Origin of the sequence: Sphingobium trunci, from assembly GCF_022664535.1 — a bacterium.
In the GTDB taxonomy this organism is placed as follows: domain Bacteria; phylum Pseudomonadota; class Alphaproteobacteria; order Sphingomonadales; family Sphingomonadaceae; genus Sphingobium.
On sequence record NZ_JAKUJY010000010.1, the window covers coordinates 55,054 to 150,389 of the forward strand.

Annotated in this window: 90 protein-coding genes and 1 tRNA gene (1 of these 91 running past the window's edge); 59 read left to right on the forward strand and 32 right to left on the reverse strand. The window is 65.5% G+C overall.

Features of this window, described 5'->3' with window-relative positions; all coding sequences use genetic code 11:
- The 5 genes from MJ601_RS11055 to MJ601_RS11075 form a co-directional block, all read left to right on the forward strand.
- On the forward strand, positions 1 to 34 hold the 3' end of the coding sequence (locus MJ601_RS11055; RefSeq protein ID WP_242126298.1) for a TonB-dependent receptor plug domain-containing protein. Its footprint begins 2,552 nt before the window's first position; the window shows 34 of its 2,586 coding nt (coding positions 2,553-2,586); its start codon lies off the left edge, out of view; it ends in the stop codon at positions 32 to 34.
- Positions 9 to 974 (forward strand): ABC transporter substrate-binding protein, encoded by a 966-nt coding sequence (locus MJ601_RS11060; RefSeq protein WP_242126300.1) that lies wholly within the window; start codon positions 9 to 11, stop codon positions 972 to 974. The genes MJ601_RS11055 and MJ601_RS11060 overlap by 26 nt, the downstream gene beginning before the upstream one ends.
- 82 nt (positions 975 to 1,056) lie before the next feature.
- Entirely contained in the window at positions 1,057 to 1,848 is a 792-nt protein-coding gene (locus tag MJ601_RS11065) for a class II aldolase/adducin family protein (protein ID WP_242126302.1), read from the forward strand.
- A gap of 13 nt (positions 1,849 to 1,861) precedes the next feature.
- Positions 1,862 to 3,211: an LLM class flavin-dependent oxidoreductase gene (locus MJ601_RS11070; RefSeq protein ID WP_242126304.1), complete on the forward strand. Its 1,350-nt coding sequence runs from the start codon at positions 1,862 to 1,864 to the stop codon at positions 3,209 to 3,211.
- Positions 3,212 to 3,250: 39 nt separating this feature from the next.
- Positions 3,251 to 3,913, forward strand: a complete 663-nt coding sequence (locus MJ601_RS11075) for a peroxiredoxin-like family protein (protein ID WP_242126306.1) — start codon at positions 3,251 to 3,253, stop codon at positions 3,911 to 3,913.
- 105 nt (positions 3,914 to 4,018) lie between these two features.
- Here the strand turns inward: MJ601_RS11075 and MJ601_RS11080 are convergent, their stop codons facing one another.
- The 5 genes from MJ601_RS11080 to MJ601_RS11100 form a co-directional block, all read right to left on the reverse strand.
- Positions 4,019 to 5,356 carry an LLM class flavin-dependent oxidoreductase gene (locus tag MJ601_RS11080; RefSeq protein WP_242126308.1) on the reverse strand — a complete coding sequence of 446 codons (1,338 nt, stop codon included), beginning with the start codon at positions 5,354 to 5,356 and terminating at the stop codon, positions 4,019 to 4,021.
- Positions 5,357 to 5,524: 168 nt separating this feature from the next.
- A complete protein-coding gene (locus MJ601_RS11085) occupies positions 5,525 to 6,277 on the reverse strand; it encodes a FadR/GntR family transcriptional regulator (protein ID WP_242126310.1) in 753 nt (250 codons plus the stop codon).
- A gap of 19 nt (positions 6,278 to 6,296) precedes the next feature.
- On the reverse strand, positions 6,297 to 7,220 hold the full coding sequence (locus MJ601_RS11090; RefSeq protein ID WP_242126312.1) for a Gfo/Idh/MocA family protein: 924 nt from the start codon (positions 7,218 to 7,220) through the stop codon (positions 6,297 to 6,299).
- Positions 7,217 to 8,794 carry an aldehyde dehydrogenase (NADP(+)) gene (locus MJ601_RS11095; RefSeq protein ID WP_242126314.1) on the reverse strand — a complete coding sequence of 526 codons (1,578 nt, stop codon included), beginning with the start codon at positions 8,792 to 8,794 and terminating at the stop codon, positions 7,217 to 7,219. Before MJ601_RS11095 ends, MJ601_RS11090 begins: the two co-directional genes overlap by 4 nt.
- A gap of 32 nt (positions 8,795 to 8,826) precedes the next feature.
- Positions 8,827 to 10,629: an IlvD/Edd family dehydratase gene (locus MJ601_RS11100; RefSeq protein ID WP_242126316.1), complete on the reverse strand. Its 1,803-nt coding sequence runs from the start codon at positions 10,627 to 10,629 to the stop codon at positions 8,827 to 8,829.
- Between the two features lie 132 nt (positions 10,630 to 10,761).
- Here MJ601_RS11100 and MJ601_RS11105 point away from each other — a divergent pair, with 132 nt between their 5' ends.
- Both MJ601_RS11105 and MJ601_RS11110 read left to right on the forward strand, forming a co-directional pair.
- Positions 10,762 to 11,658 (forward strand): 2-dehydro-3-deoxygalactonokinase, encoded by an 897-nt coding sequence (locus MJ601_RS11105; RefSeq protein WP_242126318.1) that lies wholly within the window; start codon positions 10,762 to 10,764, stop codon positions 11,656 to 11,658.
- Positions 11,659 to 11,660: 2 nt separating this feature from the next.
- A complete protein-coding gene (locus MJ601_RS11110; protein ID WP_242126320.1) occupies positions 11,661 to 12,290 on the forward strand; it encodes a 2-dehydro-3-deoxy-6-phosphogalactonate aldolase in 630 nt (209 codons plus the stop codon).
- A gap of 10 nt (positions 12,291 to 12,300) precedes the next feature.
- Here the strand turns inward: MJ601_RS11110 and MJ601_RS11115 are convergent, their stop codons facing one another.
- Complete coding sequence (locus tag MJ601_RS11115; RefSeq protein WP_242126322.1) at positions 12,301 to 14,352, reverse strand: hybrid sensor histidine kinase/response regulator; 2,052 nt, start codon at positions 14,350 to 14,352, stop codon at positions 12,301 to 12,303.
- Between the two features lie 145 nt (positions 14,353 to 14,497).
- Between MJ601_RS11115 and MJ601_RS11120 the strand changes: the two genes are divergently transcribed.
- The 4 genes from MJ601_RS11120 (at position 14,498) to rpsI (ending at position 17,010) form a co-directional block, all read left to right on the forward strand.
- Positions 14,498 to 15,544, forward strand: coding sequence for a COX15/CtaA family protein (locus MJ601_RS11120; protein WP_242126324.1), 1,047 nt, complete (start codon positions 14,498 to 14,500; stop codon positions 15,542 to 15,544).
- Positions 15,541 to 15,861 carry a divalent-cation tolerance protein CutA gene (gene cutA, locus MJ601_RS11125; protein ID WP_242126326.1) on the forward strand — a complete coding sequence of 107 codons (321 nt, stop codon included), beginning with the start codon at positions 15,541 to 15,543 and terminating at the stop codon, positions 15,859 to 15,861. The genes MJ601_RS11120 and cutA overlap by 4 nt, the downstream gene beginning before the upstream one ends.
- A gap of 133 nt (positions 15,862 to 15,994) precedes the next feature.
- A complete protein-coding gene (gene rplM, locus MJ601_RS11130) occupies positions 15,995 to 16,474 on the forward strand; it encodes a 50S ribosomal protein L13 (protein WP_046764791.1) in 480 nt (159 codons plus the stop codon).
- Positions 16,474 to 17,010: a 30S ribosomal protein S9 gene (rpsI, locus tag MJ601_RS11135; RefSeq protein WP_242126328.1), complete on the forward strand. Its 537-nt coding sequence runs from the start codon at positions 16,474 to 16,476 to the stop codon at positions 17,008 to 17,010. Before rplM ends, rpsI begins: the two co-directional genes overlap by 1 nt.
- 120 nt (positions 17,011 to 17,130) lie before the next feature.
- Here rpsI and MJ601_RS11140 read toward each other — a convergent pair whose 3' ends face one another.
- Positions 17,131 to 18,012 (reverse strand): metallophosphoesterase family protein, encoded by an 882-nt coding sequence (locus tag MJ601_RS11140; protein WP_242126330.1) that lies wholly within the window; start codon positions 18,010 to 18,012, stop codon positions 17,131 to 17,133.
- A gap of 67 nt (positions 18,013 to 18,079) precedes the next feature.
- Between MJ601_RS11140 and MJ601_RS11145 the strand changes: the two genes are divergently transcribed.
- Entirely contained in the window at positions 18,080 to 19,006 is a 927-nt protein-coding gene (locus tag MJ601_RS11145) for a diacylglycerol/lipid kinase family protein (RefSeq protein ID WP_242126332.1), read from the forward strand.
- Here MJ601_RS11145 and MJ601_RS11150 read toward each other — a convergent pair.
- Entirely contained in the window at positions 18,988 to 20,145 is a 1,158-nt protein-coding gene (locus MJ601_RS11150; RefSeq protein WP_242126334.1) for an N-acetyltransferase, read from the reverse strand. The two genes, MJ601_RS11145 and MJ601_RS11150, sit on opposite strands and share 19 nt — an antisense overlap.
- 154 nt (positions 20,146 to 20,299) lie before the next feature.
- On the opposite strand from MJ601_RS11150, the gene MJ601_RS11155 reads away from it, so the two are divergent.
- Positions 20,300 to 21,364 (forward strand): fatty acid desaturase family protein, encoded by a 1,065-nt coding sequence (locus MJ601_RS11155; RefSeq protein WP_242126336.1) that lies wholly within the window; start codon positions 20,300 to 20,302, stop codon positions 21,362 to 21,364.
- Between the two features lie 69 nt (positions 21,365 to 21,433).
- Here the strand turns inward: MJ601_RS11155 and lptG are convergent, their stop codons facing one another.
- Both lptG and lptF read right to left on the reverse strand, forming a co-directional pair.
- Positions 21,434 to 22,537: an LPS export ABC transporter permease LptG gene (lptG, locus tag MJ601_RS11160; RefSeq protein WP_242126338.1), complete on the reverse strand. Its 1,104-nt coding sequence runs from the start codon at positions 22,535 to 22,537 to the stop codon at positions 21,434 to 21,436.
- Between the two features lie 3 nt (positions 22,538 to 22,540).
- Complete coding sequence (gene lptF / locus MJ601_RS11165; protein ID WP_242126340.1) at positions 22,541 to 23,764, reverse strand: LPS export ABC transporter permease LptF; 1,224 nt, start codon at positions 23,762 to 23,764, stop codon at positions 22,541 to 22,543.
- Between the two features lie 130 nt (positions 23,765 to 23,894).
- Here lptF and MJ601_RS11170 point away from each other — a divergent pair, with 130 nt between their 5' ends.
- Positions 23,895 to 24,389 (forward strand): DUF2141 domain-containing protein, encoded by a 495-nt coding sequence (locus MJ601_RS11170; RefSeq protein ID WP_242126342.1) that lies wholly within the window; start codon positions 23,895 to 23,897, stop codon positions 24,387 to 24,389.
- An 8-nt stretch (positions 24,390 to 24,397) separates the two neighbouring features.
- The gene (locus MJ601_RS11175) at positions 24,398 to 25,366 is read left to right on the forward strand and encodes a diacylglycerol/lipid kinase family protein (protein WP_242126344.1); all 969 of its coding nucleotides are present in this window, start codon (positions 24,398 to 24,400) and stop codon (positions 25,364 to 25,366) included.
- A 201-nt stretch (positions 25,367 to 25,567) separates the two neighbouring features.
- On the opposite strand, the gene MJ601_RS11180 is transcribed toward MJ601_RS11175, so the two are convergent.
- On the reverse strand, positions 25,568 to 26,416 hold the full coding sequence (locus MJ601_RS11180; RefSeq protein ID WP_242126346.1) for a class I SAM-dependent methyltransferase: 849 nt from the start codon (positions 26,414 to 26,416) through the stop codon (positions 25,568 to 25,570).
- 41 nt (positions 26,417 to 26,457) lie between these two features.
- Here MJ601_RS11180 and MJ601_RS11185 point away from each other — a divergent pair, with 41 nt between their 5' ends.
- From MJ601_RS11185 to MJ601_RS11205, 5 genes are all read left to right on the forward strand, one after another.
- A complete protein-coding gene (locus MJ601_RS11185; protein ID WP_242126348.1) occupies positions 26,458 to 27,198 on the forward strand; it encodes a ComF family protein in 741 nt (246 codons plus the stop codon).
- A 44-nt stretch (positions 27,199 to 27,242) separates the two neighbouring features.
- Positions 27,243 to 27,500: a glutaredoxin 3 gene (grxC, locus tag MJ601_RS11190; RefSeq protein ID WP_242126350.1), complete on the forward strand. Its 258-nt coding sequence runs from the start codon at positions 27,243 to 27,245 to the stop codon at positions 27,498 to 27,500.
- Between the two features lie 5 nt (positions 27,501 to 27,505).
- Complete coding sequence (locus MJ601_RS11195; RefSeq protein ID WP_242126352.1) at positions 27,506 to 28,336, forward strand: carbon-nitrogen hydrolase family protein; 831 nt, start codon at positions 27,506 to 27,508, stop codon at positions 28,334 to 28,336.
- Positions 28,333 to 28,815: a DUF1178 family protein gene (locus MJ601_RS11200; protein WP_242126353.1), complete on the forward strand. Its 483-nt coding sequence runs from the start codon at positions 28,333 to 28,335 to the stop codon at positions 28,813 to 28,815. Before MJ601_RS11195 ends, MJ601_RS11200 begins: the two co-directional genes overlap by 4 nt.
- Before the next feature lie 34 nt (positions 28,816 to 28,849).
- A tRNA-Arg gene (locus MJ601_RS11205) sits at positions 28,850 to 28,926 on the forward strand.
- Positions 28,927 to 28,999: 73 nt separating this feature from the next.
- On the opposite strand, the gene MJ601_RS11210 is transcribed toward MJ601_RS11205, so the two are convergent.
- Positions 29,000 to 29,227, reverse strand: coding sequence for a tautomerase family protein (locus MJ601_RS11210; protein WP_242126355.1), 228 nt, complete (start codon positions 29,225 to 29,227; stop codon positions 29,000 to 29,002).
- A 130-nt stretch (positions 29,228 to 29,357) separates the two neighbouring features.
- Here MJ601_RS11210 and MJ601_RS11215 point away from each other — a divergent pair, with 130 nt between their 5' ends.
- Positions 29,358 to 30,038, forward strand: a complete 681-nt coding sequence (locus MJ601_RS11215; protein ID WP_242126357.1) for a winged helix-turn-helix transcriptional regulator — start codon at positions 29,358 to 29,360, stop codon at positions 30,036 to 30,038.
- Between the two features lie 160 nt (positions 30,039 to 30,198).
- Here MJ601_RS11215 and MJ601_RS11220 read toward each other — a convergent pair whose 3' ends face one another.
- The 6 genes from MJ601_RS11220 to MJ601_RS11245 all read right to left on the reverse strand — a co-directional run bounded on the left by MJ601_RS11220 (position 30,199) and on the right by MJ601_RS11245 (position 36,917).
- Entirely contained in the window at positions 30,199 to 31,425 is a 1,227-nt protein-coding gene (locus tag MJ601_RS11220; protein WP_242126359.1) for a S8 family peptidase, read from the reverse strand.
- Entirely contained in the window at positions 31,422 to 32,081 is a 660-nt protein-coding gene (locus MJ601_RS11225; protein WP_242126361.1) for an anti-sigma factor, read from the reverse strand. The genes MJ601_RS11220 and MJ601_RS11225 overlap by 4 nt, the downstream gene beginning before the upstream one ends.
- Positions 32,082 to 32,088: 7 nt before the next feature.
- Positions 32,089 to 32,682: an RNA polymerase sigma factor gene (locus tag MJ601_RS11230; RefSeq protein ID WP_242126364.1), complete on the reverse strand. Its 594-nt coding sequence runs from the start codon at positions 32,680 to 32,682 to the stop codon at positions 32,089 to 32,091.
- A gap of 89 nt (positions 32,683 to 32,771) precedes the next feature.
- Positions 32,772 to 33,521, reverse strand: coding sequence for an SDR family NAD(P)-dependent oxidoreductase (locus tag MJ601_RS11235; protein ID WP_242126366.1), 750 nt, complete (start codon positions 33,519 to 33,521; stop codon positions 32,772 to 32,774).
- 72 nt (positions 33,522 to 33,593) lie between these two features.
- Positions 33,594 to 35,813 carry an amylo-alpha-1,6-glucosidase gene (locus tag MJ601_RS11240; RefSeq protein WP_242126368.1) on the reverse strand — a complete coding sequence of 740 codons (2,220 nt, stop codon included), beginning with the start codon at positions 35,811 to 35,813 and terminating at the stop codon, positions 33,594 to 33,596.
- A gap of 9 nt (positions 35,814 to 35,822) precedes the next feature.
- Complete coding sequence (locus MJ601_RS11245) at positions 35,823 to 36,917, reverse strand: glycosyltransferase family 4 protein (RefSeq protein ID WP_242126370.1); 1,095 nt, start codon at positions 36,915 to 36,917, stop codon at positions 35,823 to 35,825.
- 278 nt (positions 36,918 to 37,195) lie between these two features.
- On the opposite strand from MJ601_RS11245, the gene MJ601_RS11250 reads away from it, so the two are divergent.
- From MJ601_RS11250 to MJ601_RS11270, 5 genes are all read left to right on the forward strand, one after another.
- Positions 37,196 to 37,735 carry a 3'-5' exonuclease family protein gene (locus MJ601_RS11250; RefSeq protein ID WP_242126372.1) on the forward strand — a complete coding sequence of 180 codons (540 nt, stop codon included), beginning with the start codon at positions 37,196 to 37,198 and terminating at the stop codon, positions 37,733 to 37,735.
- Between the two features lie 105 nt (positions 37,736 to 37,840).
- Complete coding sequence (locus MJ601_RS11255; RefSeq protein WP_242126374.1) at positions 37,841 to 38,281, forward strand: hypothetical protein; 441 nt, start codon at positions 37,841 to 37,843, stop codon at positions 38,279 to 38,281.
- Complete coding sequence (locus tag MJ601_RS11260; protein WP_242126376.1) at positions 38,278 to 38,988, forward strand: response regulator transcription factor; 711 nt, start codon at positions 38,278 to 38,280, stop codon at positions 38,986 to 38,988. Before MJ601_RS11255 ends, MJ601_RS11260 begins: the two co-directional genes overlap by 4 nt.
- A 193-nt stretch (positions 38,989 to 39,181) precedes the next feature.
- Entirely contained in the window at positions 39,182 to 39,880 is a 699-nt protein-coding gene (locus MJ601_RS11265) for a carbonic anhydrase (protein ID WP_242126379.1), read from the forward strand.
- 4 nt (positions 39,881 to 39,884) lie between these two features.
- The gene (locus tag MJ601_RS11270; protein ID WP_242126381.1) at positions 39,885 to 41,381 is read left to right on the forward strand and encodes a SulP family inorganic anion transporter; all 1,497 of its coding nucleotides are present in this window, start codon (positions 39,885 to 39,887) and stop codon (positions 41,379 to 41,381) included.
- 3 nt (positions 41,382 to 41,384) lie between these two features.
- Here the strand turns inward: MJ601_RS11270 and MJ601_RS11275 are convergent, their stop codons facing one another.
- On the reverse strand, positions 41,385 to 41,681 hold the full coding sequence (locus MJ601_RS11275; RefSeq protein ID WP_242126383.1) for a hypothetical protein: 297 nt from the start codon (positions 41,679 to 41,681) through the stop codon (positions 41,385 to 41,387).
- Here MJ601_RS11275 and MJ601_RS11280 point away from each other — a divergent pair.
- From MJ601_RS11280 to epsC, 4 genes are all read left to right on the forward strand, one after another.
- The gene (locus tag MJ601_RS11280; protein ID WP_242126386.1) at positions 41,674 to 42,516 is read left to right on the forward strand and encodes a TorF family putative porin; all 843 of its coding nucleotides are present in this window, start codon (positions 41,674 to 41,676) and stop codon (positions 42,514 to 42,516) included. The two genes, MJ601_RS11275 and MJ601_RS11280, sit on opposite strands and share 8 nt — an antisense overlap.
- 199 nt (positions 42,517 to 42,715) lie before the next feature.
- On the forward strand, positions 42,716 to 43,426 hold the full coding sequence (locus MJ601_RS11285) for a response regulator (protein ID WP_242126388.1): 711 nt from the start codon (positions 42,716 to 42,718) through the stop codon (positions 43,424 to 43,426).
- The gene (locus tag MJ601_RS11290) at positions 43,423 to 44,742 is read left to right on the forward strand and encodes an ATP-binding protein (protein WP_242126391.1); all 1,320 of its coding nucleotides are present in this window, start codon (positions 43,423 to 43,425) and stop codon (positions 44,740 to 44,742) included. The genes MJ601_RS11285 and MJ601_RS11290 overlap by 4 nt, the downstream gene beginning before the upstream one ends.
- 91 nt (positions 44,743 to 44,833) lie before the next feature.
- Positions 44,834 to 45,820, forward strand: coding sequence for a serine O-acetyltransferase EpsC (epsC, locus tag MJ601_RS11295; protein WP_242126393.1), 987 nt, complete (start codon positions 44,834 to 44,836; stop codon positions 45,818 to 45,820).
- A gap of 9 nt (positions 45,821 to 45,829) precedes the next feature.
- Here epsC and MJ601_RS11300 read toward each other — a convergent pair whose 3' ends face one another.
- Positions 45,830 to 47,482 (reverse strand): alkaline phosphatase family protein, encoded by a 1,653-nt coding sequence (locus tag MJ601_RS11300; protein WP_242126396.1) that lies wholly within the window; start codon positions 47,480 to 47,482, stop codon positions 45,830 to 45,832.
- Positions 47,483 to 47,560: 78 nt separating this feature from the next.
- Between MJ601_RS11300 and MJ601_RS11305 the strand changes: the two genes are divergently transcribed.
- The 9 genes from MJ601_RS11305 (at position 47,561) to MJ601_RS11345 (ending at position 57,490) form a co-directional block, all read left to right on the forward strand.
- The gene (locus MJ601_RS11305) at positions 47,561 to 49,597 is read left to right on the forward strand and encodes a protein-disulfide reductase DsbD family protein (protein ID WP_242126398.1); all 2,037 of its coding nucleotides are present in this window, start codon (positions 47,561 to 47,563) and stop codon (positions 49,595 to 49,597) included.
- Positions 49,597 to 50,334 (forward strand): TlyA family RNA methyltransferase, encoded by a 738-nt coding sequence (locus tag MJ601_RS11310; RefSeq protein WP_242126400.1) that lies wholly within the window; start codon positions 49,597 to 49,599, stop codon positions 50,332 to 50,334. The genes MJ601_RS11305 and MJ601_RS11310 overlap by 1 nt, the downstream gene beginning before the upstream one ends.
- 87 nt (positions 50,335 to 50,421) lie before the next feature.
- A complete protein-coding gene (locus MJ601_RS11315) occupies positions 50,422 to 51,480 on the forward strand; it encodes an efflux RND transporter periplasmic adaptor subunit (RefSeq protein ID WP_242126402.1) in 1,059 nt (352 codons plus the stop codon).
- 10 nt (positions 51,481 to 51,490) lie between these two features.
- On the forward strand, positions 51,491 to 54,595 hold the full coding sequence (locus MJ601_RS11320) for an efflux RND transporter permease subunit (RefSeq protein WP_242126405.1): 3,105 nt from the start codon (positions 51,491 to 51,493) through the stop codon (positions 54,593 to 54,595).
- A gap of 20 nt (positions 54,596 to 54,615) precedes the next feature.
- A complete protein-coding gene (locus MJ601_RS11325; protein ID WP_242126408.1) occupies positions 54,616 to 55,164 on the forward strand; it encodes a TspO/MBR family protein in 549 nt (182 codons plus the stop codon).
- Positions 55,165 to 55,207: 43 nt separating this feature from the next.
- Positions 55,208 to 55,498, forward strand: a complete 291-nt coding sequence (locus tag MJ601_RS11330) for an accessory factor UbiK family protein (protein ID WP_242126410.1) — start codon at positions 55,208 to 55,210, stop codon at positions 55,496 to 55,498.
- A gap of 91 nt (positions 55,499 to 55,589) precedes the next feature.
- Positions 55,590 to 56,096: a type III secretion system chaperone family protein gene (locus tag MJ601_RS11335; protein ID WP_242126412.1), complete on the forward strand. Its 507-nt coding sequence runs from the start codon at positions 55,590 to 55,592 to the stop codon at positions 56,094 to 56,096.
- 11 nt (positions 56,097 to 56,107) lie between these two features.
- A complete protein-coding gene (gene proC / locus MJ601_RS11340) occupies positions 56,108 to 56,920 on the forward strand; it encodes a pyrroline-5-carboxylate reductase (protein WP_242126415.1) in 813 nt (270 codons plus the stop codon).
- A gap of 66 nt (positions 56,921 to 56,986) precedes the next feature.
- Positions 56,987 to 57,490, forward strand: a complete 504-nt coding sequence (locus tag MJ601_RS11345; protein ID WP_242126417.1) for an asparaginase domain-containing protein — start codon at positions 56,987 to 56,989, stop codon at positions 57,488 to 57,490.
- Here the strand turns inward: MJ601_RS11345 and MJ601_RS11350 are convergent.
- Positions 57,487 to 58,806 carry a lipopolysaccharide biosynthesis protein gene (locus tag MJ601_RS11350; RefSeq protein WP_242126420.1) on the reverse strand — a complete coding sequence of 440 codons (1,320 nt, stop codon included), beginning with the start codon at positions 58,804 to 58,806 and terminating at the stop codon, positions 57,487 to 57,489. The genes MJ601_RS11345 and MJ601_RS11350 overlap by 4 nt on opposite strands.
- A 118-nt stretch (positions 58,807 to 58,924) precedes the next feature.
- On the opposite strand from MJ601_RS11350, the gene MJ601_RS11355 reads away from it, so the two are divergent.
- Positions 58,925 to 59,692 (forward strand): phosphocholine cytidylyltransferase family protein, encoded by a 768-nt coding sequence (locus MJ601_RS11355; protein WP_242126422.1) that lies wholly within the window; start codon positions 58,925 to 58,927, stop codon positions 59,690 to 59,692.
- On the opposite strand, the gene MJ601_RS11360 is transcribed toward MJ601_RS11355, so the two are convergent.
- The 3 genes from MJ601_RS11360 to MJ601_RS11370 are packed head-to-tail and all read right to left on the reverse strand — an operon-like array spanning position 59,680 to position 62,287.
- Positions 59,680 to 60,108, reverse strand: a complete 429-nt coding sequence (locus tag MJ601_RS11360) for an HIT family protein (RefSeq protein WP_242126424.1) — start codon at positions 60,106 to 60,108, stop codon at positions 59,680 to 59,682. The two genes, MJ601_RS11355 and MJ601_RS11360, sit on opposite strands and share 13 nt — an antisense overlap.
- Positions 60,105 to 61,199 (reverse strand): CDP-alcohol phosphatidyltransferase family protein, encoded by a 1,095-nt coding sequence (locus tag MJ601_RS11365; RefSeq protein ID WP_242126426.1) that lies wholly within the window; start codon positions 61,197 to 61,199, stop codon positions 60,105 to 60,107. The genes MJ601_RS11360 and MJ601_RS11365 overlap by 4 nt, the downstream gene beginning before the upstream one ends.
- On the reverse strand, positions 61,196 to 62,287 hold the full coding sequence (locus MJ601_RS11370; protein WP_242126428.1) for a glycosyl transferase: 1,092 nt from the start codon (positions 62,285 to 62,287) through the stop codon (positions 61,196 to 61,198). The genes MJ601_RS11365 and MJ601_RS11370 overlap by 4 nt, the downstream gene beginning before the upstream one ends.
- Positions 62,288 to 62,441: 154 nt before the next feature.
- Here MJ601_RS11370 and MJ601_RS11375 point away from each other — a divergent pair, with 154 nt between their 5' ends.
- From MJ601_RS11375 to lpdA, 10 genes are all read left to right on the forward strand, one after another.
- Positions 62,442 to 63,230 carry a succinate dehydrogenase iron-sulfur subunit gene (locus MJ601_RS11375; RefSeq protein ID WP_242126430.1) on the forward strand — a complete coding sequence of 263 codons (789 nt, stop codon included), beginning with the start codon at positions 62,442 to 62,444 and terminating at the stop codon, positions 63,228 to 63,230.
- A complete protein-coding gene (locus tag MJ601_RS11380) occupies positions 63,227 to 63,649 on the forward strand; it encodes a PaaI family thioesterase (protein ID WP_242126431.1) in 423 nt (140 codons plus the stop codon). The genes MJ601_RS11375 and MJ601_RS11380 overlap by 4 nt, the downstream gene beginning before the upstream one ends.
- A 31-nt stretch (positions 63,650 to 63,680) precedes the next feature.
- Positions 63,681 to 64,820 (forward strand): cell division protein ZapE, encoded by a 1,140-nt coding sequence (gene zapE, locus MJ601_RS11385; RefSeq protein ID WP_242126434.1) that lies wholly within the window; start codon positions 63,681 to 63,683, stop codon positions 64,818 to 64,820.
- Positions 64,821 to 64,851: 31 nt separating this feature from the next.
- On the forward strand, positions 64,852 to 65,172 hold the full coding sequence (locus MJ601_RS11390; RefSeq protein ID WP_242126436.1) for a heavy metal-binding domain-containing protein: 321 nt from the start codon (positions 64,852 to 64,854) through the stop codon (positions 65,170 to 65,172).
- Positions 65,169 to 65,474: a hypothetical protein gene (locus MJ601_RS11395; RefSeq protein ID WP_242126438.1), complete on the forward strand. Its 306-nt coding sequence runs from the start codon at positions 65,169 to 65,171 to the stop codon at positions 65,472 to 65,474. Before MJ601_RS11390 ends, MJ601_RS11395 begins: the two co-directional genes overlap by 4 nt.
- Before the next feature lie 124 nt (positions 65,475 to 65,598).
- Positions 65,599 to 66,561: a malate dehydrogenase gene (gene mdh / locus MJ601_RS11400; protein ID WP_242126439.1), complete on the forward strand. Its 963-nt coding sequence runs from the start codon at positions 65,599 to 65,601 to the stop codon at positions 66,559 to 66,561.
- Between the two features lie 103 nt (positions 66,562 to 66,664).
- Positions 66,665 to 67,549 carry a succinate--CoA ligase subunit alpha gene (gene sucD, locus MJ601_RS11405; RefSeq protein ID WP_242126441.1) on the forward strand — a complete coding sequence of 295 codons (885 nt, stop codon included), beginning with the start codon at positions 66,665 to 66,667 and terminating at the stop codon, positions 67,547 to 67,549.
- 85 nt (positions 67,550 to 67,634) lie between these two features.
- Complete coding sequence (locus MJ601_RS11410) at positions 67,635 to 70,445, forward strand: 2-oxoglutarate dehydrogenase E1 component (protein ID WP_242126443.1); 2,811 nt, start codon at positions 67,635 to 67,637, stop codon at positions 70,443 to 70,445.
- Between the two features lie 8 nt (positions 70,446 to 70,453).
- Positions 70,454 to 71,710, forward strand: coding sequence for a 2-oxoglutarate dehydrogenase complex dihydrolipoyllysine-residue succinyltransferase (odhB, locus tag MJ601_RS11415; protein ID WP_242126445.1), 1,257 nt, complete (start codon positions 70,454 to 70,456; stop codon positions 71,708 to 71,710).
- 128 nt (positions 71,711 to 71,838) lie between these two features.
- Entirely contained in the window at positions 71,839 to 73,239 is a 1,401-nt protein-coding gene (gene lpdA / locus MJ601_RS11420) for a dihydrolipoyl dehydrogenase (protein ID WP_242126447.1), read from the forward strand.
- A 92-nt stretch (positions 73,240 to 73,331) separates the two neighbouring features.
- On the opposite strand, the gene MJ601_RS11425 is transcribed toward lpdA, so the two are convergent.
- The 3 genes from MJ601_RS11425 to gph all read right to left on the reverse strand — a co-directional run bounded on the left by MJ601_RS11425 (position 73,332) and on the right by gph (position 76,170).
- On the reverse strand, positions 73,332 to 74,507 hold the full coding sequence (locus MJ601_RS11425; protein ID WP_242126449.1) for a GGDEF domain-containing protein: 1,176 nt from the start codon (positions 74,505 to 74,507) through the stop codon (positions 73,332 to 73,334).
- Positions 74,508 to 74,743: 236 nt separating this feature from the next.
- Positions 74,744 to 75,505, reverse strand: coding sequence for an enoyl-CoA hydratase/isomerase family protein (locus MJ601_RS11430; RefSeq protein ID WP_242126451.1), 762 nt, complete (start codon positions 75,503 to 75,505; stop codon positions 74,744 to 74,746).
- Positions 75,502 to 76,170, reverse strand: coding sequence for a phosphoglycolate phosphatase (gene gph / locus MJ601_RS11435; RefSeq protein ID WP_242126454.1), 669 nt, complete (start codon positions 76,168 to 76,170; stop codon positions 75,502 to 75,504). The genes MJ601_RS11430 and gph overlap by 4 nt, the downstream gene beginning before the upstream one ends.
- Positions 76,171 to 76,213: 43 nt before the next feature.
- Here gph and glmU point away from each other — a divergent pair, with 43 nt between their 5' ends.
- The 3 genes from glmU (at position 76,214) to glmS (ending at position 80,384) form a co-directional block, all read left to right on the forward strand.
- Positions 76,214 to 77,611: a bifunctional UDP-N-acetylglucosamine diphosphorylase/glucosamine-1-phosphate N-acetyltransferase GlmU gene (gene glmU, locus MJ601_RS11440; RefSeq protein WP_491572908.1), complete on the forward strand. Its 1,398-nt coding sequence runs from the start codon at positions 76,214 to 76,216 to the stop codon at positions 77,609 to 77,611.
- Positions 77,612 to 77,621: 10 nt separating this feature from the next.
- Complete coding sequence (locus MJ601_RS11445; protein ID WP_242126456.1) at positions 77,622 to 78,479, forward strand: metallophosphoesterase; 858 nt, start codon at positions 77,622 to 77,624, stop codon at positions 78,477 to 78,479.
- Positions 78,480 to 78,560: 81 nt separating this feature from the next.
- Entirely contained in the window at positions 78,561 to 80,384 is a 1,824-nt protein-coding gene (gene glmS / locus MJ601_RS11450) for a glutamine--fructose-6-phosphate transaminase (isomerizing) (RefSeq protein ID WP_242126458.1), read from the forward strand.
- A 30-nt stretch (positions 80,385 to 80,414) separates the two neighbouring features.
- On the opposite strand, the gene MJ601_RS11455 is transcribed toward glmS, so the two are convergent.
- The 3 genes from MJ601_RS11455 to MJ601_RS11465 all read right to left on the reverse strand — a co-directional run bounded on the left by MJ601_RS11455 (position 80,415) and on the right by MJ601_RS11465 (position 81,390).
- Positions 80,415 to 80,789: a winged helix-turn-helix domain-containing protein gene (locus tag MJ601_RS11455; RefSeq protein ID WP_242126459.1), complete on the reverse strand. Its 375-nt coding sequence runs from the start codon at positions 80,787 to 80,789 to the stop codon at positions 80,415 to 80,417.
- 50 nt (positions 80,790 to 80,839) lie between these two features.
- Positions 80,840 to 81,091 carry a hypothetical protein gene (locus MJ601_RS11460; protein WP_242126461.1) on the reverse strand — a complete coding sequence of 84 codons (252 nt, stop codon included), beginning with the start codon at positions 81,089 to 81,091 and terminating at the stop codon, positions 80,840 to 80,842.
- An 86-nt stretch (positions 81,092 to 81,177) separates the two neighbouring features.
- Positions 81,178 to 81,390 (reverse strand): hypothetical protein, encoded by a 213-nt coding sequence (locus MJ601_RS11465; RefSeq protein ID WP_242126463.1) that lies wholly within the window; start codon positions 81,388 to 81,390, stop codon positions 81,178 to 81,180.
- 156 nt (positions 81,391 to 81,546) lie between these two features.
- On the opposite strand from MJ601_RS11465, the gene MJ601_RS11470 reads away from it, so the two are divergent.
- The 4 genes from MJ601_RS11470 to MJ601_RS11485 all read left to right on the forward strand — a co-directional run bounded on the left by MJ601_RS11470 (position 81,547) and on the right by MJ601_RS11485 (position 86,639).
- Positions 81,547 to 82,659, forward strand: coding sequence for a sensor histidine kinase (locus MJ601_RS11470; RefSeq protein ID WP_242126465.1), 1,113 nt, complete (start codon positions 81,547 to 81,549; stop codon positions 82,657 to 82,659).
- Positions 82,660 to 83,400, forward strand: a complete 741-nt coding sequence (locus MJ601_RS11475; RefSeq protein WP_242126467.1) for a LytR/AlgR family response regulator transcription factor — start codon at positions 82,660 to 82,662, stop codon at positions 83,398 to 83,400.
- Between the two features lie 156 nt (positions 83,401 to 83,556).
- Positions 83,557 to 85,917, forward strand: coding sequence for a TonB-dependent receptor (locus MJ601_RS11480; RefSeq protein ID WP_242126469.1), 2,361 nt, complete (start codon positions 83,557 to 83,559; stop codon positions 85,915 to 85,917).
- A 173-nt stretch (positions 85,918 to 86,090) separates the two neighbouring features.
- Positions 86,091 to 86,639 carry a hypothetical protein gene (locus MJ601_RS11485; RefSeq protein ID WP_242126486.1) on the forward strand — a complete coding sequence of 183 codons (549 nt, stop codon included), beginning with the start codon at positions 86,091 to 86,093 and terminating at the stop codon, positions 86,637 to 86,639.
- 434 nt (positions 86,640 to 87,073) lie between these two features.
- Here the strand turns inward: MJ601_RS11485 and MJ601_RS11490 are convergent, their stop codons facing one another.
- Positions 87,074 to 87,949, reverse strand: coding sequence for a homocysteine S-methyltransferase family protein (locus tag MJ601_RS11490; protein WP_242126471.1), 876 nt, complete (start codon positions 87,947 to 87,949; stop codon positions 87,074 to 87,076).
- Between the two features lie 216 nt (positions 87,950 to 88,165).
- Here MJ601_RS11490 and MJ601_RS11495 point away from each other — a divergent pair, with 216 nt between their 5' ends.
- Together MJ601_RS11495 and MJ601_RS11500 are read left to right on the forward strand one after the other, a co-directional pair.
- Complete coding sequence (locus MJ601_RS11495; protein ID WP_242126473.1) at positions 88,166 to 88,822, forward strand: DUF998 domain-containing protein; 657 nt, start codon at positions 88,166 to 88,168, stop codon at positions 88,820 to 88,822.
- A 230-nt stretch (positions 88,823 to 89,052) separates the two neighbouring features.
- Complete coding sequence (locus MJ601_RS11500; protein WP_242126475.1) at positions 89,053 to 91,731, forward strand: glycoside hydrolase family 2 protein; 2,679 nt, start codon at positions 89,053 to 89,055, stop codon at positions 91,729 to 91,731.
- 320 nt (positions 91,732 to 92,051) lie between these two features.
- On the opposite strand, the gene MJ601_RS11505 is transcribed toward MJ601_RS11500, so the two are convergent.
- Complete coding sequence (locus MJ601_RS11505) at positions 92,052 to 95,309, reverse strand: DEAD/DEAH box helicase (protein WP_348635574.1); 3,258 nt, start codon at positions 95,307 to 95,309, stop codon at positions 92,052 to 92,054.
- Positions 95,310 to 95,336 lie beyond the last annotated feature (27 nt).

Here is a 95,336-nt window from a genome sequence, read left to right on the forward strand (position 1 = left end):
CTATTATTATGGACGGATCGCGCTTGCTTTCTGATCGGCGCGGCTTTCTGGCGGGCGCCGCCGCGCTTGGCCTCGCCGCCTGCGGCGGGGCCGGGAAGGGGGGACGGGTGAAGCTCGTCCTGGGCGATCAGGTCCACCTCCTCCAGTCGAAGATGGAGGCGGCGGGCGCGCTCGACCATCTGTCCTACGACATCCAATGGGCCAATTTCGCCGGGGCGGCCCCGCTGCTGGAGGCGCTCAACGCCGGGGCGGTGGACACGGCCCCGGCGGGCGACCTGCCCGTCATCCTCGCCGCCGCCGCCGGAGCGCCGCTGCGGATCGTCGCCGGTTCCCGCTTCTCGCCGCGCGACGTCGGCATCATCGTGCCGCCCGGATCGCCGATCCGCAGCCTTGCCGACCTGCCGGGCCGCCGCGTCATCGTGTCGAGCGCGCGGGGCAGCATCGCCCATTATCTGCTGCTCGAAGCGCTCAAGGAAGCGAAGGTCGACCGCCGCCGCGTCGACATCGGCTTCATGCTGCCCAACGACGCGGCTGCGGCCTTTGCAGCCGGGCGCGTCGAGGCATGGGCGACCTTCGGCCTCTACCAGATCGCGGCGGAACAGCGCGGCGCGCGCATCCTGCGCGACGGTCAGGGGATCAGTTCGGGCCTCGGCCTGATCGCCGCGTCCCGGGCCGCGCTCGACGATCCGGCAAAGCGCGCCGCGCTGCGCGACGTGCTGGCGCGGTTGCAGCAGGCCAGCCTCTGGGCACAGGCCCATCCCGATGCCTATGCCCGCCTCTTCGCCCGCCAGACCGGCGTGGACGCTCCTCTCGCGAAACTGGTCGTGGAGCGGGAAAACCCCGTGCTGATCGCCTCCGACGCCGCCGTCACCGTGCCGCTCCAGCGGGTGGTCGACCGCTTCTACGCCGACGGCGAACTGCCTGCCCATGTCGAAGTCGCGAAGCTGGTCGAGCCGGGCATCTTCCCTGCATGAGCAGCTCTCGGCAACGGTTCAGAAATCCTCATTGGGCGGCGCGCCCCCGCTCTGTCTACACTCTGCGCAAAGGAGTTCAGCCATGGCCACCATCTTGAAGGATGATCGTTTCCGCCATTCGGACGTCAGCGAAGCGGAATGGAAGGTCCGCGTCGATCTGGCCGCCTTCTACCGCCTCTCCGCCCTCTACGGCTGGGACGATTTCATCTACACCCATATCTCCGCCCGCGTGCCGGGGCCGGAGCATCATTTCCTCATCAACCCCTTCGGCCTGATGTTCGATGAGATCACCGCGTCCAGCCTGGTGAAGGTCGATCTCGACGGAAACGTCATCGGGGAAAGCGACTATGGCATCAACTATGCGGGCTATGTGATCCACTCGGCGATCCACGGCGCGCGGGAGGACGCTCATTATATCGCCCATTTCCACAGCGCCGACGGCATGGCGGTCTCGGCCCATGCCGAAGGGCTGCTGCCGCTCAACCAGCGCGCGCTGGGCCTGATCCCGCGCCTTTCCTACCATGATTATGAGGGCGTCGCGCTCAACCTCGACGAACGCGAGCGGCTGGTCGCCGACCTGGGCGACACCAGGATCATGCTGCTGCGCAATCACGGCACGCTGGCGCTGGGATCGACGCCGGGCGAGGCGTTCAGCGGCATCTATCATCTGGAGGAAGCCTGCAAGGCGCAGGTCCGCAGCCTCAGCATCGGCCGCGACAAGGTGCTGATCGCGCCCGAAGCCGCGCAGGAGGAAGTCCGCAACCAGATCAGCCGCGAACGCAAGCCGGTGGAGGGGGCGAAATCCCACGACCAACTGGTCTGGGAGGCCGCCCTGCGCAAGGCGCAGCGCCAGTCGCCCGGCTTCGACGCCTGAAAGCACCAGGGCCATGAGCAAGCGCCAATTGAAACTGGGCCTCGTCCCCACCGGCGTCGGCGGTCCCGGCGACAGCAACCGCTGGCTGGACACGGACATCCCGCTCGACGCCAGCGTCAATATCGACTGGTATGTGGACGTCGTCCGCCAGGCGGAGGCGGCGAAGTTCGACCTCGTCTTCATCGTCGACAGCCAGTTCATCACCGCCCACTCGCCGCCGCACTATCTCAACCGGCTGGAGCCGCTGACGCTGCTCTCCGCGCTGGCGACGGCGACCAGCCGGATCGGTCTCGTCGGCACGCTCACCACCTCCTATAACGATCCCTTCAATCTCGCCCGCCGCTTCGCCTCGCTCGACCTCATCAGCAAGGGGCGAGCGGGCTGGAACGTCGTCACCAGCGGGGACGCAGGCACGGCCGGGAATTTCAGCCAGCCCGAACATTTCGACTATGACACGCGTTACCGCCGCGCCGTCGAATTTCTGGAGGTAACCCGGGGCCTCTGGTCGTCTTGGGAAGAAGGCGCCCTGGTCCGCGACCGGGCGACCGGCCAGTTCCTCGATCCCGAAAAGCTCCACCGGCTCGATCACCAGGGCGAATTCTTCCAGGTGGTGGGGCCGCTCAACATCCAGCGCTCGCCGCAGGGGGAGCCGGTGATCTTCCAGGCGGGCGACAGCGATCAGGGCCGGGATCTCGGCGCGACCATCGCCGACGCCATCTTCACCCATGCCGCGACGATCGAGCAGGGGCAGGCCTTCTACGCCGACCTCAAGGGCCGCGCGACGCGCCTGGGGCGCAACCCCGACCATATCGTCATCCTGCCGGGCTTCACCGTCACCGTCGGCGACACCGATGCGCAGGCGCACGAGATCGCCCGGCATTATCGCCAGCTCGACCAGAGTTTCGACCAGGCGCTGGCCGAATTCGGCCGCCCCTTCGGCTGGCACGATTTCCGCCAATATGATCCGGACGCGCCCTTCCCGGCGGAGGCGCTGGACCATGCGAAAAGCAGCTTCTACACCCAGGCGAAGAAAGTCACCGACCTCGCGGTCGCGGAGGGGCTGACCCTGCGCCAGACGGTGGAGCGCGCCAGGGCGGGGCGGGTCAGCCCCTTCACCGGCTCGGCCGAAACCGTGGCGAACGAGATCCAGCGCTGGTTCGAAGGCCGCGCGCTCGACGGCCTCAACGTCCATCTCGGCCACCCGGCGCAGTTCACGCGCTTCGTCCGCGAGGTGGTGCCGATCCTGCAGGATCGCGGCCTGTTCCGGCGCGACTATGAAGCGGACACGCTGCGCGGCCATCTGGGCCTGCCGGTTCCCCAAAACCGAAACCGGCAGCAGCACGGCAGGCGCGATGCGGCCTGACGGCGGCGGGTATCAACGGGCAGCTTCAAGGAGATCATGATGGCGACGATAATCAATGCAACGCTCAAGGATCGCTATGCCGCCCTGCAGGCGGAGCGCGAACGCAGCTGGAGCCCCGCCCAGCTTGAGGGCAACGCCCGCCAGCGCCGCCTGCTGGTCGAGCGTTTCGATCCCGCCGCCCTGGCCCAGCCCGGCACGGTCCTGCCGCCGCTGTCCTTCGACGAAGTCGATGGCGGCACGCTCACGCTGGACGAACTTACGGCCGGGGGAGCCGCATTGTTCGTCTTCTTCCGCTTCGCCGGATGCCCGGCCTGCAACATCGCCCTGCCGCACTATGCCGAAACGCTCTTCCCCGGACTGCGGCAAAGGGGCATTCCCCTGGTCGCGCTCAGTCCGCAGTTGCCGCACCTGCTGCGCGACATCAAGCAACGCCACGACTTGCCCTTTTCCGTGGCGAACGATGCCGACAATCAACTGGCGCATCTGCTGAACATCGCCTTCCAGCCGGATGACCGCCCGTCGCCGCCGCCGCCCGGCTGGATCGGCGAAGTGACCGGCACCGGAAGCTGGGAACTGCCCCAGCCGGCCCTGCTGCTGCTCGGGCAGGGGCGGGTGGTGCGCTGGCTTCAGGCCAGCCCCGACTGGCTCGACCGGCCCGAATCGGACGATATTTTGCGCGATGTCGACCGGCATCGCGGCTGACGCGCTCGCCAAGCCGCGTCGATCCTGACCCTCGCAAATGAAGGGGCGGGGGAGGGCCTATGCCCTCCCCCGCCCATTTTCCTGCCCGATGGAGGTGCGCGGCGATCAGGCCGCGCTCTTTTCCGCCACCTTCCCGCTGTAGCGGTTGACCGGCTGGGGCAGGCCCAGATGTTCGCGGAAGGTCGTTCCCTCATAATCGGTGCGGAACAGGCCGCGCGCCTGAAGGATCGGGATCACCCTGTCGACGAACAGGTCGAGCTGGCCTGGCAGCGCCTCGAACAGCACGAAGCCGTCGGCCGCCCCGCTCTCGAACCAGGACTGCAGCCGGTCCGCCACCGTCTCGGCCGATCCGACGAAGGCGCCGCGCGGGGTCGCCAGCCGCTCGGCCACCTGCCGCAGCGTCAGATTTTCGGCCCGCACCTGCGCGATGATGCGCAGCGTCCCGCTCTGCTGGCTGTTGAGGCCGATATGCTCCACATCGGGGAAGGGTGCGTCCAGCTCATATTGGCGGAAGTCATGATCGTTGAAGGTCCGCGACAGGAAGCCCAGGCCCGTGTCGATCGATTCCAGCGCGGCCAGTTCGCGATAGCGTGCCTCGGCATCCTCGTCGCTATCGCCGACGATCGCGGCGATGCCCGGCAGGATGAAGAGCTGGGCGGGGTCGCGGCCGAAGCCCCTGGCCCGCGCCTTGACGTCGGCATAATAGGCCTGTCCGGCTTCCTCGTCCTCGGCATGGGTGAAGATGACCTCGGCCCGCTTCGCCGCGAAATTGCGGCCGTCGTCCGACGCGCCCGCCTGGAAGATGACCGGCTGCCCCTGCGGCGTGCGCTTGATGTTGAGCGGCCCGCGCACCTGGAAGAACTCGCCCTTGTGGTCCAGCCGGTGGAGCTTGTCGGGATCGACGAACCGGCCGCTTTCCTTGTCCGCGACATGGGCGCCTTCCTCCCAACTGTCCCACAGCCCCTGCACCACGTCCAGATATTCCCTGGCGATGCGGTAGCGCACGGCATGGGGCGGATGCTCGGTCTTGCTGAAATTGGCGGCGGTGTCGCCCAGCCAGGAGGTGACGATGTTCCACCCCGCGCGCCCGCCGCTCAGATGGTCGAGCGAGGCGAACTGGCGGGCGACGTTGAACGGCTCGGAATAGCTGACGGTCAGCGTCGCCACCAGCCCGATGCGCGATGTCGTCGCCGCCAGCGCGGACAGGATGGTGATCGGTTCGAAGCGGTTGAGATAATGCGGGCTGGACTTTTCCGTGATCGACAGGCTGTCGGCGACGAACAGGAAGTCGAACTTGCCGCGCTCGGCGGTCGCGGCCTGCTTCTGATAATAGGACAGGCTGGTGCTGGCATGGACGTCGCGGTCCGGATGGCGCCAGTCGTTCCAGGTCCGGCCGACGCCGTGGAGAATGAAGCCAAGCTTGATATGGCGTTGCTGGGGCATGATCGTTCCTCGCTCAAAAGATGGCAGAGGAGGATTCTAGGCAGGGGCGGGCCGGGCGACCAACGCGCATCGGTCGCCCTCCTATGACTTGATCAAATAAGACGGGCCGGTGGAAACCGCCGTCCGGAACCCCGTTTCAGGCCCCCTGGTCTCAGCCCCCCCCCGGTATCAGGCCTCCGGCTCCATCAGCGCCAGGTCCATGTCGGCCAGCGCCAGCCGCAGCAGTTCCGCCATGCTGGTCCGCGCGGCGGCGGTGTCGCGGGCGGCGATCGCCTGATAGACCGCCTTGTGGTCGGGCAGCGGGTCGCGCGGCAGCAGCTTCTTGCGATGCTTGAAGGTCGTCGTCCAGCTGACCGCCGCGCCGACCGAACTCGCCAGCGCCGCCAGCGCGTCATTATGGGTCGCGGCCAGTATCGCATGGTGAAAACGCTGGTCCGCCGCCCGGCCGTCCGGCGTGGACAGGCCATGGCGCTCCATGTCCTCCAGCGCCCTGGTCATGATGTCGAGCTGTTCCCCGGTCCGCCGCCGCGCGGCGAATTCCGCCGCCGCCGGTTCGATCACGCCGCGCAGTTCGAACAGGTCGCGGATGAAGGCGCGGTCCGGCTCGCCGGCGAACATCCAGGCCAGCATTTCGGGGTCCAGCACGTTCCAGCGGCTGCGCGGCAGCACGCGGGTTCCGGCCTTGGGGCGGCTTTCCAGCATCCCCTTGGCGATCAATATGCGCACCGCCTCGCGATAGGCGGTGCGGGAGACATGGAGCCGTTCGGACGCCTCGATCTCGCCTTCGAACAGGTCGCCGGGCTTGTGGACGCCGGTCAGGATCGCCGTGCCCAGTTGCCGGGCGATGGCCTGGTGGATGCGGAGCGAGCCTTCCTCCGTCGCGAACCTGCGTTCCGTCCCCTCCTTGCGCTCGCTCCCCAAAATCCCGGCTCCTGTGAATTCAATCCTCGAACGCCGTCGTAGGGCAATGCCGCCCGCAAAGGAAGGCATCGGCCACCAATCGCAGCGGCGCGGTGTCGGCATCGATCGCGCCCTCCGCCACCAGGCCGACGAAGCGGCGATACATGGCGGGATATTCCTCGTCCGGCGCCTTCACCTGCACCTCGCCGTCCAGCGTCAGCATATTGCCGCCATGGGAGAGCAGCAGGCTGCCGCCGCCCGCCTCGACCGCGATGTCCCAGGTCTGCGGGCCGGTCTGGCGCCAGTCGAACACTGCCTCGACCGGCGCGCCCGAGGCGGTCGCCATCTTGAGGTCGGCGCCGATCGGCGCGTCCCTGTTTTCCGGCACCTCCAGGCTGGCGGACAGCAGCGTCACCGGTTCTGGCACGATCTCGGTCAGGATCGACAGCGCGTTGATGCCCGGATCGAACACGCCGAAGCCGCCCGCTTCCCAGATCCAGGGCTGGCCGGGGTGCCAGTGGCGCACATCCTCCCGCCACTGGATCGAGATGCGCTCGATCCGGCGGGGGGCGATCCACTGCTTCGCCTGCGCGACGGCGGCGGCATAGCGGCTGTGCCAGCTCGCATAGAGGGTGACGCCCTGCGCTTTCGCCAGCGCGATCAGGGCCTCCACCTCCGACACGGTCGCGCCCGGCGGCTTTTCCAGGAAGACATGCTTGCCCGCCAGGATCGCCTGTCGCGCCGCCTGATAGCGGACCTGCGGCGGCTGGCAGAGGATGACGGCGTCCAGCTCCGGCTCGCCCGCCAGCATGGCGGAGAGGTCGTGATAATTTTGGATCCCTTGCTCTTGCGCGTTGCGGCTGGCGACCGCGACCAGCTCGATGCCGTCGATCTTCTCGATCGAGGGCAGGTGCTGGTCGCGCGCGATCTTGCCGAGGCCCACGAGACCTGCCCGGATCGTCATGCCGCGACTTCCAGCCTGCCTTCGACGCGGCGCGTCAGGCCCCATGGGTTGGCGGCCTGCAACGGCGGCGGCAACAGCGCATCGGGCACGTCCTGATAGCAGACCGGACGCAGGAAGCGCATCATCGCCAGCGTGCCGACCGAGGTCGAACGGCCGTCGGAGGTGGAGGGGAAGGGGCCGCCATGGACCATGGCATGGGTCACTTCGACGCCGGTCGGCCAGCCGTTGGTGAGGATGCGGCCGACCTTGCGGGACAGGGTGGGCAGCAGCGTCGCCGCATCGGCCTCATCGCCCGCGCCGATCTGGAGCGTCGCGGTGAGCTGGCCCTCCAGCCCCGCGACGGTGGCGACCATCTCCTCGATGCTGGAGCAGCGGATCAGGACCGACGACGAACCGAAGACTTCCTCCGCCAGCACCGGGTTCGACCGGAAGGTCGCGGCATCGGTGGCGAAGAAGGCCGCCTGGCCCCGGTTGCCGCCCTCCGCTTCGGTGCCGCGGGCGACGGTGGCGACGCCCTGCGCCCCCACCAACGCCGCTACGCCCCGTTCATAGGCGGCATGGATGCCGGGGGTCAGCATGACCTGCGGCTGCGCGCCCGACAGCGCTTCGGCAGCCGCGGCGACGAACCGGTCGAGGTCCGGGCCGTCGAGCGCGATGACGAGGCCGGGGTTGGTGCAGAACTGGCCCGAACCCATGGTCAGCGATCCGACGAAGGCGGCGCCCATCGCCTCGGCCCGATGGGCGAGGGCGCCGGGCAGCAGCACGACCGGGTTGATGCTCGACATTTCGGCATAGACCGGGATCGGCTCGGCCCGCCCGGCGGCGATCTTCATAAGCGCCGTGCCGCCGCCGCGCGATCCGGTGAAGCCGACCGCCTTGATGCGGGGTTCGGCGACCAGCGCTGCGCCCAGGGCGTTGCCGTTGCCGGGCAGGTAGGAAAAGACCCCTTCATGCAGGCCACGGCTCTTCACCGCCGCCTGGATGGCGCGGGCGACCAGTTCGCCGGTGCCGGGATGGGCGCTATGCCCCTTGACCACGACCGGGCTGCCCGCCGCGAAGGCCGATGCGGTGTCGCCCCCCGCGACCGAGAAGGCAAGGGGGAAGTTGGACGCGCCGAACACGGCGACCGGGCCGACCGATTGATTGACCCGGCGCAGGTCCGCGCGGGGCAGCGGCTGGCGGTCGGGCAGCGCGACGTCGATGGTCGCGTCCAGCCAGTCGCCCAGCCGCACATAGCTGGCGAACAGGCGAAGCTGGCCGACCGTGCGGCCGCGCTCCCCCTCCAGCCGCGCACGGGGCAGCCCGGTCTCGGCCATGGCGGTGTCGATCAGCAGATCGCCGATCGCGACGATATTGTCCGCCACGGTTTCCAGGAAAGCCGCGCGGGCATCCGGCGAAAGCGTCGAAAAGCTCTCGAACGCCGCATCGGCCAGCCCTGCGGCTTCCTCGACCTCGGCGGGCGTGGCGCTGGAAAAGGCGACATCGCTCCTGGCGCCGGTCGCGGGGTTGATGGCGAAGAAGGGCTCGCCGCCCTGGCGCTCCGACGCGCCGATGAGAATGGCTCCGTTGAACATGGACATCTCCGGGAAAAACTGTGGAATGGAAATCAGTGATTGTCGCGCGGCAGGCCCTGGGTCTGGGCGATCCGCTGATATTTCTCCGCGCCTTCGAGGATCGCGCCCCGGTCCATCTGGCCGACGACCGAGCGCTGGATTTCCTGCCACGGCGTCTGCGAGGCGGGATATCGATAGCCCCCCGCGGCCACCAGCCTGGCCCGGCGCGCCTCCAGTTCCTCGTCGGAGATCAGCACGTTCACGGTGCCGCTGTTGAGGTCCATCCGCACCCGGTCCCCCGTCGCCAGCAGCGCAAGCCCGCCCATCGCCGCCGCTTCGGGCGAGGCGTTGAGGATGGAGGGGCTGCCGCTCGTGCCCGACTGGCGCCCGTCGCCGATGCAGGGCAGCGCCGACACGCCCTCGGTGATGAGATAGGCGGGCGGCCGCATGTTCACCACCTCCGCCGCGCCCGGATAGCCGATCGGCCCGGCGCCGCGCATGAACAACAGCGTATCGGGGGTGATGCCGGCCGCCGGATCGTCGATCCTGGCATGATAATCCTCCGGCCCGTCGAACACGACCGCCGGGCCTTCAAAGGCGTTGGGATCGTCCGGGTTGGAGAGATAGCGCTCGCGGAACTCGTCCGAAATCACACTCGTCTTCATCACCGCCGCGTCGAACAGATTGCCCGACAGCACCAGGAATCCCGCTTCCTCCTTCAGCGGCCGGGCGAAGGGGCGGATGACCTTCTCATCCTCGATCGCCACGCCCCTGCAATTCTCGCCCATGGTCCTGCCGTTGACGGTCATCGCGCCCTCGCGGATCAGCCCCTGTTCGATCAATTGCCCGACCACGGCGGGCACGCCCCCGGCGCGATAATAATCCTCGCCCAGATATTCGCCCGCCGGCTGCAGGTTCACTAGCAACGGCACCTTGTGCCCCACCGTCTCCCAATCCTTGAGCGGCAGGTCGACGCCGATATGCCGCGCAATGGCGGCGAGGTGGATCGGCGCATTGGTCGACCCGCCGATCGCCGAGTTGACGACGATGGCATTGTGGAACGCGTCCAGCGTTAGGATGTCGGAGGGCTTGAGGTCTTCGGCCACCATCTCGACGATCCGCTTGCCGGTGCGCCAGGCGGCTTCCTGCCGGTCGCGATAGGGCGCCGGGATCGCGGCGGAACCGGGCAGCATCATGCCCAGCGCCTCGGCCAGCGAGTTCATCGTCGACGCCGTGCCCATCGTATTGCAATAGCCGGTCGAGGGCGCGGAGGACGCCACCAGCTTGATGAAGCCCTCGTCATCGATCTTCCCCGCCGCCAGCAACTGCCGCGCATGCCAGACGATCGTGCCGGAACCCGTGCGCTCGCCCTTGAACCAGCCGTTCAGCATCGGCCCGACCGACAGGGCGATCGCCGGGATATTCACCGTCGCCGCCGCCATCAGCAGCGCGGGCGTGGTCTTGTCGCAGCCGGTGGTCAGCACCACCCCGTCGAGCGGATAGCCATAGATCGCCTCGACCAGCCCCAGATAGGCCAGGTTGCGGTCCAGCCCCGCGGTCGGCCGCTTGCCGGTCTCCTGGATGGGATGCACCGGAAATTCGATCGCGATCCCGCCCATCTCGCGAATGCCCTCCCGGACGCGCTCGGCCAGCACCATATGGTGGCGGTTGCACGGCGACAGGTCGCTGCCGGTCTGGGCGATGCCGATGATCGGCTTGCCGCTGCGCAGCTCTTCCAGGGACAGGCCGAAGTTCAGATAGCGCTCCAGATAGAGCGCGGTCATATCGATATTGTCGGGGTTGTCGAACCAGGCACGGCTGCGCAGTTTCGGGGCAGGCTTCGGCGAATCGTTCATTAGGGCATCCTGGTGAAAATGACGGGGCACGTTGACGCGCTTGCAGGTTCGATATACTCATACAAATTAAATTTCAAGGATGGTCATCGCTTCCATGTGCGTTTCTCGTCAAAATCGGTCGGATGGGACCGCATGAGCCATTATGAGATCATCGGCGACTGGGGCACCAGTCGCCTGCGCCTGTTCCGGCTGGAGGAGGGCCGCATCACCGCCCGCCGCCAGGGTCCGGGGATCGGCGCGGTCGGGCGCCACGCCGAAACCGCCTTTGCCGAAGCGGCCGCGCCCTGGCTGGAGGCGGGGATGCCGTCCGCCATCCGCCTCTGCGGCATGGTCGGCGCGCGCGACGGCTGGGTGGAGGCGCCCTATGCCGACTGCCCCGCCGACGCCCTGGCATGGCGCGCCGCCGCCCTGCGCCTCGACTGGCGCGGCGTTCCCCTCGGCATCATGGCGGGCCTTGCCTGCCTGGACGCCGACGGCGTGCCCGATGTGATGCGCGGCGAGGAAACCCAGATCTTCGGCGCGCTCGCCCGCAATCCTGCACTGGCCACAGGGCGGCACCTGATCGTCCTGCCCGGCACGCACAATAAATGGTCGGTGGTGGAGGATGGCCGCATCACCGCCTTCCGCACCATGCCCACCGGCGAACTCTTCGCCCTGCTCCGCGACCGCTCGACCTTGGGGGCCGGGATCGATACGGCCGATCCGGCGCAGGAGGCCCAGGGCTTTGCCGAAGGCCTGGCGCGGGCGGGGGAGGGGCGCCTGCTCTCCTCGCTGTTCGCCGCCCGGGCCATGCGCCTGCGCGCGGGGTGCTCGCCCGACTGGGCGCTGGGCTATCTGTCCGGCCTCGTCATCGGCTGCGAGATCGCCGAAATTCGCGGCACGCTGGGATCGGCCGACGATATATTGCTGATCGGCGACGCCCGTCTTTCCGCCCGTTATGCGCAGGCTCTCGAAGCACAGGGCCTGTCCTCGCACATGCTGGACGGCGACGCCTGCTCGCTCGCTGGCCTCGGCTATCTGGAGAATTGACCATGACCCTCGACGACCTGCTTGCCGACGGCGCGCCGCCGGTCTGCGCGATCCTGCGCGGCCTCAGGCCGGAGGAGGCGCTCGACATGGCGGCCGGGCTGATCGAAGCGGGCATCCGCATCCTCGAAGTGCCCTTCAACTCGCCCGATCCGCTGAAGAGCATCGGCGCCATGCAGGCCGAATTTGGCGACCGCGCCCTGATCGGCGGCGGCACCGTGCTGTCGGTGGAGGCGGTGGACGGTCTCCATGGCGTCGGCGGCCGCATCATGGTGACGCCCAACACCGACCCGCAGGTGATTGCCCGCGGCGCGCAGCTTGGGCTGGAACTGCTGCCCGGCTTCATGACGCCCAGCGAAGCCTTCGCCGCGATCCGGGCCGGCGCCCGCCGCATCAAGCTCTTCCCCGCCGCCCGGCTCGGCGCGGCTTATGTGAAGGCGATCAGGGATGTGCTGCCGGGCCATGTCGGCGTCTGGGCGGTGGGCGGCACCGGCGCGGACACGATCGGCGAATGGCTGGCGGGCGGCTGCGAGGGGATCGGCGTCGGCGGCGCCCTCTATCGCCCCGGCGACAATGCCGCGCTGGTCAGGGACCGGGGCAGGGCGCTGGTGGCGGCTTGGAAGGCCGTGGCCTGAGGGCCCGCGCTCAACCCGCCTGCCGTTCCTCCATCCGGTCCAGCATCTCGCGCACCTTGGCCGCCAGTTCGGCATAGGTGAAGGGCTTGGTCAGCAACTCCACCCCCGGGTCCAGCCGCCCATGATGGATGATGGCGTTGCGGGCATAGCCGGTGGCGAACAGCACCTTCAGCCCCGGATGACGGGCCTTGGCCTCGCGGCTGATGTCGGCGCCGGTCATGCCGCCGGGCAGCACGACGTCGGTGAACAGCAGGTCGACCGGGGGTGATGCCTCGTCCAGCGCGGCCAGCGCCGCCGCGCCGTCCCCGGCCTCGATCACCCGGTAGCCCAGCTCCCGCAGCACATCCACCGCATAGGCGCGCACCTTCTCGTCATCCTCGCAGACCAGGATGGTTTCATCGCCATGGCATTCCGGCGTCTGGACATGGACCGTGCCGGTATCATTGTCGGGCAAAGGCCCATGGAAACGCGGCAGGTATATCTTGACGCTCGTGCCCCGGCCCGGCTCCGAATAGACGCGGATATGGCCGCCCGACTGCTTGATGAAGCCATAGACCATCGACAGGCCCAGCCCGGTGCCGCGCCCGACCTCCTTGGTGGTGAAGAAAGGCTCTATGGCATGGCTCAGCGTGTCGGCGTCCATGCCCTCGCCGGTGTCCGACACGCAGATCATGACATATTGGCCGGGCGTGACCTCGGTCTCCTGCGCGGCATAGGCCTCGTCGATATGGGTGTTGGCCACCTCGATGGTCAGCTTGCCCCCCTGCGGCATCGCGTCGCGCGCATTGACCGTCAGGTTGAGCAGCGCGTTTTCCATCTGGTTGACGTCGATCTCGACCGGCCATGCCCCGGCGCACTGGATCGTCTCGACCTCGATGGTTTCGCCCAGGGCGCGGGCCACCATCTCGGACATGCCCTGCACCAGCCGGTTGGGATCGGCCCGCTCTGGCGCCAGCGGCTGGCGGCGGGAAAAGGCCAGCAGCCTTTGCGTCAGCATCACACCGCGCTGGGCGCCCTGCATGGCATTGTCGACGGCCCGCCGCATCCGGGTCTGATGCTTGCCCAGTCCCCGCTGCATCAGTTCCAGATTGCCGGTCACGATCTGGAGCAGATTGTTGAAATCATGCGCGACCCCGCCGGTAAGCTGGCCCAGCGTCTCCATCTTCTGCGCCTGCCGCAGCGCCGCCTCCGTCTCCGCCAGCGCCCTGGCATGGGCGCGCTGTTCGGTCACGTCGCGGGCCACGCAATAGATCAGCTCGCCGTCGGGCACGGCGGTCCAGCTGAAGTTGCGATAGCTGCCGTCCCTGGCGCGAAAGCGGTTCTCGAAGCGCAGGGTCGGGGCGCCTTCGCGCAGGGCCGCCAATTCCCCGCGGGTCCGCTCGATATCGTCGGGATGCTCCATCCATTCGGACGTGCTGCCGACCAGTTCCTCCTCGCTCCAGCCCAATATGTCGGTCCAGGCCGGGCTGGCCGCGATCCAGACGCCGTTCAGGTCCGCCACCAGGAAGGGGTCGCGCGCCAGCGTCCACAGCCGCGCCCGGTCGGCCCGCATCTGCTGCTCGGCCCTGACCCTGCGGGTCGTCTCGCTGACGATGCAGAGCACGCCGCCGATCGACCCGTCGCCCTCATAGACGGGCGAATAGCTGATGTCGAAAAACACCTGTTCGCCCCGCCTGCTGCCGTCCGGCCCGCCGTCGCGCTCGATATAGAAGGGGCGGTCCCTGGCATGGACCGTCTCGCCCCGGTCGACCACCTTGGTCAGCAGCGGTTCCAGATCGTCCCACAATTCGGCCCAGCCCTCCCGCGCCGGGCGGCCTAGCGCCGTGGGATGCTTGTCGCCGATCGTCGGCACATAGGCCTCATTGTAGAGGGCGCACAATTGCGGCCCCCAGAACAGCACGATCTCCGCCCTGGAAGACAGCATCATCCGCACCGTGGAAACCAGGGCGGGGGACCAGCTTTCCACCGGTCCCAGCGGCGATGTCGCGTCGATGCGGGCCGTCAGGGCGCCCATCGGCCCCTGCGCGGCGATCATCGCGGCGATATTCCGCGCCGCGCTCATATCTTATCCTCGATCAAGCGGTCCATAAGGCCAGATACGCCTGTACCCCCGATTGTATCCGTTCGTGCACAGGGCGTTATGACCTTTTGTTCATGTTCCGGCTTGTCCTTGCAACGGCGCGTGCAACAGCGCACATATCCCCGCCATGATCGCGTTGACCCTCAGCCGTCCCGCCTATGCCACGCCGCGCCCGGCGACGATCGCGCGCTGGCTGCTGGCTGTCGCCGCCCTCGTCTTCTGCATGGTCGTGGTCGGTGGCATCACCCGCCTCACCGAATCCGGCCTGTCGATCACCCAATGGAAACCGATCAGCGGCGCCATCCCGCCGCTGACCCACGACCAGTGGATGGATGCCTTCCACGACTATCAGCAGATCCCGGAATATCGGCAGTTGCGCCACGGCATGACGCTGGGCGATTTCCAGTTCATCTTCTTCTGGGAATGGGTGCACCGGCTGCTGGGGCGGCTGATCGGCCTCGCCTTCGCGCTGCCGCTGCTGTGGTTCGCATGGAAACGGGCGATCCCGCAGGGCTATGGCTATCGCCTGGTGGCGCTGCTGGCGCTGGGCGGACTGCAGGGCGCGATCGGCTGGTGGATGGTGAAGTCGGGCCTGTCGGTGCGCACCGACGTCAGCCATTACCGCCTCGCCGTGCATCTGCTGACGGCGCTGTTCATCATGGGCGGGCTGATCTGGACTGCGCTCGACCTGCTGACCCGTTCGCGCACGCTCTTCGCCAAGCCCGCGATGCTGCATCCCTTCGCCGTGCTGGCCCTGCTGACGCTGCTGGTGCAGCTCATGTTCGGCGCGTTCACCGCCGGGCTGGACGCGGGCTATGTGTCGAACACATGGCCGCTGATGAACGACCATCTGGTGCCGCAGGGGATCGAATGGCTCGGCTCGCTCTGGGCGACGCTGTCCAGCGATCCCTATCTCGTCCATTTCATCCATCGCTGGTGGGCATGGGTCGCAGCGACGATGCTGATCCTGCTTGCCCGCATGGCGAGGCAGGGGGGGGATCGCGCCCCCTCGATCGCGCTCAACGCGGCGGTCGGAACCCAGATCGCGCTGGGCATCGCGACGGTAATCAGCGGCATTGCCCTGCCGCTGGCCGTGCTGCACCAGGCGGTGGGGGCGCTGGTGGTGGCGTCCGCGACCTGGGCGGCCCATTCCTTGGGCGAACGGCGCGGATGAGCGCGGTCGCGCTCGTCTACACGCTTTTCGGCTCGCGCGAGGCCGCGATCCGCGCCGCCCGCCAGCTGATCGAGGAACGGCTGATCGCCTGCGCCAACCTGCTGGGGGAGGCGACCTCGCTCTACGAATGGAACGGGGTGCTGGAGGAAAGCACGGAAACCCCCGTCCTCTTCAAGACCACGCCGTCGCGCCGCGACGCGCTGATGGCGCGCATCGCGGAACTGCATGATTATGACGTCCCCGCGATCCTCGCCCTGCCGGTCGAGGCCGCCGGCAACGCCTTCGCCCGATGGGTGGGCGATCAGCTCGCCAAGTGACGGGTATTATTTTACCCGTCAGCAAAGCCGCCGAATCTCTTGACTTGACCCTCTCCACCCGTCATTAGCGCGCATCTTCCGAACGCCATCAACGGCTTTCGGTTCACTGTTTCATTCCTGGAGTATTGGCACCATGAAGGCGCTGATGAAGACCACCAAGCCGGCAACCCCGGCAACGGTCGAAAAGAAGTGGATCCTGATCGACGCGGAAGGCCTCGTCGTCGGCCGCCTCGCCTCGACCGTCGCGAACATCCTGCGCGGCAAGCACAAGCCGAGCTTCACCCCCCACGTCGATTGCGGTGACAATGTCATCATCATCAACGCGCAGAAGGTGAAGTTCACCGGCCGCAAGCTGACCGACAAGGTTTACTACAAGCACACCGGCTATGCCGGCGGCATCAAGGAAACCACCCCCCAGAAGGTTCTGGAAGGCCGTTTCCCCGAACGCGTCCTGGAAAAGGCCGTTGAGCGCATGATCCCCCGTGGCCCGCTCGGCCGCCAGCAGATGCGCAACCTGCGCATCTTCGCCGGTGCCGAACATTCTCACGCCGCGCAGAACCCCGAAGTGCTCGACTTCGCATCGCGCAACCGCAAGAATAAGGTGGGTGCCTAATGTCCGATAACCGCCAGTCCCTGTCCGACCTCGCGTCGCTGACCGCCAACGCCCCGGCGCCTGTCGCTGCCGCCGAAACCGTCGCCGCCGATGCGCCGATCGCTCCGGTCCAGCCCTCGGCTCCGCTGCGCGCCCAGGAAATCGACAGCCTCGGCCGCGCCTATGCGACCGGCCGCCGCAAGGACGCCGTCGCCCGCGTCTGGGTGAAGCCCGGCACCGGCAAGATCACGGTCAACGGCCGCGATCAGGAAGTCTATTTCGCCCGCCCGACCCTGCGTCTGGTCATCAACCAGCCCTTCGGCGTGACCGAGCGGGAAGGCCAGTATGACGTGATTGCCACCGTCAAGGGCGGCGGCCTGTCGGGCCAGGCCGGTGCCGTGAAGCACGGCATCGCCCAGGCGCTGTCGAAATATGAACCGGCGCTGCGCAGCGCGGTCAAGGCCGAAGGCTTCCTGACCCGCGACAGCCGCGCCGTCGAGCGCAAGAAGTACGGCAAGGCCAAGGCTCGCCGCAGCTTCCAGTTCTCGAAGCGCTGATCGTCGATCGGAAGATATTTTGGGAAGGGCCGGATTTTCCGGCCCTTTTCTTTTGCGGATGCCTGGGGTGCCGGACGTCCCGCCATTTCCCGCTTTCCCATGCGGCACGATACTTCTCAATCAGGCCCGAGCCCGCTGTGCGATCCTTATTCCCGCCAGGGCTCGCGGATCGTCGATTTCCTGGGCCGTCCACCCGTCCGTCGACCGGACATAGGCGACATGATGCCCGCGCTGGAAACTGGCGCCGTCCCAGATCACGACCTGCAATTCCACCGAATCCTGCCGGTGGACATGCAGCCAGTTGAAGCTCTGCGGTTCGGCATTGCGCAGGCGGGTCGACGTCGCGGTGCCCGCCTGTATCACCAGCGCGCCGCCCGCATCCGCCACCATCCGGTGCGCAGCCTCCGCATAGGTGCGGTGAAAATGCCCGGCGAGCGCGATATGGATACCCGCCTCGCGGGCGGCCTCGACGGCATCTTCGTGACGCCCGACGGCTTCGCTCAATTCGCCGCCCCGGCCGATGGGCATGGCGAAAAGCGGGTGATGAGTGACGAGGATTCGCGTCTTGTCCGGCGCCACCCGTGCAAAACGGTCGCGCAGCCGCCGCATCTGGTCATGATTGATCCGTCCGTCCTTGATCGTCAGCGACCGCGCCGTGTTGAGGCCGAGAATGGCAACCGCATCATCTTCATAATAGGGGCATAGGTCATTGCTGATGTAGCGCTTGTAGCGTCGCAGCGGCGCGCCGAAGCGGCGGAACGGATCGTAAAGCGGCACGTCATGATTGCCCGGAACGACCAGCATCTTCATCCCCGCCGCGCGCAGCCGGTTGAGCCAGGCGGAGGCCTGCCGGAACTGATCGCGCCTCGCCCGTTGGGTGAAATCGCCGCTGATGACGATGAGGTCGGGCTGGCTTTGCTGCAGCCACGCCTCGGCTGCTGTAACGATCCTGGGGTCATGCGCGCCGAAATGAATGTCCGACAGATGAGCGATGCGGGCCATGTCCCCTGAACGTGCGCGGCTGCGAATTGGTTTCGGACCCGATGGCGCGGTCGCGAGTTGTTGAGGCATGGAAACGAAATCTCCGACATCCGCCTCCTTGCCGCGCGAGGCAGTGCTGATCGTCAACGTCCATTCCCGCCGGGGGGAGGCTCTCTACCAGGAAGCCAGGCGCCTGCTGGAGCAGGCGGGGGTGCGGCTGATCGCCGCCCATGCGGTGAAGGAACCGGACCGCCTGCAGGAAACCGTGCGCAGGGCGGTGGCGGAGGGCGCGCCGATGGTGATCGTCGGCGGCGGCGATGGCTCCCTCTCCGGCACGGTCGATGAACTGGTGGGCAAGGACTGCGTCTTTGGCGTGTTGCCGCTGGGCACGGCGAACAGCTTTGCCCGCACGCTGGGAATACCGCTCGACCTGGAGGGGGCGGTGAAGGCTATCGCTTCAGGGCGAAGGCGACGGATTGACCTCGGCATGATCGACCAGGATTATTTCGTGAATGCCGCCTCCCTTGGCCTCTCGCCGATGATCGGACAGACCGTGCCGCACAAGCTCAAGCGCTATCTCGGCCGGATCGGCTATCTGCTCTGGGCGGTCAAATGTTCGGTCGGCTTTCGCGCCTTCCGTCTGGTGCTGGACGATGGAACGGGCGAGAAACGCCTCTGGTCGACCGAGGTGCGCATCCTGAACGGACCCTATCATGGCGGCGTCGAACTGTCCGATCATGCCGATGTGGATACCGGCGAGATCGTCGTGCAGGCGGTGGTCGGGCGCAGCCATGCACGGCTCGCCTGGGACTGGTACGCCAAATTCTTCAAGTTGCGCGACCGGGATGCGCATACCCAGGAATTTCGCGGCAATTCCTTCCGGATAGAGACCGTGCCGCCGCAGCGCATCTCCATCGACGGAGAGGTTCTGGCCAGGACCCCTGCGATTGCGAGGATCGCCGCGGGGGCCGTCGACGTAGCCGTTCCGGCAGAGCTTCAGAGCGCCTTTTCGTAGACCTGATACACCTTGTTCACCTTGCTCTCGATGGCGTCGGCAATGGCGTTCATGCCCTGATTGTCGTCCAGCACCCAGCCGATCTCGCCGCGGGTGGCGCCATAATGGGCCGTGGCGTTGCGGCGGATATATTCGATCATCATGAAGGCGAGCTGGCTTGCCATGCGGGACGATTGGAGCCGCTGCACCACGCCCATCAGCGGCACGCGCATCGTCCGCACCTTGGGCTTGCGCAGCCACCAGAGCAGCTTCGCCCAGCCGAACGGGAAGAGGGAGCCGTTCAGCGGCGCGATGGCTTCGTTCAGATCGGGCAGCGTCATCATGAAGGCGACCGGCTCACCCTCCAGCTCGGCGATCATGATGAGGTCGTTGAACACGATCGGCTTCAACTGCTTGCCGAAATGCGCCACTTCCTCGTCGGTGATCGGCACGAAGCCCCAATTATTGCCCCATGCATCGTTCAGGATGCCGAGGATGATCGCCGCTTCCTCATCGAATTTCGACTTGTCGACATTGCGGATGCGGATGCGCGCATTCTTCTCGCCCGACTGGACGATGCGCTGGATCAGCGGCGGGAAATCCTGGGTGATGTCGAGCTCATAGGTCTTGAGCTGCTTCACCGGCTGGTAGCCCGCGCCTTCGATCATCGGCCGGTATTCGGGCTTGGCATGGCCCATCATGACGGTCGGCGGATGGTCGAACCCTTCGATCAGCAGGCCCGGTTCCTCCCAGATGGAGAGCGAAATGGGACCGAGCGACCGCGTCATCCCCTTGGCCCGCAGCCATCCTTCCGCCGCCGCGATCAGGGCCGCGCCGGTTTCGGCGTCCTCCGCCTCGAACAGGCCGAAATTGCCGCAGCCCGGCCCCATGCCCTGCTCGGCGGGCTGGCCGAGGGCGAGATGATCGAGATGCGCGGACACGCGTCCGACCACCGTGCCGCCCCGGCGGGCGAGGAAATATTGCGCTTCGGCATGGCCGAAAAAGGGGTTCTTGCCCGGCGTGATAAGGCTGTAGACCTCATCCTTCAGCGGCGGCACCCAGTTGGGATCGTTGGCGTAGAGCCGCCAGGGAAGATCGACGAAAGCCTTGCGGTCGGCCTTGGAAGTGACGGGGGTGATCACCAGTTCTTTATTTGCCACGATGGAGCTTTCGCAAGAGCGGGAGTATTTGGGGAACAGCAGTTCGACGCTTGTTTCCCGAATGTCAATCGGGACATGAGCGGATGGCCCCGAATGACGAAATCGTCATGTTGCTGCCCCAATTGCAGCGCATTTACACTTTAGGAACCACGGCATGACTGTGCATGATCCCTTGATTGCCGCCGCGTCGCGGACCAAGAGCGCGATCCCAGACGACGCGGCGATGCTGCGTGCGGCGGCGGACCTGACGCGCGAACTGTCGACGGCCAGGCCTTCCATCTACTGGCCCGACATGCTGCTCTCGGCACTTGTCGGCTATGCGGCGCTGGCCGGAGCGATCCTGAGCGATGGCGTCCCGATGGTGGCTCTCGGGCTGGTGGCGATGCTGGCGCTCTATCGCGCGGCAAGCTTCATCCATGAGCTGACCCATATCCGCAAGGGCGCGTTGCCGGGATTTCGTCTGGGCTGGAACCTGATCGTCGGCATTCCGCTGCTGATCCCCTCCTTCCTCTATGAGGAGGTGCATACCCAGCATCATGCGCGTACCCGCTACGGCACGGCCAATGACCCGGAATATCTGCCGCTGGCGCTGATGAAGCCCTGGTCGCTGCCGCTGTTCATCCTGGTCGCGTCGCTGGCGCCGGTCGGGCTGATCCTGCGCTTTGCCGTGCTGACGCCGCTGGGCCTGCTGGTCCCGCCGCTGCGCCGCAAGGTGGTGGCGGAATTTTCCGCGCTGTCGATCAACCCGGCCTATCGCCGCCGCGCGCCGGAGGGCGAATTCGCCCATATGTGGTTCTGGCAGGAAGCGGGCGCCTCGCTCTTCGCCCTGGCATTGGTGGGCAGCGTGTTTGTTTTCGGCTGGAAGCCGCTGCTGACCTATATGGCCGTCCATTCGGCGATGACCGTCATCAACCAGTTGCGCACCCTGGTCGCGCATCTCTGGGAGAATGAGGGCGATGCGATGACGGTGACGGCGCAATATCTGGATTCGGTGAACGTGCCGCCGCCTTCGCCGCTGGCGGCGATCTGGGCGCCGGTGGGCCTGCGCTATCATGCGCTGCATCATCTGCTGCCCAGCGTGCCCTATCATGCGCTGGGCACCGCGCATAAGCGGCTGATCGCCACGCTGGCGGCGGACTCGCCCTATCATCGCGGCAATTATGGCGGCATGTGGCCACTGGTCGGGAAGATCGCCCGCAGCACGATGGTTCGCCGCTAAGCCCGCTCATGTTCGCGCAGAGGCGCGCAAGACGCAGATAATTCTGCATCCTCTGCGCGAACCCGATCGCTACTCCTCGGTCCGGAACAACACCGTCTCGCCGACCAGCAGGAACAGGAGGAACGGCGCCCAGGCGGCGAGAAAGGGCGGGTAGGCGCCCAGATTGCCCATGGCGAGCGAGAAATTGTCCGCCACGAAATAGGCGAAACCCAGCGCCATTCCCAGCACCGCGCGCAGGAAAAGCTGGCCCGACCGGGCAAGGCCGAAGGCCGCGACGGATCCCAATATCGGCATCAGCAGCGCGGACAGCGGTCCCGAAAGCTTGTGCCACAGGCTGCCTTCCAGTTCCGCCGTCGGCCGCCCGGCATCATGCAGGTTGCTGATCGCCGCCTGCAACTGGCTGAAGGTCAGCGCGTCGGGATCCACCTTGGCGAGCGTGAACTGGTCGGGCCGGATGTCGTGGCCGAAATGCACCGTGCCGATCTGCCGCTCCGTCCCGCGTGCCACGTCGAACTGGCGGGCGCCTTCCAGCACCCAATTCCTGGCGACGGGGTCATAATGGCCCCTGGGCGCCTGGATGATGGTGGTCAGCCTGTTGTTGATGCGGTTGAAGATCTCGACCTTGCGCAGTTGGACGGCCGTGCCGCGCCCGGCGACGATGGCCGCGCTCACCAGATTGTTGCCGTCGCGCACCCAGGGATTGGCCTTGATCCCGCTTTCGGGGGGCAGGGGGCCATATTCCACCGCCTGCCAGGCCGAAAGCCGGGCGGTGGAGCGCGCCACGATCCGTTCGTTGAAGGCATAGCTGATGACCGCCACGCCCATCGCCGCCGCCAGCAGCGGCGCCAGGATCTGGTGCGCGGACAGCCCGGCCGCCTTCATCGAGATGATCTCGCTGTTCTGGTTCAGCGTGGCCAGCATGATCAGCGTGCCCAGCAGCACGGAAAAGGGCAGGAACCGGGCCACGATCTGTGGCGCCCGCAACGCGACATAATGCCATAATTGCGCGTCGCCATTGCCCGCATAGGCAAGGATGTCGCCCGATTCACCCAGCAGGTCGAGCGTCTGGAGCACCGCGACCAGCATCGCCAGCACCGCGAAGGTCCGCGTCAGGAACAGCCGGGCCATGTACCAGCTGATCTGGCGCGACGGGAAGAAATTGAACTGATGCATGGATCAGGCGGCTCCTTCCGCCGGAGCTTCCGATAGGGAGGGGCGCCGCCGCACCAGCCGCAACAGGCGCGGTATCTGCTTGGCGACCTTGGCAAAGGCATATTCGAGGGCGGCGATCGGCTGGCCGCCGGGGCGGTGCGCGATCACATGATACATCCACAGGATCACCCCCGCGAACAGCAGGAACGGCCCCCACAGCGCGATGATCGGGTCGATCTTGCCCAGCGATCCCACGCCCTGCCCATATTCGTTGATCTTGTGATAGGTCACGATGAACACGATCGAGAGGAACACGCCCAGGGCCGAGGTGGATCGCTTGGGTGGAATGGCGAAGGCCAGCGCCGCCAGCGGCAACAGCATCATCATCGCCACTTCGACCATGCGGAAATGGAAATTGGCGCGTATCTCGTTGCGCAGCTTGTCCGGCGTGGCGGGATCGTGGCCGATCATGACCAGTTCGGGGATGGTCTTTTCCCGGTCCACGTCGCGGCCGCGGAATTTCTCGATCTGCGGCAGGTCGATCGGCAGGTCGTGGCTGGAAAAGGACAGGATTCGCGGCGATTTATATTTGGGGGCGTTGTTCACCAGCACGCCGTCGCGCAGGCGGAAGATGATGGTGTCGGGATCGTCGGTGGCCAGGAATTCGCCCTGCGCCGCCGTCACCGCCACGGTCTGGCCGTCCTTGCCGATGGCGCGCACGAAAATCCCCTGCAGATTGCGGCCCTCGTCCAGGCTGCGTTCGATCCGCATGGTCATCCGCTTGCTGAGATTGGTGAACTCGCCCACCTTGATCGATGCGCCCAGCGCGCCCGAGCGCAGCTCGAACCGCAGCGCTTCATAGGCATGGCGCGACAGCGGCTGGACGAAGCCGACGATGCCGAAATTCAGCAGGGCGAGCGCGATCGCATAGAGATAGGGCACGCGCAGCAGCCGTCCGTATGACAGGCCGACCGCCCGCATCACGTCCAGTTCGGACGACAGGGCGAGCCTGCGGAAGGCCAGCAGAATCCCCAGCATCAGGCCGATGGGAATGCCCAGCGACAGATATTCGGGCATCATGTTCGCCAGCATCCGCCACACGACGCTGACCGGCCCGCCCTCCGCCGCGACGAAATCGAACAGGCTCAGCATCTTGTCGAGCACCAGCAGCATGGCCGATATCACCAGCGTTCCCAGCAGGGGCAGGGCGATCAGCCGGGCGATATATCTGTCGGTGGCGGTCAGCATTTCTCTATGTGGTCGTCCCATCACCATGATTTGGCCGCAAACCCTGCCCATATGCGAGTCAGGTAAGTTGCGGGGCGAACAGGGGCTCGCCGTCCGGTGTCATCGGGCGGCTATAGCTTCACGGAGTTGGATGGTCATGTTCAAAGTTGCAATGGGTCTGTTGCCGGTGGGGGCCTTGTTCGCCGCCGCCCCGGCTATCGCCCATGGTATGGAAATCGGCAACGATCTGGAACGCTGTTCCGCTTCCGCCCGGGGACCGGCGGTGCTGGTCGACGTGCGCGGCTTTGCCGCCGCGACCGGCACGGTGCGCGTGCAATCCTATCCCGCCACCAAGGCGGCCTGGCTGGCCAGGGGCGAATGGCTCAACCGCATCGACGTGCCGGTCAAGGCCAGCAATGGCGCGATGCGCTTCTGCATGCCGGTTCCCGCCCCCGGAAAATATGGCATTGCCGTGCGCCACGATCGCGACGGCAATGGCAAGACCGACATTTCCCGCGACGGCGGCGGCTTTTCCAACAATCCCTCGATCAGCATCTTCAACCTGGGCAAGCCGGGGGTCGAGAAGGCCGCCTTCTATGCGGGGCCGGGCGTGACGAAAATCACCATCAACCTCAAATATATGTGATCTGATCCATGGTTCGCGTGGCGCTTCTGTCCAATCCCAAATCGACGGGCAACCGGCAGACGCTTCCGCGCGTGCGCAGCTATTGCGCCAACAACCCGGACATTTTCCACTATGAGGTGGAGCATGTCGACCAGATCGGCCGGGCGCTCCAGACCATCGCCCGGGTCGATCCGGTCGTCATCGTCATCAATGGCGGCGACGGCACGGTGCAGGCGGCGCTGACCGAGCTCTATCAGGGCGAGCATTTCAAGGGGCGCGTGCCCCCGATCGCGGTGCTGCCCAATGGCAAGACCAACCTGATCGCCCTCGACCTCGGCATCCATGGCGATCCGATCAAGGCGCTGGAAAGGATCGTCCAGATCGCCAAGGCGGGGGTCGACGACCATGTCGTCGCCCGCGAACTGATCGCCCTGTCCGACGGCAGCGCGGAGGCGCGGCCGGTGCTGGGCATGTTCCTCGGCGGGGCGGGCCTTGCCGACTATATGCTCTATTGCCGCAACCAGATCTATCCGCTCGGGCTTTCCAACGGGATCAGTCATTTCCTGACGGTGATCGCGGTGCTGATTTCGCTGCTTTTCGGCATACGCGCCCGGTTCCTGCCGCAATCGAGCCATCCGGTCCGCATCTCGCTGATCCGCGAAGGCCAGATTGCGGGCAGGTTCGCCGTGCTGATCGTGACGACGTTGGAACGGCTGCTGCTGGGCGTTCAGCCGGGCGACAGCCGGCGCGGCAATATGAAGCTGATGGCGGTGGACCAGAATCTGCCCGCGCTGCTGCGCCTCGTCTGGGCGAGCGTCACCAGGCGCGTGGGCAAGTCGCAGGTGCAGGGCATCCATCTGGAACAGGGCGACGTGATCCGCATCGAGGGCGATCACAGCAGCGTCATCCTGGACGGCGAACTGTTCGAGGCGTCCGAGGGCAAGCCCATCGTCCTTCGCTCGACGGAGCCGGTGCCGTTCCTGCGACTGGCGGCCTGACGGACAGCTTTTGAAGGAAGGCGAACCTTTCTTCTCCCCTCCCGCGGGCGGGAGGGGCCGGGGGTGGGCCAGCCGCACAAGCGGCATTTTCCCCTGTCCTACAGCCCATCTTCCGCGCTAATGCCGCTTCGGCTCCCTGAAAGAGCGAATATCGGAAAAAACGGCGCTTTTTCGCCCCTTCATCGTGTCACCTGTGTCACCCTAATGCCGGGGTTTCAGCGCCTGCGCCAATGACATGGTGGCGCTGCCCCGGCGGGCCGGTTGGGCCTGACTGGGATCGGGTTTCCAGCCGCTGAGATAAAGGATCGCCATCTGTTCCGCCGTTCGTCCATCGCTGTCGGCAGCAGCGGCAAAATGCTCCGCTGCGGCGACCAGCGCCTCCCGGCGCAGCGCGGGTGGCCGCGAACGCAGCACATTGCCCGCGCCCATGCCGCGCAGATCATGCATCAGCCGCAGCATGTCGCCATACCGCACGGTCAATATATCGCCATCGGCCACCGGCATGGTGAAGCCCGCCCGCGACAGCAGGTCGCCCGCCGAACGCACATCGACCTGCGGATGGATATGCTGACCCGGCCGCTCGCCTTCGCCCGCCATCAGCGCCGCCCGCAATCGCGGCAGGGTGCCCGCGCCGGTGAAGGCCGCCAGCATCAGCCCGTCGGGACGCAGGATGCGCCGCATCAGGATCAGCGCGCCCGGCAGGTCGTTGACGCTGTCCAATGTGCCGCAGGCGATCACCAGATCGAAGCTGTCGTCGGCGAAGGGCAGGGCGTCCTCATCCGCCTGGACTCCTCCCTGCGCCCTCGCGGCGGCGAAACCGGGGTCGGCGCAGACCACGCTCTTGCCCGTCGCCTCCAGCGCGGTCCTCGCGCGGCCGTCAGGGCAGCCGATCAGCAGCACTTCACTGAAATCGCGCTGAACATCGGCCAGCCGATCCAGCAATTCATCCAGCATCGCGCGGTAGAGAAAGTCGTGATCGGCGAACCGCGCCAGCATCCGGTCGCGCCGCTTGCCGCGCAGGGTACGGTCGAAGATGTCGGGGTTGGTCATGGCGGGCCTTGTGCATCGGCGAAGGAGCGGGAACAAGGGAGATGATGTCGCTTTCGCCGCTTCTCAAGACCGTGCTGCGTCCGGCGCTCGATTATGCCCTGCCGCCGCGTTGCCCCGGTTGCGGCGTCATCGTCGATGCGGACGATGCCTTCTGCCTGACCTGCTGGAGCGGGATGCGTTTTCTGGGCGCACCCTGCTGCGCGCGCTGCGGCGTGCCGTTCGAATTCGACCAGGGGGAAGGTGCGGAGTGCGGCGCATGTCTGGCGGATCCGCCCCCGTTCGACAGCGCGCGGGCGGTGCTGGCCTATGGCGATGTGGCGCGGGCGGTGGCGCTCCGCCTCAAATATGGGCGGCGCATCGGCCTTGCCCGGCTGATCGCGCGGCAGATGGCCCGGCGGGTGCCAGTTCTGGATGGAGCATTGATCATGCCGGTGCCGCTGCATCGCTGGCGGCTGTGGTGGCGGGGGTTCAACCAATCCGCGCTGATCGCGCGTCATCTGGGACGGCTGACCGGCCTGCCGGTCGACCAACATGGCCTGGTGCGCACGCGCCGGACCCAGCCGCTGCGTGGCATGACGCCCAGGCTGCGCGCGAAGGCGGTCCGCGGCGCCTTCGCACTGGCACCTGGCCATGGGGTCAGGGGCAGGGCGGTGTTGCTGATCGACGATGTGCATACCAGCGGCGCGACGGCCGCCGCCTGCGCCCGAACGTTGAAACGCGGGGGTGCGGCGAGTGTTCATCTGTTGTGCTGGGCGCGGGTGCTGCCCGACGCTGCCGATTGACAAATGCGTGCCGAGCCACAATTTCGGCGGTCAAGGAGTGAATAATGGCGAAGGTCGAAATCTATACCAGGGCCTGGTGCGGCTATTGCGCCAGGGCGAAGTCCCTGCTCGATCGCAAGGGCGTGGCGTTCGAGGAATATGATATCACCATGGACGGGGCGAAGCGCCAGGAGATGCTGGATCGCGCGCAGGGCGGAGCCACCGTGCCGCAAATCTTCATCGACGGCCGTCATGTCGGCGGCAGCGACGATCTGACGGCGCTGGACCGGCGGGGCGAACTCGACCCCTTGTTGGGATTGTAGGACGGGTGCGCGCCGCGATCTTCCAGATGACAAGCGGGATCGATCCCGCCGCCAATGCCACCGCGATCGTGGACATGGCCGTGCGGGCGAAAGGGGAAGGGGCGGATATCCTCTTCACCCCCGAAATGGCGGGCTATCTGGACCGTGACCGGCAGCGTGCGGCCGCGACCCTGCGACCTGAGGCGGAAGATCCGGTTCTGGCCGCGGTGCGCGATGCTGCGGCAAGGCTGGGGCTTTGGATTCATCTCGGCTCGCTCCCGCTCAAGGATGAGCGCGCTGATGGCCGCTGGGCCAATCGCAGCTTCATGATCGACGCGAGCGGCGAAGTCCGCGCCCGATATGACAAGATCCACCTGTTCGACGTCGATCTGGCGACAGGGGAAAGCTGGCGCGAATCGTCTGTCTATGGCCCGGGCGAGCAGGTCGTTGCAGTCGATACGCCCTGGGCGCGCATGGGACTGTCAGTCTGTTACGACATGCGTTTCCCCGATCTCTACCGCGCGCTCACCAACGCCGGGGCAACCGTGTTGCTGATGCCGGCCGCCTTTACGGTGCCGACGGGCAAGGCGCATTGGCACATCTTGCTCCGCGCGCGGGCGATCGAGGCGGGTTGCTTCGTGATCGCCGCCGCACAGACCGGACATCATGGCGATGGCCGCAACACCTATGGCCACAGCCTGATTGTTGACCCATGGGGGGACATTGTCCTGGATATGGGCGAAAGCACGGGGCTGGCTCTTGCGGATATCGATCTGTCGCGCATAGAGGATGTGCGCGGGCGGGTGCCTGCGCTCGCCAACCGGCGATCATTGCCCATGGATGTGACAGTGTCGTGATCGTGTTCGACCTCAAATGCGAATCCCAAGGCCATGTGTTCGAGGCGTGGTTCGGTTCCAGCGCCGATTATGAGGATCAGAAGGCGCGGGGCCTGCTGGCCTGTCCGATGTGCGGAGACATGCAGGTGCGCAAGGCGGTGATGGCGCCAGCGGTCGCGCCCAAGGGCAACAGCCGCCCGGAAGCGCTGCCCGCGCCGGCCCCTTCGGACGGAGCCTCCATCGTCATGGGCGCGGGCGAGGAAGCGAAGATGCGCGAACTGGTGCAGGCGCTGGCCAGGGCGCAGCAAAAGGCGCTGGAGGATTCGGTCTGGGTCGGCCGGGGCTTTGCCGAGCAGGCCCGCGCCATGCATTATGGCGAGCAGGATCGCGCCAGCATCCATGGTGAGGTCGCGCTGGATGAAGCCCGCGCGCTGATCGCCGAGGGTGTGGAGGTTGCCCCCCTGCCGTTTCCCGTGATTCCGCCTGAAGCGAAGAATTGACCGCGCCGCTTCGACCGCATAGAGCCGTTTCCGGGCGCCCATAGCTCAGCAGGATAGAGCGTCGGATTCCTAATCCGAAGGCCACAGGTTCGAATCCTGTTGGGCGCACCATATTCCGCCAATCGGATTGTCCTTATGGATACGGCGCCTTCCATGCCAACCCAGCCATGGAAGGCGCACACATTCATGCGGGAACCGGCGTCGCCGCCAGCTTTTGCACGTCCTGCGTCGTCAGGGGCCGGCCGCCGATCGCCCAGTCGCCCGAGGCGATCTCGTTGATCTTGACCCAGGTGACGCCGCGCATGGCTTCGCCTTCCACGCGGATCATGGCGGCGGTGACTTCACGGATCAGGTCGGCCTTCTGCGCCGGGGTGAAGACGTCCTTGATGACGTCGATGGTGACGAGGGGCATTGGCGATCTCCTCTGGCTGTGGTCGCCAGGTCAGGATGGATCGGCGGAAGTGCGGCAGCCACTGTAAGAAGTGTAGCGGTCGCGCCGGACGTTCCATGATAGGCTCCCGCGCACAAGGGAAGGTGCGGGCATGGCCGAGGGCGGTTACAACCAGTTTTGTCCGGTGGCGAAGGCTTGCGAGCTGTTGCAGCCGCGCTGGACTCTGCTCATCCTGGGCGAGATGTGGTCGGGCTCGACGCGCTTCAACGATATTCATCGCGGCGTGCCCGGCATGTCGCCGACGCTGCTGTCGCGTCGCCTCAAGCAGATGGAGGCGAGCGGCCTGGTCCGCCGCGATGCCACCGGCTATCATTCGACGGCGATGGCGCGCAAACTGGAGCCGATCGTCCACGCCCTCGGCCAATGGGCGCACGAGAATATCGATTGCGAGGTCAGCCTGCGTGATCTCGACAGCCGGCTGTTGATGTGGAACGTGCGGCGCAAGATCGACCTCAGCCAGTTTCCCGACCGGCGCTGCGTCGTGCAGTTCATCTTTCCCGACCAGCCGGCGCCCGAACGCCACTATTGGCTGATCGCGCGGCCGGGCTGCGACACCGACCTGTGCGTCAGCGATCCCGGCTTTGCCGTCGACCTGTTCGTCCAAAGCGCGCTGAAAACCCTGACCAGCGTGTGGATGGGCTGGTCGCCGATCCGGCCTGCCCTCGAAGACGGCGATATCTACGTATCCGGCGACGCCGCGTTGAAAGCCTCGATCGAGCGCTGGCTGGTGTTGAGCAGTTTCGCCACCCCGGCCAGCGGCTCAGCGGATTGACTTTCTGTTTCGTACCCAAAACGATCGGTAGGGCTTTGGAAGGCCATGGCGTTGACATATTCTCATCATTACCTGGCGCGGCGCACCACTGACCTGCATTTCCTTCAATGCTCAGGGGCGGGCCGAATGACATACTGAAAGTCCGCTTTTACGGCGTAGTTCAATTGCGGTTCGCCGTCAGCAGATGGTCCGGGCAGCGTTCACGACATTCGGCCCCGCGGCCTTGAACCGATGCGAGCGTGTCTATCCCCGCTCCGGTTCCTGACCGGATGAGTTCCAGCCGCCTAGTCCGGCCCTGACGTTCCGCCATCAACGCCAACAGGCCGCTGACATGGGCGGCCGCATAGGATGTTCCATCGACCAAGCCCCAGCCGCCACCGGGGCGGGTCGCCGGTATATCCCGTGCGGGGGCCACATATAATTTTTGTTGCGATCCCGATATCGCGGAGCCTGCCACGGCGATCACGCCGGGGTGCGAAGCGGGGAATCCGCCGTTCGGAAGGTCGGGAGCATAGGCGGCGATGAAAGTGGCGCCGCGTGTCATCCCCGCATCCAGAAGTGCTGCCAGAAGCCGGTCGGATGGGCCGCCCAGGCTCATGTTGACGATGCGGCTGTCATGTTCGATCGCATAGTGCAGCGCTTTTGCAAGGCTGAAACTGTCGCATATGGCGGTTGCGGTTCCGCCTGCGGCTTGCGAGCATGCGCGCAGGCCCATCAGGCGTGCGCCTGGCGCCACGCCCACTATGCCGATCCCGTTGCCGCTCTTGGCCGCGATGATACCCCCTACCGCAGTGCCATGCCATTCCGCAGCAAAGGGACTGCCCGCGACGAAATTCACATTGGTGCTGACTTGCCCCGCCAGGTCGGGATGGTGCGGGTCGATGCCGCTGTCGATCACGGCCACGGTGACGCCCCGGCCGGTGGCGAGGCGATGCAGGGCGTCAAGATGCCAGAGCGTCCGGGCAGGCTGGGCGGCATAGAGCGGGTCGACCCCGGCCGGGGCCGTGCCCAACGTCTGATATTCGTGCATCGGTTGCGCCCATTCGACCGCGCTGTCCTTCGAGATCGCGTCGCTTATGTCCTGCGCCCCTGCGCCCGCGGGCAGGCGCATGACGAAACAATGCAGCCTGATGAGGGGCATCGCCCAGTCCGTGACCAGCGTCAAACGATAGGTCCGTGCGATGCGCCGGGCTTCGCGTGCGGCCTCACTCGCGCCGATCCGGTCGGAATAGCCGCTGCCATATGTTCCGTCGGCGCGAAAATGGGGTGCGGGAACGCGCACCATCACCAATATGCGGTCGTCATCGCCCGGCTGCGCGGCGCGGGCCGCGGGCGGCATCGCCGCCAGCAGGGCGATGCCCAACATCATGCGTAGCAGGCGGATCATCTGGGCGGGTCCGGCTCGATCGGTTGGGCCAGCAGGATGAAGGAGCGCTCCTGCAAGTCCCTGAGCGCGGCGTCGCGCCGATCCGGGGAGATATTCAGCACATAGGCTCCGGCGGCGGTCGGCCCCTCGACGATCCGCGCTCCGGCATGATCCAGCGCAAGGCGCATATCCTGTTCAACGGCGTCGGGCCGGAACATCACGATGGCATTGCCGCCGGGCCTGGCGGCCGGCGCGCCGAGCGACCTGTATTCCGCCCGATCCGCCATCGGGCGGAACGCCAGCACGGCCACGGCCAGCAGCATGATCTGCGCGCCGGCAAAGGCGCCCAGAACAGCCGGTCGCGCCATGTTGCGCCAGGCCTGGTGGAACCGTGGCTGCTTTTCCGGCCGCCGGACGTCATCCTGAAGATCCATGAGATCGGGGGCGAGCCGGCGCTGCAATTTTTCCCAGCCCAGATCGGCGTGGACCGGCAGCGCGGCTATTTCCTTTTTCAGCCGCGCCTCTTCGTCCAGCGCCGCCCGGCAGGCATCGCATTGGCACAGATGCGCCTCCACCGCGGCCGCATCGGATGCGTCCAGCTGACCGTTGACATACCAGGGCAGCAGCATCTGGGTGCTGCGATGGGGGTCGTCCCGAAGGAAGATGATGTCGGCCATGGCTGTGTCAGACCCAGTCGCTGAATTCGCCGGCCAGTTCCTGCCGCAAATGGCGCCGGGCGTGAAACATCCGCGTTTTCACCGTATCGACTGGGCAATCCATGATCTGCGCGATTTCGCGATAGCCCATCTCATGGAAATAGGTGAGGTCGACCACCGCACGATGATCGGCGGAAAGGCGGCTCAAGGCTTCGAGCAGGACCGTCTTGACCCGGTTTGCGCCGGCATGCTGCTCGGGCGAGCTTCCGGGACTGATCCGTTCCTCCCCGGCCTGATCCTCGATCGGGTCTTCCTGCTTGCGCAAGGCCATCATCGCCTTGCGATAGGCGATGGAAAACAGCCAGGTCGACAATTTGCTCCGGCCCGCAAAGCTGTCGGGGCGGTTCCACAAGACCATCAGCGTGTCGTCCAGCACTTCCTCGACCAGATGCGGCCGCCGCAGGATATGCAGCAGGAACCGGGCAAGCCGCGGCTGATAGCGTCGGTAGATCGTCTCGAACGCCTTGAGATCGCGGCGGCCGATCCTGGCGGCGAGGCGCAATTCCTCTCTGTTGCGCGCATCGCCGCCCTTGGCTTCCACATGATCTGCCGGCTCGATCATCCGTAACGGCGACTCCCTGGGTGCTTTCCCCCTGAGTGTGCGCCCGCCGGCGTCCGGTTCAAAATATTTTCATGTCCGGTGAAAGCGGATCATCCCTGCCTGGCGACCTGGAATCCGGCAAAGGACTGGGTGACCGGCATGAGTTCGATCCGGTTGAGGTTGAGATGCGGAGGCTGGGTGGCGACCCAGAAGAGGGTTTCGGCAATATCCTCCGCCGTCATCGGATGGGCGGAACCATAAAGCGCGTCGGATGCCGCCTGGCTACCGGTGCGGACCAGGGTGAATTCGGTTTCCACCATGCCCGGTTCGATCGAGGTCACCCGGACGCCCGTGCCATGCAGGTCGGACCGCAGGCCGAGCGAGAACTGGCTGACGAACGCCTTGGTCCCGCCATAGACATTGCCTCCGGCATAGGGATAGGTCGCGGCCACCGAACTGATGTTGATGATCGCGCCCTTGCGATCGATCAATTGCGGCAGCAGCTTGTGGGTGATGGTGACGAGGCCGGTGATGTTGGTGTCGATCATCTGCTGCCATTGCGCGAGATCGGCCTGCTGCGCCGGAGCGGTGCCCAGCGCCAGCCCGGCATTGTTGATGAGCAGGTCGATATCGGCGAAGCGCGGCGGCAGGCCGGCCAGCACCGCGTCCATGGTCGCGCCATCACGCATGTCGAAGCTGATCGCGTGCGCATGGTCCGCACCCAGTTCGCTCACCAGAGCATCCAGCCGTTCGGTCCGGCGTCCGGTAACGATCACTTTCCATCCCGCCGCCACGAAGCGTCGCGCCGACGCTGCACCGATGCCCGCGGTTGCGCCGGTGATGAAAGCGGTTCCTGCCATGCCTTGGGTCCATCCTTTAACTGCGATGGTCAGCGATTTAGGCAGGAATCGGGCGAAGCCAAGCGCCAATTGTCAGGCAATGGTCACCACGCGCGCGCTTCCGGTGCGGTCGAGCGGCTTGACCACCACCTTGTCGCCCATGCGATCGAAGGCGATATCGACGCGCGCTTCGCCCAATCGCAAGCCATGGAGCGTCAGTTCGTCCAGAAAGCGGGGAAGGGCAGGCTCCCGCAGGGAAATCTCGCCGCTGTCGACATCGAAACCGATGCCCAGGCTGGACTGGATCAGCGAGAGGGGGGCGGCGGCCGACCAGGCCTGGGGGCTGCAGGCTACGGGGTAGAAGGTCGGCCCCTGTGCCCGGCGCCGGGGGAAGCCGCAGAACAGTTCAGGCAGGCGCATCAGGTCGACATAGGTGGCGGCGGCGAACAGCCCTTCGAAAATCTGCGCCGCCTCGCGCCTGTAACCGTAACGTGAAAAGCCGGCCGCGATCATCGCATTGTCATGCGGCCAGATCGAACCGTTATGATAGCTCATCGGATTATAGCGTATCTCGGTCGAGGCGATGGTCCGGACGCCCCAGCCCGAAAAGGATGCGGGCGCCATCAGCGTCCGCACCACCGCTTCCGCTCGATCCTCCTGCGCAAGGCCGGTGAAAAGGACATGCCCGGCATTGGAAGAACGCACGCGGCATGGCCTTTTCTCGCCATCCAGCGCGATGACATAGGTGCCGATCTCCGCGTCAAAGAAAACGGCGTCGAACCGCAGGCGCAGTTCCTCCGCCTGTTTGCGGTAAGCCAGGGCCTTGGCCAGATCGCCCAGCGTCGCATGGATCGCCTCCGCTGCCGTCCAGGCGCCGTAGACATAGGCCTGCACCTCCGCCAGGGCGATCGGACCGCGCGCGATCGTGCCGTCGGCATGGAACACCGAATCATGGCTGTCCTTCCACCCCTGATTGACCAGCCCCTGATCGGTGAAACGCCCATATTCGACGAAGCCGTCGCGATCGCGGTCGCCATGGAGTTCGATCCAGTTCAGGGCGGCTTCGACATTCGGCAGAATGGTGGCGATGAAGTCGCTGTCCCCGGTGCGCTCCAGATAGGCGCCCGCCAGCATCACGAACAAGGGCGTGGAATCGATGCTGCCATAATAATGCCGGAACGGCACCTCTCCCAGTTCCGCCATCTCGCCATGGCGCACCTCATGCAGGATCTTGCCTGGTTCGGCATCGGCCGCCGCGTCGAACGCTTTTGCCTGATGCGCGGCGAGATAGCCCAGAACCCCTTTGCTGATCGCGGGGTCCAGCCACAGCGTCTCCAGCGCGGTGATGATCGCGTCGCGGCCGAAGACGGTGCTGAACCAGGGGATGCCCGCATAGGGATAGGGGCCATATTCGGTGTCTGTCGACAACATGGTGATGTCCGCCACGGACCGCCGTGCGACTTCATTGAAGAGCTGGTTGGAGGACCGCACCGTCGCGCCGCGGGACCGGGCCTGCCTCAGGGACTGCATGGATTCCCGCAGCGTCTTGAGAAAATGCTTGGATAGCGCACCGCTGGGCCTGTGGGTCCGCTGGCAGCAGATCTGGATATACAGGGTTCGCCGCTCTCCGGGCGGAACGGACACCTCGAACCGGGCATGATTGGCGGTCAGTCCCTGCGGCGCGGGATCGAAGCGCAAATGGGTTTCCCTTACCTTGCCGTCGCGCCCTTCATAGCCCAACAGCACCGCATCGGCCTCCACCACCGGCTCGCGCATCGTGCCGCGCCGGAGCCGGGTCATTCCGCGTATCTCGAACAGATCGGCGAAATCCGCGGCGAAGCTGATGTTCAGGCTGACGCTGTGCGCTTGGGTGTCGAAATTGCGGACGGTGATCCGTTCATGTACCCCGCCGCCCCAGAGAAAGCGGGTCCGGCGCAGATGAATGAGATCATGCTCCACCTCCATCCGTCCGTCCGCCCCCGTAAAGTCGGGGTTGGTCAGGTCGCAGGTCAGCAGCGCATTATCGTCGCGCAGGCCGGAACTCAGCAGCATGGGTCGGGTATCGTTGATGGTGAGGTAGAGATGCGACAGATGCCGCGTGTCGCGATGATAGAGTCCCTCGGGGCTGCCCGGCCCGGCGATGGCGTCGCCGCTATGGTCGAACACGGCGAAGCTGTCCCCATGTTTGAGCGTCCGGGGGCGCCGCTCATGCAGGGAGGCGGTGGCAGGAATGAAGAACTGCGTCTGTGCCTGCGAGAGATTCTGTCCCGGCTCCGTCGATGAAACGTCCGGTTGCAATTGGCTTGCCGACATGCCTCTCTCCTATCCTACCGCCTGAAGCCCCGCTTCCTCTCCGCGCAACCGGCGGAGCAGGGCCGCTTCGGTCCTGGCGCCGGGGAGACCATGATAAAGCTGGACATAATCGGCCGCCATCCGTTCTGCCGTGAAGCGTGCGTCAAAAGCGGCGCGCACGCGGCAACGGTCCAGATCGTCCAGGCGCCGAACGGCGTCGACGGCCTCGTCCTCGGTTTCGACGATGAAGCCCGACACCCCGTGCTCGATCACTTCGGGCACCGATCCGCAGCGGAAGGCGACCACGGGGGTGGCGCAGGCCATCGCCTCTATCATCACCAGCCCGAAGGGTTCGGGCCAGTCGATGGGGAACAGCAGGGCGCTGGCCCGTCCCAGAAAATCGGCTTTCTGGGCCTCGCCGATCTCGCCGATGAAGCTGACGTTCGGGAACCGCTGGATCAGCGGCGCGATTTCCTGTTCCCAGTAAAGGCGGTCCACCGCATCGACCTTCGCCGCGATGCGCAGCGGCAGGCCCGCGCGCGCGGCGATGCGGATGGCCCGGTCTGGCCGCTTTTCCGGCGATATCCGTCCCAAAAAGGCAAGATAGCCGTCGCTGGCCTGCGTTCGGGCGGGCAGCAGGCCGGAAGGAAGGCCGTGATGGATGGTCCCCGCCCAATTGACCGGTGGCATGGGCAGGCGCTGATGATCGGAAATCGACACGAGACTATGGTTGGGGAAAGCCCGGTAAAAGGCGGGCAGGTCGGGCAGGTCCAGCCGTCCGTGCAGGGTCGTCACCGCGCGACCGATGAAATCCTGCACCAGCGGCATGTGGAGCAGGTCGATATGGAAATGCAGCGCGTCGAACTCGTCCGCGCGGCGCCGCACCGCGTCCAGCAATATCATATGATAGGGTATGGGATCACGCACGGAAGGGTTCAGCCGCAGGGCCATTTCGGTCACCGGCACCAGTTCCGCCCCGGTCACCGAATCGCCGCTGGCGAACAGGGTCACGTCATGGCCTTGCCGGACAAGCTCCTCCGTCAGATAGGATACGATCCGCTCCGTTCCGCCATAGAGGCGGGGTGGCACGCTTTCGGCGAGCGGGGCGATCTGCGCGATTTTCATGGCCGGACATTCCTCCCTTGGAAATGCGCCACCACGGGTTCCACGACTTTGGCGGGGCGCAGGGTCTAAAAGCACCATGCGGTCAGGAGGTTGCGGTCTCTTGCTCCAGATTAAGTCGATTTTCCCCCGTCAGCCTCTTCTTCGGCTGATCGACGGAAAGGGGCCATCGGCATCATTTTTGGCGCCGCTGACTTCGGACTGACATAGTCGGGAGTCATGGAGGGCATAGCGAAAATCTGGTCGGCCGGTCTAAAGAAGGGCGGTCAGAACCTTGAAATATGGAGAGTAAATTGGCGATCCTCACGATCGATTTCGAGGCATCCTGCCTCCCCCGCCATGGCCTTTCCTATCCGATCGAAGTCGGCATTGCCGGGCAGGGCCGGGCGCAGAGCTGGTTGATCCGGCCGCATGAAGACTGGGCCGGATGGCACTGGTCGGCACAAGCCGAGCGCCTGCATGGCCTTACTCTCGAGCAGGTGGAACGCGAGGGACAGCCGGTCGAAACCGTGTTCACGGAACTGGTCGCGGCGGTCGAAGGGCACCATATGGTCGCCGACAGCCTGATCGACCAATATTGGCTGGAGACGCTGGCCGACGCGGCAGGACAAGCCACGCCCTTCATGATCGATCATGTCTCCTTGTTGCTGGACGAGCATGGCGCGGGCGAGCGAAGGATCATGGAAGCGGTCGCCTTTGCCGATGCCCGATATCCGGTTCGGCACCGCGCGGCGAGCGATGCGCTATGGCTGTCTTCCCTGCTGGATCATCTGTCCGGCCAGCCGGCGGCGGACCGCTCCGCACTGCTGCGCCTTGGCTGATGGAAAATGCTTGAGCAACAATTTGTAACGCTTGGCAAATTACGGAGACATTCAGGCTGCGTAAATCCGGATCGACCGTTTCCGGTTGTAAAGGAGAAAGCTCCCATGTTTCTCATTCTCGCATCGGGCGCCGCGGTGCTGGCCGCAGCGACGCCGATCCACAGCGCTGAAATCACCCATGCCTCCAACGCCTACACGGCCAGCTACCGGACGGAGTCCACCGTCCACTTCCGTGAAGTCGAATCGCGTTTCGCCAATCGTCCATCCTTGCCGGTGTGCCGCTGGCAGGCCGAACTGGTGGTGAACCGCGACGTCGCGGCGCAGGGCCGCCCGGTTGCGGCGGTCGCCAAGCCCATCCACCGTTTCGCGCCCCTCTCGGGCAGCCATGCCGGCAACTGCACGGCCGCGCGCAGCCAGATCGAGGCGGAAGTCGCCCGCTATTCCGCCGCCCAGTCGGATCACGCCGCCACTGTCGCCCGGCAGGATCGCGCTGTTCTGGTGAACGAACTTGACGGCATTCACGCGCTGTCCGTGAAAGGCGGATGAGCCCACCGCTCATTCTGATCGCCGAAGCCCAGCAGGAAGCGCGCCATGAGGTGCGCCAATCGCTGGAGGAAAGCGGGTTTCGGGCCCTGCCGGCCGCTTCGGCGAACGATATCTGGAATGCGATGGACAGCATGCCCGTGGGCGCGGTCGTGCTGGACGCCGCCTTGCGCGGCCCGGACGGCATGGACCTTTGCCGTGACGTCCGGGAACGCAGCGACGTGCCGATCATCCTGGTCGGCGCCAACAGCAGTGAGGTCGACCGGGTGGTCGGACTGGAACTGGGCGCCGACGATTATCTGGCCAAACCCTATTCGACCCGCGAACTCGCCGCACGGCTGCGCGCGGTTCTTCGCCGTGGGCGCAGCGAACGGGCCTTGGGTGCGCGGCGTCCGGCCGAGGCGCGCTTCGATGGCTGGGTGGTCGATTCCTCCCGCCGCGAAGTCACGGATCCCGACGGCGGGGCGGTGGAACTGACCGCAGCGGAATTTTCCTTGCTCCTTGTGCTGCTCGACCATCCGCAGGTCGTCATTGCCCGGTCCCGTCTCATGGAACTGGCCGGGGTCCGCGATACGCCTTCCTCCGACCGCAGCGTCGATGTGTTGATCAGCCGGTTGCGGCGCAAGCTGGGTCATGGCGGACGGCCTGCACCGATCGTCACGGTGCGGGGCGGCGGATATATGTTCGGCGCCGTCGTCGACCGGCGTTGAACAAGTCTTTTGTTTCTGAGCTATTGCTCTGTTTTTATTCAAAAATCAGACGGAACGATGCACCTGATCCGCTTTCGATCACTCAGACATATTATTTAACAAAAGCGCTGCGCCGCAGCAAAAACGCTTCCCTATCCTTCATCATCAAGGCCGGTGCCCCTGACCGGCCAGCACATAAGAAGGATGCAGTGACATGAACGAGCTTATCGGTCGCGTCTTCAGCTTCGAAAGCCAGGTCTTTCCGAACCAGAGCGCGCTCTACAATCGCCTTGCCAGCGACGGCCAGAGCCCCAAGGCGCTGATGATCTCCTGCGCGGACTCGCGCATCGTACCCGAACATATCATGCAGGCCGATCCGGGCGATCTGTTCGTCTGCCGCAACGCGGGCAATATCGTGCCGCCGCACGCGACGCAGAATGGCGGCGTCACCTCGACCGTCGAATATGCGGTGATGGTGCTGGGCGTGCGCGACATCATCGTGTGCGGGCACAGCGATTGCGGCGCGATGAAGGCGCTGTCCACCAATGCCGATCTGACGTCGATGCCCAATGTCGCCGCCTGGCTGCGTCACAGCCATGCCGCGCAGAAGGTCTGCCGCGAAAGCTACCCCGACGATCTGAGCGATGCTGAAAAGCTGCGCAACATGGCGCTGGAAAATGTCGTGGTGCAGCTTGCCCATCTGCGCACCCATCCGTCCGTGGCTTCAGGCATCGCCCGTGGCGAAATCGCGCTGCATGGCTGGTATGTCGACATTCATGCGGGTCAGGTGCTCGGGCTGGACGGCGAAACCGGCCGCTTCCTGCCGCTGCGCGAAGGTCAGCCGCTGCCTGTCGCGCTGCCGCACGCCAAGCGCCTTGCCGTGGATGTCGCCTACGCCCAGGCCGCGGAGTAAATCCATGCTCAAGGCATTTTCCGGCGGCACGTTCAGCCGCGACTTCACGGCGTCCATCGTCGTTTTCCTGGTGGCGATGCCGCTGTGCATGGGCATCGCCATCGCCTCCGGCGTGCCGCCGGAAAAGGGTCTGATCACCGGCATGATCGGTGGCCTCGTCGTCGGCCTGTTCGCAGGTTCGCCGCTGCAGGTCAGCGGTCCGGCGGCTGGTCTGGCCGTCATCGTTTTCGAAATCGTACAGAAACAGGGGCTGTCCGCCCTTGGGCCGATCCTGATTCTTGCCGGTGCGATACAGGTGGTCGCCGGTCTGCTGCGGGTCGGTGGCTGGTTCCGCGCGATTTCGCCGGCCGTGGTGCATGGCATGCTGGCGGGCATCGGCGTGCTGATCGTCGTGGGGCAATTCCATGTTCTGTTCGACGACAAACCCCTGTCGAGCGGCCTTGCCAATCTGGTTGCCATGCCAGGGCAGATTCTCGGCCTCACCCATCAGGATGCGGCGACCGCCTTCGCAGTCGGCCTCGTCACGATCGGTGGGATGCTGGGTTGGGAGAAATTCCGTCCGGTCTCGCTGAAGCTGGTGCCGGGCGCCCTGGTCGGCGTGGTGCTCGCGACGCTGGTGGCCTTTGCCCTCAGTCTTCCGGTGGCGCGGGTCGTGGTGCCGGAATCGATCCTTTCGGCCGTTTCGCTGCCGGAGCAGGGGCTCCTCGCGCAACTCACGAACCCGACCATCATCACCACTGCCATCGCCATCGCCTTCATCGCCAGTGCGGAGACGCTGCTTTCGGCTGCGGCGGTCGACCGCATGCATGACGGGGTTCGCACCAACTACAATCGCGAACTCAGCGCTCAGGGCGTCGGCAATCTGCTCTGCGGCGTGGCGGGCGCGCTGCCGATGACGGGCGTGATCGTCCGCAGCTCGGCCAACGTTCAGGCCGGGGCCAAGACCCGCCTGTCGACCATCCTGCATGGCGTCTGGATATTGGGCTTTGTCGCCCTGCTTCCCTGGCTGCTGCGGGAAATCCCCATGGCTGCGCTGGCGGGCATTCTCGTCGTGACCGGCGTCCGGCTGGTCAGCGTCGATCATGTGAAGCATCTCCTGCATCGTTATGGTCCGCTCCCGGCCGTGGTCTGGGCCGCGACGCTGGTCTGTGTCGTGGCGACCGACCTTTTGACCGGCGTTCTGGTCGGCATCGGCCTGTCGCTGCTGGAAATGCTGCCCCACGCCCGCCGCCTGCGGTTCGGCATGGAAGAGGAAAGCCGCGAGGATGCGCATGAAGTGGCGCTGCACGGGACCGCCACCTTCCTCAGCCTGCCCAGGCTTTCGGCCAGGCTGGAATCGGTTCCTGCCGGCCGCCTCGTCATCCTCAACGTCGAGCGGCTGGGCCATATCGATCATACCTGCGCGGAAATGGTTCGCGAATGGGTCGATCGGCGCCGGGGCACGGGCGCAGAGGTCGAACTGTTCGGCGCCACCGGCCGGATGCGTCATCTGGTCGCCTGACCTTCACCCCCTCCTCAGGCGATCAGAGAGCCGCCGCGTCATAACCATGGCGCGGCGGTTTTTTGTGTCTGAAAATAGAAATGAAATAGAAACATTCAGAACAATAAAAGAAAATAATCGTGTTTCAGAAAGCACAGATATGTGATTGTCTTCGCATATGCGGCAAAATCCATTTCCCATGATCCCGGTGCAACCATAATCTTTGATCAATTCGCCAGTATCGAAGACAAACGAAAGTAAAGATCGTCGGGCTTGGCGAACGCAGGACGGAACATTCTTGCCTAAAAGGGGAATGTTCATGAAGTATCAGATTGCCTTTGCCGCGCTTGCGCTGCTCTCCAGCGCTCCGGCTTTCGCTCAGGAAGAGCCCGCAGGCCCCGTCACCGTTTCCGGCAGCGTTGCCCTGGTTTCCGACTATCGCTTCCGTGGCGTTTCTCAGTCCGACAAGGCAATGGCCATTCAGGGCGGCGTCACCGTCACGCATGAAAGCGGCGCCTATGTCGGCACCTGGGCATCGAGCCTCGCCGGTTGGGGCCAGTTCGGCGGCGCCAACATGGAACTCGACCTGTTCGCAGGCTACGCCATCCCGCTGGGCGGCGCGACCCTGGATGTCGGCCTCACCTGGTATATGTATCCCTCGGGCGCGGACATCACCGATTTCGCTGAACCCTATGTCAAGCTGTCGAGCGAACTGGGTCCGGTCAAGGGCCTGATCGGCGTCGCCTATGCCCCCAAGCAGGAAGCGCTGGGCAAATGGTGCAGCGATGCCGCCTGCACCATTTCCAATCCCGGCGACAAGGAGGACAATCTTTATATCTGGGGTGACATCAGCGGCGCCGTACCCAAAACGCCGGTCACGCTGAAGGCGCATCTGGGCTGGTCCAACGGCAATTCGGGCCTGGGTCCGAACGGCACCTCGATCGCGCCGACCGGCAAATATCTCGACTGGCTGGTGGGCGCGGACGTCGCCATTCCGGGTACGCCGCTGACGCTGGGCATCGCTTATGTCGATACCGACATCGCGCGGGTCGAGGAAAATTATCTCCGCCCCAACTTCATGGTTCAGGATGCCGATAATTTCGGCAAGTCGATTGCGCGCAGCCAGGTGGTCTTCTCCCTTTCGGCCGCCTTCTGACGTGCTGCATGCCGGGCGTCTCTCGAGGAGGCCCGGCATGACTAATCTTGCTGTGTGGGCGCGGTCCCTTGTCCCGCTCGTGACAAATTATTGCTGGATTGGCTGAGGCTTGTTGCTGCGGCAACGTGCGGTTGACCGCTGGTCCGGGGGCACCTATCTCGCTGTCCATGAGCAAATTTCCTTGCCCGGCAGGTCCGGCATGACGGCCCCCACCATCATCCTGGTAGAGGACGATCCGCCGCTTCGCACGCTGACCGCACGGGCGCTTCAGGAGCATGGCTATCAGGTCCGCCCGGCTTCGTCCGGTCCGGAAATGTGGGTGGCCTTCGATGCCGGCCCGGTGGACCTCGTGGTGCTCGACGTGATGCTGCCAGGCACAAACGGCATAGACCTGTGCCGCCAGATCCGCCGCAAGAGCGATGTCCCGATCATCTTCATCAGCGCCAAGGGCAGCGAAACCGATCGCATCGTGGGCCTGGAACTGGGCGCCGACGATTATCTCCCCAAACCCTTCGGCACGCGCGAGCTGATCGCGCGTATCCGCGCCATTCTCCGCCGCGTCGGCGTGGAGCGCGGCCCGGATGAGCATCGCGAGAATGAGGCTCGTTTCGACGGCTGGATCGTCAATTTTCCGCGCCGGGAACTGCGCTCGCCCACCGGGGCGGTCGTCGATCTGACCGGGGCGGAATTCGATCTGCTCGGCTCCTTCCTCAGCCATCCGCAGCGCGTCATCGCCCGCGAGCGGCTGATCGAACTGTCCCGCACCCGCATGGGCGACAGCAGCGACCGCAGCATCGACGTGCTCGTCAGCCGCCTGCGCCGCAAGCTGTCGACGGATGACCGCACCGCGCCGATCACCACCGTCCGCGGCGTCGGCTATATGTTCAATGCGGAGGTCAGCCGCGCTTGAGACGGCATGTCAGCCTGGTCGGGCAGATATTTGCGATCCTGTTGCTGACCCTGACGCTGGAATTTGCCGTCGGCACGCTGGTCTATGAGCGGGCCAATCATCTGTCCCTGCAGGATGACGAGGCCCGCCGCCTGGCCGAACATCTGGTCATCGCGCGCAAGCTGCTGACCGAGCAGCCGCCGGACGAGCGTCACGCGCTGGCGCTGCAACTGACCACTGACCGTTATGATGTGCACTGGACCCCCTCTTCGCCGCCGCCGCCGCCGCTGGCGCCGGGACTGGAGAGGATGCGCCGCCAGATCATCACCTGGGAGCCCACGCTGGAGCAATCGGGCCTGTGGCTGCGGCTGGCCTCGCCGGGGCGCGTATCGGAAATCAACGGCGGCATGCGGCTGGCCGATGGCAGCTGGCTTTATTTCGGCATGCGGCACAGCGGCGGCAAATGGACCTTCACCATCGGCCGGATGGGGCTGGCGCTCATCCCGGTGCTGGCGCTGCTCATCGTCGGCGGCCTGATGATCCGCCGCACCCTCGCGCCGCTGCGCGACCTCACCAGGGCGACCGAACGCATCGGCCTCAGCGATGAAGTCACGGTGGAGGAGGGCGGCTCCAACGATGTGCGCAACCTCATCCGCGCCTTCAACGCGATGCAGAAGCGCATCCACCGACTGATTACCGAGCGGACGGAGACGCTGGCGGCGGTCGGCCATGATCTGCGCACGCCGCTTTCCCGGCTGCGGCTGCGGCTCGAAGGGCTGCCCGAAAATGAAGCACGGGAGGCGATCGAGGGCGACCTAGCGGAAATGGGTGAGATGGTCGACTCGCTCCTTGCCTTCCTGGGCGGCGAGAAAAATGGTGAGCCTCCGGTCCGCACGGACCTGGCGGTGCTGGTCGCCACCGTGGTCGATGCCTTTCAGGATCAGGGCAGGCCGGTCGACTATTGCGGGCCGGACCATCTCGAAATGTCGGTCCGTTCGCTTTCGCTGCGCCGGGCGGTCGTCAATCTGGTCGAGAATGCCCTGCATTATGGCGGCCATGCCCGCGTGACGCTGGACCGGCGGGAGAAGGAAGTGTTGATCCGCGTCGATGATGACGGCCCCGGCATTCCCCGCGACAAGCTGGAAGAGGTGCTGAAACCCTTCGCCCGCCTTGACGAAGCGCGCCAGCGCAACACGCGCGGGCTGGGCCTGGGGCTGGCCATCGTCGCCCGCGCGGTGGAGCAGGAAGGCGGGCGGCTGATCCTCGCCAACCGCCCGGAGGGCGGTCTGCGCGCCGAAATCTGCCTGTATCTGCCGGCTGACCAGTCCAGGCGCTGACAAAGAGAATCTGACAACCCCCAAGCAAAACTCGTTTATCGCCGCGCCCATGGCCGGGCTATGCCGGAAACCTGTTCTGGAAGAGGCATATATGACGGCGCAGGAAGGCTATTGGGATATCGATCGGCTGGCGGCCGAACTGGGCGCGGTGCGGCGGCGCTGGCGGCTGGCGCAGGAGCATCACGCCGAATATGGCGCGGAGGGCTTCCCGTCCCGTGCCGAACTGACCAAGATCATGGCGGCGCTGTGCGGCGCGCTCTTCCCCCTTCGCCTCGGCCCCAGTTTCGTGCGTCTGCATAATGAGGATGCCTATGTCGCGCAGACATTGCAGACGGTCCTCAGCCGCCTCTACGGACAGATCCGGCTGGAGCTGATCTACGCGATGCAGGGGGAGGCGTCGGACGATCTGGACCGGGAGGCCTCGCGCATCATCGGCGCCTTCGCCCAAAGCCTGCCTACCTTGCGCGAACTGCTGGACAGCGATGTGGAGGCCGCCTTCCTGGGCGATCCCGCCGCCCGCAGCGTGGATGAGGTGCTGATCTGCTACCCCTCGATGCTGGCGATCACCCACCATCGCCTGGCGCACCGGCTCTATCAGCTCGGCGCCCCGCTGGTGGCGCGCATCATCTCCGAAATCGCGCATGGAAGCACCGGGATCGATATCCATCCCGGCGCGAAGATCGGCCACAGCTTCTTCGTCGATCACGGCACGGGCGTCGTGATCGGCGAAACCGCCATCGTCGGCGACCGGGTGCGCATCTATCAGGGCGTGACCCTGGGCGCGCGCAGCTTTCCGGCGGATGAGAAGGGGCGGCTGGAAAAGGCCCTGCCGCGCCATCCGATCATCGAGGATGATGTGGTGATCTATGCCGGCGCGACCATATTGGGCCGCATCATCATCGGCAGCCGCTCGGTCATCGGCGGCAATGTCTGGCTGACGGACAGCGTGCCCGCCGACAGCAATGTCCGTCAGGCCAAGGCGCATTATGAAGTGACCAGCCGGGTCGAAGTCTCCGCGCCCCACCGCGTCCACGCCCTGCTGGAGGGAGGACGCGACGGAATCGCGGAGAATATCTGACGGGAAAACCTATTGCGCCGGGCAGCTGTCTCCTTCTCCGGCGACCAGGTCGAGGCAGCGTCCGTCGATTTCGTTCTTCGGGACCGGCAATTTGATCAGCGCGGCCAGAGTCGGCATGATGTCCACCGTCTCGACGCCCAGCGGTTGCTCGAAATGGGCAAGGCCCTTGCGCCAGAAGAGGATCGGCACGCGGCGGTCGGTGTCCCAGGGGCTGCCATGGGTGGCGACGGCGCCCATCACCGCCTGCTCGGGAATGGACATGACCCGCGGTTTCAGCAGTACGAGCAGGTCGCCCGAACGCTGCGGATCGAAGCTTGCCCGCGCCTCCTGAAGCAGGGACCAGCTTTCCGGCGGACCCGAAGGGGTGGGCGCGGCCGCGATCTCCGCCTTGGTGAAGACGGTCTGGACCTGCGGATGGGCGCGAAGCAGGGCCAGCGTGGCCGCTTCGACCCTGGCACGCTGCGCGGCGGTCAGGCTGCGGTCGAAATAGAGGTCGCCCGCCGGGCCATCGCCCCAGATCAGCGTCTTGCCGCTGATGCCGGTCTTGTCCGCGATCGCCGCCGACAGGGCTTTGGGCGTCAGCGCCTTGTCCACGCGCTGTTCCATCGGCATAGCGTTCAGGCGATGCCGTTCGGGCAGGTCATGGCCGCCATGATCGGCGGTCAGCACCACCACATAATCCAGCCCGTCCTTGTCCAGCCGATCAAAAAAGGCGCCCAGTTCGCGGTCGAGCCGGTCGATCTGGATGCAGCTCTCCGTCCCCTCCGTGCCATAGGCGTGACCGATATAGTCGGTTGCCGACAGGCCGATGGAAATGATGTCGGTCTGCGCCTGTTTGCCCAGATCCATGCTCTCGATCGCGGCGGCGGCGAAGGCCAGGGTCATGGCATCCTGTTCCGGCGAGACGCGGAATCCCTTGTAATCGCCCGCGTCCCGCGCGAAGCGGCCGGTGCCGACGGTGCGGTCTCCCGCCTTCACGGCAAAATCCCTCGGCGCGCATTGCGGCGGCAGTTCGAAGCCGGGATTGGGCTGGGCCAGCCGCTGGGCCATGACCTGGTTGACCTTGGCGACCAGCGGCGGGGTCGCCACGCCCTTGTAGCTGACATAGCCCTGCGGCCCGCCGAGCCACCAGACCTGATCGGCGGTCGGGCCGCCCATCATGATCGCCGCCCGGTCCTTGCCCGCCACGGAAACGACCCGCGTCGCCGGATTGGCGATCTTCATCCGCCCGCCCAGCGTCGGCACCTTCAGATGCACGGGGGATGCCTGATAATTGTCGCTGCTGGTGCCCGGCTGCGTCTCGTCCTCGGCGCAATAGACCAGCTTGTCGGCGCGTGCCGTGCCAAGGTCGAACCAGTTATTGGCGATGATGCCGGTGCGCGACGGGCGGCTGCCGGTCAGGATGGTGCTGTGGCCAGGGCAGGTTTCCGTCGCCGCGTGGCTTTGATAGCCGCGCGGAAAGACGATCCCCTGTTCGGTCAGCCGCTTCAGCCCACCCTGATAATATTGCCGATATTCGCTGAACAGGTCGGCGGAGAATTGATCGACGGAGATCGCCACGATCAGCCTGGGCGGCGCCGCCGGAGCCGTCGCGGCCGGGGGTTGCGCCAGCGCGGGCAGGGCGCTGGCAAGAAGCAGGGCGGCAACGACGTTTTTCAGCATTGACGGAATACCTTTTGATGCCTTGACGGCGGATGCATCGGGACCTAGCCCGCATGCACACACCGGAACAGAGGCCCGATGCGGATTTTTCATGTCGTTCTGATGACGTTCCTTTTGCTTTTCGCGCCGGCCGTGGCGCGGGCGCAGGGCGCGTTCGGCCAGGGCACGCGCCATATCGCGGCGGAACTGGTCGCGGAAAGTGGCATTCCTCGGCCGGGTTCGGGCACGACCATCGCCTTTTCCATGGCGCCGGAGCCGGGCTGGCACGGCTATTGGGAAAATCCCGGCGATGCGGGCCTTGGCATGACCGTCAAATGGACATTGCCCCAGGGCGTGACCATCGGGGTGCTCCGCTATCCCGTGCCCCAGACGCTGGTCATTTCGGGCCTGATGAACCATGTCTATGAAGGGCCCTATGGGGTGCTGGCCACCCTGACGCTTGCGCCCGATGTGCCTGCGGGCGCGAAGCTGCCGATCCGGGTCCGCGCCGACTGGCTGGCCTGTACCGACAAGGTTTGCGTGCCCGAAGGCGCGGAACTGGTGCTGGATTTGGTCGCGGGCGACGGCGCGGTCCTGCCTTCCCGCCGCGCACAATTTGACGACTGGCGCAGCCATCTTCCCCGGCCCTTGGGCAGCGAGGGCAGCTATGCGGTGACGGATGGCCGCTTGCGCCTGTCCGTGCCCTTTCCGGCGGGGGCGAAAGCCGCCGACGTCCATCTTTTTCCGCTGACGGACAGTCTGGCTCGCTATGCCGCCCCGCAAAATGTCACCCGCGAAGGCGATCGTCTGCTGATCGAAACGGAGGCGGCGCAGGGTTTCAGGCCGGGCCCGGTACAGGCCGTGCTGCGGACCGGCGATCATGTCGGCTTTCTGCTGACGGCCCGGCCCGGCTCCGTTCCGGCGGCCCGTCCGGCCACTCTCCAGACCGCCTTTCTCGCACTGGGCGGGGCGCTGCTGGGTGGCCTTTTGCTCAACATCATGCCCTGCGTATTCCCGATATTGGGGCTCAAGGCGATGAAGCTCGCCCGCGCGGGCGGTGACGAACATGTCGTCCGCCGTGAGGCGATCGCCTACAGCTTCGGGATCGTGGCGACCTGCCTTGCCCTGGGCGGCCTGCTGCTTGCCTTGCGCGCGGCCGGAACGGCGGTCGGCTGGGCCTTCCAGTTGCAGGATCCGCGCATCATCCTGTTCCTGCTGCTGCTGGTCACCGCGATCACCCTCAACCTTGCGGGCCTGTTCGAACTCGGCGCCTTTGGGGGAGGGGAAAAGCTGGCGGGCAAGGGCGGCTCGACCGGAGCCTTCTGGACTGGCGTACTGGTGGCCTTTGTCGCCACGCCCTGCACCGGTCCTTTCATGGGCGCGGCCATGGGGGCAGCGCTCATCCTTCCGCTGCCCGCGGCGCTCTGCGTCTTCGCAGGCCTTGGCCTTGGCCTTGCCTTGCCCTTCCTGGCGCTGGCCTATGTGCCCGCGCTGCGGACGCGGCTGCCCCGGCCTGGCCCCTGGATGCGCCGCTTCCAGCAGATCCTTGCCATACCCATGGCGCTGACCGCCCTGGGTCTCCTCTGGCTGCTGGGCCAGCAGCGGGGCGGGGGCGCCATGGCGATCGGCATCGGCGGAGCCGTCCTTCTGAGCCTGCTCCTCTGGTATCTTGGCCGGCGCCAGCATCATGGCAAGCGCGGCGGAATGGCGGTGGCAGCGGCCGCGCTGGCGCTTTTTGCCGGCACTGCCGCCGCCTTGCCCACATATGCGCCGAGGATCGCGAATGCGGCCGGGGCGATCCCGTTCAACGAAGCCCGTCTGGCCAGCCTGCGTGCCGCGCACAAGCCGGTCTTCCTCTATTTTACCGCCGACTGGTGCCTCACCTGCAAGGCCAATGAAGCCGCCGCCATCGACCGCAGCGAAACCCGCGCCGCTTTCGACAGGGCAGGCGTCACCGTCATGGTCGGCGACTGGACCAATGCCGATCCCGCCATCACCCGCTTTCTGGAAGGGCAGGAGCGATCCGGCGTGCCGCTCTATCTCTGGTACGCCCCCGGCAAGGAAGCGCAAATCCTGCCCCAGATCCTGACGCCTTCGACGCTGACCGCCCTGCCGCGCGCGGCCGGTCTACCCTGATGGCGAAGGTGCGCGCCGACCAGCTTCTGGTCGATTCCGGTCTGGCCGAAAGCCGCGCCCGCGCGCAGGCGCTCATCCTGGCGGGCCTGGTCTTTCTGGGCGATCGAAAGATCGACAAGGCGGGCCAGCAGATTGCCGCCGATGCGGAACTGGAGGTGAAGGGCCGCGACCATCCCTGGGTTTCGCGCGGCGGGATCAAGCTCGCCCATGCGCTCGAACATTTCCAGATCGACGTGAGCGGTGCGGTCGCCATCGATGTCGGCAGTTCGACCGGCGGCTTTACCGACGTCCTGCTGACCCATGGCGCCGCGCGGGTCTATGCGGTCGACAGCGGCACCAACCAGCTGGCCTGGAAGCTGCGGTCCGATCCGCGCGTCATCGTCCATGAACAGACCAGCGCCCGCATTCTGACCGCCGACCATATTCCCGAGCCGGTGGACATGATCGTCTGCGATGCCAGCTTCATCTCGCTCGCCAAGGTGCTGGACCGCCCCTTGAGCTTCGCCCGTCCCGGTGCCCGGCTCGTCGCCCTCATCAAGCCGCAGTTCGAGGCGGGATGGGAGGAAGTGGGCAAGGGCGGCGTCGTCCGCGATCCCGCGATCCACGAACGGGTGTGCGAGGAGGCGAGAAGCTGGGCGACCTCGAAGGGTTGGCGGGTCGAAGGCATCACGACAAGCCCGATCACCGGTCCGCAGGGCAATGTAGAGTTTCTTCTCTACGCAATATTTGGTGGATAATCCCGTCACATCCGTTTCGCCGCTATAGTGACAATATGCGACAAATGCCCATTTGAATCGCCTCCAAAGGCCCCTTATTCCATTGCCATGCGCCCGCCTCTCCTCCTTCTTCTGATTGCGTTCAACCTTTCTGCCTGTGGTGGCGAGAAGGAAAGGAAAGCTCGCCCGGCCGCGCTGGTCTCCGCCGCCCCGATCGCGCATGAAAGCTTCAGCGACGATCTCGACGCGGTCGGAACCGCCTTTGCCAATGAGCAGGTCGTGCTGTCCGCGCCGGTGACGGAACGCATCACCTCGCTCCATTTCAGCGACGGCGGCTTCGTCAGCCGGGGGCAGGTGATCGCGACCCTGGCGGTCGGACAGGAAAAGGCCGAACTGGCCGCAGCGCAGGCGCAGGCTCTGGTGGCGCAGCAGCAGTTGGAGCGCATTCAGGCCCTCAAGCAGCGCGGCTTCGCGACCGCCGCCAGCCTCGACAGCCAGGTGGCGCTGGCCAATTCCGCCCGCGCCAGCGCGCAGCAGGCCCGTGCTTCGATCGGCGATCGCATCATCCGCGCGCCTTTTGCCGGATGGGTCAGCCTGCGCACCGTTTCGCCCGGCGCGATCGTGACTGCGGGCACGCCCATTGCCACGGTCAGCGACATTTCGCGGATCAAGCTGGATTTCACCGTGCCCGAAACCCGTCTGGCGCTGATCCGTGAGGGGCAGCCGATCAAGGCCATGTCCGCCGCCTGGCCCGACCGGCCGTTCAGCGGCACCATCGCCACCATCGATCCGGTGATCGATCCGGCCACGCGTGCGGTCAAGGTGCGCGCGATCCTGCCCAATCCGGATCGCGCGCTGAAACCCGGCATGCTGCTGACCGTCAATGTCATCGCCAGACAGCGCCAGTCACTGGCCGTGCCCGAACTCGCGGTGGTCGGGGATGGCGAGGAACGCTTCCTTTTCCTGGTGGAAGACGGCAAGGCGAAGCGGGTCAAGGTCGATACGGGCGTCCGGCAGAACGGCCTGGTGGAGATATTGGGCGGGGTCAGGGCAGGCCAGACCGTGGTCACCGATGGCGTCGTCAAGCTGACCGACGGCGTGCCGGTGCGCCTGCCCGGTGATGCGCCGCAAGCGAAGAGCGCCAAAGCCGCCCAGGCCGCGGGCTGAAAGGCGCGCGATGCAGCTTTCCGATCTTTCCGTCCGCCGCCCGGTGTTTGCGGCGGTCGTCGCCGTGCTGCTCTGCATCGTGGGTGTCGTGGGCTGGCTCAGTCTGTCGGTGCGGGAATATCCGGATACCGACCCGCCGATCGTCTCGGTCGAAACCAGCTATACCGGCGCCGCCGCCTCGGTCGTCGAAACCCGCATCACCCAGATCATCGAGGATGCGGTGGCAGGGGTGCAGGGCATCCGGACGATCACCTCCACCTCGCGCGACGGCACATCGGCGATCAGCATCGAATTCGATCCCTCCCGCGATATCGATTCGGCGGCCAATGACGTGCGCGACCGCGTGGGTTCGGTGACGGAGGATCTTCCCGAGGACGCGCTCGCCCCGGAGATCAGGAAAGTCGACGCCGATGCCCGTGCGATCCTGTTCATCATCTTCACCAAGCCCGGCTGGACGCCGACGCAGATTGCCGATTATCTTGACCGCAACGTGCTCGATCGCTTTTCCGCCATCGACGGCGTTGCACGCGTCACCGGGGGCGGTGACGAGAGGCCCTCCACCCGCATCTGGCTGAATGCGGAGAAACTGGCCGCCTTCGGCATCACGCCCGGCGACGTCGAAAGCGCCCTGCGCGCCCAGAATGTCGAACTGCCCGCCGGGCGTTTCGAATCCACGGACCAGAACCAGACCCTGCGCGTCGAACGCGCCTTTTCCACGCCGGACCAGTTCGCCCGGCTCGTCGTCGGGCGCGGCGCGGACGGCTATCAGGTGAAGCTGGGCGATGTCGCCCGGATCGAGCAGGGGCCGGAAAATCCCTATACCAGCTTCCGTTCCAACGGCGCGACCGGCATCGGCGTCGGCATCATCCGCCAGTCCGGCGCGAACACGCTGGACGTCGCGGAAAAGGCCAAGGCCCTGATCGCTGAACTGCGCCCGACCCTGCCAGCGGGGATGAAGGTCAATATCGGTTCCGACGAATCGCTGTTCATCAGCCGCGCCATCGACAATGTCTATGACACGCTGACCGAAGCGGCGATCCTGGTCATTGCCGTCATCTTCCTGTTCCTGGGGTCGCTGCGCGCCACCATAATCCCCTCGGTCACGGTGCCGATCTGCCTGCTCGCGACCTGTGCGGTGATGTGGCTGCTGGGGCTGTCGATCAACCTGCTGACGCTGCTGGCCTTCGTGCTGGCCATCGGCTTGGTCGTGGACGACGCCATCGTGGTGCTGGAAAATGTCTACCACCGCATCGAGCAGGGGGAGGACCCGCTGCTGGCCGCCTATCTCGGGACGCGGCAGGTGGGCTTCGCGATCATTTCGACGACGCTGGTGGTCTGCGCCGTGTTCGTGCCGGTGATGTTCCTGGCCGGTCAGACCGGCCTTCTGTTCCGCGAACTCGCCATTGCGATGATCGCGGCCATTGCCTTTTCCGGCTTCATCTCGCTCAGCCTCGCGCCCATGCTCTGTTCGAAGCTGCTGCGCCATTCGAAACGGTCCCGGCTATCGCGCTGGGTGGACGATCGTTTCCAGCGGCTGGAGGGGGCCTATGCCCGGTTGCTGGACCGCGTCCTGACGAAGCCCGCCATGGCGCTGGTGGTGGTGGCGATTTTCCTGGCGGGGTCGGCGGTCGTGTTCACGAAACTGCCGACCGAACTGGCTCCGGCAGAAGATACCGGCGTCATCGACGGGCAGGTCACTGCGCCCGAAGGCACCGGCTTCGACCGGATGAAGGCCTATATGCGGAAGATCGAGGGCGACCTTCAGCCGCTGCGCGACGACGGTTCGCTCCAGGTGCTCAATGTCCGCGCCCCCGCCGGTTTCGGTTCCAGCGACGATTTCAACGGGGGCAATATCATCGCCTTCCTGCGTCCGTGGGAAGACCGCACCATCACCACCGCGCAGGTTGCCGACACGATCAACAGGGTTCTTGCCAACCAGCCCGGCGTGCGCGGCAATGTGGCGCCCCGTTCGGGGCTGGGGCGGGGGCGCGGCCTGCCGGTCAATCTCGTGCTTGCCGGATCGACCTATGAAGGGCTGGTCGCCGCCCGCGACCGCATCATGGCGGCCGCCGCCGGCAATCCCGGCCTCATCAACCTGGACAGCGATTACAAGGAAACCAAGCCGCAGATGCGGGTCGAGGTGAACCAGCAGCGGGCGGGCGATCTGGGCGTATCGGCCAACGACATCAGCCAGGCGCTCCAGACCCTTCTCGGTTCGCGCCGCGTGACCACCTATGTCGACCGGGGCGAGGAATATCGCGTGCTGGTGCAGGCCGAGCGCGAAGGGCGGCAGACGCAGGCGGACCTTGAACGCATCAACGTGCGCAGCCGCACCGGCGCGCTGGTCCCCCTGTCGGCGGTCGTCACCATCCGCGAAGTGGCCGGACCGCGCCAGCTCAACCGCTATAACAAGCTGCGCGCCATCACGCTGACCGCGGCGCTGGCGCCGGGCTATTCGCTGGGCGAGGCGCTCGATTTCCTCGAAGCTCAGGCGCGTCAGTCGCCCGAAGTCGTCGCCATCGGCTATCGCGGCGAAAGCCAGTCGTTGCGCGAAACGGGCGGGGCGATCTGGCTGGTCTTCGGCCTGACGATCCTGATCGTCTATCTGCTGCTGGCAGCCCAGTTCGAGAGCTTCATCCACCCCGGCGTCATCATCGCCACGGTACCGCTTGCGGTGGCGGGCGGGGTGATCGGCCTTGCGCTGACGGGCGGATCGATCAACCTCTACAGCCAGATCGGCATCGTCATGCTGGTCGGCCTAGCGGCGAAAAACGGCATTCTGATCGTCGAGTTCGCCAACCAGCTGCGCGACGAAGGGCTGGAGGTCGCTACCGCCATCCGGCAGGCGGCGACCCGCCGGTTGCGCCCGATCCTCATGACCTCCATCGCGACGGTCATCGGCGCCCTGCCGCTGGTCATTCGTGGCGGGGCAGGCGCTGCCGCCCGGCACAGCATCGGCGTGGTGGTGGTGTTCGGCGTCAGTCTTGCGACATTGATCACGCTGTTCCTCATCCCGATCTTCTATTCGCGGGTTGCAGGACGAACCGTTTCCCCGCAAACCGTCAGTCGGCGGCTTGACTCGGCCTTGAAGGATTCGCCCGAAGCCGCTGAATAAATCGTGGAGCTTCGTCGCTGATGAACGAAATTGCGTCTCCGGGTCAATTACGCCTCGCCTATCTGCGCTGGGCGCTGGTTACTGTGCCTGCGATTGTTTTCCTTGGCTTTCTCTCCGGCAAGCTCGCCAATAGTGGCTATGGCAACCGCTGGTTCGCGGCGCTGGCCAAACCGGACGTCATTCCGCCCGGCTGGGCTTTTGGGGTCGCCTGGACCATCCTCTACATATTGATGGCGCTGGCCTTCGCGATCATCCTGCATGCGCGGGGCGCGCGGGGCAGGGGAGCGGCCATCACCGCCTTCCTGGTCCAGTTCGCCCTCAACCTCGTCTGGTCGCCGCTTTTCTTCCGCGCGCATCAGGTCGGCAATGCGCTGGTCCTGATCCTGATATTGCTGGTTCTCGTGGCGGCCACGACCGTGCTTTTCTGGCGCGTGCGCAAGGCTGCCGGCCTCTTGCTGCTGCCCTATCTGTGCTGGCTGGTCTTTGCGTCCTACCTCAACTATGAGATCGGCCGCCTCAATCCGGACGCGGAAAGCCTTGGCAAACCCGCGTTCCAGACCCAGATATGATCTTTGTCGCCAGACAAGGCGACGCGCAGAAGGACCAAGCATCATGCAGAGCGAAAACCGCTTTTTCGACGACCTTGCCAAGCTGGTGAACGGCGCGGCCGGGACGGTCGCGGGCATGAGCCGCGAGTTCGAAACCAACGCCCGGGAAAAGGCCAAGCAGTGGATCGGTGGCATGGATTTCGTCAGTCGCGACGAATTTGATGCGGTGAAGGCGCTCGCCGCCGCCGCGCGCGAAGAGGTGGAGTCGCTCAAGGCCCGGCTCGACGCGCTGGAGGGCAGGGCGCCCGAACCGGTCAAGAAGACGGTGCGCGCCAGGCCCAGCGAGGCGGAATAAGCGGCGGCTTCCGATCAAAGTCGGACTTGTCCACGGATTTCGGCCGCGACCGGCTGTTCCAGCGGCGCGCAAAATGCTCTAAGGCCCGCACATGATGGACAGCGACGAATTTGAAAATGGCGGCCAGGAAGCCGCGCCGATCGATATGCTGGCCGCCTATTTCGAGGCGCATGGCTGGAGCTTCGATCAGGTGGGCGAGGACGAGATCGTCGCGAGCACGCAGGGGTCGTGGGCGCAATATGAGTTGCGCGGCATCTGGCGCGACGAGGATCAGGTGCTCCAGCTTCTCGCCTTGCCCGATATTCGGGTCAATGACGACAAGCGCGGCGCGATCTACGAAACGCTCGGCCTCATCAACGAACAGCTGTGGCTCGGCCATTTCGAACTCTGGTCGTCCAGTGGCATCGTCCTGTTCCGCCACGGCGCGCTGCTGGGCGCGGGCGGCACGCTGACGCTTGATCAGGCGCAGATATTGATCGAAACCGCGATCGATGAGTGCGAACGCTTCTACCCGGTGTTCCAGTTCGTCCTGTGGGGCGGCAAAACCCCGGCCGAAGCGATTTCCGCCAGCCTGATCGAAACCCGCGGCGAAGCCTGAGACCGTCTTCCATGACCACGACCTGGCCCGAACATCTGTTCCTCGTCGGCTGCGGCAATATGGCGGGACAGATGCTGACCCGCTGGCTCGCCAGCGGACTGGATCCCGCCCGCATTATCGTCCTGCGGCCGAGCGGCAGGCCCGTGGCCGAGGGCGTCCAGGTGGTGACGGACTATCCCGCGTCCCTCCCCGCACGAACGACCGCTCTGCTGGGAATGAAGCCCTATCAACTGGCCGATGTCGCGGCCTCGCTCGCCCCGGTCTGCGCTGCGGATACCCGCATCATTTCCATTCTCGCCGGAACGCCGCTCTCCGACCTGAAGGCCCATTTCCCTGTGGCGGGCGATGTTATCCGGGCCATGCCGAACCTGCCGGTGGGCATAGGGGAGGGCGTTACCGCGCTCCACGCCGATGCCGCCGTTTCGGCCAGTGCCCGCACCGAAGTCGAAGCGCTGATCGCGCCGCTGGGCCTGGCCGAATGGATCGCCGATGAAGACCGGTTCAACGAAGTCACTGCCCTGTCCGGCTGCGGTCCGGCTTTCCTCTTCCGCTTCATCGACGCCTTCGCCCGGGCAGGCGAAGCGATCGGCCTGCCCGCGGACCAGTCCGCCCGCATGGCGCTCGCGACGGTGCGCGGCTCCGCCAGCATGGCGGCCCAGGCCAGCGAAAGTCCCGCTGTCCTGGCCGACCGCGTCGCCAGCCCCGGCGGCATGACGCGCCAGGGTCTGAATGTCCTGGATGCCGATGATCGGCTGTTGAAGCTGCTTGTCGACACCCTCACGGCCGCGCGAGACCGGGGCGAGGAAATGGCCAGGGGCCAATAGGCCCGCCGGGTTCACGCCCTGGGTGAAATGCCCTAGAAGACCTGCTATTTCCTTTGGAGTCCCTTTATGCTGTCCGCCGAAACGCCGATCCTGCTGCTCACGACCGGCGGGACGATCGACAAAATCTATTTCGACGCGCTGTCGGACTATCAGGTGGGCGAAACGGTGATGGCGAAGCTGCTGGAGATCGCCCGCGTCAAGCGCCCCTTCCGCATTGAGGAAGTGACGCGCAAGGACAGTCTGGAACTGGACGACGCCGATCGCGAACTGATCCGAGATCGTGTCGCGGCGGCGCCGGAAAGCCACATCATCATCACCCATGGCACCGACACGATGACGGAAACGGCCAAGCTGCTGGCCGCCATCCCCGGCAAGACGGTGGTGCTGGTGGGCGCGCTCGCCCCCGCCCGCTTCGGGGAGAGCGATGCGAGCTTCAATCTCGGCATGGCCTTCGCGACGGCGCAGGTCGCGGAGCCGGGCGTCTATATCACGATGAGCGGCTCGGTCTTCCGCGCCGACAGGGTGGTGAAGGACAGGGCCAAGGGCGCCTTCGTTCCGGTTGAAGATTAGGGCGTAAACGCATCAATGGCGCGCCTGCTCGCCAGCCCCATCATCGCGAAGCCTACGATCGACGCAATGATGTTCGCGCTGGCGGCGCCGACCGTGCCATAGATGGGCAGCAGCGCCGCCTGCATCGCCAGCAGCAGGGCAGTGGAGATGAAGGTGATGCGCAGCGACAGATTGGCCCGGTCGGTGGCCATCAGCAGCGGACGATAGCTGACCCCGACCAGGTCGATGCAGGAAGAGACGCCCAGCAGCAGCAGCAGCGGATAGCCCGGCAGAAAGGCCTTGCCCGCGATCAGCCCCAGCAGCGGATGGCCGATCGTCAGGATCAGCGCGATGATCACGACTCCCGCGATCAGCGCCAGCCGGTTGGTCCGCCGGAACAAGGTGCCCAACGCCTCCCTTCCGTGACTGCTATGGGTGCGGCTGAGTTCCACGAAGATGCTGCGCGAGAGCAGGCTGGAAATCTTGGTCAGCGAATTGGCGAGCTGATTGGCAAGCCGGTAGAGACCCGCGCCCGCCGGTCCCACGAACAGACCCACGACCAGCACCGCCACCTGCTGCCCGATGGACGACAGGGTGGTCTGCAGATTGGTCGCCGTCAGAAAGCCGACGATGCCGGGATTTTCGGCGCGCGCGTCCATCGCCCTGCCCGCCCGCCAGCTACCGATCCTCTCGCGCCCGACCCGCAATGCCAGCCACCAATAGCTGATCGCGCAGAGCAGCTCGGCCGCCCCCCAGGCGATGAGAAAGCCGGTGACGTCCGGCATTGCCACCCACGCGATCGCCGCGCCGATCATCCGGCCCACCGGGATCATGGTTTCGGCAAGCGCGCCCGAATCGAACCGATCGAACAGTCGCAGCACTCCCGTCGGGCTGGACCGGATCGTGATCATCATCACCATGCAGAAAATCCAGGCCTGCCACCCCATGCCCGCCGACAATTCCATCAGCGGTCCGAAGACGACGATGATGAACGCCGCGATCAATCCGCCGGTTATCGCGGAGGCAAGGTCGATGAGGATGCAGAAGCGCAACACCCGGTTCAGCGCATCGCCATTGCCCGACGCCAGATGCGGCTGGCCATAGCGCACCACGATCTGCCAGCTGTCGAAGCTCACCAGCGTCTTGATAACGTTGGCCGCGCTCAATATCAGCGCGAACCGGCCGAAATCGGCCACGCCCAGCGTACGCGTCACGATGGCGAGATAGGCAAGGCTGAGGACCGCGCCCACCCCCTTGCCGCCCAGCAGCCAGCCGGTGTTCGCCAGAATGCGGGCAAAGCCCTCCTGAGCGCCACCCGATCCGCGCTTGCTGTTCACTAGGCCCCGGCCTTTCGCTGCAACGCCGTCCGTCAGGCGCGCGCCTATCTAGGATCGGGCCGGATGCGATGCAACATGCGCTGTTCCTCCCCCCGCATTTGCTTTAAGGCCGCGCGCCATGAGCATTACCAAAGCCATCATTCTGTCCGCGGGCCAGGGTTCGCGCCTGCTCCCGCTGACGCGCGACGTGCCCAAATGCATGATCGACTTCAACGGCCGCACCCTTATCAGCTGGCAGATCGCCGCACTTGTCGCCAATGGCGTGACCGACATCGTCGTCGTCACCGGCTTCCGCACCGAACGGGTGGAGGATCATGCGCTGCAACTCTATCGCGATACCGGCGCGCGCATCCGTACCGTGTTCAATCCCTTCTTCCAGGTCGCGGACAATCTGGGCACCTGCTGGATCGTGCGGGAAGAAATGGATCGCGACTTCATCATCCTGAACGGCGACACCATCGTTTCGGACGAGATCGTCGGCCGGCTGATCGCGGGCGCGCAGGATGCGATCACCGTGACCGTCGACGTCAAGCATGGCGATTATGACGACGACGACATGAAGGTGAACCGGGACGCGACCGGCCGCCTTCACGCCATCGGCAAGCGGCTGCTGCCCCCCGACACCAATGCCGAATCCATCGGCATGCTGGCGTTCAAGGGGGAAGGGCCGGCCATCTTCCGCAACCAGATCGACCAGATGATGCGTACTCCCGAAGGCGTCGAGCGCTGGTATCTGCGCGCCATCGACATCATCGCCAAGGGCAACCGCGTCGGCACCGTGTCGATCGAGGGGATGGACTGGCAGGAAGTCGATTTCCCGCAGGATGTCGAAGCGGCGAAGGCGCTCACCGCCCGCTGGCTGGCCGAAGGACGCTACGCGAAATAGGGCTTCAGCCAATCGGTCAGTTCGGCGATCTGCTCGTTGGAGAGCTTCACCGCGCTGCCCAGGTCAGGCTGGCCCGGCCAGCCGGCATCCGGGACCGTCACGCCCGCATGTTCCCGACTCCCCTCATAGCGGGGGAGGACATGGAAATGGACATGCGGGTCGACCATCATCAGCATCAGATAATTGACCTTCTGATAGCCGACGGCCCGCGTCAGCGCGCCTTCGATGGCTTTGGTCACGACCGCCAGTTCGGCATGGGCTTGCGCAGGCAGGGCGCCGAATGCCTCGGCGTCGGACTTCGCGGCCAGCACCAGCGATCCCAAAGTGGGCTGGGCCGGGCGCAGCAGCACCAGCCAATGCCGGAACTCGGCGACCAGTGTTGCCGGAAATCCGAACTTCCCGATGGTCGCATTCATGCGGTCGTCTCCATCCAGCTGACGATGGGCCGTCCTGCCCGCCTGGCGGCATAGGCCTGCGCCAGCCGCACGGCGTGGACGATCAGGGAGATGATGGTCCACCAGGCAAGGGCGATCAACCCGATATCCGGCCGCCCCGCCAGCAGGGCGAAGAACAGGATCACCATGTTTGGGTTGCGGCGCGCGGTGATCAGCCGGAACCGGCTGTCGAAACGGCCCCAGACATGGATGTCCATGCCGAATTCCCGGATGAACAGGCCTTCGATCAGCCGTTGCGCTACATAGCCCGCGACCACGGCGGCCATGACCAGCGCGAAGGTCTGGCCCGGTAGTGCCAGCCCCCAGGCCGACAGCCCCACGCCCCAGAAATACCACCAGAAGGGCGGGTGGATCAGGTCGACGCCATGGTCGGCGACATTGCCCCATCTGGACGAGGTGATGGTGCAGCGCGCCAGCTTTCCGTCCACCGTGTCCAATATCATGAAGATGAAGCCGGTGAGCATCCCGGTCCAGTAAAGCCCATGCGCGAACAGCCAGGTCGCGACGACGCAGAGCGTCGCGCCGATCGCCGTCACCATATTGGGCGTCATGCCGATCGATGCCGCCAGCCGCGTCAGCCACAGCGCCAGTTCCGGCCAGAGATATTTGGTAAGCAGGTCGGTGACGCCCTTATAGGCGCCGAAATAGCTCTGCCGCTCGATGCCGCGCCGGGTCGCGGGGGTGAGTTCCCGGACGAAGGGCTGTTCCAGCTTGCGGAGCTGCCTGTTGTAGAGCTTCCGGCCGTCCGACAGGTCGATCGCATGCGCCGCGGCCGACGGATCGCTGCCGGCGGGAACCTGCCCGACGATCGGCGTCGTGCCCCACAGGAAGACGGTGCCCGGCGTCGCCAGCACCTCCCGCAACAGCATAGGGTCGAAGGCATAGGTCAGGTTGAACAGCAGCTCATGGCCCTCGGCCAGCGCGCTGCCGGCCTTTGCCGCGCTTTCGGCCATGCGGCGGCATCTCTCCGCATTGGACATGCCCCAGATGCGCGTCGCATTGTCCCCCGTGAGCCTCACGGGGCCGAGGGCGGTCGTGATGATCTGCGTCATGCGGCCGCCATGCCCTCCGATTTCCGGGCGAAGTTCAGGATGATGTCGGCTTGCCGCTCGGACGCGAGGGCGGGGGATCGGTCAATGGAATCGGACATGGCCGCTTCCTGAGCATCAACGAACCCGGCTTGCAAGCCCGCTGCGCGGTCCAGCGCCCGGGGCAGGGCACTCATGTCCTCGATCACCTGCCCCAGCCGCCAATGCGCGAAGGCATCGTCGGACCGCCAGTCGCGCCGGTCGAGATTGAGGAAGATGCAGGGCCGGGGATGAAGCAGAAACTCATACACCTGGCTCGACACATCGCCCAGATAGGCGTCGGCGCTCATCGTGTAGCTCATGTCGATCGAATGGCGGCTGCCCATGTCGACCCGGATATGGGGGGCATCGGTCCGGATCGGCGCTGTCCGGCCGGCAAGCTTGGTGTGCGGGGCGATGATGACGTTCCAGCCCGTGAGCGCCTCCAAGGCGGCGAGCACCTTCGGACCATGGTTGAGCCAGGAGGACAGGCGCGCATCGAAATGCGGGTTGTAGAGCAGCACCGGCAGCTCATCGTCGAAAAAGCGCCGGCGTGGTGCCTGCAATTCGAATTTTGCATAGCCCCCGACCGCGATTTCCTCCGCCCCGCAAAGACCGCGATCGATCAGCCGCCTTCGATCCTTTTCGCCCGCCACCAGCGTCAGGTCGAAGGCGGAATGGCGCGCCTTGTAGCCGCCCTCCCTGTCCCCGGCGCCATGCTTGATCTGTACCATGCGCGAGGAAAAGCCCGGCACGCCGCGCAGCCAGCCGCTGGAAATCTCCGTCGTTACCAGCAGGGGAAAGCGGCGGATCGTCGCATAGTTGAGCATCAGCGTCAGAAAGCGCGAGGGCTGGCGGAACAGCGAGTCGGGGGGCGAGGGCGGCCGTCGCAGGCGCACCAGGTTCAGCGCGCCGTCCGGATCGTAGCCGGCCACCAGATCGAGGATCATGCGGGAGGGCGAGAGCACATGCACCTCCACCCCCGCGCGCCGCGAAAGCGCCAGCGCCGCGGGCAGCCAATGGTAGATTTGATGGGCTTCGGCAATGGCCAGAAAGGCGATATCGTTGGGCAACTCAGGCGTCTCCAGGCTGTGCCGCGCCGTACCGATGAAGACGGCCTCAAATCAAGCAACCCGCTTTTATGCTGCTCTCTGTGCTGGACCTTTGCAGATTTTTTGTTATGCGCAACGCCGAACTGAAGGACCATCGGAAGAGGCTTGACGAGCAATGGCCGAATTTGCGTTGCCCAAGAACAGCAAGATCAGCGCCAAGGGCGTGACCCACAAGGCGCCGGACGGGGCCACCAACGTCAAGAGCTTCAAGGTCTATCGCTACGACCCCGACTCAGGCCAGAACCCGCACTACGACACGTTCGAGATCGATCTCGACAATTGCGGCCCGATGGTTCTGGACGCGCTGCTGAAGATCAAGAATGAATATGACCCGACGCTGACCTTCCGCCGTTCGTGCCGCGAGGGCATTTGCGGTAGCTGCTCGATGAACATGAACGGCCGCAATGGCCTCGCCTGCACCACCTCGATCGAGGAATGCTCGGGCAAGGAAGTGCGCATCACGCCGCTGCCGCACATGGATGTGATCAAGGATCTGGTGCCGGACTTCACGCATTTCTACGCGCAGTACAATTCCATCAAGCCCTGGCTGCAAACCGTCAGCCCGGCGCCGAGCGGCAAGGAACGGCTCCAGTCGCCCGCCGACCGCGAGAAGCTGGACGGCCTCTATGAGTGCATCCTGTGCGCCTGCTGCTCGACCAGCTGCCCCAGCTACTGGTGGAACAGCGACAAGTTCCTCGGCCCGGCGATCCTGCTTCAGGCCTATCGCTGGCTGGCCGACAGCCGCGACGAATATACCGGCGAGCGGCTCGACGAGCTGGAGGATCCCTTCCGCCTCTATCGCTGCCACACCATCATGAACTGCGCGAATGTCTGCCCCAAGGGCCTCAGCCCCGCCAAGGCGATCGCCGAAACCAAGAAGATGATGGTCGAGCGCCAGCTTTGACGGAAGGGGAAGGCGCGGCGGCTGTTTCGGATCGCGCCCTGCGCGACCGTGGAACCTGGGCGGAAAATTTTCCGCCCATCGCCACGCGCCGGGTTGATGCCGGGACGATGCTGCTGGAATTCGATCCGGTTGCGGGCCTGCGCAACCAATATGGCGCGCTCCACGGCGCGTTTCTGTCGGGTATCGCTGAATATTGCATGGGATTGGCCTTCCTGCGGGAGGAGGATCCCGTCTCCATCGTCACCGTTTCGCTGAACATCGAATTTCCCGCGCCCGGCCGGATGGACCGTCTGGTCGAAGGCGAGGTGGTGGTGCTGCGGGAAACCGGCCGCATGGGCTTTGTGCGCATGACGCTGGTTCAGGATGGCGCCGTCATTCTGGCCGGTCAGGGCGTGGCCCGCAAGGTAAAGGCTGCGTGAAAGCCATGCTTCTTCCCGGCTGCACGCTGTCATGACCGGAGTCATCGGCCGCTATCATGCACTGGTTGCCGCCGGGGAATTGCGCGCCGATCCGGATCAGGAAGCGGCGGCGCGGCGCCTGGATCAACTCCAGCATGAGCTGGAGGCGACCCCCGCGCGCGGATCGACGCTCTGGAAATTGCTGCGCAAGGCGCCGGAGCCGCCACGCGGCCTCTATATGTGGGGCGGCGTTGGGCGCGGCAAGTCGATGCTGATGGACCTGTTTTTCGACACGGTACATGTCCAGCGCAAGAAGCGGGCGCATTTCCACGAATTCATGCTCGACGTGCACGCCCGGCTGGCCGAGGCGCGCAAGTCCGAAACGGGCGATCCGATCCCACCGGTGGTCGAATCGCTGGCGGAAGAGGCGCGGCTGCTCTGCTTCGACGAGATGGTCGTCAACAATATGGCGGATGCGGCGATCATGTCGCGGCTGTTTACCGGCCTGCTGGAAAAGCGGGTGACGATCGTCACCACCTCCAACCGCGAACCGGACGAACTCTACAAGAACGGCCTCAACCGCCAGCTTTTCCTGCCCTTCATCGATCTGATCAAGGCGAAGCTGGACGTGATGACGCTGAACGGCCCGACCGATTACCGGCTCGACCGCCTGGGCGACGCCCAGCTCTGGCACGCGCCCAACGGGCCGGAGGCGACCACTGCGCTGTCCGAAGCCTTTTTCCGGCTGACCGACTATCCGGTGGAGGACCGGGCGAAGGTTCCCGCCGAGGATATCAAGGTTCAGGGCGGCCGCACGCTGCATGTGCCCAAGAGCCTGAAGGGGGTGGCGGTCTTTTCCTTCAAGCGCCTGTGCGCGGAGGCGCGGGGCGCGCCGGACTATCTGGCGATCGCCCGCAAATATCATACGGTGATCCTGGTCGGCATCCCGGTGCTGGGTCCGGAAAAGCGCAATGAGGCGGCCCGTTTCGTGACGCTGATCGATGCGCTCTACGAATATAAGGTGAAGCTGCTGGCCTCCGCCGACGCGGAGCCTGCGAAGCTCTATCCGGAGGGCGACGGCGCCTTCGAATTCGAGCGCACCGTGTCGCGCCTCATGGAAATGCAGTCGGACGACTATCTGGCGCTGGGGCATGGCAGCCAGGATGGAAATGCTGGCAGGGGCCAGGATTGACGGCTATTCTTGCCCGGAAGGGAGATTGCCGATGATCGTTGCGACCACCGAACAGATAGCCGGCCACCGCACCGTCCGGACCATCGGGCAGGTGTTCGGCGTGGTCGTTCGCAGCCGGGGACTGGGGGGCAATATCGCAGCGGGCCTGCGCTCCATCATCGGCGGGGAAATCAGGGAATATACCCATCTGGTCGAGGATACGCGGCGTCATGCCATCGACCGGCTGGTCGCCAATGCGGCAACCATGGGGGCCAATGCGGTCGTCATGATGCGTTTCGATTCCGGTTCCATCGGGCAGACGATGAACGAAGTGGTCGCATATGGCACGGCCGTCATCGTCGAACCGTTGTGACCCTTCGCAACTCTGTCGTCGCGCTGGCGCTGCTGTTCGCCGCGGTGGCGCTGGTCTGCGTGGCGATGAATCTCGCCGCCTGGCCAACATTGCTGCCCGTTGGGTTGTTTCTGGCGGGCACTTTGTTCGAACGGGCGCGTTACGGACGGGCATCTGCGGAACCTTCCGGCCCCGGCTGGACACGAACGCAGGAACGGTTCGTCGACGATGCCAGCGGCCGGGTGATGACGGTCTGGTTCAACAGCCAGACAGGTGAACGGCGCTATGTCGATGGTGGGGAAAGCGCGATCCGCAATATCTAATGCAATTGCGAATAAGTTGCAAAGATAAATCGGGCCGCCAGGCTTTCGCAGGTTGAATCCTTAACGATATGGGCCTAAGCGGGCGGGCAATTCCAATACCTCAGAGCTTGGAGGATGATTGCATATGGCCCGTAACAAGATCGCGCTCATCGGCGCTGGTAACATCGGTGGCACCCTCGCGCATCTCGCGGCTCTCAAGGGACTGGGCGACATCGTCCTGTTCGACGTCGTCGAAGGCGTGCCGCAGGGCAAGGCGCTCGACCTGTCGCAATGCGCTTCGGTCGAAGGTTTCGACGCCCGGATCACCGGTTCCAACGACTATGCCGACATCAAGGACGCGGACGTCATCATCGTCACCGCCGGTGTCGCCCGCAAGCCGGGCATGAGCCGCGACGACCTGCTGGGCATCAACCTCAAGGTCATGAAGGCCGTGGGCGAGGGCATCAAGGCCAACGCCCCCAACGCCTTCGTCATCTGCATCACCAATCCGCTCGACGCGATGGTCTGGGCGCTGCGCGAATTTTCCGGCCTGCCGCACAACAAGGTGGTCGGCATGGCGGGCGTGCTCGACTCCTCGCGCTTCAACCATTTCCTGGCGGAAGAATTCAACGTGTCGGCCAAGGACGTGACCAGCTTCGTGCTCGGCGGCCATGGCGACACGATGGTCCCGGTGATCGAATATTCGACCGTCGCGGGCATCCCGGTTCCCGACCTCATCAAGCAGGGCCGCTCGACCAAGGAGCGCATCGACGCCATCGTTCAGCGCACCCGTTCGGGCGGCGGCGAGATCGTCGCGCTGCTCAAGACCGGTTCGGCCTTCTACGCCCCCGCCACCAGCGCGATCGCGATGGCCGAAGCCTATCTGGGCGACAAGAAGCGCCTGCTGCCCTGCGCCGCGAACCTGACCGGTCAATATGGCGTCGACAATCTCTATGTCGGCGTGCCCGTCATCATCGGCAAGGATGGCGTCGAGCAGGTGGTCGAGATCGAGCTGGACGACGAGGCCAAGGCCAATCTCCAGGTGTCGATCGACGCCGTCAAGGAACTGCTGGAAGCCTGCAAGGGCATCGACCCCTCGCTCGCCTGAGACCTTTCAAGAGCTGCACCAGCCCGCTCCAGGTAAGTGCGCAGCCTGGGGCGGGCTGCTTTTAGACCCAAAGTGCCACGTCCACGGAAATAGAGGGACTGACATGTCCATTCTGGTGAACAAGAACACCAAGGTCATCACCCAGGGTATGACCGGTGCCACCGGCACCTTCCACACCGAAACCGCGCTGGCCTATGGCACGCAGATGGTTGGCGGCGTCACGCCGGGCAAGGGCGGCACGAGCCATATCGGCCTGCCCATGTTCGATACCGTTGCCGAAGCCAAGGCGAAGACCGGCGCCGACGCCTCGGTCATCTATGTTCCGCCGCCGTTCGCGGCCGACTCGATCCTGGAAGCGATCGACGCCGAGATCCCGCTGATCGTCTGCATCACCGAAGGCATCCCGGTGCTCGACATGGTGAAGGTGAAGCGCGCCCTGTCGGGCAGCAAGTCGCGCCTGATCGGCCCGAACTGCCCCGGCCTGCTGACGCCGAACGAGTGCAAGATCGGCATCATGCCCGGCAACATCTTCTCGAAGGGTTCGGTCGGCGTCGTGTCGCGTTCGGGCACGCTCACCTACGAAGCGGTGTTCCAGACCACCAATGCGGGCCTGGGCCAGACCACTGCCGTCGGCATCGGCGGCGATCCGGTCAACGGCACCAACTTCATCGACGTGCTGGAACTGTTCCTGGCCGACGACGCCACCGAATCGATCATCATGATCGGTGAAATCGGCGGCGACGCGGAAGAGCAGGCTGCCCAGTTCCTGATCGACGAGGCGAAGAAGGGCCGCAAGAAGCCGATGGCCGGCTTCATCGCGGGCCGCACCGCGCCTCCGGGCCGCCGCATGGGCCATGCCGGCGCGATCGTGTCGGGCGGCAAGGGCGATGCCGAGAGCAAGATCGCGGCGATGGAAGCGGCCGGCATCAAGGTGGCCGCCAGCCCGTCCGAGCTGGGCACCACCCTGCTGGAAGTGCTGAAGGGCTGATCAGGCCGGAAAAAGGCGCCGGGCTGCACCCCGGCGCCTGTTACCCCGCTCCGCGACTGCACGCGGTCGGCATGGGACGTGAAAAATGGGCTACGAGAACCAGGAAGCTTTTGAAGGGGTCGGCGAAATCGAGCGCGGGCCGAGCTGGGCGCGCACCAACTGGCCGCCGATCGACACCGACGACCTGACCGGGGCGCTGGACCCCACGCAGATGCAGGTGGCCATGAAGGCCGCTGCGAAATCCGCGGGCAAGGCCGTTTCGGACGCCGACGCCGTCAGCGCCGCGGACGACGCCATCCGCGCCCAGATGCTGATCCGCACCTATCGCGTGCGCGGTCACCTGGCTGCCAATCTCGACCCGCTCGGCCTGACCCAGCGTGATCTGCCGGCGGATCTGACGCCCGAATATCACGGCCTCACGGACCTCGACAAGAAAATCTATCTCGGCGGATCGCTGGGCCTGCAATATGGCACGGTGCGCGAGATCGTGGCCATTTTGCGCGCCAATTATTGCGGCAATGTCGGCCTGGAATATATGCACATCGCCGATGTGGAGGAGCGCCGCTTCCTGCAGGAACGCATGGAAGGCAAGGACAAGGAAATCCACTTCACGCCCGAAGGCAAGCGGGCGATCCTGTCCAAGGTGATCCACGCCGAACAATATGAGAAGTTCCTGGGCCGCAAATATGTCGGCACCAAGCGCTTCGGCCTGGACGGCGGTGAATCGATGATCCCCGCGCTGGAGGCGATCATCAAATATGGCGGCGCGCAGGGCGTGCGCGAGATCGTGTACGGCATGGCCCATCGCGGCCGGCTGAACGTGCTCGCCAATGTGATGGCCAAGGGCTTCCGCGTCATTTTCCATGAATTTTCGGGCGGCACCGCGAACCCGGAGGATGTCGGCGGTTCGGGCGACGTCAAATATCACCTGGGCACCTCCACCGACCGCGAGTTCGACGGCATCAAGGTCCACATGTCGCTGGTCCCCAACCCGTCGCACCTTGAAACGGTCGACCCGGTGGTCCTGGGCAAGGTCCGCGCGCAGCAGACCTTCCGCGACGATCTGGCCAAGCATGAGCAGGTTCTGCCGGTGCTGATCCACGGCGACGCGGCCTTTGCCGGGCAGGGCATCGTCTGGGAATGCCTCGGCTTCTCGGGCGTGCCGGGCTACAATACCGGCGGCTGCATCCACTTCATCGTCAACAACCAGATCGGCTTTACCACCAGCCCGCAATTCTCGCGCGGCTCGCCCTATCCGAGCGATGTGGCGAAGGGCGTCCAGGCGCCGATCCTGCACGTCAATGGCGACGATCCGGAAGCGGTGACCTTCGCGTGCAAGCTGGCGATGGAATATCGCCAGACCTTCCACCGCGATATCGTCATCGACATGTGGTGCTATCGCCGCTTCGGCCATAATGAAGGCGACGAGCCGTCCTTCACCCAGCCGCAGATGTACGCCAAGATCCGCCAGCATCCGCCGGTCAGCGACGTCTATTCGGCGCGCCTGAAGGCCGAGGGCGTGGTCGACGATGATTTCGTCAACCAGGCCACAGGCGATTTCGTCAACCATCTGGAGGACGAGTTCGAGGCGGCCAAGAGCTACAAGCCCAACAAGGCCGACTGGTTCGCCGGCCGCTGGTCGGGCCTGCACAAGCCCGCCGATGCGGAAACCAGCCGCCAGAGCGTCGATTCCGCGATCAGCCAGAAGCTTTTCGACAGCCTGGGCAAGACGCTGACGACGATTCCGGAGGGGCTCGCCGTCCACAAGACGCTGAACCGCGTGATCGACGCCAAGGCGGAGATGTTCAAGACCGGCGAGAATTTCGACTGGGCGACCGGCGAGGCGCTGGCCTTCGGTTCGCTCCTGTCGGAAGGCTATGGCGTGCGCCTGTCGGGCCAGGATTCCGGGCGCGGCACCTTCAGCCAGCGCCATGCCGTCTGGACCGACCAGAATACGGAGAACAAATATATCCCGCTTTCGACCGTGCCGCACGGGCGGTTCGAGGTGCTGGATTCGCCGCTCTCCGAATATGGCGTGCTGGGCTTCGAATATGGCTTCGCGCTGGCCGATCCCAAGAGCCTGGTGCTCTGGGAAGCCCAGTTCGGCGACTTCGCCAACGGCGCGCAGATCATCTTCGACCAGTATATCGCCTCGTCGGAAACCAAGTGGCTGCGCTCCAACGGCCTGGTCTGCCTGCTGCCGCACGGCTATGAGGGGCAGGGTCCGGAACATAGTTCGGCCCGCCTGGAGCGTTACCTCCAGCTCTGCGCGGAGGGGAATATCCAGGTCGCGAACATCACGACCCCGGCCAATTATTTCCACGTCCTGCGCCGCCAGATGCTGCGGCCCTTCCGCAAGCCGCTGATCATCATGGCGCCCAAGTCGCTGCTGCGTCACAAGCTGGCGGTCAGCAAGGCTGAGGATTTCCTGGGCGAAACGCATTTCAAGCGTATCCTGTCGGACCCCAATGGCGCGGCCGACAAGGACACCCGCCGCCTCATCCTGTGCTCCGGCAAGGTCTTCTACGACCTGATGGAGGCCCGCGACGCGGCTGGCGACAACGACGTGCAGATCGTTCGCATCGAACAGATCTATCCGTTCGCGACCGAGGCCCTCGCCACGCGCATCTCGCGCATGACGAAGCTGGAGGAAGTGGTCTGGTGTCAGGAAGAACCGCGCAACAATGGCGCCTGGTTCTTCGTTGAGCCCTATATCGAGGAAGCGCTTGCCTCGGCCGGCAAGGCGCCGATGCGCGCCCGCTATGCCGGTCGCAAGGCTTCGGCGTCGCCCGCGACGGGCCTTGCCAAGCGCCATGTCGCCGAACAGGGCGCCCTCGTCGCCGATGCGCTGGGTCACAGCGTCCGTGAAGAAATCCGTCGCCAGAAGAAAGGCTGAACAAGCTCATGGCCACCGAAGTCAAAGTCCCCACGCTGGGCGAATCCGTTACCGAAGCAACCGTCGGCCAGTGGCTCAAGAAGCCCGGCGAAGCGGTGAAGGCCGATGAGCCCATCGTGTCCCTGGAAACCGACAAGGTCGCGGTCGACGTGCCCGCCCCGGTTGCGGGCGTGCTGGGCGATATCGTCGCCAAGGAAGGCGACACGGTCGAGGTCGGCGCGCTGCTGGCCTATGTGAATGCTGGCGCAGCCGCAGCGGCTGCTCCCGCCGCTGCGCCCGCCGCCAAGGCGGAAGCCGCTGCCCCCGCTCCGGCCGCTTCGGCGCCCGTGCCTTCGGCGCCTGTCGCTTCGGACGAGGAAGAGGGTGGCAACCTGACCCTTTCGCCCGCCGTGCGCCGCCTGGTGCTGGAACATGGCCTTGACCCCAGCAAGATCAAAGGCACCGGCAAGGATGGCCGCCTGACCAAGGACGACGTGCTGGCCGCCGTCGCCGCCGGCACGGCCAGGGCCGCCGCTTCGGCTCCGGCCGCCGCCGCGCCCGCGGTTACTTCGGTTTCGGGCCCAAGCCGCGCGCAGGAACGCGTCAAGATGACCCGCCTGCGCCAGACCGTCGCGAAGCGGCTGAAGGAAGCGCAGAACAACGCCGCGCTGCTCACCACCTACAATGACGTCGACATGACCAACGTCATCGAGGCGCGCGCGAAATACAAGGATCTGTTCGAGAAGAAGCACGGCGTTCGCCTGGGCTTCATGGGCTTCTTCACCAAGGCGGTCTGCATGGCGCTGCGGGACATTCCTGGCGTCAACGCGCAGATCGAGGGTGACGAGATCGTCTATAACGATTTCGCCGACATCTCGGTCGCCGTGTCCGCGCCGAACGGTTTGGTCGTGCCGGTGATCCGCAACGCGGAATCCCTCAGCGTTGCAGAGATCGAAAAGACCATCGGCAGCTTCGGCAAGAAGGCCAAGGAAGGCACGCTGACCATGGAAGACATGAAGGGCGGCACCTTCACCATCTCCAATGGCGGCGTGTTCGGTTCGCTGCTGTCCAGCCCGATCATCAATCCGCCGCAGTCGGCTGTGCTCGGCCTGCACCGGATCGAGGATCGCCCGGTCGTCCGCGACGGCCAGATCGTCATCCGTCCGATGATGTATCTCGCCCTCAGCTATGACCATCGCCTGATCGACGGTCGCGAGGCGGTGACCTTCCTCGTCGCGGTGAAGAACGCGATCGAGGATCCGACCCGCCTGCTGATCGACCTGTAAGATCGCTGGGCATGATCCGGTCGAACGGGATCGGATCATGCCCGGCCTGTCTTTTGTTTTCCGCATTTTCCCGGAGCGCGCAGATCATGCTCCCTGCTTCGAAAATGCCCTAGCCAGAGGATAAGACGATGGCTGAATTCGACTATGACGTTCTGGTAATCGGTGCCGGTCCCGGCGGCTATGTGGCGGCGATCCGCGCGGCGCAGCTGGGCCTCAAGACCGCCTGCGCCGAAAGCCGCGAGACGCTGGGCGGCACCTGCCTCAATGTCGGCTGCATCCCGTCCAAGGCGCTGCTGCATGCCTCCGAACTCTATGAGGAAGCGGCGAACGGCGCGCTCGCCAAGCTGGGCGTCAGGATCGACAAGATGAGCCTGGACCTCGACACCATGCAGGGCCAGCGCAAGGACGCGGTGAAGGGCCTGACCGGCGGCGTCGAATTCCTGTTCAAGAAGAACAAGGTCGACTGGCTGAAGGGCCTGGCGACCTTCACCGGCGCCAACACCGTGGAGGTGGCGGGCAAGACGGTGACGGCGAAGAATATCGTCATCGCCACCGGTTCGTCGGTCACCCCGCTTCCGGGCGTTCAGGTCGACAATGCGGGCGGCAGGATCGTCGATTCGACCGGCGCGCTGGAGCTGGACAAGGTTCCGGGCCATCTGGTCGTGGTCGGCGGCGGTGTCATCGGCCTGGAACTGGGTTCGGTGTGGCGGCGTGTCGGTGCCAAGGTCACGGTGGTCGAATATCTCGACCAGATCCTGCCCGGCATGGACGGCGAAGTCCGCAAGGAAGCGAACAAGATCTTCAAGAAGCAGGGCTTCGAATATAGGCTCGGCACCAAGGTCACGGGCGCGGAAGTCGGCAAGAAGGGCGTCACCCTGACCGTCGAACCCGCCGCCGGTGGCGCTGCCGAGAAGATCGAGGCCGACGTCGTCCTCGTGTCGATCGGTCGCCGTCCCAACACCGAAGGGCTGGGCCTCGACAAGATCGGTCTGGAACTGAACGCGCGGGGCCAGATCGAAACCGATCACGACTTCGCGACCAGGGTTCCGGGCGTCTGGGCGATCGGCGACGTCATTCCCGGCCCGATGCTCGCGCACAAGGCCGAGGATGAAGGCATTGCTGTGGCGGAGAATATCGCGGGCCTGACCGGCATCGTGAACCATGATGTGATCCCCTCGGTGGTCTACACCAAGCCCGAAATCGCGGGCGTGGGCCTCACCGAGGAAGCCGCCAGGGAAAAGGGCGCGATCAAGGTCGGCAAGTTCCCGATGCTGGCGAACAGCCGGGCCAAGACCAATCATGAGCCGGACGGCTTCGTGAAGATCATCGCCGACGCCGAAACCGACAAGGTGCTGGGCGTCTGGATCATCGCGACGGTCGCGGGCACGATGATCGCGCAGGCGGCGCAGGCGATGGAATTCGGCGCGTCCAGCGAGGATATCGCCTATACCTGCCACGCCCATCCCACGCATAGCGAAGCGATCAAGGAAGCGGCCATGGCGGTCACCGGCAAACCGATCCATATGTGACCGGCTCCCTGTCGGGCAACCCATGAGGAGGCCGCCTTTCGGGGCGGCCTTTTTCATGCGAGGGCCGGCACCGCAATGCACCGAAAACCGCTCTAGCCGCGAAAGGCGTGCGATCGCGGGTCGGGCGCGGGGGGTGCATCGGGCGTGGACAGCGCGCGCCTGACGCACAGCCGGTTGCGCCCGCGCGCCTTGGCTTCGTAGAGTGCCGCGTCGGCCCGCGCCATCGCCTCGTCGATCGACACGTCCCCACGCTGAAGGGTCGAAAGGCCAAAGCTGGCGGTCAACGGCCGGGCCAGGCCCAGATGATCGGCAACCTCCAGCGCAAGGCTTTCGCGAATATCATTGGCGATGCCCGCCGCCCGCGCCGCGTTCATGTCGGGCAGGAACAGCACGAACTCCTCGCCGCCGAAGCGCGCGGTGACGGCGCTGGGCGGCGCGAAGCGGGTCAGGATGCGGGCGAGCGCCACGATCACCCGATCGCCCAGCGCATGGCCATATTCATCGTTGACCGACTTGAAATGGTCGATGTCGCAGACGATCAGGCTGCCTTCCGCCGTTCCCCTGCGCGTGCGTTGCGCCAGCGCTTCATCGAAACCTCTACGGTTCAGCAGGCCGGACAGCGGATCGTGCAGCGCATCGCGTTGATAGCGGGCCAGAAGGTCCAGCATATTGGCCGCCAGAGCCGCGAGGGCAAGGAACAGGCCGAACACGCAGGCGAGCGCCTGCATCAGGAAGGCATAGGCGCTGTCCTGAAAATCGCCGCCGGACAGGGTCAGCGGAACGGTGCTGCCCCGGATCAGATTGTCGAGCGCCACCAGCGCGACGGCACTGAACAGGACGCGGTCGGCCCAGTTGCCGAGCCTGTCCTTGCCCGCGATCAGCGGCAGCGCGATCAGCAGGAAGCAGCCGAAATCGGATGAGATGAGTTCAAGCGGCAGATCGTCGAGGGCGATGGCGACGGCGCACAGCAGCAGCGACAGGCCCCAGATCGCCACGCGCACCGCCAGCAGCCAGGACGGCCGCCAGCGTTCCAGCAGCGCCTGGCTGAACAGCAGGAATCCGCTGGCGAACAGCAGGTCGGCCACGAACCCCCAGATCGCGCTCGGCAAGGCCGCGAAGGCGACGGGGATGGTAAAGCCGCCCGCGATGCAGAAGAAGGCGGCGCTCCAATATCCGGCCGCCCGCACGCGCCAGCTCCAGACGACGCCGAACACTATGCCGAAGCTGGCCATCATGATGGGCAGGAAGAAGGCGAAATTTTCCCCCACGCTGGTCTGCCTGTTCCTTCATTGACCGAAAAACATGCCGTTCAGAGCGGCATCCGCACCGAAACCGCCTATCGGCTCATCCTTAATAAACATTTCCGGATCGGATAAGATGTTGATCCGAAATGGATGTATCGCGCCCCCGAAACGATTTCCGCCAGAACGCGCCGCGTTCATTCGGCCGCAGGTCGCGCGCTCCCCTTTTGGGTTTCCTATCCTTCCAGGCGCAAAACGATGCTCTAAAAATCGGGCCGCCTCTTCTCCCGGAACGCCTGAACCCCCTCCTGGAAATCGGGGAGGGTGAAGGCATCGCGGAACAGGGCGAGCGTGGTCGGATCGTCATCGGCCTGACCGTCCAGGATCCGCCGGATGATCGCCTTGGACGATCGGATCGAATGTTGCGCATTGGCCGCCATCACCTTCGCCATGGCCTTCGCCGCATCGACTGGGTCGGCGGCGATCTCGTCGATCAGGCCGATGGCGAGCGCCTCGTCCGCGCCGTGCAAAGCCCCGGTGAACAGGATGCGCTTGGCCCGCGCCGGGCCGACCAGATCGACCAGCAGCCGGGTGTCGAACAGCGAATAGACGATGCCCAGCCGGGCCGGCGTGATGCCCAGCCGCGCCCTGGGTGACGCGATCCTCAGGTCGCAGGCGATGGCAAGGCCGCATCCGCCGCCGATCGCATCGCCGTCGATCGCCGCGATGACCGGCTTTTCGGCGTGCGCGAGCGCATATTGGGTCGACCGGATCGCCGCCTGATTGGCGATGCGCCACTCCTCCTCGCCAGCATGACCGGCAAATTCATGGATGTCCGCGCCCGCGCAGAACAGCCCCGGCGTGGCCGATGTCAGGATGAGCACGCGCACGGCGTCATCGGCCATGGCTTCCCCGACCAGCCGGGGCAGCAATTCCCACATCGCCTGCGCCATGGCATTATGCCGTCCGGCCCGGTCGATCAGCAGCGTGGCGACGGCGCCGTCGCGTTCCAGGCGCAGCGTCATGCGGGCCAGCGCGCCAGCAGCGGCACCAATTCGTCGAAATGGTGGATGATCGCGTCCGCCTCCAGCTTTTCCACCGGACCGTCGAGGAAGCCGAAGCTGACCGCGACGCTGGGGATGCCCGCGTTGCGCGCGCCGGCAATGTCGTTGATCGTATCGCCCAGGAAGATGGTGCGTCCGCCGCCCGCGCGCTCGATCATGGCGTGGATCGGCGCGGGATCGGGCTTGGCGATGCCGACCGTGTCGCCGCCCACGACGCTGGCGAAACGATCCGACAGGCCGATCTGGTGAAGCAGGGGAATGGTGAAGCGCTCCGCCTTGTTGGTGCAGATGGCAAGCTTCACGCCCGCCGCCTGCAGCGCATCCATGGCGGCGATCAGGCCGGGATAGGGCAGGGAATGGATGGCCAGGTTCTGCTCATAATAATCGAGCAGGATCGGGAGCAGGCGGGCCAGTGTCGCCTCGTCATAGCCTCCGGAAGCGTCGAGGGCGCGTTCCAGCATCGCCTTCGCGCCCTTGCCGATGAAGGGATGGATCGATTCGATGGGGAAGGGCGGGCGCCCGTCGGTCGCGATGGCGTAGTTGACGGCGGCGGCCAGGTCGCCGCTGGTGTCGAGCAGGGTGCCGTCAAGGTCGAAGCCGACGATATCGAAGGGGATGGATGCCATGACCGGCTCATGCCGCCTGCGCAGTGGCAATGGCAAGTCAAACATGGCAGAGAGCGCTCAGATTCCTGGCCTCTCTTGTGAAGGATGCCCCGTGACTGCCAGCCGTCCCCTCGCCGTCGTGATCCTTGCCGCCGGGCAGGGCACGCGCATGAAATCCGCCAAGCACAAGGTTCTGCACCCGATCGCGGGCCGGCCGATGCTGCTGCATCTGCTCGCCAGCGTGGCGGAACTGAAGCCGGAGCGGCAGGTCGTGGTCGTCGGCGCGGGCCGGGAGCAGGTGGAAAAGGCGGTCGAGGGCAGCGGCGCCGTCATCGCGGTGCAGGAACAGCAGCATGGCACCGGCCATGCCGTGGCGCAGGCGCATGATGCGCTGGCCGGATTCGCCGGGGACGTCCTCATCCTCTATGGCGACGTGCCGCTGGTGCGGACGGAAACCATGCGGGGCATGCTGGAGCGGCTGAATCGGGGCGACGAGCCGCGCGCCGTGGTGCTGGGCTTCCGGCCGGAGGATGCCGCCGCCTATGGCCGCATCATCTCCGACGGTCAGGGCGTGATCGGGAAGATGGTCGAATATAAGGACGCCGACGCGGAGGAGCGGGCGGTGACGCTGTGCAATTCGGGCTTGATGGCGGTGCGCTCGACCGACCTGTTCGTGCTGCTCGACCAGATCGGCAACGACAATGCGGCGGGCGAATATTATCTGCCCGACATCGTCATGCTGCCCGGCGCCCGGAGCGCGGTGATCGAGGCGGAGGCGTGGGAAGTGGCGGGCGTCAACAGCCGCGCGGAACTGGCCGGGGTGGAGGCCGTCTGGCAGGACCGCCGCCGGGCCGAGGCGATGCGCGACGGCGCGACGCTGATCGCGCCGGAAACGGTGTTCTTCGCCCATGACACGGTGCTGGGACGCGACGTGGTGATCGAACCGCATGTCGTCTTCGCCCCCGGCGTGACGGTGGCGGATGACGTGACGATCCATGCCTTCTCCCATCTGGAGGGTGCGGCGATCGGCAAGGGCGCGGAAATCGGCCCCTATGCCCGGCTGCGCCCCGGCGCGAAGATCGGCGTCAAGGCCAAGGTCGGCAATTTCGTCGAGGTCAAGAAGGCTGAGCTGGGCGAAGGCGCGAAGGCCAATCACCTTTCCTATATCGGCGACGCCAGCATAGGCGCGGGCGCCAATATCGGCGCGGGCACCATCACCTGCAATTATGACGGTTTCTTCAAATACAGGACGGAGATCGGCGCGGGCGCCTTCATCGGGTCGAACAGCGCCCTGGTCGCGCCCGTGAAGATCGGCGACGGCGCGATCGTCGCGGCGGGCAGCGTGGTCACGCGGGAGGTGGAGGCCGATGCGCTCTGCCTCGTCCGCCCGGCGCAGGAGGGCAAGCCCGGCTGGGCGGCGCGCTTCCGCGCCAGGATGCAGGCACGCAAAGCTGGTCAATGACGGATTTCGCATGACAGGCTTTCTGCGTCGGCGGCGCTGGCTGGCAGTGCTGCTGCTGATCCCGCTCCTTTCGTCGGCCTTCGTGCTGTGGCTGATGGCCAATGCGCGGGCGATGCCCGTCGTCCGCCATATGGAGATTGCCCTGCCTTTTCCGCCGGACGCGCCCCGCCGCCCGATGACGGTCGCGCTGCTGACCGACAGCCATTTGTCCGGCCCGGACAACAGCCCGGAGCGGATGGCGCGGATCGCCGCACTGGTGAACGGGCTGAAGCCGGACCTGATCGCGCTCGGCGGCGATTATATGGGCGATGACAAGGGCGGGGCGACCTATGATGCGGAACACAGCATCGCCCCCTTCGCGGCCCTGCGCGCGCCGCTGGGCGTGGTCGCGATACTCGGCAATCATGACGACCGCAAACATGCGATGATCGGCCGCCGCCAATGGCATCAGCTTTTCGCCCGCATCGGCATAGAGCTGCTCGACAATCAGGCGGTGCGGCGGGGGCCTCTCGCCGTGGGCGGCCTGCGCGACATCCATACCGGAAAGCCCGATATTCCCCGGACGCTCGCCGCGATGGAGGCGCTGGGCGGCGCGCCGGTGATGCTGTCGCACGGGCCGGACATATTCCCCATGCTGCCGGACCGGCCGATACTGACGCTGGTGGGCCACACGCATTGCGGGCAGGTGGCGTTGCCTTTCGCCGGAATCGTCTACGTGCCGTCCCGCTACAAGACGCGCTACGCCTGCGGCATCTACCGGGACGGCGCGAAAACCCTGGTGGTTTCGGCGGGGCTCGGCACCAGCGGCCTGCCGATCCGGATGCTCGCGCCGCCGGATGTCTGGCTGATTACAATTCATCCACGATAGGCCTTGCCCCTGTCGCGGTCGGCGGGAACATGGCATAGGCGTCTTCACTATTGATTTTCATGACATTGAGGCTCGACATCCATGTGCGGTATCATCGGAATCATCGGCAAGGACGACGTGGCGGAGCGGCTCGTCGAAGGTCTCAAGCGTCTCGAATATCGCGGTTATGACAGTGCCGGCGTCGCCACCGTCCATGAAGGCGCGATCGACCGGCGCCGCGCCGAGGGCAAGCTCGTCAATCTGGTGAAGGAACTGGAAAAGGCGCCGCTGCCCGGCACGACCGGCATCGCGCACACCCGCTGGGCGACCCATGGCGCGCCCACGACCAGCAACGCCCATCCCCACGCCACGAAGGAAGTGGCGCTGGTCCACAACGGCATCATCGAGAATTTCAAGCCGCTGCGCGAGGAACTGATGGCGCGGGGCCGCATCTTCGACAGCCAGACCGACACCGAGGTCGTCGCCCATCTGGTGAGCGAACTGGTGGAGCAGGGCGCCAGCCCCAAGGAGGCCGTCCAGCAGGTGCTGCCGCGCCTGCACGGCGCCTTCGCGCTGGCGATCCTGTTCCGCAGCCATCCCGACATTCTGATCGGCGCGCGGCTCGGCTCGCCGCTGGTGGTGGGCTATGGCGACGGGGAGACCTATCTGGGTTCCGACGCCCTGGCGCTGGCGCCGCTGACCCAGCGCATCGCCTATCTGGAGGAAGGCGACTGGGTCGTCATCACCCGCGACGGCGCGGAGATTTTCGACCGGGACAACAATCCCGTCGAGCGCCCCGTCACCATCTCCGGCGTGACCGGCGAACTGATCTCCAAGGGCAATCACCGTCACTATATGCTCAAGGAGATTTACGAGCAGCCGGTGGTCGTGGCGCAGACGCTGCGTTCCTATCTGCGCCGGATGGAGGATCAGGTGTCGCTGCCGATCCCCGATTTCGACCTGGGCGCGATCCGCCGCGTGACGATCGTGGCGTGCGGCACCAGCTATTATGCCGGGATGGTCGCCAAATATTGGTTCGAACAGTTCGCCCGCGTGCCCGTCGACATCGATGTGGCCAGCGAATTCCGTTATCGCGCCCCGGTGATGGAGGAGGGCGGCCTGATGATCGTCATCAGCCAGTCGGGCGAGACCGCCGACACGCTGGCTGCGCTGCGCCATGCCCGCGCCGAGGGGCAGAAGATCGCCGCCGTCGTCAATGTGCCCACCAGCACCATGGCGCGCGAGGCCGACCTGCTGCTGCCGACGCTGGCCGGGCCTGAAATCGGCGTGGCCTCGACCAAGGCCTTTACCTGCCAGCTGGCGGTGCTCGCCGCCTTCGCCGCCAATCTCGCCCGCGCCAAGGGACGGCTGGACGCGAAGGCCGAAAAGGAACTGGTGCGCCATCTGGCGGAGGCGCCCGCCGCGCTCAACGGCGCGCTCGCCTATGACGAATCGATCGAGGCGATGGCGCATCTGATCGCGGGCGCGCGCGACGTGCTCTATCTGGGGCGCGGGCCGGACTATCCGCTGGCGCTGGAAGGCGCGCTCAAGCTCAAGGAGATCAGCTATATCCATGCCGAGGGCTATGCCGCGGGCGAGATGAAGCATGGCCCGATCGCGTTGATCGACGACAAGGTGCCGGTGATCGTCCTGGCGCCCAGCGGGCCCTTGTTCGAAAAGACCGTCAGCAACATGCAGGAAGTGCAGGCGCGCGGCGGCAAGGTGGTGCTGATCTCCGACTATGACGGGGTGCAGGCGGCCGGTGAAGGCTGCATGGCGACCATCACCATGCCCAAGGTCCATCCGCTGATCGCGCCGATGGTCTATGCCGTGCCGGTGCAGTTGCTGGCCTATCATGTCGCCGTCGCCAAGGGCACCGACGTCGACCAGCCCAGGAACCTCGCCAAGTCCGTCACGGTCGAGTGACGGGCTTCGGGCCGCCGCTCGGCAGCCCGGTCACCGCGCCGTCTCTTCTCCCTGCGCCGCCAGCGGCTCGAGCCGCAGCGCCGCCGCCAGGTCTGGCCAGTGCGCGGCATCCGCCACGCCGGATGCCGCGGCCTGCATCGCCCGATAGCGCGCCAGGATCGTCCCGCCGAATTCGGTAAGCCGCGCGCCCTCGCTGGACGTGATCACCAGCGGCTGCACCCAGCAGCGGTTCATCACGTCCACGAGCATCCAGCAGCGCCGGTAGCTCATCTTCAGCTTGCGCCCCGCCGCGGAAATGGAACCTTCACTGGCGATCGCATCCAGCAGGTCGGCCTTGCCCGGTCCCATGGCGATTTCCTCGCCGCAATAAATCTGGATCTTGATCTTCAGCACTGGCCCGCTCATGCCGCCGCTTATGCCACGGCGACCGCTGCGGGCCAATGCAGCATGGCGGTTCAGCCCGCCCGGCGCTCCAGCACCGCCCCGATCATGCTGCGCCAGACCGCCACGTCGCCCGCCTGGGCCATCTCCGCATCGGGTTCGCGCAGCGTGTGCAGGATCGCATAGGCATCGTCGACATGGTTCTTCCAGCTGGCATCGACTGCGCTCGCCGCGTGCGGGTCATCGCCTTCGCCATTCAGGCTGAGCTGGCGCCCGGCCAGCACGCGGGCAATGCGTTCGATCGCGGGAGTGGCGGAAGTCGGCATAGGCTATAGCTCCTCTCACCTGCGGGCAGGCGGCCCTCAAGCCGCTGTCCGCCCCCGATCATATCATGATTCGCCAGCCCGTCTATTCAGTCCTCATCCTCCTTGAAACCGGAAGAGGGCACGGGATCGCCATGGTCGCCCGGTTTGGTCGCGGCCGGCGGATCGGAAGCATCCATCGAATCCTTCAGCCCTTCCTCCAGCTTCTCCTCCTGCGTCACGGCATGGTCCTGCGCATCGGTCGGGCGCTTGTCGTTCACTTCCTCGCGGCTGTTGGGCCGGATATCGGTCTTGTCGTTCATCTCGCTCTCCTTTTCATCGGACAACGGGCGGCACGGGGGGCGGGTTCCGGGACCGGCGCCTGATCGACCAACCCTGATCGACCAACATCGCAAAGCCTTCGACCAGCATCGCCGCCAAGGGGCGACAGGGCGCCGTCCATGCCCTAGACTGAACGCATGGACATAAGAAATGAAGACGGCGAGCCAGGTGTGCCGCCGACGGTCGCGCTCTATTCGATACTCGGCTTCTGGTTCTTCTATGCGGTGCTGATCACGCTGCGCGCCTCGATCATGGGGTTCGAGGCGCAGGGGGCGATGGCCGCGCGCCGGGCGGTGGTGACGGTGATCGGCATCGTGGTCACATGGGTCTTCTATCTCTGCCTGCGCCGTTTCGACCGCAAGCCGCTGATCGGCCGCATCGGTGCCGCCTTCACCCTCGCCATTCCCTTCGCGCTGGCGACGGCGGCGGCCAATTTCTACGTCTTCAACATCTACGACCCGGCATCCCTCTTCCCCGACGCCGACTATCAGAAATATGCCAGCGAACAGGGTTTCGCCCTGATGCAGATCGTCGAGGACGCGATCAGCCGCTATTTCTTCCTCGCCGCCTGGGCCAGCCTCTATCTGGCCCTCAGCTATGCCAGCGAGGCGCATCGCGTCGAACGCCGCGCCGACCGGCTGGAACGCGCCGCGCAGCAGGCGGAACTGCGTTCGCTGCGCTATCAGGTGAACCCGCATTTCCTGTTCAACACGCTCAATTCCCTGTCCTCGCTGGTGATGAAGGACCGGCGCGACGAAGCGGAGCAGATGATCCTTTCCCTCTCCAACTTCTACCGCACCAGCCTGACCGGCGATCCGCTGGACGATGTGTCGCTGGAGGAGGAGGTGCATCTCCAGAAACTCTATCTGGATATAGAGGCGGTCCGCTTCCCCGATCGCCTGTCCACCAGCGTCCAGATACCCGACCGGCTGCTCAATGCCTGCGTGCCCGGCCTGATCCTGCAACCGCTGGTCGAAAATGCGATCAAATATGGCGTGTCGCGCACCTCGAAGCCGGTGACGATCATCATCGCCGCGCAGGAGGAGGATGGGCTGCTCCACCTCAGCGTCAGCGACAATGGCAACCAGCCGCCCAAGGGTTCCGACGCGGGCAGCGGCATCGGGCTCGCCAATGTGCGCGACCGCCTGACCGCCCGTTTCGGCGACCAGGGCCGGATCGACTACGGCCCGCGCCCCGGCGGGGGTTTCGCCGTGCGCCTCACCCTGCCCATCATCCGGCGGAGCTGCTGAATGACCATCCGCACCCTGATCGTCGACGATGAGCCCCTGGCGGTCGAACGGCTCCAGATGCTGTGCGCCCGCGAGCCGCGCATCGCCCTGGTCGGCACCGCCAGCGACGGCGAAGCGGCGCTGCGGCTGATCGAAGGGCTGGAGCCGGACCTGGTCATGCTCGACATCGCCATGCCCCTGCTCGACGGCATCGGGGTGGCGCGGGCGACCTCGCGCATGGGCATCTGTCCGGCGGTGATCTTCGTGACCGCGTTCGAGGGTTTCGCGGTCGAGGCGTTCGATCTCGCGGCGGTCGACTATCTGCTGAAACCGGTGGCGCATGAGCGCCTCTCCCGCGCCATCGACCGGGTCGAACAGGCGCTGGGCAGCCGCGCCCCGTCAGCCGCCACGACGGCCCAGCCGGCATCCGAATGGGCGGAGGAATTCTGGGTTCCCCACCGGTCGGAGCTGATCCGCATCGGCGCCGCGCAGATCGACCGGATCGAGGCGGAGCGCGACTATATGCGCCTGCATGTCGGCCAGAACAGCTATTTGCTGCACCAGACGATCAGTTCGCTGGAAAACCGGCTCGACCCGCAGCAGTTCGTACGCCTGCACCGTTCCCATATCGTGCGGCGCGGCCATATCGCCCGGCTGCGCCATGACGGCAGCGGCGTCTGGTCGGCCTGCCTGACCGACGACACCGAAATCCGCATCGGCCGCACCTATCTGGCCAACGCCCGCGCCCTGGCGGGCCGCTGACCCATCGATATCGACCGGGGAGCATGCCCCGGAACCCTTGCGGATGGGCGGGGGGCGGGTGAAGGCCCATCCAGCGGAATGAGGCTATATACGAATATATATAGCGAATCGCCTGGATCGCGTGTACCCCGCCCCGAAATCGAAAGGGGGCTTTGGATGAAAACGGGTTCGCGTGGCTTGCTGGCGGCCATTCTTGTTCCGGCGGCGTTTCCGTCCGTCGTCATGGCGCAGGCGCCTGCCGCCACGGATAATGGAGAGGGGCCGATCATCGTCACCGCGCGGCTGCGGGAGGAGGATGCGCAGAAGGTTCCGGCGTCGCTCAACGTCGTGGGCGGGGAGGATTTGCGGCGGACCTATACGGTCAACATCAATCAACTGAGCCAGCTGGTGCCGGCGCTCAACTATAGTTCGGCCAATCCGCGCAACACCGCCTTCACCATTCGCGGGCTGGGATCGAGCGTCGTCGCCGTCAGCCAGGCCAATGACGGGCTGGAGCCGGGCGTCGGCTTCTATGTCGACGGCGTCTATCATGCGCGGGCGGCGACGGCGGCGTTCGACTTCACCGACATCGATCGGGTCGAGGTCTTGCGCGGGCCGCAGGGCACGTTGTTCGGCAAGAACACGACCGCGGGCGCGATCAGCATCACCAGCAGGAAGCCTGCCTTCGATTGGGGCGGGGAGGGCGAACTGTCCTACGGCAGCCGGAATTTCGTGCAGGCGAAGGCGGCGTTGACCGGGCCGATCGCCGGGGATGTGCTGGCCTTCCGCCTGTCCGGCTCGGTGACGCGGCAGGATGGCTATATCTGGAACGTCGCGCGGCAGGAGCATCAGAACAACATCCATAATGACGCGATCCGGGGACAATTGCTGTTCCAGCCCAGCCCGGATTTCTCGCTGCGGCTGATCGGCGACTGGTCCAACTTCAGCAATAATTGCTGCGCGCAGGTCTTTGTGCGGGTGGCGCCGACGCTCAAGCCCGCCGCGCAGCGCTACGCCGCACTCGCCGCCAATGCGCCCGGCGGCGCCTATGCGCCCCCCAGCACCAATCCCTACGACCGCGTGACCGACAACGACGCGCCGCTGGGCGTCGACACCAACGAGGGCGGGGTTTCGGCGACGGCCGAATGGAAGCTGGGCGGAACCATGCTGACCTCGATCAGCGCCTGGCGCTTCTGGAACTGGGACGCGGCCAACGACCGCGACTATACCGGGCTGCACATCCAGACGACGCAGCATATCCCGTCGCGGCAGGACCAGTTCAGCCAGGAATTCCGCATCGGCTCCAACACGCCGGGACCGATCGAATATGTGGCGGGGCTATATTATTTCCACCAGAAGATCGTCGGCCATCCCATCAGCATCTACGGGCCGTTGGCGACCTACTGGCTGCTGCCCGCCAGCCCCACCCGGACGTCCGCGCTGCTCGACGGCTATCAGACCGACGGGCGAACCGATTTCAGGTCGGAAAGCTACGGCATTTTCGGCGAAGTGACCTGGCGGCCGGTGGAACGGCTCGCGCTGACGGGCGGCCTCCGCTACACCTATGAGGAGAAGGACGGCGTCTACGACGTGCGGACCTTTGGCGGGGTGGCGCCCACCGCGGCGCTGCAGGCGGACCAGCAATCGATCCTGCGGGCGCAAAGCTACAGCGCGCATGACGGCGATGGCAGCGCGTCGGGCCGGATCAATCTCGCCTACGACCTGACCGATGGGATCATGGCCTATGCCAGCTCCGCGAAGGGGCAGAAGTCGGGCGGCATCAACATGTCGGGCCTGCCGGTCAACGGGTCGGGGCAGGCGGTGCTGACCACCGCGGTCGTCCGGCCGGAAACGAACACCACCTGGGAAGCGGGCTTCAAGACGCGGCTGCTGGGCGATGCACTGACCTTCGACGTCGATGCCTATCATATCGATGTGAAGGATTTTCAGGCCAATATCGTCGACAACAGCGCGACCGTGGCCTTGCGCAGCTATCTTGCCAACATTCCCAAGGTGACGGTGAAGGGCGTCGAGTTCGAGGCGGCGGCGCGCCTGGGCGCGCGGCTGACGCTGCGGGCGTCGGGCGCCTATTCGGACGGCAAATATGCCAGCTATCCCAAGGGCCCCTGCCCGATCGAGCGGACCGGCACCGGCACGGCGCAATGCGACCTGTCGGGACAAGGGCTGCCGGGGCTGCCCAAATGGGTCGGCTCTGCGGGCGGCGAATATCATCTGCCGCTGGCGCTGGGGTCGCAGGACGGCGAGTTCGTGCTGCGCGCCGACGCCGTCACGCGCACCCGCATTTTCGGGGACGCCATCGGGTCGGCCTACACCATCATCAGCGGCTATACGCTGGTCAACGGCAGCCTCGGTTATCGCACGCCCCGCTGGGAAGTGGCGGTGTTCGCGCGCAACCTGCTGAACAAGGACTATATGCAGAATGTGACCGTGCAGGCGGGCAACAGCGGACTGATCGTCGGCACGCCCAGCGAACCGCGCACCATCGGCGTCACGCTGCGCACGCAATGGGGCGGCTGACGCGGCTTTCGGGGATGCGCCGCATAACCATTTGGCGCATTCACAAAAATTACATGTTGCACCGCACAAAGAAACATGATTCCTTGTGCATGTCGGCAGGTCCGGCGCTTAATCTTGTAGAAACCATATTGGGCGCATGATCTGCTTACGACTTGAAGTCGGAGGGCATGAGCATGGGCACGAGTGCAAGACCTGCGGACGGAGCCATCACCCTGGCGGAATTGCGTGAATTCGCCAGCTTCCCGGCCGCTACGCAACGCTATATCCGAAGATCGCTGGATATCGGCCTTCACCGGCGCGATGCGATGAAGCTGTGGTCGCGCGACATGGTGGAGGAAGCCAGCATCCGCGCGCAGGCACGGATCTACGGGCGGCTGGAGGAAATCAAGGCGATGGTCCCCGACGATAGCGGCCTCGACCAGATGGAGCCGTTCATGGCGCCGCTGGTGACGGTGTCGGCCTTCGATCTCGGCCAGGACCGGCTGGGCAGTTTCTCGGCCTATCGCTTTCTCTACGAGCGGCTGCTGGGGGCAGGGGCGCGGCCGTGGCTGCCGGGCGCCTTCTGCGCTGCGGCCAGCCTGCCGCATCTCCATCCGGAAAAGCGCCGGTCGCTGCTCCAGTCGATCAGCGAAGCGGCGGCGACCGCCGTCGGCTGGTCGAACCGGGAGCCGACCTTCTATCCCGAATGGGTCGAGAAGGTGGATCTGAGCAAGGCGAACTGAGCGTCCCGTCCGCGTCCGTCCGGGGGGAGGGGCGCGGCAGAGATGCCGGATCATCACGGCGCGGCGGGCACCGGCTCGCCGCGCCGTTGCCTTTTTCCAGGGACAGGTTTTTCAGGGGCAGGTTTTTCAGGAACAGGCGAGGCATAAAAATCAGCCCCGGCGCAAGGGAACGCCGGGGCCGTCAAGAAGGTGTCCCGGCTCAAGGGGGGAGGGAGCACCGGGACAGTTGTAAAATAGGAAGCCTCAATTCAGTTTCAAGATGCTACGATCCGCATTTGCCGCCTCCGGTCCCCGCAACCGGGATCGAAGGCGTCCAGAAATCCAGAGGCCGTTCAGCCTTCGAAGCGTCCATGCGTGGAAAGCGGTGGATCGGCTGCGGGAGCGCCATCCCTGGCGCGGCTTCACCGGTGCGCCGCATGGGGTCAGCGGGACGATCAACGCCGCAGCCTGGCCAACTCCGCTATATGTTCCGGCCCGATGCCGCAGCAGCCGCCGATCACCGACGCACCTTCGGCCTGCCAGGCCGCGGCAAAGGCGGAATAGCCCGCCGGGCTGAGGTCCGCGCGGATGTCGTCCAGGCCGGAATTCGCCTCGGCGTCGGCCGTCATCGGGGGGAAGGCGTTGGCGTAGACGCCAATTCGCGCATCGTCGCCCAGCACGAGGCGGGCGGCCCTCACGGCAGCGGCCATGACCTCGGGCTGGCTGCAATTGAACAGCAGCGCCTCCGCCCCCAGGGCGCGGGCTTCCTCCGCCGCGCCGGTCACGCTTTCGCCGGAACGCAGGCGGGCGGGCCCATCAGCTATCTCGTCTTCCAGCGTGAAACTGAGCCAGAGCGGCTTGGCCGTTTCCGCGACCAGTTCCGCCACCAGCCGGGCTTCGGCCACCGCCGAAAGCGTTTCCGCCTGCCAATGGTCGACATGGGGCTCCAGCGCTTCCACCAGGACCGCCAGCACCGACCGCGCCTGATCCAGATCGATCAGGTCCGGGCGGTAGGAACCGCAGACGGGCGGCAGCGAACCGGCCACGCGCACCCTTCGCCCCGCGCCGTCCGCCACCTCGCGCGCCAATCGTCCCGCCAATCGCGCCAATTCCAGGCCCCGTGCGGAAAAACATTCATGGCCGATATGAAAGGGCACCACCGCATAGGAGTTGGTGGTGATGACATCGGCCCCGGCGGCAACATAGGCCTGATGCACTCGGCTGACATATTCGGGCGCTTCGATCAGCGACAGGGCCGACCATTCAGGCTGCCGGAAGGGCGCACCGATACGCGCCAATTCGCGGCCGGTACCGCCATCGAGGATCAACAAAGGGGGGCTCACAACTTCACTCCGGGAGGGTGCAATGAATGGGTCGGGACCCTTTTGGTAGCGAAAGGCCCCTGCGCGAATACCGCCTGTAAAGGGGATTCCGGTGGATCGAAACCCGAATTCGGCGTCGAGCCTGGCCGGTTGCCTCGCATGATCCCGTTTGCAGACTTGGGTTCATGATCTAAGCTGCCCATGACGATCCAAGGGAGGACGCAAGTGGCGGGGTCCAGCGATGATCTGCAGCATGATCGGTCCACCATCTGGCCAAGAGCGGCGACGGGGTTCTTCCTCTACTTCGCAGCCGCCCTGTCGCTGATGCATCTGCTCCGGCCGGATTATACGATCGTCGATCATATGATCAGCGATTATGCGGTCGGACGGTTCGGCTGGATCATGACGAGCGCCTTTGTCTCTCTGGCCACAGGTTGCCTGGCGCTCGCGATCGGGCTGTTCCGGGATGGGCCGGCATCATGGCCGGGCCGGATCGGCGCGGCGCTTCTGGTCGTCGCGTTCGCGGGCCTCATCGTGACCGCACTTTATCCGACCGACCTCGAAACCGCGCCATCGACGCGGACGGGGGATATTCACGCGATAAGCTTCCTGGTGAATATCGTCAGCGTCCTGCTTTCCACCCTGTGTCTGGCGTTGAGCTATGCGCTGGAGCCCCGCTGGCGCGCGCATCGAAGCGCCGCGCTGGCTTTGGCCGGGCTTTTGCTGGCCGCGTTCGTCGCCCAGTATCTGACGCTGCACAGGGGCGCACCCTATGGCATAACCAACCGGCTGTTCGTCGCTGTGCTGATCGCCTGGCTCCTGTCGAACGGCCTCTGGCTCCAGTCATCCATGATCCGGAGCCGCCAGCGCGATCCGGCATGAAATAAGGGCTTTTCATCGGCCTGCGCCGCAAAGCCGCCCGGCCGGTCTCCGCCCGCCATCGCCCTTTTCCGGATTGCAAATACCCCGGCGCGGCCGTCGCCCGGCTTTTGCCGTTGTTGACCCCGCCCTCCCGAACTATGGTAGCGCTACCTGACTCCGGACCGAAGGACATCGCCGGAGCGAACGGCAAAGCAGGCCGGCACAGGATGATGAAGGGAGGACGAGCTGAAATGACTTCCATCCTGGCGCGGCGCCCGCCTGCCGAGGGGCACCATGCGAATGATACCGGCGGTCGTCTCTGTCGGCTTTTCGGCGCTCTCCTGCTCATCGCCCTGCCGCCGGTTCCGGTTCTGGCCCGGCATGCGGAGCCGTCGCCACCGGCACTGCTTTCGCGGCAGATGCGGACCCGGCTGAATTTCAACGCTGGCTGGCGCTTCATATTGGCGGATGTCACGGGTGCCCAGGCCCCCGGCTACGACGATGCGGGATGGCAATCGGTCGGCTTGCCGCACAGCTTCAGCCTGCCCTATTTCCAGTCGCCCTCCTTCCCGGTCGGCTATGGCTGGTATCGCAAGAGCTTCGATCTCCCGGCGCTGCCCGCCGGTCGCAGCCTCTCGCTGGAGTTCGAGGGAGCGTTCCAGGATGCGGAGGTCTTCGTGAACGGCGTGCGGCTGGCGCGACATCGTGGCGGCTATACCGGCTTCCCCGTCGATATCACGAAGGCTGTCCGGCCGGGGCGCAATGTCGTCGCCGTGCGGGTGAACAATCGCTGGGACGCGACGCTGGCGCCGCGGGCGGGCGAGCATCTGTTCAGCGGCGGCCTCTATCGCGACCTGTGGCTGGTCGCGACCGATGCGGTGCATGTCCCCTGGACCGGCACGTTCGTGACGACGCCCGAACTTTCGGATGCCTCGGGCAAGGTCGAGGCGGCGACCGAAGTCCGCAATGACGGCGCGGCATTGGCGCTGGTGACGGTGCGGACGCATATCGTCGACGATCGCGGCCGGACCGTCGCCACTCTGCCCGACAGCCGCCTCTCCGTGCCGCCCGGCAGGACGGTCAACGCCGTGCAGCGGTCTGCCGCCATTGCCCGTCCGCGCCTGTGGAGCCCGGAAACGCCCGTCCTCTACCGGGCTATCACCCGCCTGATCGTCGGCGGCAGGGAAAGGGACCGTTACGAGACATTTTTCGGCTTCCGGTGGTTCGAATGGACGGCGGACCGGGGCTTCTTCCTCAACGGCAGGCATCGCTACTTCCGGGGTGCCAACGCCCATCAGGACCAGGCGGGGTGGGGCGATGCCGTCACCAACCGCGCGATCGAGCGCGACGTGCGGATGCTGAAAGATGCGGGGTTCGACTTCATTCGCGGCTCGCACTATCCGCACGATCCGCATTTCGCCGAGACGGCCGACCGGGTCGGCATGCTGTTCCTTTCCGAGGCGCCCTTCTGGGGTACGGCGGGCTTCAAAAGCCCCTGGGCGGCTTCGGCCTATCCGGTCGAGCCGGAGCATCGCGCCGCCTTCGACGCCAGCGTCAGGCAACAGCTTGCCGAGATGATCCGCATCAACCGCAACAGCCCGTCCATCATCGCCTGGAGCATGGACAATGAGGTGTTCTTCACTTCGGGCGGGACGCTGCCCGAAGTGCGGCGGTTATTGAAGGAGGAGGTCGCGCTGGCAAGGGCGCTCGATCCGTCGCGTCCGGCCGCGGTCAGTGGAGCGCAGCGCGGCGATCTCGACAGGATCGGCGACATCGCCGGCTACAATGGCGATGGCGCCAGGCTTTTCCCCGATCCCGGCATAGCCAATTTCGTCGCGGAATATGGATCGACCGCCGCCGACCGTCCGGGCAGGTTCGAGCCGGGCTGGGGCGACCTGCCCGGGACGCCGGGCGCGGACCCCGCCGTGCCGGGATCGTGGCGCCTGCCCTGGCGTTCGGGCGAGGCGATCTGGGCGGGTTTCGACCATGGCTCCATTGCCGGGCGGCAGTTCGGCTCGATGGGCATCGTCGATTATTTCCGCCTGCCCAAGCGGCAGTGGTACTGGTATCGCCAGGCCTATCGCGGCATCGCGCCGCCGGCATGGCCCCGGCCGGGGACGCCCGCCGCACTCCGGCTCGGCTCCAGCGCGCCGGTGATCGCGCGGGCGGACGGAACCGATGACGTGCAGCTCGTCGTCACTGTGGTCGACGCGGCGGGCAGGCCGCTCAGCAACAGTCCACCGGTACGGCTGACGATCGAGTCCGGTCCGGGGGAATTGCCAACCGGCCGCACGATCGATTTCGCGCCCGACGGCGATATCGCCATTCGGGATGGCCAGGCCGCGATCGCGATGCGGAGCTGGCAGAAAGGCACCAGTCGCATCCGTGCGAGCTCGCCGGGTCTGCGCGACGCCGTGATCGCGGTGCGCACGCTGGACGGCCCGGCTTTCGTGCCTGGCAAGACGGCGTTGGCCGCCGACCGTCCCTACAGGCCGCCCAGCCTTGGCGATGCCGGCGCTGCCGGGGAACAGACGGTACAGCGCTTCGGCACCGACAACCCCACCGATGCCAGTTCGGCCCAGCCGGGCCATCCCTCGCGCCTGGGCAATGATGGCGACCCTGCGACCTTCTGGCTGGCGCGGGACGACGACCCGCAGCCCTGGCTGCAGATCGACCTGGAGCGCTTCGTCGAGGTGCGCAAGCTGCGCATTCTCTTCCCGCAGGCCGGAACCCATGGCTTCGTCGCCGAGATGCAGGATGCCGACGGCCGGTGGCAAAGGCTCGCGGCGCAGGAGGATTGCCCCGGCCCGCTTTGCGAAATCGACACCCGGCCGGTGCGCGGGCGCATAGTGAGATTGCGTCTGATGGAGCCGGGCGGGCGCGGAGGGATTGCGGATATGTCCGTCATGGGTGCGTTGCGGGCGGATTAGATTGCCGCCCGATTGCCGCCGCAACGACCTTTCCTCGCTCCCCTGCGCCTATCTGCGCCTCCAGCGGAAATACCAGACCTTAGCAGTGAATCCTCCATATCATGTTGATATAAAATCAGAGTATGTCGTTTCTCTGCATCCATTTTTGGATAAAGTAAGCACCGGGTAATCACCGGAATGAGCCACAATTCGGACGCTCTTGGAGGTGCCGAGGTGGGATAGACAGATTTGCTGCATGGCTCGCTTCTATGTCACTTGACCGCTCGCAACCACAAGGGCGGCCGTCGTTTTGCAGCTAGGATATCCGGCGCGCGCCGGCATCATTCACTGCCGATGACCTTCAATCGCATAGCGCGGGTTTCCAGAAGATAAGTCTCGACCCCAGCGAGCAGATGCAAGCCCTCTTCACCGATGGCCTTTCGCGAAAGGCCGGGCTGGACGATACGGACGTCGAACTCGAAGCGATGGTCCTGCCAGCCAACCTTCAGTTTCTTGATCCCGGCGGCCGAACCCCGCTCGATCCTCGAGCTATCACCGCGATCCCGTCGCATCTTTTCGCGCCTCAGCATGTGCTGGAGCATACGGCCGGGCCGATCTCGCCACCGGGCCGACTTCTGCGCCTGGCCGCACACTTCATAGAGGTCGCCAAGCCTTGCCCCCGGAGTATCGGCCCCTGAGTATTTGCAGTGGTACAAGGTCACGGACACCACGCTGTCTGTGATCCGCAACGCCACCACGTCTGCGATCTCGCCCTTGCCGTCGTCGTCGAAGATGACGTCATATGGATCAGGGTCGGCCAAGAGCATCTCGATGACGCTACGCTGGACAGAGTCCGCACGTTTTCCGGTGCCTTGCGATTCCACTCGGATGTTGGCCTTCGACCAGTCCCAGACCTCGATTCGCTCAGCCGGATAGGGTTCGATCGTCTCGCCCTCGGGCAAGGTGTAGAGATGACTGTAGATGAGCAGCGAGCCATCGCCGAAATCGATCTGGGGCGAGTCCTCGCCGAAGGATTCCGAGAGGGTCTGAACCTTGCCACCGACCTTGATAGTGGCCTTGGGGCCGGCGCGCTGAGGATAGCGGGCATGTCCGTCGCTGAAGACAATCTCGAACTCGGCTGAATGGTCATCGCTGCGCACGGCGAAGCGCAGCGGTCCGGTACGGGCGTTATCGAGCAGCTCGATGTCACATTCGGCAAACGTGACTGCCTCATCACCAAACGAGATCTCGATCCTCTCCTCGATCTGCGTGATCAACGTCTCTGGCCAATGGATTGCGACGGGTGGCACGTCCGGTCGCTGGCTGATCTGGCGTGGGCGCATCGCGCTTTTGAACACGCCGTCGGTGGTGATACTGGGATCGTTCACCGTGCGGCCGACATCCTGGCACCAGTCCATCCAGTCGGTCAGATCATGAACCTTCGCGCTCGACCAGAATTTGCCCTTTGCCGAACAGCCGCGCGAGGCGGGCATACCGTCGAGGAAGCCGGTCGCGAAGATGTTGTTCTTGATACGCGACTGGGATTTGGCGCTGTCGAGGCCATCCGCCACGTCCACGCCCATATACATCGAATAGCGCACCCCGCGCCCCTGATGATGGGTAAGGCCCAAATTGCGTAGGATGAGGCGCTTGAAACCGTGCAGGCTGCGAAACACTTCCTCGCCTTCGACGCGGCGCGTCGTATCGCCGCAGACCGCTTTGGCGAGCCGGTCGAATGGCCCCTTGGCCGAACTGCTGATGTAGAGAAGGCCAGTGGTCTGATCCCAGTGCATCATATGCAGATCCCAGGTGACATTGACCGCCTGTTGGGCCGAGGTCCAGCGGGCCTGCTCCTCGGCGCGGGTGACGAATATCGCGACCCGCTTATGCTGATTGAGCTTCATGCCGAGATAGGTGCCGGGGTTATAGAGTTCCTCGGTGGCGAAGGGATCCCACGCTTCGCATGATGTCCGGTAGAGCACCGCGTTCATCTTCGGCTCAAGGGTTTGAAGCGGGATGTCGCTCAGGTCGCCGGAGAACCCCTTGAACATCTCGGCGCGGCGCACCTGGCGTTCGATCTTGGCGGAGCTGAGCGCCTCGACCAGCGCATTCCAGTCGGCGTCCTCGGCATATAGCTTGGCCAGCGACCGATCGACATCATCGACGCCAGTGTTGGCGATCACGGTGGCGTCACCAAGGGTGGGATCCTGGCGCGTAAAGCGGCCGACGAACTGGATCGTGACGGCAACGCTTTTGTGATGATCATGAAGGGCCGCGATCTTCAGCTCGGGCAAATCGAAGCCTTCGCCCAGCATATCGACGCAAACGATGATCCTGCTCTCGAAGCTGCGCAGCGCCGCCAGATTGGTGCGTCGTTCCTTTAGAGATTGCTGGCTGTGGACGATCACAGGTCGATAGTTGGGATAGGCGGCCGCGTAGAGGTTGTGGAGCTGCTTGGCTCGCTCGATCGTGTTGCAGCGGGCCATCGCCAGATGGTTGAGGCCTGCTTTCAGATCGGAGGCAAGCACGTCGCCAAGCTTATCGATGATGGCTTGGTCAGCATCGGGTTGGTCGAGACCGAACACAGCCTCGAAGCGGATTGGCTTGAAATAGCCCTCCGCCTGCGCCTTCCTCAGCGGATAGGTGTAGATGAACTCGCCATCGACGCGGCCACCGTCCTCGCGAAACGGGGTGGCGGTGAACTGAACGACCGGGATGGGCGGATTGCGTTCGACGAAGAGGCCGCGAAAGGCCTTCCAAGTTCGCGCCCCGATATGATGCGCCTCGTCGATGAACAGCGCGGAAGAGCGCTCGGCCATATGATCCTGCACCGACGCCTCCGCGCGCCCGGCAATGTGCATGGTAGTAACGACGACGTTGGCGCTGTCGAAGATCTGATCGACCTCGGCGATTGATGCAGGGATATGCGCGAGCCGCATCACGACGGGAAATTGCGCTTTCTCATCGAGGCAGGCTTGCCTCTTTAGTACGCCGAACGTCTCGAACTTGGCGGCGATCTGTTCGCGCAGCGCATCGGTCGGGACAACAACCAACAAACGGTCGAAGCGCTGGCGGGCGTTCAGCGCCAGCATAGTCTCGGTTTTGCCCGTGCCCGTCGGCATGACGATGGTCGCGGGGTCGGTTGACCGGGTGGCATGGGCGAGCGCTGCGTGAAGCGCGCCGATCTGCGGGCGGCGCAGTCCTGCACAAGCGGGTTTGCCATCGGCGGCCGGGCGCCCTTCGCGCAGATGAAAGGCGCCGTCCCAAGATAGCAGTACGTCGGCAAGACGCTCTGCCATGTCCTGTGCGCTGAGCGTCGCGGGCTCGATCGGCTTGGAGCCTACCCAGCGCCCGTCGCCGCGCAGCAAGGCCGCCTTGATATCTTTGGGTGTCTTGGCATCCGGCACGAGGAGAACGAGATCGGCGTCGAAGGATGCGGCCGTTTTCGCGCTGATGATCTTCAGCGTCTCACCGGTTCGCAGTAGAGCCTCAAAGCCGTGAACCCGGCGAACCGTAAAAGGTCGAAGGCGGCATGTGGTTTCGGCCGCAGGCACTGCATGCTGACGCACCGCGCTACCAAGGATCTTGCCTTCGAGCACCAAGCGGGCGGGCAGAAGAAGCGATAC

Excerpts from the sequence above, each read along its gene's own strand:
- rpsI (WP_242126328.1), top strand. The coding sequence starts at position 16,474 with ATGTCCGATAACCGCCAGTCCCTGTCCGACCTCGCGTCGCTGACCGCC.
- MJ601_RS11365 (WP_242126426.1), bottom strand. The coding sequence starts at position 61,199 with ATGACGCAGATCATCACGACCGCCCTCGGCCCCGTGAGGCTCACGGGG.
- MJ601_RS11120 (WP_242126324.1), top strand. The coding sequence starts at position 14,498 with ATGATCGCGTTGACCCTCAGCCGTCCCGCCTATGCCACGCCGCGCCCG.
- MJ601_RS11235 (WP_242126366.1), bottom strand. The coding sequence starts at position 33,521 with ATGGCAGGAACCGCTTTCATCACCGGCGCAACCGCGGGCATCGGTGCA.
- MJ601_RS11060 (WP_242126300.1), top strand. The coding sequence starts at position 9 with ATGGACGGATCGCGCTTGCTTTCTGATCGGCGCGGCTTTCTGGCGGGC.
- grxC (WP_242126350.1), top strand. The coding sequence starts at position 27,243 with ATGGCGAAGGTCGAAATCTATACCAGGGCCTGGTGCGGCTATTGCGCC.
- glmS (WP_242126458.1), top strand. The coding sequence starts at position 78,561 with ATGTGCGGTATCATCGGAATCATCGGCAAGGACGACGTGGCGGAGCGG.
- MJ601_RS11285 (WP_242126388.1), top strand. The coding sequence starts at position 42,716 with ATGACGGCCCCCACCATCATCCTGGTAGAGGACGATCCGCCGCTTCGC.
- MJ601_RS11075 (WP_242126306.1), top strand. The coding sequence starts at position 3,251 with ATGGCGACGATAATCAATGCAACGCTCAAGGATCGCTATGCCGCCCTG.
- MJ601_RS11095 (WP_242126314.1), bottom strand. The coding sequence starts at position 8,794 with ATGTTCAACGGAGCCATTCTCATCGGCGCGTCGGAGCGCCAGGGCGGC.
- MJ601_RS11335 (WP_242126412.1), top strand. The coding sequence starts at position 55,590 with ATGATGGACAGCGACGAATTTGAAAATGGCGGCCAGGAAGCCGCGCCG.
- glmU (WP_491572908.1), top strand. The coding sequence starts at position 76,214 with ATGGCAGAGAGCGCTCAGATTCCTGGCCTCTCTTGTGAAGGATGCCCC.
- MJ601_RS11320 (WP_242126405.1), top strand. The coding sequence starts at position 51,491 with ATGCAGCTTTCCGATCTTTCCGTCCGCCGCCCGGTGTTTGCGGCGGTC.
- gph (WP_242126454.1), bottom strand. The coding sequence starts at position 76,170 with ATGGCATCCATCCCCTTCGATATCGTCGGCTTCGACCTTGACGGCACC.
- MJ601_RS11145 (WP_242126332.1), top strand. The coding sequence starts at position 18,080 with ATGGAAACGAAATCTCCGACATCCGCCTCCTTGCCGCGCGAGGCAGTG.
- MJ601_RS11090 (WP_242126312.1), bottom strand. The coding sequence starts at position 7,220 with ATGACGATCCGGGCAGGTCTCGTGGGCCTCGGCAAGATCGCGCGCGAC.
- MJ601_RS11480 (WP_242126469.1), top strand. The coding sequence starts at position 83,557 with ATGAAAACGGGTTCGCGTGGCTTGCTGGCGGCCATTCTTGTTCCGGCG.
- lptF (WP_242126340.1), bottom strand. The coding sequence starts at position 23,764 with ATGCTGACCGCCACCGACAGATATATCGCCCGGCTGATCGCCCTGCCC.
- MJ601_RS11175 (WP_242126344.1), top strand. The coding sequence starts at position 24,398 with ATGGTTCGCGTGGCGCTTCTGTCCAATCCCAAATCGACGGGCAACCGG.
- cutA (WP_242126326.1), top strand. The coding sequence starts at position 15,541 with ATGAGCGCGGTCGCGCTCGTCTACACGCTTTTCGGCTCGCGCGAGGCC.
- MJ601_RS11275 (WP_242126383.1), bottom strand. The coding sequence starts at position 41,681 with ATGAACATTCCCCTTTTAGGCAAGAATGTTCCGTCCTGCGTTCGCCAA.
- sucD (WP_242126441.1), top strand. The coding sequence starts at position 66,665 with ATGTCCATTCTGGTGAACAAGAACACCAAGGTCATCACCCAGGGTATG.
- MJ601_RS11105 (WP_242126318.1), top strand. The coding sequence starts at position 10,762 with ATGAGCCATTATGAGATCATCGGCGACTGGGGCACCAGTCGCCTGCGC.
- MJ601_RS11445 (WP_242126456.1), top strand. The coding sequence starts at position 77,622 with ATGACAGGCTTTCTGCGTCGGCGGCGCTGGCTGGCAGTGCTGCTGCTG.
- MJ601_RS11410 (WP_242126443.1), top strand. The coding sequence starts at position 67,635 with ATGGGCTACGAGAACCAGGAAGCTTTTGAAGGGGTCGGCGAAATCGAG.
- MJ601_RS11325 (WP_242126408.1), top strand. The coding sequence starts at position 54,616 with ATGAACGAAATTGCGTCTCCGGGTCAATTACGCCTCGCCTATCTGCGC.
- MJ601_RS11180 (WP_242126346.1), bottom strand. The coding sequence starts at position 26,416 with ATGACCAACCCCGACATCTTCGACCGTACCCTGCGCGGCAAGCGGCGC.
- MJ601_RS11500 (WP_242126475.1), top strand. The coding sequence starts at position 89,053 with ATGACTTCCATCCTGGCGCGGCGCCCGCCTGCCGAGGGGCACCATGCG.
- MJ601_RS11430 (WP_242126451.1), bottom strand. The coding sequence starts at position 75,505 with ATGACGCTGCGCCTGGAACGCGACGGCGCCGTCGCCACGCTGCTGATC.
- MJ601_RS11300 (WP_242126396.1), bottom strand. The coding sequence starts at position 47,482 with ATGCTGAAAAACGTCGTTGCCGCCCTGCTTCTTGCCAGCGCCCTGCCC.
- MJ601_RS11310 (WP_242126400.1), top strand. The coding sequence starts at position 49,597 with ATGGCGAAGGTGCGCGCCGACCAGCTTCTGGTCGATTCCGGTCTGGCC.
- rplM (WP_046764791.1), top strand. The coding sequence starts at position 15,995 with ATGAAGGCGCTGATGAAGACCACCAAGCCGGCAACCCCGGCAACGGTC.
- lpdA (WP_242126447.1), top strand. The coding sequence starts at position 71,839 with ATGGCTGAATTCGACTATGACGTTCTGGTAATCGGTGCCGGTCCCGGC.
- MJ601_RS11210 (WP_242126355.1), bottom strand. The coding sequence starts at position 29,227 with ATGCCCCTCGTCACCATCGACGTCATCAAGGACGTCTTCACCCCGGCG.
- MJ601_RS11330 (WP_242126410.1), top strand. The coding sequence starts at position 55,208 with ATGCAGAGCGAAAACCGCTTTTTCGACGACCTTGCCAAGCTGGTGAAC.
- MJ601_RS11065 (WP_242126302.1), top strand. The coding sequence starts at position 1,057 with ATGGCCACCATCTTGAAGGATGATCGTTTCCGCCATTCGGACGTCAGC.
- MJ601_RS11240 (WP_242126368.1), bottom strand. The coding sequence starts at position 35,813 with ATGTCGGCAAGCCAATTGCAACCGGACGTTTCATCGACGGAGCCGGGA.
- MJ601_RS11170 (WP_242126342.1), top strand. The coding sequence starts at position 23,895 with ATGGTCATGTTCAAAGTTGCAATGGGTCTGTTGCCGGTGGGGGCCTTG.
- MJ601_RS11375 (WP_242126430.1), top strand. The coding sequence starts at position 62,442 with ATGGCCGAATTTGCGTTGCCCAAGAACAGCAAGATCAGCGCCAAGGGC.
- proC (WP_242126415.1), top strand. The coding sequence starts at position 56,108 with ATGACCACGACCTGGCCCGAACATCTGTTCCTCGTCGGCTGCGGCAAT.
- odhB (WP_242126445.1), top strand. The coding sequence starts at position 70,454 with ATGGCCACCGAAGTCAAAGTCCCCACGCTGGGCGAATCCGTTACCGAA.
- MJ601_RS11225 (WP_242126361.1), bottom strand. The coding sequence starts at position 32,081 with ATGGCCGACATCATCTTCCTTCGGGACGACCCCCATCGCAGCACCCAG.
- MJ601_RS11280 (WP_242126386.1), top strand. The coding sequence starts at position 41,674 with ATGTTCATGAAGTATCAGATTGCCTTTGCCGCGCTTGCGCTGCTCTCC.
- lptG (WP_242126338.1), bottom strand. The coding sequence starts at position 22,537 with ATGCATCAGTTCAATTTCTTCCCGTCGCGCCAGATCAGCTGGTACATG.
- MJ601_RS11115 (WP_242126322.1), bottom strand. The coding sequence starts at position 14,352 with ATGAGCGCGGCGCGGAATATCGCCGCGATGATCGCCGCGCAGGGGCCG.
- MJ601_RS11315 (WP_242126402.1), top strand. The coding sequence starts at position 50,422 with ATGCGCCCGCCTCTCCTCCTTCTTCTGATTGCGTTCAACCTTTCTGCC.
- MJ601_RS11345 (WP_242126417.1), top strand. The coding sequence starts at position 56,987 with ATGCTGTCCGCCGAAACGCCGATCCTGCTGCTCACGACCGGCGGGACG.
- MJ601_RS11140 (WP_242126330.1), bottom strand. The coding sequence starts at position 18,012 with ATGGCCCGCATCGCTCATCTGTCGGACATTCATTTCGGCGCGCATGAC.
- MJ601_RS11455 (WP_242126459.1), bottom strand. The coding sequence starts at position 80,789 with ATGAGCGGGCCAGTGCTGAAGATCAAGATCCAGATTTATTGCGGCGAG.
- MJ601_RS11100 (WP_242126316.1), bottom strand. The coding sequence starts at position 10,629 with ATGAACGATTCGCCGAAGCCTGCCCCGAAACTGCGCAGCCGTGCCTGG.
- MJ601_RS11155 (WP_242126336.1), top strand. The coding sequence starts at position 20,300 with ATGACTGTGCATGATCCCTTGATTGCCGCCGCGTCGCGGACCAAGAGC.
- zapE (WP_242126434.1), top strand. The coding sequence starts at position 63,681 with ATGACCGGAGTCATCGGCCGCTATCATGCACTGGTTGCCGCCGGGGAA.
- MJ601_RS11260 (WP_242126376.1), top strand. The coding sequence starts at position 38,278 with ATGAGCCCACCGCTCATTCTGATCGCCGAAGCCCAGCAGGAAGCGCGC.
- MJ601_RS11360 (WP_242126424.1), bottom strand. The coding sequence starts at position 60,108 with ATGAATGCGACCATCGGGAAGTTCGGATTTCCGGCAACACTGGTCGCC.
- MJ601_RS11305 (WP_242126398.1), top strand. The coding sequence starts at position 47,561 with ATGCGGATTTTTCATGTCGTTCTGATGACGTTCCTTTTGCTTTTCGCG.
- MJ601_RS11465 (WP_242126463.1), bottom strand. The coding sequence starts at position 81,390 with ATGAACGACAAGACCGATATCCGGCCCAACAGCCGCGAGGAAGTGAAC.
- MJ601_RS11390 (WP_242126436.1), top strand. The coding sequence starts at position 64,852 with ATGATCGTTGCGACCACCGAACAGATAGCCGGCCACCGCACCGTCCGG.
- MJ601_RS11070 (WP_242126304.1), top strand. The coding sequence starts at position 1,862 with ATGAGCAAGCGCCAATTGAAACTGGGCCTCGTCCCCACCGGCGTCGGC.
- MJ601_RS11185 (WP_242126348.1), top strand. The coding sequence starts at position 26,458 with ATGATGTCGCTTTCGCCGCTTCTCAAGACCGTGCTGCGTCCGGCGCTC.
- MJ601_RS11355 (WP_242126422.1), top strand. The coding sequence starts at position 58,925 with ATGAGCATTACCAAAGCCATCATTCTGTCCGCGGGCCAGGGTTCGCGC.
- MJ601_RS11485 (WP_242126486.1), top strand. The coding sequence starts at position 86,091 with ATGGGCACGAGTGCAAGACCTGCGGACGGAGCCATCACCCTGGCGGAA.
- MJ601_RS11250 (WP_242126372.1), top strand. The coding sequence starts at position 37,196 with ATGGAGAGTAAATTGGCGATCCTCACGATCGATTTCGAGGCATCCTGC.
- MJ601_RS11080 (WP_242126308.1), bottom strand. The coding sequence starts at position 5,356 with ATGCCCCAGCAACGCCATATCAAGCTTGGCTTCATTCTCCACGGCGTC.
- MJ601_RS11270 (WP_242126381.1), top strand. The coding sequence starts at position 39,885 with ATGCTCAAGGCATTTTCCGGCGGCACGTTCAGCCGCGACTTCACGGCG.
- mdh (WP_242126439.1), top strand. The coding sequence starts at position 65,599 with ATGGCCCGTAACAAGATCGCGCTCATCGGCGCTGGTAACATCGGTGGC.
- MJ601_RS11110 (WP_242126320.1), top strand. The coding sequence starts at position 11,661 with ATGACCCTCGACGACCTGCTTGCCGACGGCGCGCCGCCGGTCTGCGCG.
- MJ601_RS11220 (WP_242126359.1), bottom strand. The coding sequence starts at position 31,425 with ATGATCCGCCTGCTACGCATGATGTTGGGCATCGCCCTGCTGGCGGCG.
- MJ601_RS11265 (WP_242126379.1), top strand. The coding sequence starts at position 39,182 with ATGAACGAGCTTATCGGTCGCGTCTTCAGCTTCGAAAGCCAGGTCTTT.
- MJ601_RS11470 (WP_242126465.1), top strand. The coding sequence starts at position 81,547 with ATGGACATAAGAAATGAAGACGGCGAGCCAGGTGTGCCGCCGACGGTC.
- MJ601_RS11255 (WP_242126374.1), top strand. The coding sequence starts at position 37,841 with ATGTTTCTCATTCTCGCATCGGGCGCCGCGGTGCTGGCCGCAGCGACG.
- epsC (WP_242126393.1), top strand. The coding sequence starts at position 44,834 with ATGACGGCGCAGGAAGGCTATTGGGATATCGATCGGCTGGCGGCCGAA.
- MJ601_RS11475 (WP_242126467.1), top strand. The coding sequence starts at position 82,660 with ATGACCATCCGCACCCTGATCGTCGACGATGAGCCCCTGGCGGTCGAA.
- MJ601_RS11230 (WP_242126364.1), bottom strand. The coding sequence starts at position 32,682 with ATGATCGAGCCGGCAGATCATGTGGAAGCCAAGGGCGGCGATGCGCGC.
- MJ601_RS11245 (WP_242126370.1), bottom strand. The coding sequence starts at position 36,917 with ATGAAAATCGCGCAGATCGCCCCGCTCGCCGAAAGCGTGCCACCCCGC.
- MJ601_RS11460 (WP_242126461.1), bottom strand. The coding sequence starts at position 81,091 with ATGCCGACTTCCGCCACTCCCGCGATCGAACGCATTGCCCGCGTGCTG.
- MJ601_RS11215 (WP_242126357.1), top strand. The coding sequence starts at position 29,358 with ATGGCCGAGGGCGGTTACAACCAGTTTTGTCCGGTGGCGAAGGCTTGC.